The sequence below is a fragment of the Rhodoferax lacus genome (assembly GCF_003415675.1).
Lineage (GTDB): Bacteria > Pseudomonadota > Gammaproteobacteria > Burkholderiales > Burkholderiaceae_C > Allorhodoferax > Allorhodoferax lacus.
Map to the genome: position 1 here is coordinate 1 of NZ_QFZK01000010.1, position 112,961 is coordinate 112,961.

The following is a 112,961-nucleotide window of genomic DNA, read 5'->3' on the forward strand; positions in this document are numbered from 1 at the left end:
ACCGGCTCCAAGAGTTCGGGAGCGGTTGCCTACAACGTGCAGGTTGCCGTAGATACCAAGAATCATCTGATCGTCGCCCATGAAGTGACAAACGCTACAAGTGACAGGGCACAGTTGAGCCCAATGGCACAGGCTGCGCGTGAGGCCATGGGGAAGAAGGAGCTTATGGTGATTGCTGACCGCGGCTACTTTAGTGGCCCTCAGATCAAAGCCTGTGCCGACGCTGGCATTGCTGCAGTGTTACCAAAGCCAATGACATCAAACGCCAAGGCAGAGGGACGATTCGATAAAGCGGACTTCATCTACATCAAGCGAGACGACGAATACAAATGTCCCGCAGGCCAGCGAGCGATTTACCGATTTAGTCGAGAAGAAAATGGATTGTTGTTGCGGCGATATTGGAGTAGTGAGTGCCCTCAGTGCCCCTTGAAAGCCAAATGCACGCCGAGCTCGTATAGACGCATTTCCCGATGGGAACATGAGGACGTACTGGAGGCCGTCCAGCAACGCCTGGATCGGTCACCAAAGGCTATGGCCATCAGGCGCAGTACTGTTGAGCATGTGTTCGGCACACTCAAGGGCTGGATGGGGCATACCCACTTCCTCACGCGTAGACTGCCACATGTAGGCGCCGAGATGAGCCTCAATGTGTTGGCCTACAACTTCAAGCGGGTATTGAGCATCCTGGGGTTCGAGGCAATGATGAAAGCGATGAGACTGGCAGGGGCATGAGCCCTTTGGGCTTCATTTGAAGGCATCACAAAGGCCATTGCAACGACATAGGACCTCTTGTGCGACATCGGCTGATGCACTAACGAAAATCCACTCGCTGTCTGGCAACGCAGCTTGCCGACATTGTCAAAAATAATGTTTCCACACAGCCTCGGCCATGAGCAGTCGCAGGACTTGATCGCCCGTACTGTCACTAAGGGCTGGAAGCGGGTGCTCCCGACAGTCCGAAGTCCGGTGGTCCAGTTCTACCCCCGTCAGACGCCGCCCTTGGCTTTGGTTATCGTGCCCATAGCGGTTAGTCAACCTGTCGATTGCGGTGCGTAAAAGCGGTCAGCATAAGTAGGGCCGTGATTGCGGAAGATCTCGCATGAATAAGTTCATTGATTCTTGTGCTGACGAATCGTTATTTGCTAAACGGTAGCCTTTCTATGGCATTTATGTTTGGGGAATCTTGGGGAGCCAGTTGGTCAATCAATTGCCCCCTATCAACGAGTGCAGCTCAATCCGCAGGCCAGACGTCAAAAAGTGCTTTGCGACATGCAGCTACCAGCAGGTCGTCGCGGCGAGAAGCCAGGTACACCAATGACAACGGGCATTCTTGCGCAGTACCCTCCCAGATGTATACCTCTCCACGCTGCCTGGCATCTTGTGCCAGGTCTGATCGCATGGTGGCCAAACCCACGCTGCCACGCACCATGCTGACCATGGATGCCTCCTGGTCTGCTTCCACCACCGTCTGGACCGTCAAACCCCGTTCAGCAAACATGGTGCGCACCAGTCGGTTCTGTGAACTGCCTTCAGGCGTGCCAATCCAGGGCATAGCCGCAACATCCGCCCAACTTGCGGTTTGCATGCGCTGCTCCCACGAAGGTGGGGCGATGATCAGATAGGTCAAATTGCACATGGGCAGGCTCGCCACGTCTGGATCGGTGACCGGCCCCAGATAAAAGCCCACGTCCAACTCACCCGCCTTGACCCGTTCCAGCACCCATCCAGAAATTCCGTGCCGCAAACGCGGTTGCACTTTGGGAAAGTAATTCAACAGCGCGCTCAGGAATGAACCCAATCGTATGGTGTCCGGATCAATGACCGTGCCAATAGACACCGCCCCTGCTACTTCGCCACGCAGGGTGCGGGCCTGGTTGATCATCTCCATGGCATCGAACAAGATCCGCTCGGCCAAAGGCAACAGCGCCTTGCCTTCGCGCGTCAGCACCATGCCACCTACTTGGCGCTCGAACAGCACAACTCCCAATTCTTGCTCCAAGGCTTTGAGTTGCTTGGACACTGCGGGCTGCGTCAAGTGCAACTGTTCTGCTGCACGCGTCAAGTGCGCCAAGCGCGCAACCGTCAGAAAGGTGCGAATTTGGTAGATTTCCATAGCGCGTTCAGTCTACCAACTTGGCTACCTCGCAAATGCGGAGTGCCCTCGATAGGTCACGGACGTGCCCAGTTCTGCTTCAATCATCAATAAGCGGTTGTACTTGGCAACCCGGTCCGATCTGCACAGGGACCCAGTTTTGATCTGAGTTGCCAGGGTGCAGACGCTCAAGTCGGCAATCGTGGTGTCTTCGGTCTCGCCAGAGCGGTGAGAAATCACCGCGCTATAGCCAGCCTGGTCTGCCATCGCTATGGCATCCAGCGTCTCGGTGAGTGTGCCAATTTGGTTGGGCTTGATCAAAATGGAATTGGCAATCCCCGCCTGGATACCCTCGGCGAGGATGGCAGTGTTGGTCACGAAGAGATCGTCGCCAACGAGTTGAACACGCTTGCCGAGTTTGTCGGTGAGCATTTTCCAGCCGACCCAGTCATCTTCGGCCATGCCGTCTTCGATGGTCAGGATCGGGTATTGATCGACCCAATGCGCCAGGTAGTCCGTAAACTGGGCCGAGTCAAATTTTTTGCCTTCCGATGCCAGGTCGTACAAGCCTTCGTTGTAGAACTCAGAGCTGGCAAGATCCAGCCCCAAGCCGATGTCTGTTCCAGGCTTAAACCCCGCCTTCTCGATGGCTTTCAGAATTACCTGCAAGGCCGCCTCATTGGAGGGCAAGTCCGGTGCAAAGCCACCCTCGTCACCTACCGCCGTGGCGTAGCCTTGCTTCTTGAGCAGGCCTTTCAAGGAATGAAACACCTCCACACCCCAGCGCAGCGCTTCAGAGAAGCCCGGCGCCCCCACGGGCAGGATCATGAATTCCTGCATATCCACGTTGTTGCTGGCGTGCGCCCCCCCCGTTGATGATGTTCATCATGGGCACCGGCAAATGCAGGGGTGAGCCCGGCATGCGCATGTGCTGATAAAGCGGTGCACCGGCGGCCGTGGCCGCCGCCTTTGCCGATGCCAGGGAAACCGCCAGCAGCGCATTCGCACCCAAACGGGATTTGGTGGCCGTGCCGTCCAGCGCAATCATTGCGTGGTCCACGTCAGCCTGGTCCATGGCGCTGCGCCCCAGCAGTGCGCTGCGCAACTCGCCATTGACGTGAGAAACCGCCTTCAAAACCCCCTTGCCCAAGTAGCGGTGTGCATCGCCATCGCGCAATTCCAATGCCTCGCGGGATCCGGTAGAAGCACCGGAAGGTGACGCCGCAAACCCGCGGGCACCGTTGTCCAAAACCACCTCTGCCGCAACGGTGGGGTTGCCACGCGAATCGAGGATTTCAAATCCACGTACCTGTTGAATCAAAGCCATCTTCATTGCTCTTGTCAGACGATTTGCGCAATGCGCATAAGATTGGTGGTGCCTGATGTCCCGAAGGGAACACCGGCCGAAATCACCAGGGTATCACCCACCTTGCCCAGGCCTTCTTTCTTGGCAGTCGTACAGGCCCAGTCGCTCATCTCCAACACATCCATTACGTCATGGCACAGCACCGGGTACACGCCCCAGGCCAGCGCCAGTTGCCGCGCTACCGCCAGGCGCGGCGTCATGCCCAGGATGGGGGCCCTGGGCCGCTCACGCGCCATGCGAAGGGCTGAATAACCCGAGCTGGTGTATGCAACCACGGCGGCCACCTTCAACAAGTCCGCAACGCCGCGCACCGCAACGCCAATGGCATCCGACGGCACCGCACTGCGCTTGATTTCGGACGCATTTATGGATTCGCGGTAGTAGGGATCGCTCTCTGTCTGCGCAATGATGGAATCCATCATGGTGACAGCCTCCATCGGGTACTTGCCGGAAGCCGACTCGGCCGACAGCATGACCGCGTCCGCTCCGTCGTAGATAGCAGTGGCCACATCGGAGGCCTCGGCGCGGGTGGGCACTGGCGCGGTAACCATGGACTCCAGCATCTGCGTGGCCACAATCACCGGCTTGCCCGCCTTGCGGCAGGCGCGAACAATGCGCTTCTGGATGGCGGGTACCTGCTCCGGCGGCATCTCTACGCCCAGGTCTCCGCGCGCCACCATGATGGCATCGCTCTCGTACACGATTGCGTCCAGGCTGCTGATGGCTGATGGCTTTTCCAACTTGGCGACAATGCCCGCACGGCCCTTGACGATGGCCTTGATTTCCACAATGTCTTCGGGCCGCTGCACAAAGGACAAGGCAATCCAGTCAATACCCAGGGTGAGGCCATAGGTCAAGTCGGCACGGTCCTTCTCAGTCAGTGCGGACAGGGGCAGCACCACACCGGGCACATTCACCCCTTTGCGGTCCGACACGGCACCACCGGCCATCACCCGTGTATCTGCAAAGTCAGCCCCGAAGCGTTCCACCCGCAGGCGTACGCGACCATCATCCACCAGCAGGTCGGTGCCGACTTCGAGCGCAGAGAAGATTTCTGGGTGCGGCATGGGAGCGCGTGTTTGGTCGCCTGCTTTGTCCCGGTTCAGATCCAGCCGAAAGCTGTCGCCCTCTTTCAACACCACGGGGCCATTGGCAAAGGTGCCCAGGCGCAGCTTGGGGCCTTGCAAATCCAGCAGCACACCTATGGGGCGGCCTGCATCCCTTTCGATCGCCCGGATGGTGTCAAGCCGTTGTTTGTGATCGGCATGGGTGCCGTGGCTGAAGTTGAGGCGGAACACATCGGCCCCGGCATCGAACAGGGCTTGTATGGTGGCCCGGTCTGCGCTGGCAGGCCCCAGGGTGGCCACGATCTTGGCGTTGCGTTGGCGGTGCATTGGTATTTCCTTGCTTGTCTACCCGTTAAGGGCTAATAAAAATTGCGCGAAAGTCATTCACATTGGTGCGCGTAGGGCCGGTTGTGATGAGGTCTTGCAGACCGAGGAAGAATGCGTAAGCATCGTTGTTTGCAAGCAGTGCAACCGGATCCAGTCCGAGACCGCTTGCACGGCGCAAAGAGTCCGGTGCAATCACGCCGCCGGCGTTGTCCTCCACACCGTCAATGCCGTCGGTATCACAGGCCAGGGCATAAACACCTGCCTCACCTTGCAGTTCAAGGGCCAGCGCCAACAGGAACTCCGCGTTGCGACCGCCCCGGCCATTCCCCCTTACCGTGACTGTAGTTTCACCTCCCGACAGCAGCAGGCTTGGTTTGCGAGCCTTATGGCTCGCTCTTATCTCGCGCACCATGGACGCCTGCGCCCGGGCCACCTCACGTGACTCACCTTCTATTGCCCCACCTAGATTGACAACCTGCAGGCCCAACTGCTGCGCATGGACCTCGGCCGCACGCAAGGCAAGTTGGGCCGTGGCAATCACATGAACCTGGCGTTCTCCCGCAACTGCTGCAGCCTCCAGAGCGGGTTGCTCCAACACAGCCCGTACCGCCGCGGATATGGGAATGCCATACCGCTGCAAAACGCCCAGAGCATCGGCAGGTGTTGTGTGGTCGGCAATTGTGGGCCCGGACGCAACCACCGCAGGATCGTCCCCCGGCACATCAGAGACTACCAAGGTCACTACGGTGGCGGCGCCGCAGGCATTTGCCAAGCGCCCGCCTTTGATGGAGGACAAATGCCGACGTACGACATTCATATCTACTATGGCAGCGCCACTGCGCAGCAAGGCCTTGTTGATGCCCCGCAGATCATCCATGGTCAACCCAGGCGCAGGCAAGGTGATGAGCGAAGAGCCACCACCAGACACCAGGACCAGCACCAGGTCATCCGGCCCGGCTGTCTTGGCCAGTGCCAACATGCGCTTGGCCGCTGCCTCGCCTGCAGAATCGGGCACTGGATGCGCGGCCTCCACAATCTGGATCTGGCTGCAGACTTCGCCATGGCCGTAACGTGTCACCACCAAACCAGACAGCGGCCCCTTCCAGGCGGCCTCCACGGCGAGTGCCATGCGCGCAGAAGCCTTGCCTGCTCCCAGAACGATGGTTCGCCCCTTGGGAGGTGGCGGTAAGTAGGGGGCCATGCATTGCAGTGGGTCGACAGCGGCCAATGCCACGTTAAAGAGCTTGCGCAGGGTCTGCAGATTCGGCTCAGTACCATTGCCATCGGCTTCAGTTGATGGGCGCGTCCGCGGCAAGTCCCTATGCGGTGTTTGCGTATGCATCACAGCTCCACTCGTGTTATCGGTTGAGTTGCTTGGGTATTGCGCCCAAAACCAAGAAAGTGCCCAGCAGCAAACTACCCGCAATCAAATACATACCGCCCGCCGTGCTATGGGTTGCATCTTTGATGGCACCCACTAGGAAGGGACTGACAAAGCCTGCCAGATTGCCGATTGAATTGATCACCGCGATGCCAGCGGCAGCTGCGGTCCCCGTGAGGTAGGCGGTTGGCAGCGTCCAGAAAAGGGGCAGAGTGGACAAAATTCCTGCTGTTGCCACGGTGAGAGCGGCCATGGCTACCACAGTGTTGTCGCCGTACACCGCACTGAAAACCAGCCCAACTGCGCCCATGATGCCCATCACGGCGGTGTGCCAACGTCGCTCACCGGTCGTATCCGAGTGGCGCCCCATCAAGACCATGACGACAGCGGCAACACCGTAGGGAATGGATGTGAGCAGGCCCACGTTGACGAGGTCCTTCACACCCGTGTTTTTGATCAACTGGGGCAACCAGAATCCGACCCCGTAGAGTCCCATGATGAAGGCGAAGTAAATAATGGCCAGCAGCCAGACGCGTCCATTTGTAAAGACTTGCCCCAGAGTGAGTTCTTTCTTGTCAGTGGCATCTGCATGAATGTTCTCTTCCAGTAGCAACTTTTCTGACTCGGTGAGCCACTTGGCTTGACGAATGCCGTCATCCAGATAGGTCAAGACCCAGATGCCTACCAGCACGGAGGGAGCACCCTCCAGCAAGAACAGCCACTGCCAACCTGCCCACCCATTCACACCGGCCATGGTCTGCATGATCCAGCCAGACAGCGGACTACCAATGACTCCCGCAAAGGCAATACCGGTCATGAACAGGGCAATGATGCGCGCACGGCGGCGTGCCGGGTACCAATAGGTGAGATACAGAATGATGCCGGGAAAGAACCCTGCCTCTGATATGCCCAACAGAAATCTGAGCACGTAGAACATCTGCGCATCCGTTACGAACATCATCGCTGAAGAGATGACGCCCCAAGTCGCCATGATTCGTGCGATCCAGACCCTGGCGCCTACTTTGGACAAGATGATGTTGGAGGGCACCTCGAACAAAAAGTACCCGATGAAGAAGATGCCGGCACCGAGCCCGTATACCGTGTCACTGAACTTCAAGTCACTGAGCATTTGCAGTTTGGCAAAGCCCACGTTAACCCGGTCTAGGTAGGACACCACATAGCAAAGAAACAGAAAAGGAATGAGTCGCCAACTCACTTTGGAATAAACGGATTCCTCCATTGAGGAAGCGTCGGTGCGCGATTGGGGCATTGGAATATCCATGCTTGTCTCCAGTGTTGTTGTAGATCCACTGCACACCAAACCGGTGGGTAGTGACTGGAGCGGGACTGTAGAGAACAGTGAAAACATCGTCCAATGGCATAAATTCATGCAGTCATGAACGGGAAGAATGCTGTCCCGAAAGGACCCGACTGCCAGGGATACAAAACATAAATCGCTATACCAAGCAGCACTGTGGAGCACTCCACCTACAGACTGCCGTCCCGGAAATGCAGATGGGCTTGGTAGGTGGGTGCTGTTCCACCTATAGCGTTTCAGCTTCCTGCGGGATGGACATCAATCAGCTTAGCCCTAGCCCGAAATTCGGTTCCGGATACCTGCCATTTACCAGTGACCGACAAGCAATGGTAGATGGCTGGTTTCCACTTTGACGAAACGACTGCCGCATGGCCGCCAGTCGATAACCGGGTGCGAACGTCAGCAATGGAATAGGCAGATTGCGAATTTCTTAGTCGACTCCCGCGGCTGACCTGCCGACCAGCGGACGGCTGCGGGTGACAGCAATGGGTCGGATTCAGTCAAAGATTGTCGAAATCAGTGTGACGGCCCAACAGCCTGACCCCGCCTTCATTCTCCAAAGCCAACCAAAAAATCCCACGCATTAAAACCCGCCGACCACCCCCGCAATAACAAGCATCTCCAAACGCCCCTCACAATCCCAGGCACAAAAAAAGTTGCCTACAAGGCCTTCTCCATGAACCGGATGAAGGGATGCAATTCCTTGGGTGCCTCCACTTCGTCATAGGGCGGGCGGTCCAGGAAGCCGTGTTGTTCATAGACGCGCTGAGCGGATTGCATAAAGGGCGCAGTGTCCAGAACCATGCGCTGGTAGCCATACGACTTTGCATCGTTGAGGATGCGCTGCAATATGGCGTCACCCAGGCGCTTGCCGCGAAAGGCCGGGCGCACATAAATGCGTTTGACCTCGGCCACACCACTGCGGACAAAGCGCAAACCACCCATGCCAGCCAGTGCGCCATCGAACTCCACCAAATAAAAGGCCCCGCGCGGTGGTGCATCTCCGCAAACCTTGTTCACCGTGCTCTCTACATACGGCGCCAGGTCCATACCCAGCATGTCGAAGGCAGACTTTCCCGTGATCTTGCCGAAGCCGTCGAGCACCCAGCCCAGGTATTCCATGTTCAGTTCAACGAGCTGCTGGTGATGCAGCGCTGCATCAGCGAGGATGAATTGTGGGAGGGTCATAGCTGGTCAGTATGCGCCATGCCAATGAGAGGGGAAATGCCGCAAGCCCTGTCTTTCGCCCCCGGCGCTTTTCCTTCCAAACCAACGCTGATTCCACTTCACCAAGCCTTAGGCCAAGCAGGTGTTCACCCGCACGCCAGGCCCGGCGGCGGATGCGTGCCGCGCTCTATCGCCCCTCAAACACCGGTTTGCGCTTTTCGATAAAGGCCTGCATGCCTTCCTTCTGGTCGTGCGTGGCGAACAGCAGCTGGTTGGCCTTGCGCTCCAGCATCAGGGCGGTCTCCAGCGAGACGTCGGCTCCGGCCAGCACCACTTCCTTGATCTGCATCGCCGCCAGGGGCGGCATGGCGGCAATGGTTTTTGCCATCTTCAGGGCTGCGGGCAGCAGTTCGGCGTCGGGCAGCACCTGGCTGACCAGGCCCATCAGGCGGGCCTCCTGCGCGCTCACCGGCTGGCCGGTCAGCAGCATGCGCATGGCGTTGAACTTGCCCACCGCGCGCAGCAGGCGCTGGGTGCCGCCTATGCCGGGCATGATGCCGATGCGGATCTCGGGCTGCGAGAAGCTCGCACCCTCACCGGCCAGGATGATGTCGCAGTGCATGGCCAGTTCGGCACCACCTCCGTAGGCAAAGCCGCACACCGCCGCAATCACCGGCTTGGGGCAACGCTCGATGGGGGCCCACACCCGCTCGGTGTGGCGCTGGAGGATCTCGATGGCGCCGCAGCCCTCCATGCTTTTGATATCGCCCCCGGCTGCAAACACCTGCTCGCCGCCGGTGAGCACGATCACGCGCACGCTGGTGTCTGCTGCCAGTTCGGTGAAGGCCTGGCCCAGGCTGGCCTGCAGCGTCAGGCTCAGGGCGTTGGCGGCCTCGGGCCGGTTCATGCGCAAGAGGGCAATGCCGTCGCCGGGGCGTTCGATCAGCAGTTCGGGGACGCTGGCCGTGGCGGGGCCGGCGGCTGGGGGCTTGGAAGACATGGCAGTTCCTGGGGTTGGTGCGACAGCGCGATCTTCGGGGGCACTGGCTGGCGCTACATCGTCCTTTTGGACGTATCGGGCAAAGGGCGTGGTCCGTAAATTCAAGGCCATGAACCCCTATATCGATTTCCAACAACAGGTGGTGCTGGTCACCGGTGGCACCAAAGGCATTGGCCGCGGCATTGCCGAGGGCTTTCTGGCCGCTGGCGCCACGGTCCTGGTGTGCGGGCGCAGCCTGCCCGAGGTAGCCCCCGCCCACCATGGGCGCGAGGCCGAATGCCTGGCCTGCGATGTGCGCGAGGCCGATGCCGTGCGCGCTCTGGTGCAGGGCGTTTTGCAACGCCATGGCCGGCTGGATGTGCTGGTGCACTGCGCTGGTGGCAGCCCGGCCGTGGAGGCCGCCACCGTGTCGCCCCGCTTTCACGAGGGCGTGATCCGCCTCAACTTCACGGCCGCCCTGCACACCGCACAGGCCGCCAACGCCGCCATGCAGCAGCAGGCTGCGGGTGGCGTCATTGTCTTCATTGGCAGCGTCAGCGCGCTGCGCCCCTCGCCCGGCACGGCCGCCTATGGCGCGGCCAAGGCCGCGGTGCTAAGCCTGGCGACTTCGCTGGCCGTGGAGTGGGCGCCCAAGGTGCGCGTGGTGGTGGTCAGCCCGGGGCTGGTGCGCACCGAACAGTCGGCCCTGCACTATGGCGACGCCGCTGGCATGGCCGCCGTGAGCGCCACCATTCCGCTGGGCCGCATGGCCGAGCCCGCTGACGTGGCGCAGGCCTGCCTGTTTGTGGCCTCGCCACAGGCGTCCTATCTCAGTGGCACCAACCTGCTGCTGCACGGCGGCGGCGAAAAGCCCGCCTTTCTGGATGCGGCAAAGGCTGGCACAGCCTGAGCCCATGCAGCACCCCCCATTTCAAGGAGCAAGTCTTGGCTGAACACGCGTGGATGACAGAAATCCGGGCCCTGGTGGGCAAGGAATACGGGCGGGTCTATGCCTGGGATGCGGTCAACGCCCCCATGGTCCGGCAATGGTGCGAAATCATGGGCGTGAACGTGCCCACCGACGCCAGTGGGCAGGTGCTGGCGCCTCCGGCCATGCTGCAGGTGTGGTGCATGGAGGGGCCGGTGGCCAACAACTACCCGCCCGGCTCCACCAGCGAAAACCCCTACGAGGTTCTCAAGCTGATCGAAGCCCAAGGCTACCCCTCGGTGGTGGCGGTGAACTCCGAGCTGAGCTTTGTGCGCGATGTGCGCGCGGGCGAAAAGCTCTACTACACCACGCGGCTGGACAGCATTGGCGAGGAAAAAACCACGGGCCTGGGCACCGGCTTTTTTGTCACCCTGGTGATGGACTATTTCTCGCAGCAGGAGCCCGGCCAGAGCGACGAGGCCGTGGGGCAGCTGCTGTTTCGCGTCTTCAAGTTCCGCGCTGCACAGGCTGCCGCACCGACACCGACACCAGCACCCGTCACTGCAAGTGCCAGCGCCCCGGCGCCGCGCCGCCCCCTGCCCGGTATCAGCGACGACACGCGCTTTTTCTGGGACGGCGTGCGCCAGGGCCAGCTGCTGATCCAGCGCTGCAAGGCCTGCGCCAGCCTGCGCCATCCGCCCGGCCCGGTGTGCCCCACGTGCCATTCGTTTGAGTGGGACACCCTGCAGGCCTCGGGCCGCGGCACGGTGTATTCGTTTGTGGTGATGCACTACCCCGAGGTGGCGCCCTTTGAGCACCCAAACCTGATTGCGCTGATCGAGCTGGAGGAGGGCACCCGCCTGGTGGCCCAGCTGCTGGGCATTGCGCCCGATGCGGTGCAGATCGGGCAGGCGGTGCAAGTCGAATTCAACACCTTTGACGGTGACCTGGTGCTGGCGCAGTTCCGCCCGGTGGCCACCGCAGCACAGGCTTAAGGAGTACCCATGGACTTTCAACTCAACGACGACCAGCGCGCCTTTGCCGATACCGCGCAGCAGCTGTTTGCCGACTTCTGTGGCGACGACGCATTGCGCGCCCACGATGCCTCCGACCAACCCTTCATGCAGGCCCTGTGGCAGCAGTGCGTGGCTACCGGCCTGCACAGCATGCTGGTGCCCGAAGAGCATGGCGGCCTGGGCCTGGGCATGACCGAACTGATGGCCGTGCTGGAGCAGCAGGGCCGCGCCTTGGCGCTGGTGCCCCTTTGGGAGCAGCAACTGGCCGCCACCGCGCTGGCGTACTTTGCCCCGGCCGTGCTGGGCCAGCCGGTGCTGCAGGCCGCCCTGGCCGGTGCGCCGCTGGCCCTGTCGCTCACCGCCCTGGCCGTGCCTGCCGGTTCTGCGCTGCGCCTGCGCGCAGGCGCCCGTGGCTGGCAGCTGCAGGGCCTGGCCCCGGCCGTGGCGCTGGGCCAGGAGGCCACCCACGCTGTGGTGGCTGCATCCCTGCACGGCAGTGCTGAAGGCGGCACGCGCCTGGTGCTGGTGGACTTGCAGCAAGCCGGTGTGCGCCGGGTGGCTGGGCGTACCCAGCACCACCTGGCGGTGGCGGACCTGCATTTTGACGACCTGGAACTGCCGCCCGAGGCGGTGCTGGCACCGGCGGCCGCAGGCTGGCTGGAGCCGCGCGCCATTGCCTGCCTGGCGGCCCTGCAAATGGGGGTGACGCAGCAGCAGCTGCGCCGCACCGTGGACTACGTCAGCGAGCGCAAACAGTTTGACCGCGTCATCGGCAGCTTCCAGCTGGTGGCCGGGCAGATGGCCGATGGCCACATTGCGCTGGAGGCGCTGCGCAGCTCGGTCTGGCAGCTGGTGTACCGGTTGGATGCGGGCCTGGGCGCCGCACCGCAGGCCTGGGCCACGCGGGCTCTCGCCAACGACACCGGGCACCGCGTGGGCCACATGGCGCAGCACGTGCACGGCGGCATTGGGGTGGACATCAGCTACCCCATCCACCGCTTCCTCTACTGGAGCCGCGCCCTCAATGCGGTGCTGGGCGGCACCGAACACCAGCTGGCGCGCTTGGGCGACTGGCTGGCCGACAACGACAACCTGGGCTGGAAATATGACTTTGCCGAAGACACCCTCCATGACGCGGCGCTTTGACGCGGTGCAGCCGGGCGAAGAGCTGCCCGCGCTCGCCGTGCCCATCACCGTGGCCCTGATTGCCGGTGGCGCCATTGCCACGCGCGATTACTTCCCCGGCCACCATGACGCAGAGGCCGCACGCGCCCTGGGCTCGCCCCACATCTTCATGAACATCCTCACCACCAACGGCCTGGTGCAGCGCTTTGTGGAAGGCTGGACCGGAGCGGGCGCGCGCCTGTGTGAACTGAAGATCAAACTCGGCGCCCCCAACTACCCCGGCGACACCATGACCTTCAGCGGCACGGTGGGCGCCAAGCGCGACCACGACCGCACCGTGGAAATCCAGCTCAAGGGCAAGAACGCCATGGGCAACCACGTGAGCGGCACCGTGCGTGTGCAGCTGCCTTGAAGCGCCTGGAGATAGAACCCCATGACTGATATGAACATTTCCGGCCGCGCCTCCATCGTGGGCCTGGGTGCCACCGAGTTCTCCAAACGCTCTGGCCGCACCGAGGTGCGCCTGGCCATGGAGGCCACGTTGCAGGCCTTGGCCGATGCCGGCATCGACCCGTCCGAGGTGGACGGTTTTTCTTCCTACTCGGTGGACAAAGTGCCCGAGTACGAGATTGCGCGCCTGCTGGGCGCCAAGAACGTCAGCTTCTTCTCGCAGGTGCCCCACGGTGGTGGCGCCGCCTGTGCGCCGGTGCTGCATGCAGCCATGGCCGTGGCCACCGGCATTGCCAAGACGGTGGTGGTGTACCGCGCCATGAACGAGCGTAGCTGGTACCGCTTTGGCAATGGCAACTACGGCTTTGGCGACTCGCCGCTGTTTGAGAACGTCAACTACGGCTGGTACATGCCGCACGGTTTTCACACGCCGGCCGCCTGGGTGGGCATGTTTGCGCGGCGCTACATGCATGCCTTTGGTGCCACCAGTGAGGACTTCGGCCGTGTGGCCGTGGCCGTGCGCGATTTTGCGGCCACCAACCCGGCCGCCTTTTTCCACGGCAAGCCCATCACGCTGGAAGAGCACCAGGCCTCGCGCTGGATTTGCGAGCCCCTGCACCTGCTGGACTGCTGCCAGGAATCCGACGGCGCGGTGGCCATGGTCATCACCTCCACCGAGCGCGCGCGCGACCTCCAGCGCACACCGGTGGTCATCAAGGGCGCCGCACAAGGCATCAGCGACGGCCAGCAGATCATGACCTCCTACTACCGCGAGGACATCACCGGCCTGCCGGAAATGGGCCTGGTGGCCAAGCAGCTGTGGCAGCAAAGCCGGCTCACGCCACAGGACATCCAGACCGCGGTGATCTACGACCACTTCACCCCTTTTGTGCTGCCGCAGCTCGAAGAGTTCGGCTTTGTCAAACGCGGTGAGGCCAAAGACTTCATACGCGCCGGCCAGCACGCGCGCGGCGGCAGCCTGCCCATCAACACCCACGGCGGCCAGTTGGGCGAGGCCTATATCCACGGCATGAACGGCATTGCCGAGGGCGTACGCCAGGTGCGTGGTGACGCCGTCAACCAGGTGGCCGATGTGCACAACGTGCTGGTTACTGCGGGCACCGGTGTGCCCACCAGCGGCCTGATTCTGGGCACTGCCTGAAAACCCGAAAAAGAAAGAGTCCATGTTCATCGACCTGACCCCCGAACAGCACCGCCTGCGCCTGCAGGTGCGTGACTATTTCAACACCCTGATGACGCCCGAGCTGCGCCAGCGCCTGCGCGGCGCCGAGAGCGGCGACGAGTACCGCCAGACCATCCGCCAGATGGGACGCGACGGCTGGCTGGCCGTGGGCTGGCCCAAGGCCCACGGCGGCCAGGGCCTGAGTGCCACCGAGCAGCTGATCTTTTTTGAAGAGGCCAATATTGCCGGCGCGCCGCTGCCCTTTGTGACCATCAGCACGGTGGGCCCGGCGCTGATGGAGCACGGCACTGCCCAGCAAAAGGCCGAGTTCCTGCCCGGCATTGCCGCGGGCGAAACCATTTTTGCCATCGGCTACTCCGAGCCCCAGGCCGGCTCGGACCTGGCCACCTTGAAGACCCAGGGCCGCCTGGAGGGCGACCTGGAGACCGGGCACTTTGTGGTCAACGGCAACAAGCTCTGGACCTCGGGCATTGAGGCGGCCGACCACATCTGGCTGGCCGTGCGCAGCAGCCCGGAGCTGGCGCGTCACAAGGGCATCTCCATCCTGATTGCCGACACGGCGGCCAAGGGTTTTTCGCACACGCTGATCCACACCGTGGGCAACGTTACCTCGGCCACCTACTACGACAACGTCGAGGTGCCGGCCCACCGCCTGGTGGGCACGCTGCACGGCGGCTGGAAGCTCATCACCTCGCAGCTCAACCACGAGCGCCTGGGCCTGGGCTCCTGGTCCGACAAGATTTTCGGGCCGTTCCGCCGGGTGCTGCTGTGGGCCAAGGCGCGCGACGAGCAGGGCCAGCGCGCCATCGACCAGCCCTGGGTGCGCCGTTCTCTGGCCGAGTGCTACACCCGCATGGAGGCCATGCGCCTGATCAATTTCCGCATTGCTGCGGATCTGGAAGCCGGTGGCATGGATGTGGCCCTGGCCTCCACCACCAAGGTGTATGGCTCGGAGGGCGTGGTGGACATTCTGCGCCGCTTGATGGACATCGTGGGCAGCAGCGCGCTGGTGCGCTCGGGCTCCAGCGCTGCCTATTTGCTGGGCGAGCTGGAGTACGAAATCCGCTCCTGGCCCATCAATACCTTTGGTGGCGGCACCAACGAAATCCAGCGCGAGCTGATCGCCCAGTTTGGCTTGGGTATGCCCAGGCCCGTGCGCTAAGACATCGCAAAAAAATAAGGGAGACAACCCGTGACGACAGCACCCACCGTTCCCCGTGAGCTGACCCAGGCCCGGCTGGACCGCCGCGCCCACGTTGGCACGCAATTCCTGGCCTCCAGCCCCTACACCACCGCCGACCGGGTGGAGGAGTCCGTGCAGCGCTATGGCCAGCGGCCCTGCCTGCACTTTGGCACGCAGAGCTGGACGTATGCCACCTTCAACGAAGGCGTGAACCAGGTGGCCCATGCCGCCCACGCCCTGGGCGTGCGCCGGGGCGATGTGGTGGCGCTGGCCATGGAGAACCGGCCGGCCTTTTTCTTCGCCTGGTTTGGCCTGAGCAAGCTGGGTGCCGTAGTGGCCTTTTTGAACACCCATGTCAGCGGCCGTGCCCTGGAGCACGCGCTGGAGGTTACCGGCGCCACCACGGTGATTGTGGGCTCCGAGTGCCTGGCGCACTTTGCCGCCACCCCGGGCCTGCCCGCCGGTCTGCGCCTGTGGCTTTGGCCCGATGCAGAGCGCGCAGCCGACCCCGCGCACCACGCCCTGTGTGCACTGGACCTGAGCACGCAGGTGGCCCAGGCGCCAACGCACAACCCGCCGGCCGAATGGCGCGCAGGGCTTGTGGCGGGCGACACGGCGCAGTACATCTTCACCTCGGGCACCACCGGATTGCCCAAGGCCGCGGTGATCAGCCATGCGCGCTGGCTCATGGCAGGCGCGGGCATGCAGGCCATCTGGGAGATCGTGCCGGAGGATTGCTTCTACTGCTTCTTGCCGCTCTACCATGGCGCGGCCTCCATGTCGGCCACGGCCACGGCGCTCACGGCCGGTGCCAGCCTGGCCTTGCGGCGCAAGTTCAGCCGCAGCGAATTCTGGAGCGACGTGCGTCGCTACCAGATCACCATGGCCCAGTATGTGGGGGAGATCTGCCGCTTCCTGCTGAGCGTGCCGCCTGCGGCCGATGACAAGAACCACACGCTGCGCAAGATGTCGGGCACGGGCCTCACCCCCGAGATCTGGGCGCAGTGGGTGGAGCGCTTTGGTGAGGCGCAAATTTTTGAGAGCTGGGGCTCCACCGAGTCCAACACCAGCACCCTGAACCTGGACAACCGCATCGGCTCCTGCGGCCGCGTGCCCTTTTGGGAAAAAACCAACCTGCGCCTGGTGCGCTACGACATTGCCAACGAAGTGCATCCGCGCGGCGCCGATGGCTTTTTGCAGCTGGCCGAAGTGGATGAGCCGGGCGAGGCCATTGGCATGATTTACAACATTCCCGATGTAGTGGCCGGGCGCTTCGAGGGCTACACCTCGGCCGAGGCCACCGAGAAAAAAATCCTGCGCAATGTGTTTGCGCCGGGCGATGCGTGGTGGTCTTCAGGCGACCTGCTGCGTGCGGATGCCGATGGCTACTGCTGGTTTGTGGACCGCATTGGCGACACCTTTCGCTGGAAGAGCGAAAACGTGTCCACCGCCGAAGTGGCCGACGCCCTGGGCGACTTTGCCGGCCTGGATGCACTCACCATTTATGGCGTGCAGGTGCCAGGCCACGAAGGGCGCGCGGGCATGGCCGCGCTGGTGCTGCTGACGGGCGCGGTGTTTGACCCTGCGGCCTTCTGGGCCCTGGCTACAGCACGCCTGCCACGCTATGCGGCCCCGCTGTTTGTGCGCCTCTCGGCCACCGCCGACATGACCGGCAACTACAAGCTGCGCAAGGTGGACCTGCAGCGTGAGGGCTTTGATGCCAGCCTGGTGCAAGACCCCCTGTTTGTGCGCGACGATGCGGCCCGCACCTATGTGCCCCTGAACCCGCAGGCCCTGGCAAAGGCGCTGGGTGGATAGCGCGGCAGCCCCCTTGCCCGTGCAGCGCCTGCGTGCCTCGGCAGACCTGGACTATCCGTTTGCGCCGCCCACGCCCGATGGCGCGGTGGTGGAGGTGGCGCCCGGCATCCTGTGGGCGCGCATGCCCATGCCCATGGCGCTGGACCACATCAACGTCTACCTGCTGCGCGAAGACGATGGCTGGACCCTGGTGGACACCGGCTTGAACCTGCCGCGCACGCGCGAGCTGTGGGAGCAGATTGTTGCCACGCAGTTGGAGGGCCTGCCGGTCAAACGCCTGGTCTGCACCCACTGCCATTACGACCACGCCGGTGTGGCCGCCTGGCTGTGCGCGCGCTACCAGATTCCGCTGCTCATGACCTACGGCGAGTTCTTCATGCTGCGCGGCCTGATGGGGCCGCCGCCCGACCCGCTGCCGGAGTCGTTGCTGGGCTTCTACCAGCGCGCCGGTATGGGGCAGGCCCAGGTGGGCAAAATGTTTGAGGCCCTGCGCCGCGACCCCTTCATGCCGCCCGTGCCCGAGAGCTACCAGCGCCTGCGGGCGGGTGATGTGCTGACCATCGGCACGCGCGACTGGCAGGTGATCATTGGCGAGGGCCATTCGCCCGAGCACGCCTGCCTGTACAACGCCAGCGAGCGCATCCTGATTGCCGGTGACCAGTTGCTGCCGCGCATCAGCTCCAACGTGCTGGTGTCCTCCATAGAGCCCGAGGCCAACCCGCTGCAACTGTGGCTGGCCTCGCTGGACCGACTGGATGTGCTGGCCCCCGACACCCTGGTGCTGCCTTCGCACCAGAGCGTGTTTCGCGGCCTGCATGCACGGGTGGCGGAATTGCATGCCCACCATCAGCAACAATTCGAGCTGCTGCGCACGGAGCTGGGCCAACGTGGATCGGCCACAGCGCTTGAATTGATGCAGGTGCAGTTTCCCAAACTGCGCGGCGCCATGGATGAGCTGATGGCCCTGGGCGAGACCCTGGCCCATTTGGCCTGGCTGCGCTACGAGGGCCAGATTGGCCGGGTGCTGGAGGATGATGCCTGTCATCGCTTCAGCCTGATGTCACCACCGACGGGAGTATCCCTTGCAAGATAACAAAACCTTTCGCGCCGAGACGGCGCAATGGCTTGAGGCCAACTGCCCTGCCAGCCTGCGCACCCCCATCACCTCTGCCGAGATGGTGTGGGGCGGCTCGCAGCTGGCCTTTGACAACGAAGACCAACGCCTGTGGTTTGAGCGCATGCGCGAGCGCGGCTGGTTTGCACCGGGCTGGCCGGCCGCGCTGGGCGGTGGCGGCCTGAACGCCCGCCAGGCCCGCATTGTGGAAGAAGAAATGGCCCGCCTGGGCTGCCGCCAGCCGCAATACAACCTGGGCATCTGGATGCTCGGGCCGGTGCTGCTGGAGCTGGGCACCGAGGCGCAACAGCGCGAGCACCTCATCCCCATGATGCAGGGCCGCCTGCGCTGGTGCCAGGGCTTTTCGGAGCCCAACGCCGGCTCCGATCTGGCCAGCCTCAAGACCTCGGCCAAGCTGGATGCGTCAGGCGAGAACTACCTGATCAACGGCTCCAAAATCTGGACCTCGGACGCGGACAAGGCCGACTGGATGTATGCCCTGGTGCGCACCGACAGCAGCGCGCGCAAGCAGCAGGGCATCAGCTTCATGCTGGTGGACATGAAGAGCCCGGGCATCACCGTCAAGCCCATTGAGTTGATAGGCGGCAAGTCGGGTTTTTGCCAGGTGTTTTTTGACAACGTCAGCACCCCGGTGCGCCAGGTGCTGGGCGCTGTGGGCGAGGGCTGGAATGTGGCCAAGAAGCTGCTGCAGCATGAGCGCGCGGCCATGTCCAAGTTCACCGAGGGTGGCGCGCCTTCGCACGACGCATTGGCCGTGGCACGGCCCTGCCTGCAGGCGCTGGCGGGCCAGGCACAGGCACAGGCTCCTCTACAGAGCGGAGCCGGCGCGGCGCAGGCCGCAGTGCTGCGCGAGCGGCTGGCCACCGTGCTGATGGACGCACAGGCTTTTGGCCTGACCCATGTGCGCGTGAAGGAGCAGGCCATGGCCGGGCAGGACATCAGCGGCCCGGCCTCCATCATGAAGCTGCTGCAGACCGAGCAGGAGGTGGCCAAGTACGAGCTGCTGACGCATGTGCTGGGCCAGCGGGGTTTGAGCTGGCAGGGCGATGAATTCAGCGCCGACGAACACGCCATCTGCCGCAGCTGGCTGCTCTCCAAGAGCTACACCATTGCCGGGGGCAGCTCCGAAGTGCAGCTCAACATCATTGCCAAGCGCGTGCTGGGCCTGCCGGGCTAAGGCGCGCCCCCATCCACACCGAGAGACCGAGATGACTTATCTGTTGAGTGAAGAACAAAGCATGCTGCGCGACAGCGCGCGCGACTTTTTGCAGGGCCAGGCCCCAGTGGCACTGCAGCGTAGCCTGCGCGACAGCGATGCCGGGCTCGGCTTTGAGCCTGCTGTGTGGCAGCAGGCCATAGACCTGGGCTGGCTGTGCGCCGTGTTCCCGGAGGAGCAGGGCGGCCTGGCCATGGGCTACCAGGGCATGGGCTGCGTGTTTGAACACATGGGCCGCAACCTTGCGGCCCTGCCACTGCTCTCGCAGGCGGTGCTGTGCGGCGAGTTGCTGCTGCGCACGGCCAATGCTGCGCAGCAGGCGCTGTGGCTGCCCGCGCTGCTGGCCGGCACACAGCGTTTTGCCCTGGCCCTGGAGGAGGGCGGCCGCCACGCGCCGCTGCCCGTGCACACCCGCGCACGCCGTGTGGACGGCGCCTGGGTGCTGGACGGCGAAAAGTGGTTTGTGATGGACGGCGTGGGCGCGCAGCAACTCATCGTCACTGCCTGCCTGGAAGACGGGAGCCTGGGCCTGTTTGTGGTGGATGTGCAGAGCCCGGGTGTGGCCCTGCAGCGCAGCCGCATGGTGGACAGCCGCAACAGCGCGCGTGTGCAGTTGCAGGCCGTGCGCCTGGGTGATGACCGGCAACTGGCTGCCCACAGCCACACGGCGCAAGCCTTGGACGCGGTGCTGGACCGTGCCCGCATCTGCCTGGCCGCCGAAGCGCTGGGCCTGACGCGTGAAGCGTTTGAGCGCACCGTGGCGTACCTGAAAGAGCGGGTGCAGTTTGATGTGCCAATCGGCAGCTTCCAGGCCCTGCAGCACCGGGTGGCGCGCCTGTACACCGAGCTGGAGTTGCTGGAGAGCTGCGTGCGCGCAGCCCTGGCCGCCATTGATGCCGATGCCCCCGACCTGCCGCTGCTGGCCAGCCTGGCCAAGGCACGCGCCTCTGATTTGTGTGAACGGGTGCTCAATGAAGCCGTGCAACTGCACGGCGGCATAGGGGTTACCGATGAGTTCGATCTGGGCCTGTTTGTCAAACGCGCGCGCGTGCTGCAGCACACTCTGGGCGATGGAATATTCCACCGTGACCGCTATGCCTTGCTGAGAGATTTTTGATGGCCATGACCGACTCCCTTGCCCCTTCCCCCACCGCCGCGCACGACCTGCTGGCGCTGGCCGCCAAAGCCCGCGTGCAGCTCACCAGCCCGGGCGCCCCGTTTGAGCTGGAGACCGTGCAGCACGGCGGACAGGCCGTACGGGCCTACCGCAATGCCTTTGCCAACCTGCCAGGCCTGATACAGGCCGGGCGCGTCCATGGCGCCAAAGAGTTCATGGTCTACCAGCAGGACCGCTGGACCTTTGATCGATTCTTTGCTGCCGTGGATGCGCTGGCCGGCCGCTTACAGGCTTTGCACGGCCTGCAGGCCGGTGAACGCGTGGCCATTGCCATGCGCAACCGCCCCGAGTGGGCCGTGGCCTTTGCCGCCGTGGCCCTGGTGGGCGCGGTGCCGGTGCCGCTCAACAGCTTTGGCCTGCGTGACGAATTGCTCTCCAACCTGCACAGCGTGCAGCCGCGCTGGCTCATCTGCGACCAGGAGCGCCATGGGCGCGTGGCCGCAGACCTGCCAGCGCTGGCGTGCCAGGCCATCGTGGTGGATGCAGCCGATACCGCCGGCGCAGCCCTGGACTGGTCCGCGCTGATCGCACCCGGCGCGCCGGCACTGCAAGCCCCGGCACTGGACGCCACCGACCCGGCGCTGATCCTGTTTACCTCGGGTGCCACCAGCCAGGCCAAGGGCGTGCTCTCCAACCAGCGCGCGGTGTGCCAGGCCCTCTTCAACATCGACTACATAGGCGCCATCTCGGCCATCACCTCACCGGCTGCACTGGCGCGCATCATGGCGCGCGGCCTGCAGCCCACCACGCTCTCTGCCGTGCCGCTGTTCCATGTGAGCGGCCTGCATGCGCAGCTGCTGATTGCCCTGCGCCATGGCCGCCGCCTGATCCTCATGCACCGCTGGGACCCGGTGGCGGCACTCGCCCTGATACAGGCCGAGCAGGTCACGCAATTCAACGGCGCACCGACCATGGTGCAGCAGCTGTTGCGGCACAGCGAATTTGACGATCCGGCCATCACCGGCACGCTGGGCGGCCTGGGCTTTGGCGGAGGCGGCTTGTCGCAGCGCCTGATTGACGATGTGCTGACGCGGCGTGCCGACTCGCTCTCGGGCATAGGCTTTGGCCTGACCGAAACCAATGGCGTGGGCGCGGCCGCCTCCGGCACCCTGTTCCAGTTGCGCCCCACCAGTGCGGGGCCTACTTCACCCATTGTGGAGGTGCGCATTGTGGACGCGCAGGGAAGTGATGTGGCAGCGGGCGAGGCCGGTGAAATCTGGCTGCGCGGTGTCACCGTGATGGATGCTTACTGGGGCCAGCCCGAGGCCAGCGCGCAAGCCCTGCAGGAGGCCTGGTTCCGCTCGGGCGATGTGGGCCTGGTCGATGCCGACGGCTTTTTGCGCGTGGTGGACCGCATCAAGGATGTGATCAACCGCAGTGGCGAAAAAATTGCGGCGGCCGAGGTGGAGTCCTGCCTGTTGCAGCACCCGCACATCATTGAGGCCGCGGTGTTCTCGCAGGCCGATGAGGTAACGGGTGAAGCCGTGGTGGCCGCCGTGGTGCTGGCGCCGGGCGTGGCCCTGGATGGCGCAGCCGTGCAGGCCTTTGTGGCCGGGCGCCTGGCGGCCTACAAGGTGCCGGTGCGCGTGTATGTGCGCCAGGATGCGCTGCCGCGCAACCCCACAGGCAAGTTGCTCAAGTCCATCCTCAAGCGCGAGTTCTTGCAACCCGACTAGTCACGTTCTAGGGGTACGCCATTAGTCTTTTCAGACGATGAACAAAGCGGCCCCAGCCCCAACAATTCCATTATCGAATTCGTGTGATCTGCGCAGCACCTGCTGCGCAAGCCCAACGCATCGATTGCCACGGTCCGTGGCGAATTGGCCGAAATACTTGAAAGACAAGGAGACTGAAATGAACAAGCGAATGGGAACTACGGCAACCGCCGCCATGGCCATCGGCCTGGTGCTGTCGGGCGCTGCATGGGCCAAAGTGCCTGCGGCCGAGGCCGACAAACTGGGCAAGGAATTGACCTGCGTGGGCGCTGAAAAAGCCGCCAACAAAGACGGCAGCATTCCGGAGTTTTCCGGCAAGTGGCTGGGCACCCCCCCCGGCCTTACCTATACCAAAAGCGTGGGCCAACATCCGGTGGACCCCTACGCCAACGAGAAGCCGCTCTACAGCATCACCGCCGACAACATGGCGCAGCACGCAGCCAAACTGTCGGACGGCCAGAAGGCCTTGTTTGCCAAGTTCCCCAAGACCTTCCGCATGGATGTGTACCCGGGCCACCGCGACTTCCGCTACCCCGACTACGTATGCGATGCATCCAGGAAGAATGCGCTGAACGCCGAGATATCCGACGGCGGCCTGGGCATCAAGGGCGCCTTCAAGGGCGCCATTCCCTTCCCCCTGCCCAAGGATGGCAATGAAGCGCTGGCCAACAACACCTTCCCCTACCGCGCCTTCAACGAAGACACCGTGCGTGACATGGCCAATGTGCAGTCCAGCGGAAGCATTGCCTGGGGTCGTACACGCATTCTCAATCTGAATGTGGTCAACGGCTCCAGCATCATTGGCCAGCCGCTCGAAGGCGCCATGTCCTACAACCGCAGCACCATCTTGCTGCCCGAGCGTGACAAGGGCGGTGTATCGGTGTCCGAGGAGCCGGTGAACTTTGCCAAGGGCAAGCGCCTGGCCTGGAGCTACGACCCCGGCACGCGCCGCGTGCGCCAGGTGCCAGAGTACGGCTTTGACCAGCCCATGGCGGGAACGGGTGGCAAGATGACTATCGACTCCGACAGTCTGTTCAACGGTTCGCCCGAGCGCTACAACTGGAAGCTGCTGGGCAAGCGTGAAATGTTTGTGCCAGCCAACAGCTACAAGCTGCACAGCAACACGGTGAAGTACGCCGACCTGCTCAAGCCCGGCACGCCCAACCCCGATTTCATCCGCTGGGAACTGCGCCGCGTGTGGGCTGTGGAGGGCACCTTGAAAGAGGGCTTCCGCCACCTGTATGGCAAGCGCGTTATGTTTCTGGACGAAGACACCTGGAAGGCTGCCATGTCGGACTTCTATGACGCCCGCGGCAGCCTGTGGCAGTACGGCTTCATCAACCACTACTACGCCTTTGACCTCGAAGGCTGGCATCCCGGCTCGGCCTTCTACCACGACCTGAACTCGGGTGGCTATGTAGGCTACAACCTGTTCCAGGAACGCGACAAGGGGCCTGTTCTCAACAAGGGCGACCTCAAGCCTGCGATGTTCACCCCCGAAGCTGCGCGCAGCGCCGGCAACTGATCACCGCAGAACGAGGAACACATTCCATGAAACACATCAACAAACTGTCGTCGGTAGCACTCGCCGTTTTGGCCCTGTCTGCTGCAGGTATTGCACAGGCCGGTGAAACCGTCGAGCTGGGCAATGACATGAAGCTCGATTGGCGCATCACGACGTCTTACACCGCATCGCAGCGCATGAAGAGTGCGGACCCGCTGTTGTCTGCGAACGCGGCAGGTAACGATGGCGACAACAACTTTGCCAATGGTTCGATGACGGCCAACCGGCTGTCGGCTTTGTTTGACGGCAAGCTGACCAAGGGAGATTCCGGCCTGGTGCTGTCCGGCAGCACTTTCTATGACGATGTCTACCATCACACCAATGACAATCAAAAGGGTGCCTTCAGTGTGAGCAAGCCGCCGCCGTTCAATGAATTCACTGAAGAGGCGCAGCACGACCATGGTGGTTACAGCCGCATCCTGGATGCCTATGGCTACACCTCGTTTGATCTGGGCGATTCCAGCCGCGCCACCGTGCGTCTGGGTCGCCACGTGGTCAACTGGGGCGAGGCGGTGTACTTCCCGAATATCGCCATGGCCCAGGGGCCGTTTGATGGCACCAAGACCGGTGTGCCCGGAACGGAAATCAAGGACTCGGTGTTGCCGGAAGACCAGCTCTCTGCTTCGCTGGAGGTGAATCCAAGTTGGACCGTCATGGCCCATGCACAATTTGGCTTCCACCCAACGATTGCACCGGCACCCGGATCGTTCATGAGCACCTCGGATGGTGTGGGCTCAGGCGGCACCTGTCTGGGTGTCTACCAAAGCCCAACGGTCCCCTGTCGTGGTCTCTCGCGCGCAGCGGACATCACGCCAGGCGATTCCGGACAATGGGGTATTGGTACCCGATTCCGAGTCACAGAGGTTACCGAGGTGGGTCTGTACTACCTCAATAGCCGGGACCGCAGCCCCTTGCCGCTCATCAATGCCACCGCCGGCAAATACAGCATCAGCTACATGGACAATGTGAAGCTCACCGGCGCCACGGTCAGCACGGTATTGGGTTCGGTAGCCGCCTACGGCGAGTTGACTTACCGTCAGGGCGCACCGATTCTGGTGGGTGCCCTGGCTACCCCGACACCGGCGGACATGACACAGGTGAATATTGGTGCCTTTGCCAATATTGGCCGCTCGCCGATTGCCGACTCGATGCAGCTGCTGGGTGAAATCTCGTCGGTGCAATACAGCAACTACAAGGTTTCCGCCAGCGGCCTGAACTTCAAGACCGACAACGGTTTGGCGTTTTCGGGAACCCTGGTGCTGGGCTACCCGGGCGTGATGGAAGGTTGGGACCTCACGATCCCCATCAACTACTCGCAGCAGATCAGCGGCCGTACCCTGGCCGGTGGCGTGGGTGGTGAAGGCGACACGCGTTACAGCGTGGGCGCAGTGTTCACCTACAAGGGCAATCTGTCGCTTAGCGCCACTTATCTGGGCTATTCGGGTGATGCGTCCACCGCCGCCATAACCAACCGCCTGGTGACCGACCGTGACCAGTTGTCCCTGGTGGCGAAGTACGCCTTCTAAAGCGTTACAGCGTTAGTGCAAAAAGGCCCGGTGGTACCGGGCCTTTTTGCGTTGCGCGCCCGTGCCGGGCGCCCACCTGCGGGTGCAAGTCCCGCCATATGCTGGCTCCAGCGTGTGCAGTGAAGCGCAACTGCATGCGGGTGATCAAGGCGGGTATCAACAATTGGCCCGTCGATGATTCGCAACCAAGCGGTCGTCGAATTTCATATTCGGACTTCTCATAGCCCGATGCTTGGTCGTGCGGCCTTTCATGCGCTTGCGCCACATACGAAATGAACGGGGCTGCAGCGCGTGTCGCATGAGGCGAATGACATCCGCCTCTGACCATCCCGTGCGCTCCTGGATGGTCTCAAAGGCAGTACGGTCTTCCCAGGCCATCTGAATGATGGCCGAAAGATCACCTTCTGAAAGGCTTGCAAGGCGTTGAGAGAATTTGGCCTCCACGGCGATGCTCCAGGACGTGACGACGACTCTGCAATTCCACCGGATGTGCAATTACGCTGGCAGTGTGCCTCAAAACACCCATTCCCCGGAGCCCACCGTGTCAGAGACCGCTCGATCAATCACCGTGTGGGTTCGCGTGAGCCCCTTTAGCGCAACACGTCGCGGCTGCCGAACTCCAGCGCAATCACCATGCTGCGGTGGGCGATGCGCCAGCCGCGCTCGGTGTGCACCCAGCGGTCGTGGTATTCGCCCATGCACTCATAGGTCTGCTCAGCCAGGCTGCCTGCGCCGCGGTGGGATGCGCGCACGCTGATGCGGCTGCAAAGCGTGTCGCCCTGGTGGTCCACCAGCAGGTTGCCCAGCAGGTGCTGCGTGGGACCGCAGCCGCCCAGATTGCGCTGCAGCATGCGCAGGATGGCGGCACGGTCGGCCAGGGGCCAGCCGCCGTAGTTGGCACTGGCGGCTTCGTCAAACACTTCGGAAATGGCCGCCCAGTCGCGTGTGTCGCAGAGCTGGGCATAGCGCACCAGCACCTGATGCAGCGCGCGCTCGGTGCGCCATGCCTGCAGCGGCAAGTCCGCGGCCTTTTGTTCTTGTGGATGCGTCATGGCAGCCTCCTGACACCCACGTTGAGCCAGCAGGCCATGGCCGGCAGCAGGAAGATGGCGCCCAGCACATTGACCAGAAACATGAAGGCCAGCAGGATGCCCATATCGGCCTGGAACTTCAGGGCCGAGAAGGCCCAGGTGCCCACGCCAATAGCCATAGTGAAGGCGGTAAACACGGCGGCCGTGCCGCGCTGGCGCAGGGCCTCGTAGAAGGCCTCGCGCAGCGTGGCGCCGCGGTCCTCGATCTCGTGCTGCAGCCGCTCGAACAGGTAAATGCCGTAGTCCACGCCCACGCCCACGCCCAGCGCAATCACCGGCAGGGTGGCCACCTTCAGGCCAATGCCCAGGGCCGCCATCAGCGCGTTGCACAGGATGGACACCAGGGCCAGCGGCACGATGATGCACAGCACCGCGCGCCAACTGCGAAAGGTCAGCCAGCACAGGAGCGTGATGGCACCAAAGATGGCTGCCAGCATCTGTACCTCAGCCTGCTCAACGGCCTCGTTGGTGGCGGCGGCCACACCGGCATTGCCACCGGCCAGACGGTACTTCAGGTTGGGCGTCTTGTCGGCCTCTATGAACTTGCGCACCTCGCCCACCACATGCTTGAGCGTGGCGCCCTCGTGGTCTTTGAGGAAGAGCTGCAGGTGCAGCACCTTGCAGCCGTCGGTGTTGAGGCCGAGCTCGGGGTTGGCCGCCTTGGCGCCGGTGCGCAGGGCGGCTTCGGTGCGCTGCAGGGCGGCCCAGCGCGGGTTGCCTTCGTTGTTGCCGGCGGCTGCCAGCTTGGCAATGCCGGCCACCGTGGCCACCGAGCGCACACCGTCCACGCCGCGCATGGTCTGGTCGAAGCGTTCGATGGAGTTCATCACCGGCCAGTTCAGGCAGGCTTCGTCCAGGTTGCTGGTCTCGGCATACACCGACAGCACGTCCATGCCGATGGAGTAGTCGCGGATGATGCTGGCGTTGTCCAGGTTGTAGCGCGACTCGGCGCGCAGCTCGGGCGCACCCGCGCCAATGTCGCCGGTCAGCAGGTGGCGCGACATGACTGTGCCGCCCACCATCAGGACCACGGACACGGCCAGTGTGACCAGCGCCGGCTTGGGTTCAACCAGAGCCGACACGCGCCACCAGTGCGGATGGCGCTGCGCGTGCTGGTTGACGTCCATCTGCGGCAAGGTCGATGGCCGCACATAGGACAGCGACACCGGCAGCACCACCTTGTTGGTCAGCACCATCAGCAGCACACCCAGGCAGGCGGTCACGCCCAGCTCGTGCACGATGGGGATGTCAATCATCATGATCACCATGAAGCCCAGTGCATTGGTCAGCAGTGCCACCGTGCCGGGCACGGCCAGACGGCGAAAGGCGTTGCGGGCCGCATTGCTGGGGCTCTCACCACAATGCACCTCGTACTTCCAGGCATTGGTCATCTGCACTGCGTGCGACACACCGATGGAGAAAATCAAAAATGGCACCAGAATCGACATCGGGTCTATGCCGTAGCCAGCCAGGGGCAGCAGCCCCAGCAGCCAGATCACCGGCAGCATGGCCACCGACAGCGCCAGCACCGTCAGGCTGCGCGCGCGCGAGTAGGCCCACAGCAGCAGCGCGGTGATGACAAAGGCAATCACGAAGAAGCCCATGACGATGATCAGGCCCTCCATCACATCGCCCACCACCTTGGCAAAGCCGACGATGTGGATCTCGATGCGCGGGTCATTGAACTTGCCGCGTATGGCTTCGAGCTTTTGCGCCACGTCGTGGTAGTCCAGGCGCTTGCCGGTTTGCGGGTCCACCTCCAGCAGGTCGGCGCGCACCAGGGCGGACTTCAGGTCATTGCCCACCAGGCGGCCGATCTGGCCGGACTTGGCCACGTTCGAGCGCACCTGGGCCAGGCCCTGCGCGTCCGGGGTGAAGCGCGAGGGGATGATCACCTCGCCCACAAAGCCGTCTTCGGTAATTTCGATGTAGCGCACGTTGGGCGTGAACAGCGAATACACCTGGCCGCGGTTCACGCCCGGGGTGAAGAACACCTCGTCGTTGACGCCGCGCAGGGCTTTGAGAAAGTCTTCGTTGTAGATGTCGCCCTCGCCCTTCCACTTCACGCTCACCAGCACCCGGTTGGCCCCGGAGAAGGTGGTGGCGTGCTGCAAGAAGGCTGCCATGTATTCGTGGCGCATGGGGATGAGCTTGTTGAAGCCCGCGTCCAGGTGCGTGCGCATGGCAGAGGCGCCCAGCAGCACGGTGATCAGGGCCGTGAGGATCACTACCGTTTTGCGCCAGGCAATCAGGGTCTGCGCCATCTGCGCAATCAGGCGCTGCGCGCCAGAGGTGGGTTCGGTCAGGCTCATGGCTTGGCTCCGGTGTCGGCTGGGGGTTGGGCGCTCTGGGCCTGTGGCAGGGCCTGCAGGCCCGCGTCGCTGGTGATCCAGCCGCTGCCGTCTGCAGCCACCTGGATATCGGTCAGGGTGGCACGCCCCTTGGCCCGGCTGATGCCAAAGCTGTTGCCACCGTCCGTGCTGGTGGCGATCAGGCTGCCCTGGCCCACCAGCAGCAGCCGGCCATCGGGCAGCACGGCATGGTTGAAGAAGGACGTGGGCACCGGCAGCGTGGAGCGGCTCCAGGAGCCTTGCGCACCCTGGCTCACAAAGGCGTTGCCGCGCATGCCGTAGGCCAGCCAGTTGCCATCGGGCAGGGCGGCGGCGTTGTAGAGGGAGCCCTTGTAGAAAGGCTCCACGGCGGCCCAGTGCTCGCCGCCATCATCCGAGCGCAGCACCAGGCCGCGCTCGCCCACGATCAGCCAATGCCGGCCGTCAGCCGAGCCGACCACGCGGTTCATGTGCTTGTCATCGAGCGCGTCGCCGGTCTTGGGCAGCACCAGGCGCTGCCAGCTGTTGCCGGCATCATCCGAGCGCAGTGCGCGGCCAAAGGCGCCCACCACAATCCAGGACCCCGAGGGCAGCCGACCCACGCCCATCAGGGGTTCGCCGTTCTGCTCGTCAAACGCCACTTCCTCCCAGCTCAGGCCGCCGTCGGTGGTGCGCAGGATCCAGCCTTCGTGGCCCACAGCCATGCCTGTCAGTCCATCGCCGGCAAAGCTGATCTGGTTGATCAGCGCCTGGCGCTGCACCGGCATAGCCGCGCGCTGCCAGTCCCGGCCCTGGTTGGTGGAATACAGCACCGTACCCAACTCGCCAGCCGTCACCAGGCCGGCCTTGGAGCGGGCAATGGTGTTGAGGTGCAACTTCTCCACCGCCAAACGGGTTACGGCCAGTGCAGGCGTCTCCCTGGGGGCAAAGGCTTGGACGGCCGCTGCGGCCATCAATGCGGCCATGATCAGGCCAACGGGGGTTCTCACGCTGTAGTCTCCTATCGGGTCGCCCGGTCAAACGCCAGGGCTGCTGTGGGCCGCATTGTCACCTTCCACCACCCCCCGTCATCGTCCGAAGGGACGACGGTACAAAAAAGGGGCAAGCCGCATGCATAGTCCTGGCGGACGATGATGCACGCAGGGCGCCTTGTCACAATCGCCGCATTGCTCAATACCGAGGGTTCGCATGGGTCTTCAAGGAAAGTCGGCGCTGGTTGGCGCCGCACAGTACAAGCCGGAAAAATACGCCACCGCGCCGCGCATGTTTCACCTGGAACAGGTGGCCGATCTGGCCACCCAGGCGCTGGATGATGCGGGCCTGTCGCTGTCCGATGTGGACGGCCTGATCACCGTGGGCCCGCAGTTCCATGAGGCCGGCATGTTCGTGCCGGCCATGGCCGGCGAATACCTGGGCGTACCCCTGAACTATGCCGAGGTGGTGGACCTGGGGGGCGCAAGCTCCGTGGGCATGGTCTGGCGTGCCGCCGCCGCCATTGAGCTGGGGCTGTGCGACACCGTGGTGTGCGTGATCCCCTCGCGCATGGCGCCCACCGCAGCGCACGATGACCACGCCGCCGAGGTCATGCGCGCCAGCCGCTTTGGCGGCCACAGCACGCGCTTTGGCGCACCCGAGGCCGAGCTCGATCTGCCCTATGGCCACATGGCGCAAAACACCGGCTACGCCATGATTGCCCAGCGCTATGCCGCGCTGCACGGCTACGATGCAGCCGCCTTGGCGCGCATCTGCGTGGACCAGCGCTTCAACGCCTGCCACAACCCCCAGGCCATGTTCTACGGCCAGCCCCTCACGGTGGACGATGTGCTGGCCTCGCGCATGGTGGCAGAGCCGCTGCGCATGTTGGAGATCGTGATGCCGGTGGCTGGCGGCGGCGCCATGGTGCTCACCCGCGCCGACAAGGCACGGGGCTGCCGCCACCGCGGCGTGCAGGTCATTGGCTGCGGCGAGCATGTGCAAAGCAAGTCGCCCACCTATGCCAAGGACATGCTGGCCACCCCGATTGGCCCGGCCTCGCGCAAGGCCTTTGCCATGGCGGGCCTTACGCCCGCCGATATGCACATGGCGCAGATATACGACTGCTACACCATCACCGTCATGCTGACGCTGGAAGACGCGGGCTTTTGCGCCAAGGGCGAGGGCATGCGCTTTTTGCGCGAGCACGATTTCACCTTCAAGGGCAACTTCCCGATGAACACCCACGGCGGACAACTCAGCTTTGGCCAGACCGGCAGCTCCGGCGGCATGACGCAGGTCATCGAGGCCATGCACCAGATCCAGGGCCGCGCGGGCGTGCGCCAACTGGCACGCCACGACCTGGCCTATGTGTCGGGCACGGGCGGTGTGATGAGCGAGCAGGGCGCCCTGATCCTGCAAGGAGCCGCAGCATGAGCTGGAACAAACCCCTGCCCCACGCAACCCCCATATCGGCCCCCTACTGGGAAGGCCTCAAGGCCCACGAGGTGCGGCTGCAGCAGTGCGAAGACCACGGCCACTGGCTGTTCTTCCCGCGCAGCCACTGCCCGACCTGCGGCTCGCGCCGGCTGGCCTGGCGCCAGGTGTCGGGCCTGGGCACGCTCTACACCTTTACCGTGGCGCGCGTACCCACACTGCCCGAGTTCAGCGACGAAATGCCGCAGCTGCTGGCCGTGGTGGAGCTGGACGAAGGCGTGCACATCAACACCACGCTGGTGGGTGTGGACCCGGCCCAACTGGCGGTGGGCATGCGCCTGCGCCCGGTGTTTGACGAGCGCCCCGGTGTGGCCACGCTCTTGCGCTACACCCCGGTGGACTCGGCGCACCCGGATGTGATGACCGACGCCACAGCGGATGTGCAGGCGCCCGCCGCAGAGCCCGCACCGCAAGCCGTGGCAAGCAAACGCCAGATCGGCCACAAGGACCTCGAGGCCCTGCGCGGCCTGGTGTCCGAGCAGTATTCCGGCTGGTCCAACGCGGTGCAGGTCACGCAGGACATGATCAACCAGTTTGCCGCACTCTCGGGTGACGACTACTGGATCCACACCGACCCCGAGCGCGCCAAGCGCGACGGCCCCTTTGGCGGCACCATTGCGCACGGTGCGCTGGTGCAGGTGCTGGCCAGCCGCCTGGCCATGCCCATGGATTTTGAGGTGGTGGGCTTTGGTAACATCGTCAACTACGGCTCGGACCGCCTGCGCTTTCCCAGCCCCGTGCCAGCGGGCTGCCGCATCCACGGACGCTACCGCATCAAGTCGGTCGAAGCCGTCAAGAGTGGTACCCAGCTCACCATGGAGATCAACATCCATGTGGTCGGCCAGGACCGGCCCTCGGTCATCAACGATCTGGTGATGCTTTACATGTAATCAAGATACGCTGCAAAAAGGAAAAGGCCGCCCTGATTGAGGCGGCCTTTCTTATGGGGGTGTAATCCGTCGTATGGGCGTAGCTTAGCGCAGCAAGCCGCGCTCTTTGGCCATGGTCATGGCGGTGTCTTCGATCATGTCTTCCTGCCCGCCAATCATCTTCTTGCGGCCCAGCTCCACCAGGATGTCGCGCGAGGACACGCCAAAGCGTGCGGCGGCGCGCTTGGCGTGCAGCAGGAAGGTGGAGTACACACCAGCAAAGCCCAGCGTGAGCGAATCGCGGTCCACGCGCACCATGTGGTCCATCAGGGGCACCACCACATCCTCAGCCACGTCCATCAGCTTGAACAGGTCCACGCCGGTCTCAATGCCCAGACGCTCGCACACCGCCAGAAAGGCTTCCAGCGGCGTGTTGCCCGCACCGGCGCCCAGGCCTGCCACCGAGCCGTCGATGCGGCTGGCACCGGCCTCGATGGCGGCCACCGAATTCCACACGCCCAGGCCCAGGTTATGGTGGCCGTGGAAGCCGATTTCGGTCTCGGGTTTGAGCACGGCTTTGAGTGCGCTGACGCGCGCCGTCACATCAGCGGGCAGCATGTAGCCGGCCGAGTCGGTGATGTACACGGTTTGCGCGCCATAGCCCTCCATCAGCTTGCCCTGCTCGGCCAGGCCTTCGGGCGTGTTCAGGTGGGCCATCATCAAGAAGCCGGTGGTGTCCATGCCCAGTTTGCGCGCAAAGGCGATGTGCTGGGGCGAGGTGTCGGCCTCGGTGCAGTGCGTGGCCACGTGCACGCTGCGCGCGCCGCAGTCATAGGCGCTTTGCAGCTCGCGCATGGTGCCCAGGCCAGGGATCAGCAGCACCGATACCTTGGCCTGCTGCATCAGCGGGCACACCGCGCGCAAATAGTCTTCGTTGCTGGCCAGCGCAAAGCCGTGCTGCAGCGAGTTGCCGCCCAGGCCCGCGCCGTGCGTTACCTGGATCAGTGGCACGCCGGCGGCGTCCAGCGCGGTGGCCACGGTGACCATCTGTTCTACGGAAATCTGTTCGCGCTTGGCATGCATGCCGTCGCGCAGGCACATGTCGTGCAGCAGGACCTTGCGGCCTTTCAGGGTGCTTGTCATAGGGGTGCTTTCTTCAGGCGGCAATATCGGCCATAGCGGCCACAGTGGCCACGGGCTTGAGGGTGATGTGGCCGTCCAGGATTTCCTGGGCGAACATCTCGGCAGTGCGGCTGGCCGCCGCGGTCATGATGTCCAGGTTGCCGGCATAGGTGGGCAGGTAGTCACCCAGGCCTGCCACCTGCATGTAGACGGCCACGCGCTTGCCGTCAAACAGCGGGCCGTTGACCAGGGTGTAGCCGGGCACGTATTTCTGCACCTCGGCGATCATGGCGTGGATGGACGCGGTGATGCGCTCCTGGTCCGGCTCCTCATCGCACAGGCACTGGATGGTGTTGCGCATCATCATGGGCGGCTCGGCCGGGTTGATGATGCACAGGGCCTTGCCCTTGCGCGCGCCGCCCACTTTTTCGATGGCGTTGGACGTGGTGTAGGTGAATTCGTCGAGGTTGGCACGTGTGCCCGGGCCTATGGATTTGGAGGCCAGGCTGGCCACGATCTCGGCGTAGCCCACGCCCTGTATGCGGCTGACGGCGTGCACGATCGGTATCGTTGCCTGCCCCGCGCACGAGATCATGTTGACGTTCATCTCCCCGGCGTGTTCGCGCAGGTTCACCGGCGGCACGCACAGCGGGCCGATGGCCGCGGGGGTCAGGTCGATCATCAGCACGCCCAGCGCGTTGAGCTTGCGGCTGTTCTCGGCATGTACGTAAGCGCTGGTGGCGTCAAAGGCAATCTGGATGCCGTCGGCCAGCACATGGGGCAACAGGCCGTCCACGCCCTCGGCCGTGGTCTTGAGGCCCATGGCGCGGGCGCGCTCCAGGCCTTCGGAGCCGGGGTCAATACCCACCATCCAGACCGGCTCAAGCACCGGGCTGCGCTGGAGCTTGTAGATCAGGTCGGTGCCGATGTTGCCGGAGCCGATCAGGGCGCACTTGATTTTCTTGTGTGTCATAGGGGTTCTTGCCTTATTCAGTAAACGCGATGGAACAGCCGCCCAGGCCCTCGATCTGCAGGGTGAAGCGGTCGCCCGCCACGGCGCTCACCAGCGGTGCCAGCGAGCCCGAGAGAATGATTTCGCCAGCCTTGAACGGGATGCCGAAAGCCCCCAGGGTGTTGGCCAGCCAGGCCACGGCCTCGGCCGGGTGGCCTTGCACCGCAGAGCCCAGACCAGCGCCGGCCGGCACGCCGTTTTGCCACATCTGCATGGAGGCGCAAGCCAGGTCCAGGCTGCGCGGGTCGGTCTGCTGCGTGCCCAGCACGAAGACGCCGCAGGAGGCGTTGTCAGCCACCGTGTCCTGGATGCGGATCTTCCAGTCCTGCACGCGCGAATCCACAATTTCAAAGCAGGGCGCCACATAGGCAGTGGCGGCCAGCACGTCCTCGCGCGTGACGCCCGGGCCTTGCAGGTCGGCGCGCAGCACAAACGCGATTTCGCCCTCGGCGCGCGGCTGGATCAGCCCGGCTTGAGTGAGCGACACCGTGGCGCCATCAGCCATGTGCATGGTGTCGGTGAGGAAGCCAAAATCGGGCTGGTACACGCCCAGCATGTCCTGCACCGCCTTGGAGGTCACGCCGATCTTTTTGCCGATGACGCGTTCGCCCGAAGCCTCGCGCAGGCGCAGCATGTGCAGCGAGATGCGGTAGGCATCTTCTACCGTCAGGTCCGGGTGGCGGCTGGTCAGGGGTGTGACCGTGCTGCGCTGGCGCAGGGCCTGGAACAGCTCATCGCCCAGGGCAGCTATCCGTTCGTTTTGCGGGTCGTTATTCATATGCGGCTCAGCCATGCTGCAAGAAGTCGATGCAGCTGCGGTTGAACAGCTCCTGGTGTTCCACCTGCACCCAATGGCCGCAGCGGTTGAGCAGTTGCAGGCGCGCCTGCGGTGCGTTTTGCAGGATCTTCATGGCGCCGCCCACCGGGTTGAACTGGTCATTCACCCCCCAGAAGCCGTAGATGGGGCACTGCAGTTCGTGCAGGCGATCGGTCATGTTGGGCACCTTCATCACCGAGCGCGCCGCCTGGGTCTGCAGCGCGGCAATCGGTGCGCGCTCGGCAATGATGGCGTCGGTCAGCAGCGTGGGGTCAAACAGCTGCATGGTCATCACTGCGCGCATGGCCTCCGCCCCGGTTTTGCCGGACTTGTAGATGGCGAACATATTGGCAATGCCGGGCATGTCCAGGTAGGTCTGCAGGTCTTCCACACCGCCGGGCGCCATCAGGATCAGGCGGCTTACTTCCTGCGGGTAGGCCAGTGCGTAGCCCAGGGCCACCGCGCCACCCAGGGAGTTGCCCAGCAGCGTGATGTTCTTCAGGCCCAGGGCGTCCACCAGCCCCTTGACGCCGGCAACAAAGAAGTCCAGGTCATACATGGGGATGTCGGGCTTGCTTGAGAGGCCAAAGCCCAGCAGGTCGGGCACGATGCTGCGGTAGCCCGCCTGTGCAAACACGGGGTAGTTGCCCTTGAAGTTGCTGTAGCCGCTGGCGCCACCTCCGGCGCCGTGCAAAAAGATCACCACCTCGCCCTCGCCCTGGTCGTGGTAGTGGATGCGCTGTGCGGCGCCGGCCACCGGCGCAATGTCTGCAAAGTGGCCAATGGGGATGGGGGAGGGCTGTGTCATGGTGTGGTGGGGGTAGTGATAGGTTGGGTGGCTTACGAATCGGTGCGCGCAGTCCACAGCTTGGGCAGGCCGGGGTCGGTGATGGAGATCAGGCGCTTGAGCAGGTTGCGCAGCATGGCGGCTTCCATCTCGCCGAGCTGGTCGATCACATCGGCCTCCTCGGCCTTGGCAGCGGCCAGCACATGCAGGATGGCATCGCGCCCGCGGACGCTCAGGGCAAAGCTGTCGGCCTGGGGCTGCTCCAGCAGGCCGCGGTCACACAGGGCCTGCAGCAGCACCGGGCCCACATCAATGGCGGTGTAGGCCACATGGCCGGCAATGGCGCTGGACGACAGGGGTGCCTGCACGCTCAGCAGCGAGAGCACGAAGAAGTCCGCCTCGCTCAGGCCGCGCTCATTGAGCGTGCTGCGTATGCCGCCCACAAACTGGAAGTGCGAGCGGCCCAGCAAATAGCCCAGCAGGTCCTCGGAAAACAGCGCCGAGCCCGTGTCCGCACGCGGCTCGGTGGACACCGGTTCGGACTTGCGTGCCGCCAGCGCGTAGCCGCCGGTCACGTAGAGCAGGGGCGGGCGCTCGCTGCGGTCGTAGCCAATCACTTCGCCGACAAAGATGATGTGGTCCCCGCCCTCGTACTGGAACATGGTGCGGCACTGGAAGCGCGCGCTGCAGGCCTGCAGCAGGGGGGCCTGGCTGGGGCTGGGGTCGAGCTGCAGGCCGCTGAACTTGTCTTCGCCCGCGCGGGCGAACAGGTTGGACATGTCCACCTGGTCTTCGGCCAGGATGTGCACGTTCCAGTGTCCGGCGCTGGTAAAGCTGTCCAGGCTGCGCGCGCTCTTGGCCAGGCTCCACAGCACCAAGGGCGGCGAGATGGAGACCGAGTTGAAGCTGTTGGCGGTCACGCCCACCGGTGCGCCATCGGCCGCATGGGCGGTGACGATGGTGACACCGGTGGCAAACATGCCAAGGGCACGGCGGAAGTCTTTGGGGTCGAAGGTCTGGGGCGCGAGAGCCATGGAAGTCTCCTGTTGTGGCGCCAGTATCCAAGCGCTGCGCCGCCGTGAAATCCTCCAGAAGGACTAGGCGCCCATGGTGTCTGTGCTTAGTCCACTTGGACGATGAATGGATGGGTCTGTCAGTGGGACGATTGCAGCGTCGAACAGGCGTTTGCCTTGTCGCTTTATCAACCCACACGCGCCCCAGAGTCGCGGCCATTGGAGACTGGTTATGCCTGCAACCCATGATGACTACTTGACACCCGAGGCGATCACCCTCATCGAGCGCGCCCGGGCACTCGCCCCCATGCTGGCCGAACGGGCCGCAGCCGCCGACCGCGAAGGCCGCGTCAGAACCGAAACCATTGAAGCCATTGCCGAGGCCGGTCTCTACAAGGTGCTGCAGCCCAAGCGCTGGGGCGGCTACGAGCTCGATCCGCGCGTGTTCTACACCATCCAGATGGAACTGGCCCGTGGCTGCATGTCCACCGCCTGGATGTATGGCGTGGTGGGTGTGCACCCCTGGCAGCTTGCACTGTTCCCCGAGCAGGCCCAGCAGGATGTCTGGAGCAAGGACAACAATGTCCGCGTCGCCTCCACCTACATGCCCACCGGCAAAGCCGAAGCGGTGGAGGGCGGCTACCGCTTCACCGGCCGCTGGAGCTTCTCCACCGGCATTGAGCACTGCGACTGGATCTTTCTGGGCGGTCTGCTGCCCAAGAAGGACGGCTCGGGCGCCATCGAGCACGCTACCTTCATGCTGCCCAAGTCCGACCTGCGCATCGAAGACAACTGGGATGTGCTGGGCCTGCGCGCCACCGGCAGCCACGACATCATTGTGGAAGGCGCCTTTGTGCCCGAGTACCGCACCCAGCGCACCAACGACCACAGCGACGCCGGCTGCCCCGGCCGCGCCACCAACCCCGGCTGGCTGTACCGCATCCCGTTTACGCAGGTGTTCCAGCGCGCCGTCTCCACCGCCTGCATTGGCGCGCTGGAAGGTGCCGTGGACAGTTTCCGCGAGCGCGCGGCCGCCCACATCGGCAAGCACGGCACCAAGATGGCCGAGGACATCAACTCCCAGCAGGCCGTGACCGAGGCCATGATGGCCACCGACCAGCTCAAGCTGGTGCTCTACCGCAACTACGCGCGCATCGTGCACTGCGCCAAGAGCGGCGAACGCATGCCGGTAGAAGAGCGCCTGATGCAGCGCGCCCAGGCCGCCACCGTGCCCAAGCTGTGTGGTGAACGTATCAACGAGTTGATGCGCGCCTGCGCCGCCTCGGGCACCTTCAAGACCAACCCGGTGGAGCGCGTCTTCCGCGACATTTCCACCGGTCGCGGCCACATTGCCAACAACACCGATGTCTATGTGCGCGCCCACGGCGGCGTGATGCTGGGCCTGCCCAATATGGACGCCTTTGTCTGACCTTATGGACATGCCTTCTGACAAGCCGGTTGCGGAACTGGCCCATGACCTGATCGTGGTGGGCTCCGGCGCCGGCGCCCTGCTGGGTGCCATCCGCGCCGCCGATGCGGGCCTGAGCGTGCTGGTGGTGGAAAAGGCCAGCCTGGTGGGCGGCACCTCGGCGCTCTCGGGCGGCGGCATCTGGATTCCGGACAACCACGACATGCCGCGCGCAGGCCTGCGCGACAGCATCGACGCAGCCTTTCGCTACGTCAAGACCTGTGCCAAAGGCCTGGCCACTGACGACCGCGTGCTGGCCTATGTGGAGACTGCGCGCGAGATGGCACGCTACCTGGCCCAGATCGGTGTGCCCTACCGCTGCATGCCCAGCTACTCGGACTACTACCCGGCGCTGGACGGCTCGCTGCCGGGCGGGCGCACCATGGACCCGTGCGATTTCAATGCGGCCAAGCTCGGCGTCAAGGCGCTGGGCACTTTGCGCCCGACCAACCCGGGGCAACTGATCTTCGGGCGCATGGGCATCAACGCCTTTGAGGCACGCTCCATGCTGGCGCGCGAGCGCAAGTCCAAGTTTGTGCTGATGTGGATCATGGCGCGCTACTTTCTCGATTACCCCTGGCGCCGCAAGACCGCGCGCGACCGCCGCCTGACCGGCGGGCAGGCCCTCATGGGCGGCCTGCTTACTGCCCTGCGCCAGCGCAACATCACGCTGTGGCTGGACACGCCGCTGCAGTCCCTGGTGCAGGAAGCCGGGCGTGTGACCGGTGTGGTGGTGCAGCGCGAAGGCAAGTCTGTGCAGTTGGCCGCGCGCCGCGGCGTGCTGCTGGGCGCGGGCGGCTTTGAGCGCAACCAGGCCCTGCGCGAGCAGTACCTGCCCCAACCCACCAACGCCGACTGGACGGCCACGCCCGTGGGCGGCAACACGGGCGACGCCATCCTGGCCGGAGCAGAAGCCGGTGGCGTGCTGCACCTGATGGCGCACAGCTGGGGCGTGCCCACGCTGTTCGTACCCAAGGAAGACAAGCACCGCGCCATGTTTGTGGAGCGCTCGCTGCCCGGCTGCATGGTGGTCAATGCGCAGGGTGCGCGCTTCCTGAATGAATCCGGCCCCTACCCGGAGTTCCAGCAGGCCATGTTTGCCAACCACCAGCAAACCGGCGGCGCCGTGCCGGCCTGGATTGTGTTTGACGCCGACTTCCGCGCCAAGTACCCCATAGGCCCGCTGATGCCGTCCACCGCCATGCCCGACAACCGGCTGCGCAAGAGCTGGCTCAATGTGGTCTATTGGAAGGGTGAGACCCTGCAGGAGCTGGCCCAGCAGATTGGCGTGGACCCCGCAGGCCTGGCGGCCAGCGCAGAGCGCATGGGCGACTTTGCTCGCACCGGAAAGGACCTGGACTTTGACCGCGGCGGCAACAGCTTTGACCGCTACTACGGCGACGCCAGCGTCAAGCCCAACCCCAATCTGGCGCCCATTGCCAAGGGCCCGTTCTATGCCCTCAAGCTGTTCCCCGGCGACATCGGCACCAAGGGCGGTTTGCTGACCGACCGCGACGCGCGCGTGCTCCAGCAGGACGGGCAGGCCATTGAAGGGCTGTACTGCGTGGGCAACAACAGCGCCTCGGTGATGGGCCCGGCCTATCCTGGTGCGGGCTCCACCCTGGGGCCGGCCATGGCCTTTGCCTACCGTGCCATTGCGCATATGACGGGCCAGCCCATGGCGCTGCAACGCACCGACCTGCTCCATGCCTGACACGCTGCAGGCGCCCAGGCCGCCGCGCCAAAGCACCGTCACCCCCATACTGCCGCCCCTGCTGGTGGACGCAGGCCAGGCACTGGCCTGGAGCGACACCACCGATGTGCTGGTGGTGGGCTGGGGCGCGGCTGGCGCTTGTGCCGCCATTGAGGCACGTGCGGCCGGTGCCGAGGTGCTGGTGCTGGACCGCTTTGGCGGCGGTGGCGCCAGCGTACTGTCGGGCGGCGTGGTGTATGCCGGTGGTGGCACGCCCTACCAGCAGCAGGCCGGCTTTGCGGACACACCGCAGGCCATGCAGGATTACCTGCGCCAGGAAGTGAACGGCATGGTGTCAGAGGCCACGCTGCAGCGTTTTTGCCAGGACAGCGCGGCCAACCTGGCCTGGCTGGAGCAGCAGGGCGTGCGCTTTGGCGCCAGCATGCCTGCGCACAAAACCTCGTATCCGCCGAAGGGCAAATTTTTGTACTACTCCGGCAACGAGGTGGTGCCGGCCTATGGCAGCAGCCAGCCAGCGGCGCCGCGCGGCCACCGTGCGCTGTCACCGGGCCAGTCGGGGGCTGCGCTGTATGCGGCGCTGCAGGACTCCACCCGGAAGGCCGGGGCGCGAACCCTCACCCAGGCCAGCGTGCGCCGTCTGGTGCAAGAGCGGCTGGCCGACGGCAGCCCGGGCCGTGTGCTGGGGGTGGAAGTGTGGCAACTGCCTGAGGGCGCACCCGCCACGCGCCGCCATGCCGAGCTCGATGGCCTGGTCGCCCAATGGCGGCTGTACCAGCAGGGCCGTGCCGAAGCGGCCCGGCGCGAAGCCGCCGGCATTGAGCAGGCCCAGGCCCAACCCCGTTTGATTCGCGCCCGGCGCGGTGTGATCCTGGCCACCGGTGGCCACATCTACAACCCCGAGCTGGTTGCACAGCACGCACCCGCCTACCGGCGCGGCTGGAAGGTGGGCGGTGCCGGCTGCGATGGCAGCGGCCTGCGCCTGGGCCAAAGCGTGGGCGCAGCGGCCGCAGCCCTGGGCGCGGTGTCGGGCTGGCGCTTCATCACGCCGCCATATTCCTGGCCCAAGGGTCTGGTGGTGAATCGCCGCGGCGCGCGCTTTTGCAACGAGCAGGTGTATGGCGCCAAGCTCGGCCACGAGATGATCCAGCACCAGGAGGGCCGGGCCTGGCTGCTGCTGGATGCGGGCCTGCGCCGACGGGCGGTCTGGGAGTGCCTGTTTGGCGGCCTGTGGTCGTTCCAGGCACTGCCGGCGCTGGCGCTGATGTTTCGCTACCGCACCAAGGCAGCCACGCTGGAGGCGCTGGCGGCCAAGATCGGCGCCGATGCCGCAACCCTGCGCGCCACGGTGGACGAGGCCAATGCCGCTGCGCGCGGGGAGCGCGAGGACCCGCTGGGCAAGTCGGCCGACATGCGCCGGGTGCTGGAGAAGGGGCCGTTCTACGCCATCAATATCTCCATTGGTGAAAAAATGTTCCCGCTGGCCACCCTGAGCCTGGGCGGCCTGCGGGTGCACGAAGACAGCGGGCAGGTGCTGGACGCGCAGGGCCAGCCCCTGCCCGGGCTGTATGCCGCGGGCCGCACGGCCGTGGGCATCCCCTCCGGCGGCTACATCAGCGGACTGTCGCTGGCCGACTGCGTGTTCTCCGGGCGCCGGGCCGGGCGCTGCGCAGCCAGCGCCTAGGCACAACGCAAGAACAGACAAGCAAGGAACAAGCACATGGGACAAGTACAGGACAAAGTGGCGCTGGTCACGGGCGGCGCCAGCGGCGTGGGCCGCGAGGCCGTGCTGCTGCTGCTGCGGGAAGGGGCCCGCGTGGCCATCAGCGATATCAACGCCGAGGCCGGTGCCGCACTGCTGGCCGAGTTGCAGGCAGAGCACGCCGCTCGGGTGATTTTTGTGCGCCACGACGTGGCCAGCGAGGCCGACTGGCACACCACCCTGGCAGCAGTGCAGCAGCAACTGGGCCCGCTCGACATCCTGATAAACAACGCCGGCATCTTGATTGCGGGCAGCATCGAGAGCGCCACGCTGGCCCAGTTCCGCCAGCTCATGCAGGTCAATGCCGACTCCTGCTTCCTGGGCTGCCAGCTGGGCGTGGCCGCCATGCGCGAGCGCGGCGGCAGCATTGTCAACATGGCCTCGGTGTCGTCCTGGATGCCCATTGAAGGCTATGCCGGCTACAGCGCCAGCAAGGCCGCCGTGGCCGCGCTCAGCCGGGCCACGGCCTTGTACTGCCGCAAGAACGGCCTGGCCGTGCGCGTCAACTCGCTGCACCCCGACGGCATCTACACGCCCATGATGCAGGCCTCGGCCCCGGGTGTACCGGCCAAGTATTTGTTGTTTGACCCCAAGACCAATCCCAAGGGCCGCGCCTGCATGCCCGAGCAGATTGCGCAGGTGCTGCTGTTTCTGGCGTCGGACGCATCACAGGCCATCAGCGGCGCCGAAATCCGCGCCGACAGCGCCATTCTGGGGATGGGGCTGTGAGCACCGAGGCCGCCGCTCCCACAACTCCCGCCTCGCGCTACCACACGCTGCAGGTGCGCGCGGTGGTGGACGAATCGCACGACGCCCGCTCCATCAGCTTTGATGTGCCGCCCGCGCTGGCCGATGTGTTCCGTTACCGGCCGGGCCAGTTCCTCACGTTGCGCCTGCCGGTGCAGGGCAAGTACCTGCCGCGCTGCTACTCGATGTCGAGCACGCCGGGGCTGGACACGGGCCTGCGCGTAACCATCAAGCGCGTGCACCAGGGACGCGGCTCCAACTGGCTGTGTGACCAGGTCAAGGCCGGTGACACCCTGGAACTGCTGGCCCCCGCCGGTGTCTTCACGCCCCGCGCGCTGGAGGGGGATTTTTTGCTGTTTGCCGGCGGCAGCGGCATCACGCCGGTGTTTTCCATTCTGCGTGCGGTGTTGGCACAGGGCAGTGGGCGCGTGCACCTGGTGTATGCCAACCGCGATGAGCGCTCCGTCATCTTCCGCGATGCACTCAAGGCCCTGGCCGCAGCCCACCCCGAGCGGCTGCAGGTCACGCACTGGCTGGACTCGGTGCAGGGCATACCCAGCGTGGCGCAACTGGCCGAGTTGGCGCGCGCACACCGCCAGGCCCAGGCCTTTATTTGCGGCCCCGGCCCCTTCATGGATGCGGCCGTGGCGGCCCTGCAGACTATCGACATGGCGGATGCGCAGATCCATGTGGAGCGCTTTGTTTCCCTGCCCGAAGAAGATGCACCGGCCCCTGCGCAGACGCAGCCGCCTGCCGCCAGCACCGTGGACGAGGCCGAGGTGGAGTTGCACCTGGACGGCCAGGTGCACCAGCTGCGCTGCGGTGGCAACGAGACCCTGCTGCAAGCCGCCCTGCGCGCCGGTATTGCCGCGCCCTATTCCTGTCAGGCCGGGCTGTGCGCGGCCTGCATGTGCCAGGTCAAAGAGGGCTCGGTGCACATGCGCCACAACGAAGCCCTGGACCACAGGGACCTGGCCAAAGCCTGGACGCTGTCCTGCCAGGCCGTGCCCACCAGCGCGCGCCTGCGCATCCATTTTCCGGAGTAGATTTCCCATGAACCGTTTATCCGATTCGCTGCCCGCAGCGGCCGCGTCCCTTGCTGCGTCTGCTGCTTCTGCAGCCTCAGATGCCTCTGCTGCAACTGCTACCACTGATGCGCCCGCCGCATCGTGGCCCCTGCCCGCCACCTTGCCCGCCCTGATCCGCCAGGCCGCAGCGCGCTATGGCGCGCAGAGCGCCATCATTGACGGCGATGTGCGCATCAGCTACGCCGACCTGCTGCAGCGCAGCCAGGCGGTGGCCCGGGCGCTGCTGGCGCATGGCGTGCAAGCCGGCGAGCGCGTGGCCATCTGGGCGCCCAATCTGCACGAGTGGATTGTTGCGGCCTGCGGCATCCATGCGGCAGCGGCCGTGCTGGTGCCCATCAACACGCGCATGAAGGGGCCCGAGGCGGCCGACATTCTGGCGCGCAGCGGCACCCGGCTGCTGTTTTGCATTGGCGACTTTCTGGGGCAAAACTACCCCGCGCTGCTCAAGGGCCTGCGCCCCGCATCACTGGAGCACCTGGTGGTGTTGCGCCAGGCGCCATCCCCCCAGGGTGCTGCCGACGGCACGCTGGGTTGGGATGGTTTTCTGGCCAGCGGTGCAGCCACCGACCCGGCCCTGGTGGAGGCGCGCGAACGCACGCTCAGCGCCAACAGCACGGCCGACCTGATGTTCACCTCTGGCACCACCGGGCGGCCCAAGGGCGTGATGGCGGCCCATGGCCCCACCATCCGCGCCTTTGAGGAATGGTCCCAAGTGGTAGGCCTGGGTGCATTGGACCGCTACCTCATCGTCAACCCCTTCTTCCACACCTTTGGCTACAAGGCCGGCTGGGTGGCCGCCTTCATCCGCGGTGCCACCGTGTATCCGCAGCAGGTGTTTGATGCCGATGCCGTGCTGGCCCGCATTGCCAGCGACCGCATCAGCTTCATGCCCGGGCCGCCCACCCTGTTCCTGACCATGCTGGCGCATCCCCGCCTCAAGGACTTTGACCTGTCCTCTCTGCGCTCGGCCGTTACCGGTGCGGCCACCGTGCCGCCGGTGCTGATCAGCCGCATGCGCGAGGAGCTGGGCATTGCCAACGTCACCACTGCCTACGGGCTGACCGAGTGCGGCGGCTGCGCCACCGTGTGCGACCCCTCCGACAGCGTGGAAACCGTGGCCGGCACCTGTGGGCGCGCTCTGCCGGGCACCGAGGTGCGCTGCGTGGACGGCCAGGGCCAGAGCGTGGCCGCAGGCGAGGCGGGTGAAGTGCTGCTGCGCGGCTACCACGTCATGCAGGGCTACTTTGAAGACCCGCAGGCCACCCACGAGGCGATTGATGCCGACGGCTGGCTGCACACCGGTGACGTGGGGGTGCTGGACGAGCGGGGCTATTTGCGCATCACCGACCGGCTCAAGGACATGTTCATCACCGGCGGCTTCAACGTCTATCCGGCCGAGGTGGAGCGGCTGCTCAGCCCGCACCCGGCCATTGCCCAGGTGGCAGTGATCGGCGTGGCTGATGAGCGCATGGGCGAGGTGGGTTGCGCCTGTGTGGTGCTGCGCGAAGGCGTCACGCTGTCCGAGGCCGAGCTTATCGCCTGGGCCCGCACCGCCATGGCCAACTACAAGGTGCCGCGCTTGGTACGCTTTTACGAGGCACTGCCGGTGAATGCCTCGAACAAGGTCGACAAGAAGTTATTGCGGGTTTGATGACACAGGCTACAGGGGACCCAACATGAGCATTCGGGATGAGACGACGGTTATTGTTGCAAGCGGCTTGCGCTACAAGTCCAAGGAGCCCGGCTCTGCATTTCCCTCAACTCCGTATTCGGGCAACGCGACCATGTCCTGCCTTCTGTGTGGCAAGCACAGCCTGCGATCACAGATGATGTCCAGAAGGCTCTTTGGAAAAGTGCACGCCGTGTGTGCGCCACAGTGCGCAAAGTGAGCTTGCGCTCAACGCTTCTGCCAAGAAAAAGTGGAAGCGCTAAAAATATTTGTGCAAATAACCGAACCAAAAACTGTCTGCATGGTTTTTAGGCAGACTGTGTAAAGCCAGCAGGCATGCGGGTTTGGCAGGTTTCCCGCCAAGTTATCCCCAACTCAGCACACAGCTTCTGTGGATGGAGGCGCCCCGGGGCCTGTGGTAAGCGCACGATTGAACAGGCCCATCCCGTAGCAAGCAGAACTCGCTATGGGCGTTTGCGTTTGCCGCGCCGCGCATCCTGAGCTGCTGCGAGCTCCCTGGCAGACAGCACTATGTCGGAAGTGTCCAGCAGGCGGGAGATCGCAAGGTCGATAAAGGCACGAACGCGTCTGGGCAGTGCGCGCCGGCTGCCATAGTAGACATGCAGGCCGAAGTGGTCGCACAGGTGCGGCAGCAGCACCGGCACCAGCCGGCCTGAGCGGATATAGGGTGCAGCCGAAAGGTTTGCCAACTGGCCCAGCACCTGGCCTGTGGTGGGGTGGCGGAACACGCTGCAGCGGTGCTTTGAGAGTTCATCCAGACCCAGCGGCATGCCATGGCGCTCCAGATAGGAGGGTGCGGCGCAAATGATCAGTTGCACCGGAACGAGGCGACGGGCAATCACACCCTCTTCCGGCGAGGCACCGATGCGAAAGCCCACACCGGCCCGCTGGTGTTTGCCCGCCGGGCCCTTGCAGGGTCGCTGATCGGCGGTATCGCCGAGACGCAGGAGATGCTGGATTTCTGTGGCCAGCACGGCATCACCTCCGACATCGAGATTGTGCGCATACAGGACATCAACGAAGCCTACGGGCGCCTGCTCAAGGCCGATGTGAAGTACCGCTTTGTGATCGACATGGCCTCGCTGCAGCAGGCATAGAGGGCAACACTGCCCCCCGAAAACGGGGGGCGCATGCCAGCCAGGGGGTATGTATTGAATACCCCTCAAGCGCGGTGCACGTTTTATCAATATAAGATCGCAGCATGTATCGCGTCGTCACCAAATCCATGGTTACCCAAAACGGTATCCGCAAACGCCAGATTGATCCGGGTCCTTGGCAGGAGTCGGAACAACTGGTGCGCAGCTGGGCGCAGTTTCTGGAGGCCACAGGCCGCTATGACGTGGTGACCGTTGAGTCCAACGGCCGGTCATCCGACGGCGCAAGGTCAGATACCGACATCCCCGACGAAGACCTGTTCATGGAGCTGGGCAACTAAGCTCCGTACCGCTGCCGTTCAAGGCGAGCACCAGGCGGCAGACTTTGGCCTCATCAGAAGGCCGCTCCACAAAGCCCACGCTGCGCGCCAGATGGCGCATGGCCAGATTCTCGGCCAGCACCATGCCCACCAGATTCTGCGTGCCGTTGGCACGCGCATAGCGCACCATCTTGTCCAGCAGGACGTGGCCCAGGCCCCGTCCCTTGCAGTCCGAGCGCACGATGATGGCGAACTCGGCATCGATGTTGTCGGGGTCGCTGAGGGCGCGCACCACGCCCAGCGTCTGCTCCGGGCCCCGGGCGTTCATGGGGTCAGGGGCCACCGCCACAAAAGCCATCTCGCGTGCGTAATCAATCTGCGTCAGGCGGGCCAGCTCGCTGGGCTCCAGATGGCGCTGGCTGAAGAACACGCGCATGCGAACGTCCTCGGGTGCCAATTGCTGCAAGAACGCCAGATGCTGGGCCTGGTCCTCCGGGCGAATCGGGCGCAGCGTCAGGCTGCGCCCATTCCAGCGGCAGGGCTCCGCCAGGTGCTGCGGATAGGGGCGGATGGCAAAGTGCTGCTCGCCACCTGCAGCGGTGCTGCTGACCTTGATGCGCGCGTCCAGCGCCACCACGCCATGGGCATCGGCCAGCAGCGGGTTGATGTCCAGCTCGGCCAGCTCGGGTATATCGGCCAGCAGCTGTGAGACGGCCAGCAGCACGCCCTGCAGCGCTTCCATGTCCACCGCAGGCGTGTCCCGAAAACCCTTGAGCAAGCGCGAGACCCGGGTGCGCTCCATCAGTGCACGCGCCAGTGGTGCGTTCAAGGGCGGCAGCGCTACCGCGCGGTCGGCCACCACTTCCACAGCGGTGCCGCCTTGCCCGAACAGGATCACCGGGCCAAACACCCGGTCCAGGCTGGCGCCCACAATCAGCTCATGGGCCTGCGGCCGGTGCACCATGGCCTGTACCGTGAAGCCGTCAATGCGCGCATCCGGCCGCGCCGCGCGCACACGCTCCAGCATCTGCTGTGCGGCGCGGTGCACCGCGTCTTCGCTGGCCAGGTCCAGCGCCACGCCGCCCACATCGGACTTGTGCGAAATGTCGGGCGAGAGAATTTTCAGCACCACCGGCCAGCCCAGTTGTGCGGCCGCCTGCTGCGCTGCCTGCGGTGTGGCGTCAGCCCGGCGGGTCGGCACCACCGGAATGCCATAGGCCTGCAGCACGTGCTTGGCTTCCAGCTCGCTCAGCATCTCGCGCCCGCCTGCCAGCACCTGCTGCACCAGGGTCTGCGTGCCGCGGCTGTCCACCTCGGGCTGCACGGGCCTGGCACTTGGCGCCTCCAGCAACTGCGCCTGGTTGCGCCGGTAGGTGACGCCAAAACCAAAGGCCCGCACCGCCTGCTCGGGCGTGCTGTAGCTGGCCACCCGGGCCCCCTGAAACAGCCGGGTGGCCTCCTGCACCGCCTGGGCCCCCAGCCAACAGGCCATCAGGGCCGGCGGCTTGTGTGTGGCCAGCGGCAACAGGGCGCGGGCAATCTCGGCACTGGGCACGATGGCCGTGGGTGCATGCATCATCAGCACGGCGCCGCAGGCGGCATCGGCCAGCAGCAGCTGCAGGGCCTGCACATAGCGCTGCACCGGCGCATCACCAATGATGTCCACCGGGTTGCCGTGTGACCAGTTGGGCGGCAGCAAGGCGTCCAGCGCGTGCAGGGTGGCGCTGGAGAGCTGCGTCAGCTCCACACCGAGGTGCTCGGCGGCGTCCACGGCCAGCACACCGGCACCGCCGCCGTTGGTCAGCAGCGTCAGCGTGTCGGCCTGGTTGCCGCGAAAGCGCGCCAGGGCTTCCGTGGCATCGAACAATTGTTCCAGGCTGTCCACACGCAGCATGCCAGCCCGCGCAATGGCCGCGTCGACCACCAGGTCGTTGCCCGCCAGCCCTCCGGTATGCGAGGCCGCGGCCTGTTGGCCTTTGCGGGAGCGCCCGGCCTTCACTACGATCACCGGCTTGTTGCGCGCCGCCGCGCGCGCGGCCGACATGAACTTGCGCGCCGCTGTGACCGATTCGATGTACAGCAGGATGGCGCGCGTCCTGGCGTCACTGGCCAGGTAGTCCAGCATGTCGCCAAAATCAATGTCCAGGTGTTCGCCCAAGGACACGCAGTGCGAGAAGCCGATGCCGCGCGCCTCGGCCCAGTCCAGCATGGCCGTGGTCAGCGCGCCCGACTGCGAGACAAAGGCCAGCTCGCCGGGCAGTGCATCGCGGTGCGCAAAGCTGGCGTTTAGATGCACATAGGGCGACAGCAGGCCAATGCAGTTGGGCCCCAGAATGCGCAGCAGCGCGGGCTGGGCTGCTGCCAGTACCTCGGCTTGTTGCGCCGCGCTCAGACCGGCAGTGAGCAGTACCACCGCGCGTGTACCCAAGCTGGCCAGTTGCTGCACCAGCAGCGCCACGGTGTCGGGCGGCGTGCAGACCACGGCCAGGTCGGGCACCTGCGGCAGGTCTTGCACACGGGGCACCACGGCAATGCGGCCCAGCGCGGTGTACTTCGGGTTGACGGCATACAGCGGGCCTGCAAAGCCGCCCTCCAACAGGTTGCGCCACACCGTGCTCCCCACGCGCCCGGGCCGCATGGAGGCACCAATCACCGCCACAGAGGCCGGGTTGAACAGCCGCTCCAGGTTGCGGATGCTCATGGCACCGCAACGTCCGTCATGGCTTGGCGCTGGCTGCCCCGTGGGTGCGCTGCAAGCCCATCGCCGACATTTTTTCAAAATCGCAAAACAGTTCGCACAGGTCCACGTTCAGTGCAGCGGCCAGGGCACCCAGCACTACCAGCGTGGGGTTGGCCGCACCCGCCTCAATGCGCGAAAGGTAGGTGCGGTAAATGCCGCAGCGCTCGGCCAGCGTGTCCTGGGTGGCACCGCTGCCCAGGCGCAAACGCTTGACGCGTTGACCCACAGTCTTCTTGAATTCCACATCATCGTTCTGCATGTCAGTAGCCTCCAGGGAAGAAATGCAGGTGAAACACACCACTGGGTCCGATTGGAATCACACCAGCTTTTGGCTTGTTGACAATTCGCAGCTTCGCTGTGGCCCCGTCGTCAACACTGGCGTGCATGCCATCTGCCATGGATTGTTTTTTGCTGGGTGCTGCCGCACTGGATGTGCTGGCCGCCAACCGCTGCAGCCGCCGGGAGCTTGCACTGCGCCAGGCGCAGCGCCTGGACCGCCTGCTGCGGGAGCTCGCCCTTGGCAACACCCTGTACGCCGCGCACCTGCGTGGCAGGGGCCATGGCATCACATCCTTGCAGCAGCTTCCGGTGGTCACCAAGGCCGAGCTGATGCAGCGCTTTGACGAATGGGTAACCGACCCGCAGCTGCGCCTGCCAGACCTGCAGGCCTTTACCGCAGACCCCACGCGCATTGCCGAGCCCTTTCTTGGCCAGTACACGGTGTGGGAGAGCTCGGGCTCCAGCGGCACGCCGGGCATCTTTGTGCAGGACCGCTGCGCCATGGCTATCTACGACGCACTGGAGTCCATACGGCGCAGCCCGCCGTGCGTCTCCAGGCGCTGGCTGGACCCGCTGTACTGCAGTGAACGCATGGCCCTTGTGGCGGCCACCGAAGGGCATTTCGCCAGCATCGTGTCGGTGCGCAGGCTCAAACACATCAACCCCTGGGCCGCGCAGGCCACGCACTGCCTGAGCATCCTGCAGCCACTGAACAGCCTGGTGCAGCAACTCAATGCCTTTGCGCCCACCATCCTCAGCACCTACCCCACCGTGGCCACGCTGCTGGCCGAACAACAGGCGCTGGGCAAGCTCAAGCTCAAGTTGAGCGAGGTCTGGACCGGTGGCGAAACACTGAGTGGCGCGGCACGCGAACGCATTGCCGAAGTCTTCCAATGCGCGGTGCGCAACCACTATGGTGCGTCCGAATTTTTCAGCATCGCCTCCGAATGCGCACGGGGCCAAATGCACGCCAACACCGACTGGCTGATTCTGGAGCCGGTGGATGAAAACCACCAACCGGTGCCGCCAGGACACGCCTCGGCCACCACCTTGCTCACGCACCTGGGCAACCGCGTTCAGCCGCTGGTGCGCTACGACCTGGGTGACCAGATCACGCTGGTCCACAGCCCGTGTGCCTGCGGTTCACCCTTTCCGGTCATACAGGTCAGCGGCCGCAACGATCCGCCGCTGCGGCTGCGCGGCAGGCAGGGTGTGCCGGTGGTGATCGTGCCGCTGGCGCTGACCACGGTGCTGGAAGAGCAGGCCGGTCTGTTCGCGTTCCAGTTGCGCCAGCAAGACGATGCAACGCTGGAACTTGCGGTGCCGCAAAAGGACGCGCACGCACAGGCCAGCCTGCGCAAGGCATGCCGGGCACTGCAGCGCTTTTTTGACATGCAGGGCGCAGCACGTATCCGCATTCATACGCGCAGTGGGGTGGAACTGCCGCGCGGCACCAGCGGCAAGGCTGCGCGCGTGCTCTCAATATGACATTTGGCCCCGGCACCTGTGCCGATTGCGAATTCTCAATTAGCATGTTTGGCGTGCTGAAAACAATGGACCTCCGCCGTCCATTTTTTATCAGGAGTCCCTATGAGCCGCCTAAGCCTTACCAACACCACGGTGCCCGATACCTTCCAGTCGCTGTTCCGTCAGATGGCCCAACCCTGGGGCATGGATGACCGGCTGATGGACGCCATGTTGCGCCCCGGTCTGTCGCTGCTGGACCCATCCTTCAACCTCTCGCTGGACGCCATGACGCGCCGCTTTGCCAACTCGCTGCGCATGCGTGACAACCTGCTGGGCGGCATGCATGTGAATGTGGATGTGGTTGAAAAAAATGGCGCCTACAAAGTGCGCGCCGACCTCCCTGGCATGAAGAAGGAGGACATCAACGTCCGCATCGAAGGCAATGTGGTGAACATCGAAGCCAAGACCCAGGAGGCCTCCGAGAAGAAAGAGGCCGATGGCAAGACGGTGTTCAACGAGCGCTACTACGGTGCCGTCTCCCGCACCTTTGCGCTGGACCAGGATATTGACGAGAGCAAGGCCACCGGCAAATACGCCGACGGCGTGCTCACCCTGGACTTGCCCAAGAAGGCAAACTCACCCAAGGCCGAAGCGAAACCCATTGCCATCCAGTAGCAACGCCTCCGCAGGGCCTCAACCCCCACAAGCCCAGCCCCAAGCGCCGTCATTCCCCCTGGTGGGGATTGGCGCATCCGCGGGTGGGTTGCAGGCCCTGCAACTTTTCCTGGGCGGGGTGCCGCCCGCCTCGGGTATGGCCTTTGTCATCGTCCAGCACAGGGACCCGACCCACGACGGCCAACTGGTGGAAATCCTCCAGCGCAGCACGCCCATGCCGGTCCTGCAGGCAGCCGACCAGATGCTGGTGCAGCCAGACCATGTGTATGTCATCCCCCCGGACCAGGACCTCTCCCTGCTGCAGGGCCGGCTGCTGCTGCTGGAGCCCATGCGGCAGCACGGCCCGCGCTTGCCGATTGACTTCTTTTTTCGTGCGCTGGCAGCCGACATGCGCGCGCGCAGCATAGGCGTCATCCTCTCCGGCACGGGCTCGGACGGCACCTTGGGCCTGCGCGCCATACGCGAGGCCTCGGGCTCGGTGTTTGTGCAGGACCCCATCACCGCAGCCTTTGACAGCATGCCGCGCAGCGCCATCGCAGCCGGGCTGGCTGACGTGGTGGCCTCGCCGCAGGAGCTGGCGCAGCGGGTGCTGTCCTACCGCACATTCGAGCCCTGGCAGGCGAAGATGGCGCCCGAGGCCGGTGGCGGCGACGAGCCCGATCTGGACAAGGTGATTGCTGTGCTGCGCCTGCAAACCGGGCAGGACTTTTCGCTCTACAAAAAGAGCACCGTGTACCGCCGCGTGGAGCGCCGCATGGCCCTGCACCAGTTGCCCCGCCTGGGCGACTACCTGCGGTTCCTGCGGCAAAACAAACAGGAGGCCAGCCAGCTGTTCAAGGAGCTGCTGATCGGCGTCACGCGCTTCTTCCGCGAGGCCGAGGTGTGGGAGCAGCTCAAGTCCGACTGCATTCCCGCCCTGCTGGCCGCTATGCCCGGCGGGGGCACCCTGCGTGCCTGGATTCCCGCCTGCTCCACTGGCGAAGAGGCTTACACCCTGGCCATGGTTTTCCGCGAAGCGCTGGACCAGTGCAAGCCCGATGTGCACTATGCCCTGCAGATCTTTGCCACCGACCTGGACCCGGACGCCATCCAGCTGGCGCGCACTGGCGTCTATCCCGCCAATATTTCTGCCGATGTGTCCGAGGCGCGTCTGCAGCGCTTTTTTGTGCAGGAAGACGGCGTCTTCCGCGTCGGGCGCGACATACGCGGCATGGTGGTGTTCTCGCAGCAGAACGTGGTGATGGATCCGCCCTTTACCAACATCGACCTGCTGAGCTGCCGCAACCTGCTGATCTATCTGGAGTCCGACCTGCAGCGCAAACTGCTGCCCCTGTTCCACTACAGCCTGCGCGCCAACGGCATCCTGGTGTTGGGCAACTCTGAAACCGTGGGCGAGAACAGCAGCCTGTTTTCTGCATTGCCCGGGCGCACCCGGCTGTACCAGCGCCGCAATGTGGCCACCAGCTACGATCCCGCGGACTTTCCCCCGGTCTTCAGCCGCCCCCGCCCCGGCGTGGGTGCAGCAGCCAGCGAAGAGCCCTCCACCCCGCAAAAAGCCCCGGAGCTGCACCAGCTCACCCAGGCGTTGTTGCTGCAGAGCTTTGCCCCCTCGGCCGTGCTGACCAACGCCCGGGGCGAGATTGTGTACCTGTGCGGCAAGGCCGGCATGTACCTGGAGCCTGCCGCAGGCAAGGCCAGCATGAGCCTGTTCTCCATGGCCAGGGAGGGACTGTCGGCCGTGCTGAATGAAATCTTCCCCAAGGCCGTGCGCGAACAAAAGCCGATAGGGCGCCAGGCCGTGCAGGTGGCTGGCCGGGCCGGTACGCAGTGGGTGGATGTCACGGTGCAGCCGCTGCTGGCGCCGCCAACCCTGTCCGGCATGGTGTTGGTGGTTTTTGCCGACGCCGCTGCACCGTCTGCCAGGGTTCCCCAGCCCGCAGTGCAGGATGACCGGCTGAGCACGCTGGCCTCCGAGATGCAGCATGTGCGGGATGAGTTGCGCACCACGCGCGACGAGATGCAGGCCTCGCAGGAGGAGCTCAAGTCCAGCAACGAGGAGCTGCAAAGCACCAACGAAGAACTGCAAAGCGCCAACGAGGAGCTCACCACCTCCAAGGAAGAAATGCAGTCCATGAACGAAGAGCTGCAGTCGCTCAACCGCGAGCTGACCTTCAAGGTGGGGGAGATGTCGCAGTCCAGCGACGATATGAAGAACCTGCTCAACAGCACCGACATTGCCACCCTGTTTCTGGATGACCAGATGCATGTGCGCCGCTTCACCACCCAGGCCTGCGGCATCTTCAAACTCATTGCCAGCGATGTGGGGCGGCCCATCACCGATCTGGTGACGGCACTGAACTACGCAGACCTGGCCCGGGATGCACAGGAAGTTTTGCGCACCCTGGTCTTCAAGGAAGTGGCGGTGGAGGGCGCCGGCCAGCGCTGGTTCAACGTCCGGATCATGCCCTACCGCACGCAGGACAACCGCATCGACGGCGTAGTTATCACCTTTGTGGATATCAGCACCCTGAAGGCACTGGAGGGCACGCTGCAGCAGGCGCTGGAGGCCTTGCAGGCGCCGGGGCAGCCGTCCGACAGCCGCCTGCTGCGGGCACAGACCCTGCTGGCTAGTGCATCAGGCGGGCACGCTCGTACTTTTGCACCTCTTCCACAGGGTACCTGAGGGCGCCGTCCAGCTTGACGTATTTGGGCCCCAGGCCGACGGCGCTGTACAGGCCTATGGCACACACCGACTGGCCCCAGCGCTTGGCCAAATCCTGTTGGGAGAGCATCTGTGGGTTCTGCATTTCCATGGTGGCCTGCGCTTGCAAATTGGACATGCGCTATTGTTGACCAGCGGTGCCGTTTCAATGCCTTGAAATGGCCGGTATTCACGACCTTGGGTGCGCCGCCAGGCACGCCCTTGCGTGCTATTGCCGCTTGCGGGACAGCTCAATCCAGCAGGCACCGCAGCGCCATTTTCCGGGGGTCAGTTCCACGCCGCCTTCAGGCGGGCGTGTGCTCTGGCATTTCCCGGAACAAAACCGGAAGTGGGCAGAACCCTGCAACGGCTTGAAAGGGGCAGCGACGGTAGTGGTGCTTTGCATGAATGGCTTGTAGGTGTGTGAAGACGGAATGGTCGAGCAATCACATGAACGATTCGTGACAGTCCCAGCATAACCGGTGCGGGCCACAGGAGTCTGACGGCTCCCGGTGGCCTTTTTAGCCCCCTCCAATTGCGCCCGGTTTGCGAATTCGCATGCAGCCCATGGGAGGCGGCCCCCACACTGCCGGTGTCTATCAACCCACAGTCAGGAGAGCCACCATGTTCAAGAAATTGCTGGTGCCTGTGGACGGTTCCCCCACGTCCAAGGCCGCACTGATGACCGCCATCGATATGGCCAAAGTGTTGGGGGCCAGCATGACGGTGGTCAGCGTGTATGACCCCTTCCCCTTCATCGTCGCCGGGCCTGACTACGGCTATGCGCAGATGCAATACGTAGACGCCGTTCGCACCGAGACCAAAAATACGGTGGACGCGGCGCGCAAACTCGCCGCCGATGCCGGGCTCACTGTGGAAGGCTTGGTGGTGGATGCCTCCAAGACCTGGCGCGCTATCCTGGACACGGTCCAGGGCACCGCGTCCGATCTGATCGTGATGGGGTCGCACGGCCGCAGCGGCTTGGACAAGCTGGTCATGGGCAGCGTGGCACAAAGTGTTTTGCAGCACAGCCCTGTGGCAGTGCTGGTGGTTCGGGGCTGATCCGGCGCGCATGCACTTTGACACCATCGTGTTTTCCGGTGGCGGCAACCGCTGCTTCTGGCAGGCCGGGTTCTGGTCGGTTATTGAGTCGGCCATGCAATTGCGCCCATTGCGCGTGACAGCCGTCAGCGCCGGCGCAGCCATGGCCTGCGTGCTGTTTGCCGGCACCTTCGAGAGCGGCTTTGAAGGCCACAAACGCGCCGTGCTGCGCAATCCCTACAACCTGTATGTGCGCAACCTGCTAAAGGCCAAACCCGTGTTTCCGCATGGTGCCATGTACCGCGCCGCTATTCTGGCCAGCATCAACGCTGCGGCCCTGGAACGTTTGCACCAGGGCCCGGACATCCAGATTGTGGTTGCCCGTCCACCGGCCTGGGCGCCAGGGCGCCTGGCCGTGGTGCTGGGTGCTGTCAGCGCCGGTGTGGATGCCTTGAACAGCCACAAGCTGGAGGCCGCTGCAGCCCGCAGGCTGGGCTTTCGGCCCGTCCATGTATCGGTGCGCGACTGCCACACCCCGCAAGAACTCGCTGACCTGATCGTGGCCTCGTCCTGCGTACCACCGCTCACGCCCCTGATGCATGCAGACGGCATGCCCGTGTTGGATGGCGGATTGGTGGGCACCGTTCCCACCGGCCCTGACGGTCAAGCCCAGGGGCACACCCTGGTGCTGCTGACGCGGCCATTCCGTCGCCTGCAACCGCAGCCCGGAACCCTCTATGTGCAGCCCTCCAGCCCGGTGCCCGTGGGCACATGGGACTACACCGACGACAAGGCCCTGCAGGCTGCCTATGAACTCGGGCAAAGCGACGGCGCGGAATTCTTTGCCACCATCAGGGCCAGTACATCACGTGGTTCACGCCCTTGCCTCCCACATCGGTGTTGAGCACACGGGTCTTGCCCCGGTATTCGGCACGGATGCGGTAGTGGCCGGGATGCAGCCGCACATACAGCCAGGGGCCCACGTCGGTGTAGTGCGCATCCGCTTCCTTGTGGCCTTGCCTGCGGATGCTGACCGACAGGCCCGTCAGGTATTCGCCGGTGCGGGCCTGCGCAAAGGCCAGGTGCAGGTTGTAGTGCTTGCCGCGCTCACGCATGGCCTGCCGGTTGTCAATGCCCACGCCACCGCTCAGATAGCCTCCGGGCTCCACATACGACAACTCTGACATCTCAGCGGCAAGCGCAGCGCTTGACGCCATACACAGCACAGCCAGAACACTCAGCAACTTCTTCCAGATTCGCATGGTCTTCTCCAAGTTTGGTGGACCTTGCAAATATAGGAATTGAACCCATTGCGCGATTGCGCTTTCGCAATCCTTCGAGCAATCGGCGCTTCAAACTGCATTGCCTGTGGCCAAGGTATTCATTGCAGGAAGCACCTTGGCGCTGCGTCCCGAAGCATTTCTACAAGTACAAAAATTCGGAGATTCCCATGCAATCGATGCAAACCTTTCAGGGCCGGTGTGTCCGGCAAGTGGTCGTCCGTACGCAGGTTCTTTCCAGTGTTCTCGCCATGTGTCTCTTGTTGCTGAGCGCCTGCGGTGGGCGCAATGACAGTGGCGCTGGCAGTGACTTCACAGCCGGCGCAGCCGGTGCCAGCACCTTGAGCCTGGGCGGCACGGTGTCGGGGCTGGTGGCCAACAACCCGCTGGTTCTGGTCAACAATGCCGACGCCAGCACGGCCCTGACCGTGCCCGGCAACGGAGCCTTCACCTTTGCCCAGCGCTATGCAAATGGTGCGGCCTACAACGTCACGGTGCGCACGCAACCTGCTACGCAGAACTGCACGGTTGTCAACGGGTCTGGCACATTGCCTTTCACAACAGGCCCGCGTGTCACGTGCCTGGGGCTGGGCAAGCTTCCATCGGGAACACTGTTTGCCACCGTGGCCGCTGCAGCGTTGCCGGCCAGCGTAACGGTCAGCACCGTTGCGGGTGATGCCAGTGACACCACGCATGTATTCAAGGGCGGTTTGCCTTCAGGCAGCATATTGAGCAGCCCCCACTTTTTGGCAACGGATGGAACCCATCTGTATCTGACAGAAGGTGAGGCAAACGCGATCCGCAAAATCAGTCTGTCGGACTATTCCACCAGCAATTTTCTGGATGGTGGAGTCAGTGGCTTCGCCGACGACGCGGCCGGTTCGGGCGGTGCCAAGTTCAACGATCTGGAAGGCATCGTCACCGATGGAAAATATCTGTACGTCGGCGACATGTACAACTGCGCCATACGCAAGATAGAAATATCCACAAAGAAAGTGACCACGATCGCAGGCCAGGGCGGCATCTGTCGCAGCGGAACGACGTGGGCTGACGGCAAGGGTACCGATATCACTCTGGGCGCAAGTCCACCACCGACGGATAACACCAACACCCTATTCAACCTGCGGGCCCTGGCCTTGTCGGATGATGGAAAGACGCTGTATTTTGGTGACCTGAACCTGTTGCGCAAACTCGACTTGGCAACGGGCATGGTGACCACGATTCTGGGAAGGTTGGGAGAGAACGGCGTCATAGGCAATGCGGATGGAAGCTTTGCCACTGCCTTCATCAAACGGATCATCCTGAGCATCGCCGTCAATGGCAACAACCTGTATATGCTGACCGGCACCCTGGACCACACGCTGCGCAAAGTGGACTTGGCAGCACAGACGGTCAGCACGCTGGAGTTGTTCTATGCTGAAGACGACGGCAGCCATGACCAGTTCGATACGGACAACAAGGCCTTGTTAGACAGCATCCAGGCCAGCAATCCCAATTTCAAACCGTTTAGGGTGCGTTATGGACTCTCCCTGTCCACGTCCCTGGTGACGGACGGAACCTATATATATATTTCCGCGCTGGCAGCCAACCAAGTGGCCCGCATCCGTGCGGATGGCACGGACAACGGAATCCCCACGCCGCTTGTGAACCCAAGCCAGGCGTATGACTATACCGACGGCCTGGGTGGTCAGGCGCACCTCAAATACCCCTTGGGTATAACGTCTGACGGCAAATACCTGTACCTTGTGGACAAGTGGAGCTACACCGTGCGCAAGATAGCCCCGAACTAAAAGGCAATACGCGCGTCCATGCCCATTGCCAACGCCGACGTGGTGGCGGTCTTCACGGAAATTGCCGACCTGCTGGAGATTGAAAACGCCAACCCGTTCCGCGTGCGCGCCTACCGCAATGCCGCGCGCATGTTGGGTGAGTTGGGGCGGGATGTCAGCACCATGGTGGCCGAGCCTGAGAGTCTGGACGCCTTGCCCGGCATTGGGCCGGACTTGGCGGCTAAGATTGTGGAGATCGTGGCCACCGGAAGCTGCGCCTTGCTGGAGCGGCTGCGCCAGGAGTTGCCGGTTGGCCTGTCTGAGTTGTTGAAGATACCAGGCTTGGGCCCCAGGCGCGTGCGCCTGCTGCACCAGGAGCTGGGCATTGCAACACTGGCCCAGCTGCGCCAGGCGGCGCAAGAGAAACGCGTGCAGACGGTGCACGGTTTTGGAAGCCGCAGCGAACAACGCATTCTGGAGGCCACCAACACCCTGCTGCTGGAGGCACCGCGTTACAAGCACGCCGATCTGGAGCCGCAGGCCCAGGCCCTGTTGGCCGATCTGGCCAGCCTGCCGGGTGTGCACACGGCCTTGGCCGCAGGCAGCTTGCGCCGGGGCCGAGAGACGGTGGGCGATATCGACCTGTTGGTCACCTGCGATGCGCCGCGTGCCGTCATGGACCATCTGGCTGAGGGGCCTGAGGTGCAGCGCGTGCTGCAAAAAGGCATCACCCGCTGCAGCGTGGTGCTCAAGCGCGGCGTGCAGGTGGACCTGCGGGCCGTGGCACCCGTCAGCCTGGGGGCGGCGTCGCTGTACTTCACTGGCTCCAAGGCACACAACATCGCGCTGCGCCAACGGGCGCAGGAGCAGGGCCTCAAGCTCAACGAATATGGCCTCTACCGGGGCCGCCAGCGCGTGGCAGGCGACAGCGAGGCGGCTGTCTATGCCGCGCTGGGCCTGCCGTACATCGAGCCTGAATTGCGCGAGGACCGTGGTGAAATCGCCGCGGCCGCTGCCGGCACGTTGCCCCGTCTGGTGCAGCGGTCCGACCTGCAGGGCGACCTGCACGCGCACACCAAAGACAGTGATGGCCACGACGGCCTGCAGGCCATGGCCGAGGCCGCACGCGCCCAGGGCCTGCACTACCTGGCCATCACCGACCACTCCAAACGCCTGGCCCTGTTGCATGGGCTGGATGCTGACGCCCTGTCCCGGCAGATCGACCGCATCGATGCGGTCAACGCGGGTCTGCGGGACTTTGTGCTGCTCAAGGGCGTGGAGGTAGACATTCTGGAAGACGGCAGCCTGGACCTGCCGCAAGCCGTGCTGCGCCGGCTCGACTTGGTGGTGGGTGCCATCCACAGCGGCTTTGGTCTGAGCCGAGCGCAGCAGACCCAGCGCCTGCTGCGCGCCATGGACAGCCCCTGCTTCAGTCTGCTGGCGCACCCCTCAGGGCGGCTGATCAATGAGCGCCAGGCCTGTGACCTGGACCTGGCCCAGGTGATACGCAAGGCGGCTGAGCGCGGCTGCTTTCTGGAACTCAACGCCCACCCCGCGCGCCTGGACCTGGATGACACGGCCTGCCGCATGGCCAAGGACGCGGGTGTGCTGGTCAGCATCAATTCCGATGCACACAGCCATCTTCAGTTCGACAACCTGCGCCATGGCATCAGCCAGGCCCGGCGCGGCTGGCTGGAGGCCAGCGACGTGCTCAACACCCGCACCCTGGAACAGTTGCGCCCCTTGCTCAAGCGCACCATGGGCTGAGGCCCGCCATGCGTTCAAAAAAATGCCCTCTGTCCTCAGGGCCGCACCGTCAATTCGTTGACCACGCTGCTGATGCCCGGTGCCGACCACACGGCGCCGAACACGGCGGCGCGCTCGGGCCATGAATCCACCTTGCCATGCAGGGTGGCTACCGAGCCTTTCACCTCCACCGTGATGTCCTTGGCCTCGCGCTGGGCGTGGCGGGTCAGGGCGTCGCGGATACGCATGGCCACATCACTGGCGGGCACGGCCGATTTCAGGCTGATGGTGTTGCTCACGCCCACCACCCCGGTCAGCGCCCGTACGGCTTTGGCGGCGGCCTGGCGCTGGTAGTCCCAGTCCACCTCGCCCTTGAGCGTGACCCAGCCCTTTTCCACCCGCACCTGGATGCGGTCCGCCGGGATCTGGGTGTGCCACTGGAAGGCGGCCTCGGCCGCAGCGGCAATCTCGGTGTCGTTGCGCTTGTGGTTGGGTGCCAGCCTCACATCCATCTCCACTGCCAGGGCCTTGACGCCCTGCACCCGCCCCGCGGCTTTTTCGATGGCGAACTTCTCGGCATAGGTGTCCAGGTGCCCGGTCAGAGTGACCACGCCGTCCTTCACGGCAACGCCCACCTGGGCTGCATGGATGGCCGGGTCCCATGCCAGTTCCCGGCTGATGTCCGCCTTCAACATATCGTCACTCTTCATGGTGTTCTCCTTTTTCAGATCGTAGGGCCCAGGGCATCCTAGGATTGGCGGCTGGGCAACCCATTGCGATATCGCAACCGGCGCCCCGTGGGGGGCTCAGCCAGCCCACGGGCAAGTTCTTGGCCAAAGTGTGTGATTGGGTGTACATTGCCCCGAAATTAATCGGGTGGCCTCAACTGACGCTGCCGCTTGACCCAGGGGGAACGGCCATGACGGCAAGTCAACATCATGGATAAAAAGTACCTTGCGGCACTTGGCCAGCAGGTGCGATCGCACAGGCGCGCTGCCGCCATGACACAGACCGACCTGGCCTCGGTCTGCGGCATCAACCGGGTCTATGTGTGCCGGATTGAACGCGGCACGGCCAACCCGTCGGTGGCACTGGTGCAAGACCTGGCGCAGGCCCTGCACATCGACATTGCCACGCTGATGATCGAGGTGCGCTCCAGGTCTGAGGCGTCCTTCCCCAGCCCCCTTAAAACTGATAGCCCAAGCCCAGCAAGCCCTGCGTACCCGAAGACTTGAAACTGTTGGACTGGCCGGGCAGGTTGGTGCTGCTGTAGAACACCTGCTTGACCTCGGCCTGCAGGTAGATGTGTTTGTCAACGAAGGAGCGCAATCCCAGGCCGTAGCCAGCGCCCTCGATGTACTGGTCGGCACTTCCGGTGCTGGCATCAAAGTGCATGCTGGCGCCCTCATAGCCTACCTTCAGGTAGGCCAGCGTGCGGTCAAAGAGCTTGAGCCCTGGCTCCATATAGACGGAAAAGGCGGTGCGCCGTTTCAATGCCGCAAATCCCGCCGTGGTGTTGGCATTGCCCCCTGCGATATCGGTCAGGTTGAGGGTGGCTCCCAATGAGAATATGGCCGTGCCACCTGCGGGCCAGCCCCACGCACCCTGGATGCCCAGCCCCTGCGAAGTCCAGCCCAGGCCATTGATCTGGTTGTCACCCACGCCCAACTCGGTGGTGCCTGAATCCAGCCCCACATTGAGGCCCAGGCTCAAGCCTTCGAACGGGGTCTTCTGGGCAAAGGCCGGCGCACTCACCAGGCTGGCCGCGAGCAACACGAGAGGGGTGATTCGCTGCATGGCGGGTCTCCTTTTGTGAAGGCCGCAGCGGGACGCACGGCCTGCAAAAAGTGTCTGTTTGCGAAGACCTTTTCCGCTTGCGAATTCGCAATGGCAGCGTTCCCTGGCGCACTAGATTCATGCAGCGCTTTGCATGGTGCAAAGCCAGTTCAACCCACCAGGAGTTTCATCATGAATGGTCTTCGTGTTTCCGATCCGCTGTTCGTCACACCGCTGGAGTCCGTGGTGCGCCGCTTCCTGTCGTCGTCGCTGTTTGATTCGGAGCTGGTCACCTTGCGCATGCCCGTGGACATCCTGGAGCGCGATGGCATGTATGCCGTCAAGGCCGACCTGCCGGGCCTCAAAAAAGACGATATCAATGTACGCATAGAAGGAAACCAGGTGCAGATTGAAGTGCGCGAAAGCCCGGACACAGCCGCCCCCACCAACGGTGACAAGGTGCTGCGCCAAGAGCGCAACCACGCCGCCATCAGCCGCACCTTCAGCATGGCCGATGACATTGACGACACCCAGGTGAAGGCCTCGTATGTCGATGGCGTGCTGCAGCTGGAGTTGCCCAAGAAGGCCTCGTCCGCTGCTCGCAAGATTGCCATCCAGTAGGGTTGCCGGCATGGCCGCGGCCACGGCAGAGCCTGCGCAGACGTCGGTGCTGTCGGCCCGTAACCTGTGCAAGACCTATGGCAGCGGTGCGTCTGCCGTGCACGCACTGCGCGCGGTCAACCTGGAGGTGCAGGGCGGTGAATTTGTGGTGCTGCTGGGGGCCTCGGGCAGCGGCAAGTCCACCCTGCTCAACATCCTGGGCGGGCTGGACACCGCCAGCAGCGGTGAACTGTGGTTTGGCCAGCAGCCGCTGGGCCAGGCCACGGACCAGGAGCTCACACAGTACCGGCGCGCACACGTGGGCTTTGTGTTCCAGTTCTACAACCTCATCCCCAGCCTTACCGTGTTCGAGAACGTAGAGCTGGTGACCGACATTGCCGATGCGCCCATGCCGGTGCAGGACGCCCTGGAGCGCGTGGCCCTGGGCGAGCGGCGTGACCACTACCCCTCGCAGTTGTCCGGTGGCGAGCAGCAGCGCGTGGCCATTGCCCGGGCGGTGGTCAAGCGCCCGCAACTGCTGCTGTGCGACGAGCCCACCGGCGCGCTGGACTACGCCACGGGCAAGCTGGTGCTCGAAGTCATTGCCGATGTGGGCGCCTCGCTGGGTACCACGGTGGTCGTGATCACCCACAACACAGCCATTGCCGGCATGGCCGACCGCGTCATACGCCTGGCCGATGGCGGCATTGCCAGCATCACGCGCAATGCACAGCGGCTCTCGCCCGCAGAGCTGTCCTGGTAGCAGCCAAAGCAGCGAAACGAACCATGAAAACCCTGGACCGCAAGGTCATGCGCGACATCCGCCGCCTGGGCAGCCAGGCCGTGACGATTGCGCTGGTGGTGGCAAGCTCCATAGGCGGCTTTGTGGCCTGCCTGTCGGCGGTGGATTCGCTGGCCCTGGCACGCGAGCGGTTTTACGAGCGTGCGCATTTTGCCGACCTGTTTGTGTCGCTCAAGCGGGCGCCCATCGCACTGGCAGCGCAGTTGCAGACACTGCCCGGCGTGGCCCATGTGCAGCCCACGGTGGAAACCGTTGCCCGTATCACTACCTCCGACAGCACAGACCCGGCGCTGGGCCAGCTCATAGGGCTGGACCTGGACGCCACGCAGACTGCGCGGCTCAACCAGGTCAGCCTGCGCTCGGGCCAGTGGCCCAGCCGGGGCGCGGCCGCAAATGGCGAACTGCAGGTGCTGGTGTCCGAAGGCTTTGCCCTGGCCCACCACATGCGGCCCGGCGCACGTGCCACCGCGCTCATCAACGGCCGGCAGCGGGTGCTGCGCATGACCGGCGTGGCCCTGTCGCCGGAATATGTTTTTGCCGGCCTGTGGGGCATGCCGGATGTGCGGGGCTTTGGTGTCTTCTGGCTGGACCAGCAGGCACTGGCCGCCGCCCTGGACATGACCGAGGCCTTCAACCATGTGGCCTTTGCACTGGCACCGGGCGCCTCGCTGGCCCACAGCATGGACGCCATAGACCGGCAGCTCGCACCCGTGGGCGGACAGCCCGCCATCAGCCGCAGGGACCAGATATCCAACGCCATGCTGGACAACGAGATCGTGCAGCAGCGCGTGCTGGGCACCCTGCTGCCCGCCATCTTTTTGCTGGTGGCCAGCTTCCTGATTCATGTGTTCACTGCACGGCTGATCGCCACCCAGCGCGAGCAGCTGGCGCTGCTCAAGGCCCTGGGCTTCAGCAACGCCGCCATTGCGCTGCACTACTTCAAACTGGTCTCGCCCATGGTGCTGACCGGCTATGGGTTGGGGCTGGCCTTGGGCGCCGTGCTGGGGCAGCTGATGCTGGGGCTGTATGCCGAGGTCTTCCACTTCCCGGTGTTTGGGTACCGGCTGGGCGCAGACCTGGTGCTGTGGGGCCTGCTGCTGGCGCTGCTGGCCGCGGTGCTGGGAACCCTGACACCGCTGGCCGCGCTGGTGCGTCTGTCGCCAGCCGAGGCCATGCGCCCGCAGGCGCCAGCGCGCTACCGGCCCGCATTGCTGGAGCGCCTGCCCTGGCTGCGCACCGGCCCCGCGCTGCGCATGATTCTGCGCAACATGGAGCGCAGGCCCTTGCGCACCACGCTGACCACGCTGGGTATGGCCTCTGCATTGGCCCTGGTGGTGGTGGGCAACTTCTTCCGCGATGCCATGGACACGATTGTCGATGCCAACTTTGTGCTGGCCCTGCGCGGCGACCTGGTGGTGTGGACCACGGAGGCAGTCAATGGCTCTGCGGCGCGCGGGCTGGAGCGCATTCCCGGGGTGCTGCAGGTGGAGGCGGGGCGCCAGGTACCCGTGCGCTTTGTGCACGGCCAGCGAACGCAAAGCGGCGCGCTGCAGGGTGTGCCAGCCGGTGCGCAGCTCAACCGCGTGATTGACCTGGACCTGCGCCGGGCACACATCCACCCCGAGGGCCTGACCCTGTCGGACCGGCTGGCAGACAAGCTGCAACTGCGCCCGGGCCAGGCTGTGACGGTGGAGGTACTGGAGGGACAGCGCCGCACCCAGGTGCTGGTGCTGCAGCGCACGGTGCGCGACATGATGGGCCTGAACGCCTACATGGACGCACAAGCCCTGCACCGCCTGCTGGGCGAAACCGATGTGGCCACGCAATTCACCCTGGCCGTGCAACGCGGCACCGAGGCGGCCGTGCTGCACGCCACACAGGCCATGCCCCGGGTGGCCGGGGCCTTCAGCAAGGCCACGATGCTGCGCAACATGCAGGACATTTCGGCGCGCAACATCCTCATCATGAGCGCCATCCTCACCGGCTTTGCCGCGGTGATTGCAGTGGGCGTGGTCTACAACAGCGCACGCATTGCGCTGGGCGAGCGCTACTGGGAACTGGCCAGCCTGCGCGTGTTGGGCTTCACCCGTGCCGAGGTGTCGGGCCTGCTGCTGGGTGAGCTGGCGCTGCTCCTGTTGCTGGCGCTGCCCCTGGGCATGGCGCTGGGCTGGGCACTCACGCATGTTCTGGTGCAGCAGATGCATTCGGACCAGTTCATGTTTCCGGTGGTGATACGCCCCAGGACCTATGCGCTGGCCGCGCTGTGCATTGTGGGCGCCGGTGTGGCCAGCGCACTGGTGGTGCGCCAGCGCATTGACCGGCTGGATCTGGTGGCCGCCCTGAAGGCGCGCGAGTAGGCCATGGCTCCACACCGGCACTGGCTTTGGGGTGGCGTGGCAGTGCTGGCTGCTCTGGCAGCACTGGCCTGGGCCTTCTGGCCGCGCCCTGTGGAAGTGGAGGTGGCGCCCATCACACGCGGCGTGTTTGAAAGCACGGTGGAGGAAGACTGCAAGACCCACCTGAGCGAGCGCTACACCCTGTCCACACCGGTTACGGCGGCGCTGGAGCGCACAAGCCTGCGCGAGGGCGACACGGTGCGGCGCGGCGACGTGGTGGCCCGCCTGCAGGCTGTGGATGCGGCCCTGCTGGACCCGCGCAGCCATGCCGAGGCGCTGGCGCGCCAGCGCTCTGCCAGTGTGGGCGTCAACCGCGCCCAGACCCAGCTGAACCAGGCCACCCTGGCGCTGGCCGATGCGTGGAGGGAACTGCAGCGCACACACCATCTGGCCGAGCAGGGTTTTGTAGCCGATGCCCGGCTGGACAGTGCGCGCCTGGCAGTGTCCGCCGCCCGCAACGCGCTGGATGTGGCCGGGGCCGACAAGGACATGGCCATACAGGAGCAGGCCCTGGCCAGTGCGGCCTTGCAAAGCCCGCGCCCTGCCAACGCCAAGCAGTGGGTGCTGATGCGTGCCCCGGTGGACGGCGTGGTGCTTAGGCTGGCACAGACCGACGCCGTCACGGTGACAGCCGGCACTGCCCTGTTGGAGCTGGGCGACCTGGCGCACATGGAGGTGCTGTGCGAACTGCTCACCAGCGATGCGGCACGCACGCCGCCGGGCAGCGTGGCGCACATCGACTACGGCAGCCCGCAGCGTGTGCAGGGCCTGCGCGCTGCCGTGCGCCTGGTAGAGCCGGCCGGGTTCACCAAGGTGTCGGCGCTGGGTGTGGAAGAGCAGCGCGTCCGGGTGCATCTGGATGTTGTTGCTGTCGACGCCAGCGCGGACCGTGCAGAGTCACCAGACGCCTGGCGCCGCCTGGGCGAGGGCTTTCGCGTGGGCGTTCGCATCAGCTTGCACCGTGTGGAACATGCGGTGCTGGTGCCTGTGGGCGCGCTGGTGCCCCAAGGCGACGCCATGGCGGTGTATGTGCTGGATGGCCGTCGGGTGCGCCTGCAACCCATTGCGGTGGGCGAGCGCAATGCCAACGTGGCCTGGGTGCAAGACGGCTTGCAGCCCGGCCAGTCGGTGGTGCTGTACCCGCCCACGCAGTTGGTCAGCGGACAGAAAGTGCAGGTACGCGCGCCGTAGCCAGGCCGTCGTGCGGGTACATATAGCGCCTGCTGGCCGGGAAGGTGCTGGTGCCGGCCGCACGGCGGCACGACAGGATCTGGTACACGCCCAACGTACCGGCCTCGAACTCCATGGCCGAGGCCGCCATGTACAGGCGCCAGATGCGGAAGGTGGCCTCGTTCACAAAGTCCAGCGCCTTGCCGTGGCTGGCGTCCAGCCGGTGCACCCAGTGCCGCAGGGTCAGGGCGTAGTGCGGGCGCAGGCCTTCCACATCCATGATCTCGAAGTTGGCGCGCTCCATGGCCCGCTGGATGTTGCTCACTGTGTCGAGCTGCCCGTCCGGAAACACATAGCGGTTGATGAACTGGGTGGAGAGCTGCGCGTCCCAGCCCTCCTCATCGTGGGTGATGCCGTGGTTCAAAAAATAGCCCTGGGGCTTGAGCAGGCGGTGCACGCTGCCAAAGTACTGCGGCAGGTTCTTCAGGCCCACATGCTCGAACATGCCCACGCTGGCAATCTTGTCAAAGCAGGCCTGGCCCGGCAGGTCGCGGTAGTCCTGCAGCGCCACCGTGACCTGGCGCTGCAGGCCGTTGGCGGCAATGCGCTGCTGGCACAGCTCGTACTGCCGCTGGCTCAGTGTGATGCCATGGGCCTGCACGCCGTAGTGCCGCGCCGCATGCAGCAGCAGCGCGCCCCAGCCGCAACCTATGTCCAGAAACTGCTCGCCGGGTTGCAGCTGCAGCTTGCGGCAGATGTGGTCCAGCTTGGCGCGCTGGGCCGCTTCCAGCGACATGTCCGGAGCTTCGAAATAGGCACACGAATACACCATGGTCGGGCCCAGCCACAGACGGTAAAACTCGTTGGACAGGTCGTAGTGGAAAGAGATGGCACGGCGGTTCTCGTCGCGCGTATGCGCCTGCACTGTGTCGCCCGCCAGCCGGGGCGCAGGTTCGGCTTCTGTGGTCCTAGTACCAGAGAGCTTGCTGCGCAGCAGGCACAGCAGGGCACGCAGGCGTTCGCCAAAGCTCAGGCGCAGTGCGGGCAACTGGTCCTTGAGCGCCAGGGCTGCAAACAGGTCGCCCTCGATGTCGATGCGGCCCTGGAAATAGGCATCGGCAAAGCGCAGCGGGTCACGCCCCAGCAGCAGCGACTGCACGGCATTCGGGTCACGCACCGAGAGGCCAAAGTCCGGCCCCACCGGCTCGTGCGCGCGGCGCCCGAAGCGCGAGCTGCTGTTGTCCGGAAAGCGCAGCACCAGCACGCCATCAAATGGCGCCAGCAACTTGTCCAGCATGGGGCTCCAGGGGGCGATCTGGCCTTGGCTTTTTTGGAGCATTTTTTCAGGCATCGGTTGCACATGGGACATATGCGTTCTCCTCAGGTCAAGGCAAATGAATGAACCCGTGTGAAAAGTAACGCGCAGCAGGCCCTGCAGATTTGTGAATTCGCAAGCTGCCCGCAGCACCGCAAATCTAGAGTGCCATCACGTGCAAATTCTGGAGCCCTGCCATGCGGACCGATGAAGAACTCAAAGCCGAAGTCATGGAACGACTGGATTCCATTCCCGCCATCAAGGCCTCCGACATTGATGTGTCAGTCGATGCTGGAATGGTCACCCTGGACGGCGAGGTGGACACCCACCAGACGCGCTTCCAGGTGGAACGGGCCGCGCGGCGTGTGTCCGGCATACGCGGCCTGCAGATCCGCATCAAGCCCACCTACGGCGGGTCAAAGCGCGGGATACGGTCTTAGGGGTGTCGGCGCAGCTGCGCCATTGGACGCGGTGAGTTGCGCCAGGAAGCGCAGCATGCGCTGCTCTTGCTGGCCGTCGGTCATCTCCTGGGTGGTGACTGCCAGTGAGGCAATCGGGGCCTTGTTGCACAGGGCCTCCAGGTCGGACAAGACCTTGGCCTGACCCGCACCGTCACAGGTGCAAAACAGCGCCAGCCTTCGAAATTGCCCTTGGTGCTGCAGGATGTAGGACCGCACCGGGCTGGAGATATTCCAGGCCCAGATGGGTGTGCCAATCACCACCAGATCGTAGTCGGCAGGGTTGTATCGGGTGGGGGCTATGGGCGCACCGTGGTGCATCAGAGCTTGCCAGAGTGAGCGCAGGTAGTGCCGGCCGCCCACGCCCTCGCTGGGGTCCTGTATGCGCTCCAGGTCTGCGCTACAGCCCAGGGCAATTTGCTGGGCCAGTGTCTGGGTATGTCCCGTCCTTGAAAAATAGGCCACCAGTGTTCGCATGGTTTTTCTCCTGTGAGGTCTGCAAAAAATGCAGGCGCGCGCTGCATGCTAGGCACGCCAGCCTTGTGGCGCTTGCGAATCCGCAAGCGCCGGTCTGGCGCATTTCCCTACAGTGGTTCAACTCTCTTTTGTTTGCCTCACCACGGAAGGAAACTGCCATGAAAACCGATGCCCAGATCAAGAGCGATGTTCTCGACGAACTGGAGTGGGACCCTGCGGTGAACGCCGCCGACATCGGCGTCATCGTGAAGGACCGTGTGGTGACGCTCACGGGCCATCTGAAATCCCTGCCCGAGAAATCGGCCGCTGAGCGTGCTGCGCAGCGTGTCTCCGGGGTCATGGCCATCGTGGTGGAAATGGATGTGCAACTGGGCCCCGATGCGGTGCGCGGCGATACCGATATTGCAGCGGCCGTCAACCACGTGCTGGCCTGGACCACGGCTGTGCCCAACGGTGCCATTCACGTCAAGGTGGAGAAGGGCTGGGTCAGCCTGGACGGTTCGGTGGACTGGGGCTACCAGCGCCAGGCCGCCGAGAAAGCGGTGCAGGCACTGGTGGGCGTGGTGGGCATCAGCAACCGCATCACCGTCAAGCCGCGCCTGTCGTCCACAGATATCCAGCGTGGCATTGAGCGCGCCCTGACCCGGCACGCCGAGCGCGAGGCCAAACACCTGCAGGTGCAGGTGGAGGGCTCGCGGGTTACGCTGCGCGGGCCGGTGGGCTCGTGGGCCGAGCGGCAGGCAGCGCAGGGCGCTGCGTGGTCCGCACCCGGGGTGACTGCCGTGAGCAATGAACTGTATTTGCGTTAGCCTGGCCAGCGCGCTGGTGCTTTTGGGCGGCTGCTCGCATTTGCTGCCCAGGGCAGAGCAGGAAGTCATCAATCCGTGGAAAGACTTTGCCGAGGCGCTGGCCAGCTACGACAAGATCGTCCCCTACGCCACCCATATCGAGGCCGTGCGCGAACTGGGTTTTGCACCCAACCATTCCGCCAACACCCAGGTGCTCAACCAGGCGCAGGTGGTGAATGCGGTGCTGCCCTCGCCACTGCAGGGGCGCATGAATCCGCCGCAGGGCATCGTGGACTGCATCAAGGCGCAAGAGGCCTGTACCGGTTACCTGATGGAGCCCAGCAAAATCACGCAAACGCGGGTGGGCAGTTTCTTTCTGGATTTTCTGAACTTCAAGCGCAACACGGTGACCTCGGGCTGGAGGTTCTCCGCGTTGGTGGTGGTGGTGGATGACGTAGTGGTCTACAAGCAGTGGAGTGGGGAGCCCAAGATCGAATCCACCGAGTTGCGCATCAACCCGCTGGGGCCGCTGCAAAGCATGGGCGAGACCTTGAAGGTGGCGCCCTGACGCTCTGTGTGCCGTCTGCGCGTCGTCTGTGTGCGGCCTCAGCGCACCAGCACATAGCTGCCCGGCGCGTCCATCAGGGAGTGGCCTATGGGCGGCGGTGCCACGCGTCGCCTGTCCGACAGACGGGTCAGCCAGCGCCGCCACACGGGCCACCACGAGCCCTCGTGCACCGGTGTTGCCTGCAGCCACTCGTCAGCGCTCAGGCAACTGTCGGTGGCCTGCTTGGCGCGCACGCGGTAGTGCCTGTGTGTGTGGCCGGGCTCGCTCACAATGCCGGCGTTGTGGCCGCCCGAGGTCAGCAGGAAGGTGAGCTCGGTGTCGGCCAGGTAATGGATTTTGTAGACCGAGCGCCAGGGGGCCACGTGGTCGCGCTCGGTGCCCACCACAAAGATGGGCGCGCGGATGTTTTGCAGGGCCACCGGGTGGCCCTCCACCAGATAGCGGCCGGCCGCCAGATCGTTGTTGAGGAACAGGCGGTGCAGGTATTCGCTGTGCATGCGCTGTGGCATGCGGGTGCTGTCGGCGTTCCAGGCGATCAGGTCGCGCATGGGCGTACGCTCACCCAGCATGTAGTCGTGCACCACGCGCGACCAGATCAGGTCATTGGAGCGCAGCATCTGGAAGGCCACGCTCATCTGCTCGGCCGTCAGGTAGCCGCGCAGCCACATCACGCTGTCGAGCATGTGCACCTGCGCATGGTCTATGAAGAGCTGCAGCTCGCCGGGTTCGGTGAAGTCGGTCTGCGCGGCCAGCAGCGTGAGTGACGCCAGGCGGGCGTCGCCTGCGCGCGCCATGGCCGCCGCTGCCATGGCCAGCAGCGTGCCACCCAGGCAGTAGCCCAGCGCGTGGATCTTGCGGTGGGGCACCAGGCCTTCGATGGTGTCGATGGCGGCCATCACCCCCAGGCGGCGGTAGTCCTCCAGACCCAGGTTGCGCTGTGCTGCGCTGACGTTGCGCCAGGAAATGCAGAACACCGTGTGCCCATGCGCCACCAGCCAGCGCACCAGCGAGTTGTGTGGCGACAGGTCCAGGATGTAGTACTTCATGATCCAGGCCGGCACCAGCAGCACCGGCTCGGCAAACACCGTGCGTGTGGCGGGGCTGTACTGGATCAGCTCCATCAGGGCGTTGCGCAGCACCACTTTGCCGGGCGTGCAGGCCATGTCACGCCCAACCACAAAGGCCTCGCTGCCCACAGGGGGCAAGCCTGCCAGCTTGTGCTGCAGGTCCTGCAACATGTGCACGCCACCACGCAGCAGGTTGGCACCGTGGTGCTTCAGGGTGTGCTGCAGCACCTCGGGGTTGGACCAGGGCTGGTTGGAGGGTGCCATGAAGTCCAGCCACTGGCGCGCCACAAAGGCCACCACAGCCTCGTGGTGCGGGTCGGTGCCGGGCACGTTGCGGGTGGCATGGCGCCACCAGTCGTCGGTGAGTTCAAACGCGCGGGCCCAGGTCCGAAAGGGCTCCTGCTGCCAGGCGGGGCTGCTGAAGCGCCGGTCCTGCCAGCTCTCCACGGCAGAAGGGGCAGGGGCAGGGGCAGGGGCAGAGGCTTGGGTCAGCAGGGCGGGCAGTGCCTGGGTCAGACGCATGGCCAGCTCCACGCGCTTGTCCGGGTCCCCCACCAGGTGGATGATCCAGTCCAGCCAGGACAGCAGCAGTGACTCTGGCGACAGCCCCAGGTTGGCCGAGGCCACCAGGGCCTCGCGCACATGGCCCAGCGTGCGCAGGGCCGCATAACGGTTGCCACGAACCGCCACATCGGCGGGACTGTCTGGCTGGTGCATGGTGGTGTTCAGGAAGCGATGGACACCAGTATTCGCTGCGCTGCGCCAGCCGGATTGCGCAAACGCAAGGCAGGCACGCATTGCGCCGCCTATCGTGCCCACTGGCTTTCATTCGGGGGTATCGGCATGAGCAAGTCCCATCGCGTTGCACTGGTCACGGGCGGTACCGTGGGCATTGGTGCTGCCATTGCCGAGGCGCTGCAGGCAGCAGGCTACCGCGTGGCCGTCAACTACGCGCGCAATGCCGGGACGGCCCAGGCCTTTGCGCAGCGCACCGGCATCCCCTGCTTTGCTTGGAATGTGGCCGATGCCGATGCCTGCAGCAGCGGCTTGGCGCAGGTGCAGGCGCAACTTGGGGCCGTGGAGGTGCTGGTCAACAATGCGGGCATCACGCGCGACGCCATGCTGCACAAGATGAAGCCCGAGCAGTGGCGCGAGGTGATCGATGTGGACCTGGGTGGCTGCTTCCACATGTGCCGCGCCGTGATCGAGGGCATGCGCGAGCGGCGCTTTGGCCGCATCATCAACATCAGCTCGGTCAACGCCGCCACGGGCCAGGCCGGGCAGACCAATTACGCTGCAGCCAAGGCCGGCATGATCGGCTTTACCAAGTCGCTGGCGCTCGAAGGTGCTTCGCGCAACATCACCGCCAATGCCATCGCGCCGGGCTATACCGATACCGCCATGGTGGCAGCGGTCAACCCCGAAGTGCTGGCGCACATCCTGCAGTCGGTGCCTGCCGGGCGGCTGGCCACGCCGGCCGAAATCGCGCGCGGTGTGGTGTTCCTGGCCGATGACGAGGCGGGCTTTGTGAACGGTATCACGCTGCACATCAACGGAGGCAAATACCTTGGCTGATTTTTTGCGCGATACCCGCCTGCAAGGCGGGCTCTCGGGGCAGGCAAAGGCTCAGGTGCCAGAGGCCTCCTTGGGCGCCTTGTGGGACCGGGTGGCCCTGGCCGTATCGGCAGCCGAGCCGCAGCAGCCCGACGTCTGGCGCCAGCGCTTTCGCGGCATCCTGGAGGGCCACCGCTTTCAGCCCGGCCGGCAGATCCTGCACGCCGCCGGGGTGCAGCCACACGCCTGCTTCTCCAGTTGCTTTGCCATTGCGCCCTTGGCCAATTCGCTCGAAGGTGTGTTTGATGCCCTGCACGACTCCATGGTGTGCCTGCATGCCGGTGCCGATGTGGGGGTGGATTTCTCCAACGTGCTGCCCAGCCATTGGGAGGGCTTTGCCCATGCCTCAGCGCACATGGGCCCCGGTCCGTTTGCCAACCTGTGGTCCGTGGCGCGGGGCATGCTGGGCCGGGGCAATGGCCATTCGGCCACGGTGGCCCTGAGCCTGCGCTGTGACCATCCGGACATCGAAAGCTTTGTCGAAGCCTTGCCCGCACGCAGTGCAGACTTGCAGGTGCAGGCTGTCGTGGTGGTGTTGGATGCCTTCATGCAGGCAGTGCAGGCCGGGGCCGATTGGCCACTGGTTTTTCCGCTGCACGGCAGGGCCCTGCCGCCGGGGGCGCAGGTGTGCGAGCGGGTCTGGCCGGGGCAGGCCGAGCCGCAGCCCTGCCTGGTGCACCGGCACATCAAGGCGCAGTCGCTCTGGGTGCGCTTGCTGCAGGCCCAGCGCACCTTTGCCTCGCCGCGCCTGCTGTTTGTGGACACCATGCAGCGCTGCAACAACCTCTGGTATGCCGAGCACATCTATGCCGCCAACCCAGGTGGCAGTGTGGCGCTGTCTGTGGATGCGGGCTGCACCACCGGCAGCATCAACCTGACGCGCTTTGTGCATGACAGCTCCGCAGAGCACCCGCAGATGGATTGGGACCAGCTCCGCGCGGTGAGCGCCATTGCCGTGCGTTTTCTGGACGATGCGCACACCCTCAGCAGCTTCCCGCACAGGCGCCTGGAGCGCAACGCGCACAGCACCCGGCGCATTGGCTTGGGTATCACCGGCCTGGACAGCCTGTTTGCCATGCTGGGCCTGGCCTATGGCTCACCCTCCAGCCTGGAGCTCACGGAGCAGATCCTGCGCACCGTGCGCGATGCGGCATGGCAGATGTCGGCAGAGCTGGCCCAGGAGAAGGGCGCCTTCCCCGCCTTTGATGCCACGCGGCACGCCGCGGGTGCCGTGGTGCTGGATTTGCCGCATGCCCTGCAGGATGCCATCGCCCTGCACGGTGTGCGCAACAGCCAGCTGCTGGCAGTGGGTGTGGATGGGCGCGTGGACCCTTTGGCCGACCCCGTTTCGCATGGCATTGAACCATCGGCCGGTGCGGCCTCGGCGGCCTTGAGCGCAGAGCAGCAACTGGAGCTGGCAGCCAGGGTGCAGGCCTGCGTGGACAACGGGGTGGCAGTCAACATCCATGTGCCCAGCGCCACACCGGCTATCGCGTTTGATGCCATCCTGCAGCGGGCCTGGGCCTTGCGGCTGAAGAACTGTCTGGTGCAGCGTGCGCATTAAGTGCAGGGCGGGGCTTTGTTTGCGAATCGTCAAGACAGGGTTTTGCGTAGCTGCACATGATGTGCGTTTTACGGAAAACAGATGGAGGCCACCATGGCGCGCACCCGACCGACTCCAACAAAAAATGCACCAAGCAGCACGTCCACTGCAGGGCGCGGAAATGGCCGCGCCCGTGGGAACGGGCAGGCACACGCGCACGGTGTTGGCCCCATGTCCGGCGATGGATTTCTGGATAACCAGGACTGGTTCAACGGATCGCTTTCTGCGCCTAAAAAGGCCGTGGACTTCTTTCTGGAAATGCAGCGCCAATGGCTGAAGACAGCCTCCATGGGCAGCGAGACCCTGGCCTTGGAACTGGAAGACTTGCAGAAGGCCAAAGACCCGGTGCAATTTGTGGCCGCACAGTGTTCACTGGCCAACCACCAGATGGAGGTTCTGGCGCAACAGCTTGCAGCGGTCATGCAGCAAATCTACGATGCCCAGCTGCTGTGGATTGGCCAGTGGGATGAGAAGCGCGAAGAGCAGCCGCCCAGCGCCGCCCCTTCGGAACAGGGCCAGTCCGCCTTGGGCATGTTGGGCAAAGTGCAGGACGAATGGCTGACCCTGACCCGCAACTGGATGGACAGCATCAACACCCCCAGCGCCAGGTAGGCGTACGCACCCGGCCTATAGCAGCCGCGCCACCAGCGGTATCAGCACCGAGGCAAACACCACCTGCAAGCCCAGCGCCAGCGCGGCCCAGGCGCCCGCATCGGCATTGACCTGCAGGGCGCGGGCCGCACCGATGCCGTGGGCCGCAGTGCCCAGCGCGAAGCCGCGTGCCATCCAGCCGGTGGCGTCTTTGCCAATGCCCAAAGCATCAAACAGGTACTTGCCTGAGAGCGCGCCCACCATGCCGGTGACCACGGCAAACACGGCGGCCAGCGCCGGTATGCCGCCAATTTTTTCCGCCACACCCATGGCCACTGGCGCGGTGACCGATTTGGGGGTGAGTGACAGCAGCACGTCATGCGGCAGGTCCAGCGCCCAGGCGAGCACGGTGGCGCTCAGGGCCGCTGCCGTTCCACCGGCTAATGCGGCCAGCGCAAAGCGCCCGAAGCGTGCCCTGAGCACGGTGCGGCGCAGCCACAGCGGCCAGGCCAGCGCCACCACGGCAGGGCCCAGCAAAAAGTGGATGAACTGCGCTCCCGAAAAATACGTGGGGTAGGCCGTGCCGGTGAGCGTCAGCCCCAAGGCCAGCAGCACCACCGACCACAGCACCGGGTTGGCCCAGGCGGCCTGCCCCATGCGCCCATAAAAAGCCTGGGCCAGCACGTAGACCACCAGCGTGGCCGTGAGGCCAAACAGCGGCGTGGACGATAGATAAACCCAGAGCTGGACGAAGTCAGCCATGGGCGTCCTCTGCGGCGGCGGTAGAGGGCAGGGCGGCTGTGCCATCGCCATCGGCGTGGCCCTTCATCAGCGCGCGCAGCACCAGCGCGCTCACTGCCAGGCTGATCCAGGTGGACAGCACGATGACGATGGCAATGCGCACGCCGTATTGGCTGAGGATGGCCACGTGCGTCATCACGCCCACACCCACCGGCACAAACAACAGGGACAGGTGTTGCAGCAGGAAGTCCGCCACCGGGCGCACGCTCTCGCTCACCAACGGAAACTGCAGGGCCGCCAGCAAGAGCAGCATGCCCACCACCGGCCCGGGCAGGGGCAGGTGCAGGCTGCGCGATATGACTTCGCCCAGGCTTTGCATCAGCAAGAGCCAGGTGATGCCGCGCAGCGCTTGCATCCGCCTAGAACCGTTCCAGCTCGGGGTGCTTGATCTGCCCGCCGCGCACCAGCATCTTGCCGTATTCGGCGCAGCGCTGCAGCGTGGGAATCACCTTGCCGGGGTTGAGCAGGCCACGGGTGTCAAAGGCGGCCTTCAAGGCAAACATCTGCGCGTTTTCCTCGGCCGAAAACTGCACGCACATGCTGTTGAGCTTTTCCACGCCCACGCCGTGCTCGCCGGTCACCGTGCCGCCCATGGCCACGCTGGTCTCCAGGATGTCGGCGCCAAACAGCTCGCAGCGGTGCAGCTGGTCGGGGTCATTGGCATCAAACAAAATCAGCGGGTGCAGGTTTCCGTCACCGGCGTGGAACACATTGCAGCAGCGCAACTGGTATTTCTTTTCCATCTCGGCAATGGCCAGCAGAATGTCGGCCAGGCGCTTGCGCGGAATGGTGCTGTCCATGCACATGTAGTCGGGGCTGATGCGGCCGCTTGCCGGGAAAGCGTTCTTGCGTCCGCTCCAGAAACGCATGCGCTCGGCCTCACTGTTGCTCACTGCAATGGCCGTAGCACCGGCAGCAGTCAGCACTGCGCTCATGCGGCCGATTTCTTCTTCCACCTCTTCGGGCGTGCCGTCGCTCTCGCACAGCAAAATGGCTGCGGCATCCAGGTCGTAACCGGCATGCACATAGTCTTCCACGGCAGCCGTCATGGGCTTGTCCATCATCTCCAGCCCGGCGGGAATGATGCCTGCGGCAATCACCTGCGCCACGGCATCACCGGCTTTGCGCACATCGTCAAAGCTGGCCATGATGCAGCGCGCAAGCAAAGGCTTGGGGATGAGCTTGACGGTGACCTCGGTGGTGACGGCCAGCATGCCTTCGCTGCCAATCACCACGCTCAGAAAATCGTAGCCACTCTGGTCCAGCGCGTCGCTGCCAAAGGTGATGGGCTCGCCCTCCATGGTGAAGCCGCGCACCTTCTGGATGTTGTGCAGCGTCAGGCCATATTTGAGGCAGTGCACACCGCCCGAGTTCTCGGCCACGTTGCCGCCTATGGTGCAGGCAATCTGGCTGCTGGGGTCGGGCGCGTAGTACAGGCCGTAGGGAGACGCCGCCTCGCTGATGGCCAGGTTGCGCACACCGCACTGCACCACCGCCGTGCGGCTGCGCTTGTCGATCTTGAGAATCTTGTTGAACTTGGCCAGGGACAGCGTCACCCCCAGCGGGTTGGGCATGGCCCCGCCTGAGAGCCCCGTGCCTGCACCGCGCGCCACCACCGGCACGTTCAGCGCATAACAGGCTTTCAGCACCGCAGCCACCTGCGCCTCCGTCTCCGGCAGCGCCACCAGCAGCGGCCGCGCCCGGTAGGCTGTGAGCCCATCGCACTCATAGGGCGTGGTGTCCTCGCTCTGGTACAGCAGGGCGTGGGCGGGCAGCAGGGGTTTGAGGGCCTGCAAGACCTTGGCCTGCAGCTCGGCCTTGTGCAGCAGTTCGGTGGTGGCCGGTGTGGTGGGGGCGTTCATGGGGTGCTCCTGTGCTTATCAACCACTGTAGGGCATAGCGGGGGGCAGAGGGGCCAGGGGAGGCGTGAATTTACTTGCAGAGGGTGTTGAATTGGGGGGTCGTCTGCTACCGCTTCGATCAATTGGGCCGTTGGAATTGCACGCTGGATGGCTGCCATTGCGCCCTCCATGGCAGTCTTCATGGACTCTGCCTCTCGAATGAAGCGTAGCCCCAAGCGAGTTGGAAGGCCCGTGCCCACCAATGCGTCGAGGCATCCCGCATCACCAAGCCGTTCAACGATGCCATCCATTTCGCGGTCCGACTCAGACAGTCCGTACAGGAGAAAAAAATGAAATTCCATAGAGGTCATGTCCATAGCAGCCTGGAGACATTGGCGGTTATCCAGTCCCACCGGGTAGGCGGCATTTTCAGGGCATATTCAGGCGGTATATGGTCACGGTCACTAGGCTCTGCATCTGAATAAGTGATTTGCGATGGTTGAAAGTCAAGCGTGTTCAATGAAGTGTCCGCACCGGGAACCTTCAATTGGGTAAAGGAGCGCTGCGCCAAAAGTTCACCTTGCCTGGAATAGACGCGTAGCCGCAGCAAGGCATGGAAGTCATCGCCGCCCATAGAGCAGACCTCAATGTCATAGGGTTGGCCAGCAAAGGCGTGTTCTTCCGGTGGGCAATGCCGGGGCGATGTTTGCCACCGTAAAGCCGACAAGCTCACCAAAGCCAGCACTACCAAAGCCGTCCAAAAGGTTCTGGCGCTGACGGCCAAGTGGTTTCGGTTCTTCATTGGCATATCTCTCCCATATCCAAAAATATTGGGGCGTCCAGCTTGACTAGTTTGCGGTCGGAATAAATCAGGAAGTCCCCGCCGCGCCCCTTCTTGGTTCGCCAGTCCTGAAAATCCCGATTTCGCACTGGGTAGTACACATCCCGACCCAGCAGCTTGCCCACCACATCCACTGGAAATGGCGGGTAGGTCTGATTGCCGAGTTCGATGGAAGCATCCCACCTGCCGCTTGTCGCGTCTAGTAGTTGCTTGGTAGCCATGCTGGCTGCTGCCGCATTGGGCATGATGACAACACCCGACTTGTTCCAATGGCCCAAGTATTGCGATGCACTTCCAGCATCGTGAAACGAATAGCTATCCCTCGCGTAGGCATAGATGTGGGTGATCTCAACCTTGGCCTTGCGGCAATACTGAGTGCCATTTGGCATGTACCGGTTGTAAATATCTTGTTTGACGGTCGCGCGCGCCACGGCCGCATAGAAGGCAAAATTGCCAAGTGATGCAGAAACGTCGGACATCGCATAGACACTCGCACCGCTTGCCCCAATGTTGACAGCCGTGTCATAGGTACTTACGGGACTAAGCTGAAACTCGAAATATGAGTGCAGGTCTTGCAGATCGCCATTGTGAAAATTCAATGTATCGAGAGTCCCACTGAAGGTCGGGTTGTTCAGCAAGAAGCGAACAAATCGCGCACGCACTTCGCGAATAGCAGAATTGTTGTGAACTCTGCTGAGCAAGTCGTCATACTTCTCCTTGATGCGCTCGTTTTTGAATAGCCAGGCGAGCTTTACCGTATCGGCATCAATCATGTCGGCGTCATAGCGTCCCTCCACTATGTCGCCTGTCTTCTGACTCCTGGCAAACGCCGTGTAAGCCCGGCCATTGAACCAACGCCTCGCAAATTTTTCACCGACCTCAAAGCCTTCAGCACGCATGCCGATGGGCAATTCATACAGGTCAAAGGGTTCTACTTTCTTGGTGCTTGCGACTTTTTCTGCGGATTCTTTCTTCTCGCTTTGTGCAGGCGGTGCTGCAGGTTGCGCAATGGCCCAGGCCAGCAGCGAAACCACAGGGTCTACAGGTTTGGGCTTTTGAACTGCGGGCTCTACTGTCTTCGCTACTGGTGTGACGGGCTTTGCGGCAGGTTGGTTGTCAGCCTTTTCGGGCTGCGGCAAGTCTGGCGGCGACTGGTCAAAACGCAGGCATATGCCATCCAAAACCACGGGCGTACAACCTTGTTCGCCCTCGAAATATTTCCACGCTTTGACGATTGCAAAACTGCTTTTAAACGTGTTTCTTAAATAGGGAATCTTCTCGGCCATGGAAAATGCCTGTGCAAGGGTGGAATCGGGTTGGCGGACCAGCAGAGCGATAGAGCTCGCAAGCGATGTCCTGGCGATTTCTTATGTGAAGCCGAGTGGTGTGGCTTGGCGCCACCTCAGCGTTCTGTCCCTTGCTGAAACTGAATTCTAAAGCGGACCTATGCCGAGCCCCTTGCTTTTGAGAACTGCCGCTCATCCGTACCCTCGGTTGCCGTTGAGGACGACGTAGCTCGATCGGGACAGATTGAAGTCGGGAGGCAGAAATATGGCAGAAGCCTTCTGCCATATCTTTGAAAGTGCCGATTTTCCAGACGGCTTCTGGGAAATCGCCGGATGCCGCTCACTCAAAACTCACGTGTGGGAATGCGGGTTTTTTGCCGGCTTGGCTACCGGTTTGACCGCCCTCACCCCAACGACTTCTTCAACCAATCCGTAAACGCCGCCACTTCCCAGCGGTCCATGGCGCCGGTGCGCCAGCACAGGTAGTGGGCGTGGGGGCTGGGCACATTGCGCAGAAACACTTCGCTGGTGCCCAGGCGCACCAGGGAGCCCACCTCCAGCCAGGGCGCGCCCAGTTTGAGGCGGATCAGGGCCACACCCATGCCGGCGGCGGCGGCGTCGCACATCAGCCCGATGTCATTGAACTGCGAGCCGTCCACCGGCTCCGGCCAGTCCAGGTGGTTGGCCGAGAACCAGGTGCGCCAGGGCTCCAGCGGGCTGCGCAGGAGCGAGATGCGCTCCAGGTCCTGCGCGGTCTCGAAGGGTCCGTGCTCACGCACAAAGGCGGGCGAAGCCAGGGGCGTCACCTCGTCCTTGGTCAGGCACAGGTACTCCAGGTCGGCGTAGCGGCCGGGGCCAAAGCGCACGGTCAGGTCGGCGTCTTCGGCCACCACGTCCAGCAGCGGAATGGAGACCTGCAGGGTCAGGTCGATCTCGGGGTAGGCCTCGGTGAACTGGCGCAGGCGCGGGATCAGCAGGCTGCGGGCAAAGGTGGGGGTGACGGCCACGCGCAGCTTGCGCTTGCCCGGCAGGGCCGAGGAACTGGGGAACTTCTGCAGGATGGCCAGGCCCTCGCGCACATGGGCCAGGTATTCGCTGCCCTCCACGGTGAGCGAAAAGTCGGAGCGGCCAAACAGCTTGGTGCCAATGATTTCCTCGAGCTGGCGCACCCGGTGGCTGACGGCGCTGGGGGTGACGTGCAGTTCTTCAGAGGCCTGGGTCACGCTGCGCAGGCGTGCCAGGGCTTCAAACGTCAACAGACACTGGATGGGGGGGATGCGGGCGGTGCTCATGCGCTCACTATAATTCGCGGCCCTTCCCCCGCGCTTACCAATATTCAAAAGGTTCTGCCATGTCTGACTCTTTAGCGGTCCTTCCGCAGTACCTGCTGCCCAAAAAAGCGCTGACCGTGTTCGCCGGTTGGGTGGCCGGGGCCCAGGGTGGTGCGCTGACCACGGCGCTGATCCGCTGGTTTGTGAAGCGCTACAACGTCAACATGGCCGAGGCCGCACAGCCCGACATCGCCACTTACGCCAGCTTCAATGACTTCTTCACCCGCGCCCTCAAAGTAGGCGCCCGGCCGCAGGCCGCTGCCGACTACCTGTGCCCGGTAGATGGTGCCATCAGCCAGTTTGGCCCCATTGCTGGCGACCAGATCTTCCAGGCCAAGGGCCACAGCTACAGCACCACGGCGCTGGTGGGTGGTGACGCCAGTCTGGCCGCGCAGTTCCAGGACGGCAGCTTTGCCACCCTGTACCTGAGCCCGCGCGACTACCACCGCATCCACATGCCGTGCGACGGGCGCTTGCGCCGCATGATTTATGTGCCGGGCGATCTGTTCTCGGTGAACCCGACCACGGCGCGCGGTGTGCCCGGCCTGTTCGCCCGCAACGAGCGTGTGGTGTGCGTGTTTGAGGGTGACAACGGCACCTTTGTGCTGACCCTGGTGGGTGCCACGATTGTGGGCAGCATGGCCACCGTCTGGCACGGCCAGGTGAACCCGCCGCGCAGCCCGCAGATTTGCGAGTGGCAGTACCAGGGCGATCAGGTGGTACTCAAGAAGGGCGAGGAGATGGGCCGCTTTTTGCTGGGCTCCACCGTCGTCATGCTGTTTGCCAAAAACCAGTTGGCTTTCAACCCGGCGTGGGAGCCGGCACGCGCCATTGTGATGGGCGAGGCCATGGGGCAAAGGTTGGAATAGGTTTTGCCGCCGGGCCACCCCAAGGCAAAACGCGGCCCCCTTGGGGGGAAGGAAGTCACACGTAGTGGGCGACCGTGGGGGCTAATGAATGCTGAGCGGGTTTTGCGCCAGCTCGGCGTAACGCTCCAGCGTGTCTTCCACTTCTTCCTGGGTGGGCGTGTTGGCCTGCCAGGCCTGGATGTGCTGCTGGAACAGTTCGGCCCATGAGCCGTCCAGATAAACCTCTTTGTTGGCCCGTTTGTCCACGATCTCGAAGCCGTGGCGCAGCAGCATGGGCAGCACCTGCGCTCCGTGTTCGGACTTGCTGGCGCCACTCGGATGCTGGGCATCGGTGTCCAGATTGGCCAGCATATGGGTGACAGAGAAGGTCTCGGAGTCGTAAAGGGTATGCATGGCGGCGGGCTTTCCTGGGTTGCTTGGCAATTGGGAGCGAGCTGTCTGGTTTCAAGAGTAACAGGAAAAATCTGGCCGACGGTGGCTATTCGGAATTTTGTGTCTTTCGCCACAACAGGTCGGCAAAAGCGCCATTGGCCTCGGTGATGCGCAGGCGCACCGGCAGGTACTGCATGTCGGGTGCCAGCCAGACATCGATGCCCTGGTCAAACTCTGCGGTGGGTGCCTTGCTGAACTTGAGCGCCTGCTTGGGGCCGCCGGGCAGGTCCAGCAGTTCGAGCGCGCCCACCTGAAAATCCCACAGCTCGGCGCGGTGCGCGTCGGCCGCCTGAAAGCGGATGGTCTTGCCTGCGCTGTAGCGCTCGGGCGCACCGGCCACCAGTGCGCTGAGCTGCAGCAGGGCGCTGAGTTTGTCCTGCGCGCCGACCTGCAAGGGCACATCGGGGTTGTTGGCGCTGAAGGAAATGATGCCCTTGTCGCGCTGGAAATGCGTGGCCAGTTCGGCCCCGCGTGGCTTGTCGCCAAAGCGCACGGGTGCCAGGCCGGTAGCGCCGAGTTCGCCCTTGCTGGTCCAGGTGCGCACCCGAAAACCCCAGGCCGATATCTCCAGACGCGCGCTGTACTGGGCGCCATCGTGCAGCCACAGCAGTTCGCTGCTGGCGGCGTATTTGATGAAGCCCCGCTCTTCGCCTTTGCCGTCATAGAGCAGGCGTATGGGGTCTGGCAGACGCACAGAGTTGGCACGCAGCACATCGGCCGCAGCGCTCGCCGTGGCAGGCGCTGGCGCAGCAGCGGCAGCCGCCGAGGCCGGTTTTACTGGAGCGGGTGGTGTGGCGGGCTCTGCTACTGCGGGCTTGGCCGCTTCTGCAGCGGTGACTGCCACGTCTTGCTGAGTGGCTGCCGGGCTGGTGGCCGCTGTGGAATCTGCAGCTGCCGTTGCAGGTGCTGTGGTCGCGGGGCTGGGCGTTGCCTCAGCAGCCTGGGCCGTGCTGGCTGGCACAGGCTTTGCAGCACGCGGAGGAGGCTGCGGCTTGCGTTCCTGTGGTGCAGGGGCTGGTGTGGGAGCAATGGTGCGCGTCACAAAACTCGCCACCGCAGGGGCCTGGGGCGGCTCTTGGGCGGCGCCCGCAAACAGCAGCCAGGTGGGCGATGCGCCTGCCAGCAGCAAGCCATGCACCAGCAGCACCAGCACGGTGAGCACCAGCAGCCGCAGCAGGGTGGAGGAGTTGTTCGGCGGTGACTGCGGTGGTGAAGTGGGCATGCAAAGGCAAAGCTGGAAGATCGGATGCTGGGAGATGCAGAGGGCAGGGCGTGTGGGGGAGGTGCCGGTTCAGGGTTTAACGCAAGGCCCCCAGTTTAGGGCGACAAGCGCCCGGGCGCCCCGGCGGGCAAAAGCGGCGAAAATGCCCCCATGAAACTTGCAACCTACAAAGACGGTTCGCGCGACGGCCAGCTGGTCGTGGTGTCACGCGACCTGACCCAGGCCCATTACGCCTCGCATATTGCCAACCGCCTGCAACAGGTGCTGGACGACTGGAACTTTCTCTCGCCCCAGTTGCAGGATGTGTTTGATGCGCTCAACGCCGGGCGCGCCCGCCATGCCTTTGCCTTCGATCCGGCCCAGTGCATGGCGCCGCTGCCGCGCGCCTACCAGTGTGTGCGTGCCGCAGCCTGGCCCAGCCACACCGATTTGTTGCTCAAAGCCGCAGGCCTGGGCGAGCCAGAAGACCGCTCTGCCGGGCCGGACATGCTGCAGTTGGCAGGCGACAGCCTGCTGGGCGCGCACGATGCGGTGCGTTGTGCCACCGAAGCCCTGGGGTTGGACTTTGGCGCAGGCCTGGCGGTGGTTACCGGTGACATTCCGCAGGACTGCGCCGCTGACCGCGCGCTGGACGGCGTGCGCCTGCTCATGCTGAGCAACAGCTTCACCCTGCGCAGCCTGCTGGCGCCAGGGGCCGAGCGCAGCGCCGCCGCAACGCAAAGCCAGTGCGCCATGGCCTTCAGCCCGGTGGCCATCACACCCGATGAACTGGGCGATGCCTGGAGCCGCGGCCGGGTCAGCCTGCCGCTGCAGTGCAGCTGGAATGGCCGCAAGGTCGGCCTGTGCGACAGCGGTGCCGACATGGCTTACCCCTTTGGCCCACTCATCGCCCTGCTGGCCAAGACCCGGCCGGTGCGTGCGGGCAGCATTCTGGCGGCCGCACCGCTCAGCAATGCCGGTGCTGAAAAGCGTGGCCAGTGGAGCTGGCCCAAGGGCTACAACAGCATTGCCGAAAAACGCGCCATGGAAGTGCTGCAGGACGGCCAGGCCAGCACCGAGTACATGCGCTACGGCGACACCGTGTGCATCGACATGAAGAACGCCGCCGGCCACAGCCTGTTTGGCGCCATGGAACAGGAAATGACGCAATAACCCTGTTGGCCACCATGGGGTCTGTACAGCCCCGGATGGGGCGGCATGGCTACAATCGACTCACTTTTTTCTCCGGCTTTTCCCCGACTTTCCCAGCTTCGAACGACTTGGTCGGGTGAAGCGTTTACCTGGTTTCACCCATGCCCCAATACCGCTCCAAAACCTCCACCGCTGGCCGCAACATGGCCGGTGCCCGCTCGCTGTGGCGCGCCACCGGCATGAAGGATGGCGACTTTGACAAGCCCATCATCGCGGTGGTCAACTCCTTCACCCAGTTTGTGCCCGGCCACGTGCACCTGAAGGACCTGGGCCAATTGGTGGCGCGCGAGATTGAAGCGGCAGGCGGTGTGGCCAAGGAATTCAACACCATTGCCGTGGACGACGGCATCGCCATGGGCCATGACGGCATGCTGTATTCGCTGCCCAGCCGCGACATCATTGCCGACAGTGTGGAGTACATGGTCAACGCCCATTGCGCCGACGCCATGGTCTGCATCTCCAACTGCGACAAGATCACCCCCGGCATGCTGATGGCCGCCATGCGCCTCAACATCCCCGTGGTGTTTGTGTCGGGCGGCCCTATGGAGGCGGGCAAGGTCAAGCTGGCCAACCCGACCACGCACAAGATGGAGTTCAAGAAGCTCGACCTGATCGACGCCATGGTGATGGCCGCCGACGACAAGGTGAGCGACGCCGATGTGGCCGAGGTGGAACGCTCCGCCTGCCCGACCTGCGGCTCCTGCTCGGGCATGTTCACCGCCAACTCCATGAACTGCCTGACCGAAGCCCTGGGCCTGGCCCTGCCGGGCAATGGCACGGTGGTGGCCACGCATGCCGACCGCGAGCAGCTGTTCAAGCGCGCCGGGCACCTGGCCGTGGAGCTGTGCAAGCGCTTCTATGAGCAGGATGACAGCAGCATCCTGCCGCGTTCCATGGGCTTCAAGGCCTTTGAGAATGCCATCACCCTGGACATTGCCATGGGTGGCTCTACCAACACCATCCTGCACATCCTGGCGATTGCCCAGGAGGCCGAGATCGACTTCACTCTGGCCGACATCGACCGCCTCTCGCGCGTGGTGCCCCAGCTGTGCAAGGTGGCGCCCAACACCAACAAGTACCACATCGAAGACGTGCACCGCGCAGGTGGCATCTACGGCATCCTGGGCGAGCTGGACCGCGCGGGCAAGCTGCACACCGATGTGCCCACCGTGCACGCCAAGACCCTGAAAGACGCGCTGGACCAGTGGGACGTGGCCCGCAACCCGTCCGAGGCCGTCAAGACGTTCTACATGGCCGGCCCCGGAGGCATCCCCACCCAGGTGGCCTTCAGCCAGAATGCGCGCTGGCCCAGCCTGGACACCGACCGTGCCGAGGGCTGCATCCGCTCCGGCGACCACGCCTTCTCTGCGGAAGGTGGCCTGGCCGTGCTGCGCGGCAACATCGCGCTGGACGGCTGCGTGGTCAAGACCGCTGGTGTGGACGACACCCTGATGGTGTTTGAAGGCCCGGCCCACGTGGTGGAGAGCCAGGACGAGGCGGTGGAACACATTCTGGCCGACAAGGTGGTGGCCGGTGATGTGGTCATCGTGCGCTATGAGGGCCCCAAGGGCGGCCCCGGCATGCAGGAAATGCTCTACCCCACCAGTTACATCAAGTCCAAGGGTCTGGGCAAAGCCTGTGCCCTGCTGACTGACGGCCGTTTTTCCGGCGGCACCTCGGGCCTCTCGATTGGCCACTGCTCGCCCGAAGCGGCAGCCGGTGGTGCCATCGGCCTGGTGCGCAATGGTGACCGTATCCGCATCGACATCACCAAGCGCTCCATTGACGTGCTGCTCAGTGATGAAGAACTGGCCAAGCGCCGCGCCGAGCAGGATGCCAAAGGCTGGAAGCCCGCACTGCCGCGTCCGCGCAAGGTGTCTGCAGCCCTCAGGGCCTATGCCAAGCTGGTGATGTCGGCCGACAAGGGCGCGGTGCGCGACCTGTCGCTGCTGGAAGACTGAGGCACAGCGGCCACGCCTAGGCGTGGCTTAGCTGCAGTGCAAAGGTCTTGATGCCACGCAGCATCATTTCAATCGAGACCGACACCAGCACCAGGCCCATGAGCCGCTCCACCGCCACCACCAGGCGGGTGCCGATGAGGCGCTGAATGCGCTCGGCCGACACCAGCACCACCGCGCTCACCAGCATGGTGACACACAGGGCGCCGATCCACTCCATGCGGCGCTCGGGCTGTTGTGACACCAGCAGCAACACGGTGGCCAGGGCACTGGGGCCTGCTATTGCCGGCACGGCCAGCGGCACGATCAGCGGCTCCTCCATCTGCTCCGGGTCCGGCCCTTCTGCGTGCGGGAACACCATGCGCAGGGCGATCAGGAACAGGATCACGCCGCCGCCGATTTGCAGCGCCAGCTCCGAGAGGTTCATCACCTGCAGAAAGCGCTCGCCCACAAACATGAAGGTCAGCAGCAGCACAAACGCAATCAGGATTTCACGCAGGATGACCCAGGGCCTGCGCTCGGGTGACACGTGCTTGAGCGCGTTGGCAAAGATGGGGATGTTGCCCACCGGGTCGGTGATCAGCACCAGCAGGATGGTGGCCGAGGCAAAGGTGTAATTCATCATGTGGCGCACAGCGTGTCGAGCGAGGCAAAGCCCTTGATCTCCAGCGGGTTGCCGAAGGGGTCCAGAAAAAACAGGGTCCATTGCTCGCCGGGTTGCCCGGCAAAGCGCAGCTGCGGCTCCAGCACAAAGACGGTGTGGGCGGCTTGCAGGCGCCCGGCCATGGCCTGCCAGTCGGGCAGGGCCAGCACCAGGCCGAAGTGCGGCATGGGCACCAGGTGCTCTCCCACATGGCCGGTCAGCGCCGTCTTGAAGGGCTCGCCCAGGTGCAGCGAGAGCTGGTGGCCAAAGAAATCAAAGTCCACCCAGGTGGCGGTGCTGCGGCCCTCCACGCAGCCCAGCACCTCGCCGTAAAAGCGGCGCGCCAGGTCCAGGTCGGTGACGTTGAAGGCGAAATGGAAGAGGCTGCGCATGGCCGCAGGATAGCAGCCCGGCACGCTCTTTCAGGCGCTGGCGCTCAGACGCGGCTGGCCTTGGCCTGCTTCTCCAGCTTTTCCTGGCAGGTGATGCAGCGGCTGGCTTCGGGTGCGGCCAGAAGGCGGGCCTCGGCAATGGCGGCGCCGCAGTCCACGCACTCGCCGTAGGTGCCGTCGGCAATGCGCTTCAGGGCAGCGTCCACGGTGGCTATCTCGTGGGTGTCATGGGCGTCCATGGCCAGTTCCAGATCGCGTGCGGTATTGGCTGCGGCCTCGGTGTCCTCGCGGCTGGCAAAGTGTTCGGTAGAAGCCTGGGCGCGGCCCACCTCGCCTCCGCGCAGGGTGGTGAGCTGGGTCAGCAGCGACTGGCGTTGCTGCAACAGGGTGGCTTTGAAGGCGGTGGTGTCGAGGTGCTTCATGGCAGACCTTTTATGAATGAACAAGGCCATGGTGCGCCTTCACCCTTCACCAGACTTTGATAGGGATCAATCCGCCTGCCGGTGTACACCTCAAGGGGCGGCCCTCGCAGGCCTGCCCCTTGGCCGTGCGATCAGATGGGCAGGTTCAGGCTCAGGCCCAGCGTCCAGTTTTGCGGCAGGCCGGGCTCGTAAAACTGGCTGGAGGCCTGGTTGACGATGACCGAGCCCACGTACTTCTCGTCGCTGACGTTGTTGAGGCGGCCGTACAAGGTGAGCGCACCCTTGCCAACGCCCCAGCGCTGGCTGGCGCTGAGGTTGAAGACCGTGCGGCCGTCGGCCGACTCGGTGTTGAGGTCATTGGCGTAGATGCGCCCGGCTTGCACCATCTCCACGCCCAGGCGCAGTCCACTGGCCTTGGCCGGGGTGGCCTCGCTGGTCCATGCCAGTTCGGAGAACAGGGAGGACTGGGGGATTCCCGGCAGCTTGTTGCCGCTGGCAATGGTCACGCCGTTGGTGGTGAAGCGTTGCGAGTAAGAGGCGTCGATCATGGAGGCCGAGGCATTGAAGCTCAGATGCGGCGTGAGCTGCGTGCTGCCAGACAACTCCCAACCCGTGCGCGAAGTGCCGGGGGCGTTGATGTAAGCGATTTGGCCATTCGTGTTTTTGGCGGCCACCAGCTCATCCACGGTATTGACCTGGTACAGGGCCAGGTCGATGCGGGAGGACGCATTGGGTACCCACTTGGCGCCCAGTTCGTAATGCTGGCTGCTGGATGCATTGAGCGTCGTGTTGAACTGCCCTACGGGCGCGCTGGCCGGGTTGGACGGGTTGAGCTTGTAAGCCATTTCGGCCAGCGTGGGGGTTTCGAAGCCCTTGCCGTAGTTGGCATACAGGTTCAGGGAATCACTGGCGTGGAAGGTGAGGCCCAGCACCGGGTTGGTGGCTTGATAGGACACGTTGCCCGTGCCGTCCGGGTTGCCTGACGAGACGGGGTAGTAGTCTTCGCTGGTAAAGCGCACCGTGCTCTGGCGCACTCCAGCAGAGACCGACACCACATCGCTGAGCAGCGCTGTGCCTTGCGCAAACAGATCGCTGTTTTCGGACTGGTTGTCTTCGCTGCGGGTGGGCGAGCCGGACTTTTGGCCGATCGGGCTCGAGCCCGCCTGGCGGTACTCGCGCGAGCGGTCAAACTCGTAGCCTGCCGCCCAGTCCACGGGGGTGCCGGACCACACCGCCCGCTGGTTGTATTGCAGACCCACGCCAAAGTAGGCGCGGTTCAGGCCGATCCAGTTGCCAGCCGCCTGGTACTGCAGGTTTTCACGGGTGCCGTAGTAGGCGCGCCCGGTGAACGAGCGCTCCTGGTCCACGGTGTAGGTGGCCGAGCTGCCCAACTGGTTTTGCAGTACGACCTTGCGTACGCCAGCACTGATGGCGTTGGTGCCCGCCTGTGAAGGGTCCCGGTTTAGTTGCGTACGCGTCAGCCCCACCGGGTCCTGAGCCAGGGGCATGTCGAACTGGTTGAACACCACGTTGACGTGCAGCTGCTCGCTGGCATCAAACCCGATCTTGGTGTTGAACTGCTTGCGCTCGGTGAAGCTGTTGGCGCGGTAGCCGTCAATGGTGAAGGTGCTGTAGTCAGCCATGATGCCCACCGTGCCCAGGGTGTCACCAAACTGGTAGTCGGCGCGGTGCAGGCCATAGGAGCCCACGTAGTACTGGTAGCCCAGCTCAGGCTCCTTGGGTGCGGCCTTGCTGAATGCCTGGATCACGCCGCCCGAGGAGTTGCCATACAGCAGCGCCATCGGGCCGCGCAGCACCTCGATGCGGTCGGTGGAGGTCAGGCTGATCGAAGAACCCTGGCCCTGGCCGTCCGGGGTGGTGGCCGGGATGCCGTCGATCAGCAGGCGTATGCCGCGTATGCCAAAGGCCGAGCGGGCACCAAAGCCGCGAATGGACACCTGCAAGTCCTGCGCATAGTTCTGGCGGTCCAGGATGGTCAGGCCCGGCACGCGGCCTAGCGATTCCGACAGATTGACCTGGGGGCCCGCGCCCTGGATAGTTTCGCGTGCCACGCTTTGCACGGCAGCGGGCGCGTCAAAGCTGCGCTGTTCGCTGCGCGAGGCGGAAACCACGACTTCGTTCAGGGATTGGGCCGCGGCGGGAAACGCGCTGAGCACGCCCAGCAGCGAGAGTGAGTGAACCAAAAGGGTTGGCTTGCAGGTTGTAAACATGTGTCTCTTCGGTTTTATATATATAAAAAATCGGGTTGAGCTTGAGGGCCCAACCTATTCCGGGATGTCTCCTGGATGACAGGCATTTTGACCGAGCCGGCCGCAAACCCGCATGGTTGCAGGCCCGGAACTACAAACTTCTCTCATTTTGAAATTTATTACAGATCCTTGTGCAGAAAGATGCCGCCCTTCTTCCGCACTGATTGCACTTTTTGCGGGTTAACCCGGTCCACATGGATGAAAGGGGCTTTCTATATTCAGGCCAGTCCTCGACAAATCTTCCCGATTTTTTCAAGGCAACTGAAACTCCGTCGTCAAACCATACAAAGGGACAACTGTGAAACTGATTCAACTTACTTCGCTCGCTCTGGCTGTTGCAGCCATGGGCACAACCGGGGCTATTGCCCAGGACGGTAATCTGTCGACGCTTCAGCGTATGGGCAACACCGCCACCAGCATGACCATTCCTTCCATTCCCCAGGAAGGCAAGAATGCTGATGCGATTCGCGCCAATCTGAAGAAAGTCAAGTTGCCCGATGGTTTCAAGATTGACCTGTACGCCGTGGTGCCGGATGCGCGCTACATGGCCGTGGCCCCCTCCACCAACATGCTGTTTGTCGGCACCCGCAAGACCAACGTCTATGCCGTGACCAACCGCAACAATGGCGACGCAGCCACCGAAGTCAAAGTCTTCGCGCCGTCCATCAAATTCAGCAACCCCAATGGCGTGTGCTTCACCAAAGACGGTTTCCTGATCGTTGCCGAATCCAATCGCCTGCTGCATTTCCCCGCTGCCGAGTACTTCTATGAAGGTCCGGACGTGGCCGTGGGCGTGGTCGTTCCCGAAGGCAAACTGATCCCGGTGGAAGAGCAGTCGTTCAACCACACCGGTCGTGTCTGCAAGGTGGCCGCTGATGGCAAGATCTTTGTCAGCATGGGTCAGCCCTACAACGTGCAGCCCGCTGAAAAAGTGGCGCTGTTCGAAGAGCTGGGTATTGGCGGCGTGCTGCGCTTCAATGGCCTGGACGGCTCTGGCCGCACGGTCTACTCCAAGGGCATGCGCAACCCGGCTGGCCTGTCCATCGGACCCAAGGGCGACATCTGGACTACCGACAACCAGGTCGACGGTCTGGGTGATGACATCCCGCCGGGCGAGCTGAACAAGCTCTCCAAGGCCGGCGAGCATTTTGGCTTCCCCTACTGGAATGGCCGCTTCAAAGTGGCGGGCTCTCCTGCCGCCATGGATCTGAAGGACATGAAGGAGCCCGCTGGTGCCATCGCCCCGCAAGTGGAGTTCCCCGCGCACCAGGCCCAGCTCGGCCTGACCCACTACACCGGCAAGGCTTTCCCGGCCAAGTACCAGGGCGGTCTGTTTGTGGCATCGCACGGTTCCTGGAACCGCACCACACCCAGCGGTTACCTGATCAACTTCGTGCCAATCAAGGCCGATGGCAATGCGGGCCCGTCGGAAGTGTTTGCCGATGGCTTCCTGGACAAGACCACTGGTCGTGCGCTGGCTCGTCCCGTGGACGTGGCCAACCTGCCTGACGGCTCCATTCTGGTGTCCGATGACTACGCTGGCGCGATCTACCGCATCAGCTACGCCGGTATGTAATTGGAGATAAGGCACGGGCCGGGTGCCCGTGCCAGAATCAAGCACGGGGCTCCTTCAGGGAGCCCTCTTTATTTCAGACAGATTCACCATGAAGAACACACTATTTTTTATTCTGATGTGCACCGCATTTGCGAGCTATGCCGATGACGCGGCCGAAGGCCGCCTGAAGGCAGATGCCGCCTGTTCCCTGTGCCATGGCCACAATGGTGTGTCCACGCTGCCCAACGCCCCCAATCTGGCCGGACAGCAGGCCATTTACGTGAGCGAACAGTTGCGCAATTACCGCAGCGGCAAGCGCCAGAACGAAGTGATGAACATGATTGCCAAACAGCTGACGGACTCGGAAATTACCCATCTTGCAGCCTGGTTCGGCTCGATCAAGGTGACAGTCGAAACACCCTGACGGCGATTGGCCGTTGAAGTCCAGGCGCATGCAGAGCGCATGTGCACCTGGCATGGCAGCAGCCGATCGTGCAGGAATGCAGCCGATCGGCGCTTTTGCTGTGCCAGATTAAGCCAAAGCGGGGTTTCCATGGAGTACAGTGACAGCAAAGGCAGGCAGTCACCACCCAACAGCCCAAGGAGACACCATGAGCGACGCAGACAGCGCAGGATTCGGCAAGTTCGTTCCCGGTTTTGATTTTTTGCAAAACCTGGCTAAAGGGGCTTCGGCCAGTGTCCCGCAAATGCCCAACCTGGGCAGCTGGGTTGCGCCCACGCTGAACGTGGAAGAACTCGACAAGCGCATTGAAGAACTCAAGAACGTGCAATTCTGGCTGGAGCAAAACTCCCGCGCCCTGAGCGCCACCATCCAGGCACTGGAAGTGCAACGCATGACGCTGGCCACGCTCAAGGGCATGAACTTCAATCTGGGTGACCTGGCCAAGGTATTCACGCCCCAAGCCAGCGCGCCCAAGGCGGCTGAAAAGCCGCCCGAGAAAGCGCCTGAAAAACCAGCCCCCGCGGAGACACCACCGGAAGCTGCGCCAGAGCAGGCGGCCAAACCCGCAGCCGCAGCGTCAGGCGCCAGCATGGTGGACCCCTTGCAGCTGTGGGGGTCTCTGACCCAGCAGTTCCAGCAAATTGCGGCCACCGCCCTGAAGGACGTGAGCACCAAGGCGGCGGCAGACCTGGGCAAGGGCATGGCAGCCAGCATGGCCCGGGGCGCCGCCACACCGGCCAAGAAAGCCGCAGCCAAAAAAGCTCCCGCCAAAAAGGCCCCGGCGCGCAAGGCCGCTTCCCGCAAAACGACGGGCAAATAAGCGGCCCGGCAAGGGGGCTCCCAAGATGAAACTTTTTCCGTATGGACATGCCACGCACCCGCAGTGGCAAATGGCTGCCGCCCTGGTGCTGGCGCAATTGCGCGCCCAGATGGCCTTGCACGGGTATGCCGCCAACCCCACGCTGGCACTGCTCTACATCACCGACCACTATGCCAATGCAGCGCAGGACATCCTGGAGTACCTGGGTGCTGAGCTGCCCCTGATCACCGACTGGTCAGGCACCGTGGGTGTGGGCATCAGCTCCAATAACGTGGAGTACTTTGACGAGCCCGCGATGGCCGTGATGCTGCTGGAGCTGCCCAGTGACCAGTACCGGGTGTTTTCCGGCGTGGCGCCGCTGGGCCTGGGCTTTGAGGCGCACAGCGCCCTGGTGCATGGCGACGGCAGCACCCCCGACATTACCGAACTGGTGTACGAGCTGGCGCACCGCACCGATTCCGAATTCCTGTTTGGCGGCCTGTCCTCCAGCCGCAGGGCCAGCGTGCAGTTTGCCGTGGCCGGTGACGGCAATATCAGCGGGCAGGGGGCGGCCACCGGGGTGTTCAGTGGGGGCCTGAGTGGTGTGGCCTTTGGCCCGGGAGTTGGGCTGGTCTCGCGCGTGACGCAGGGCTGCAAGCCGGTATCCAAAGTGCGCACCATCACTGCGGCCGATGGCAACCTGATTCTGCAACTCGATGGTGAGGCGGCGCTGGATGTGCTTCTGGCCGATCTGCACATCACCCTGGACGAGCCGCAGGAGGCCCTGCAAATCGTGCGTGCCACCCTGGTGGGGCTGGCCGGGGTGGACGGCGAGCCGGTGCGCCAGACCGGCAACTTCGGCAACGACGTCACGGTGCGCCACATCATCGGGCTGGACCCGGCACGCCGTGGCGTGGCCGTGGGCGAGCAGGTGCAGACCGGCGCACGCATGGCTTTTTGCCAGCGCAACATGCAGGCGGCCCGGGCCGACCTGATGCGCATCTGCGCCGAAATCCGCGAAGAGCTGGAGCCGCAGGAAATGCCGCTGCAGACGGCTACCGCACTGGCCGAGTCCGAACTGGAGGCTGCACCTCACCCGGCACGGCGCATAGCTGGCGCTATTTATGTGAGCTGCGTGGGGCGTGGCGGGCCGCACTTTGGCGGCGCCAGCGCCGAGCTGCAACTGGTGCGCAGGGCCCTGGGCGATGTGCCCCTGGTCGGCTTCTTTGCCGATGGCGAAATCGCCCATGACCATTTGTACGGCTATACCGGCGTGCTGACCGTATTCACAACATAAAAGAGTTCCGTTGGAGTAAGTATGAATACCTCGAATACCAAGATTGCCACCCTGCTCAAGCTGGGGTTCGGCCTGCTGGGCCTGCTGATTGTGCTGATGGGCGCGCTGAGCTACTTCAAGGCGGGCGGGGCCGAACAGGCCTTTGAGAATGTGGTGGACAACCGCTACCCCAAGATCAGCGCCCTGCACACCATCAATGACCGCCTCAAGGAGTCGGCCCGCCTGCAGCGGGACATGCTGCTGCTGTCAGATGCGGACGATATCAAGAAGTCCGCACAGACCATAGCCGGCCTGCAAAAGGACAACTCGGAATTGCTGGCCAAAATCGATCCGACCTTCAAGTCCGAAAAGGGGCGCGCCTTGCTCAAGGCACTCGAAGAAGTACGCACGGCCTATCTGCCTTTGAGCCAGAAGTTCGTCACGCAAGCGGCTTCCTCCCAGGAGATGGCCAAGATCACCTTGCAGACCGAAATGGCGGCGCTGGAGCAGAAATATTTTGCGGCGGTGGATGCGCTGATCGCCTTCCAGGAAGATCAGATGCAGATCGCCAAAACCGATGCGTCGTCGGCCATCAACCAGATTCAAACCACCTTGCTGGTCTCGGGTGTGCTGGCGCTCCTGGTGGCCACAGTGGCGGCACTCTGGATTACACGCGCGGTGACCCGCCCCATCAACCAGGCGGTGGACGTGGCCCGTGCCGTGGCAGCGGGCGATCTGACGTATGCGTTTGAACCCAAGGGCGAAAGTGAAACCGGCATTTTGCTGCGCGCCCTCAAGGACATGCAGGGTGGCCTGGTGCAGGTGGTGTCCAACGTGCGACATGGCTCTGAGAGCGTGGCAACCGCCTCGGCCGAAATCGCCCAGGGCAACCATGACCTGTCCTCGCGCACCGAAAGCCAGGCCAGCGCACTGGAGCAGACAGCCGCCTCCATGGAAGAACTGGGCGCCCAGGTCAAGCAAAACGCCGACAGCGCGCGCCAGGCCAACCAGTTGGCCATGACCGCTTCCAAAGTGGCGGTGCAGGGCGGCGAGGTGGTGGGTCAGGTGGTGCAGACCATGCAGGGCATCAACGAGAGCTCACGCCGCATTGCCGACATCATCGGTGTGATTGACGGCATCGCCTTCCAGACCAACATCCTGGCGCTCAACGCGGCCGTGGAAGCCGCGCGCGCCGGTGAGCAGGGCCGCGGCTTCGCCGTGGTGGCCTCCGAGGTGCGCTCCCTGGCCGGCCGCAGCGCCGACGCTGCCAAGGAAATCAAGACCCTGATCAACGCCAGCGTGGAACGCGTGGAGCAGGGCACGGCCCTGGTGGACAAGGCCGGTGTCACCATGACCGAGGTGGTGGGCTCGATTCGCCGTGTCACCGACATCATGGGCGAGATCAGCTCGGCCAGCACCGAGCAGTCGTCCGCCGTGGCCCAGGTGGGTGAGGCGGTCACGCAAATGGACCATGCCACCCAGCAGAACGCCGCTCTGGTGGAGCAGATGGCGGCGGCCGCCAGCAGCCTCAAATCCCAGGCGGGTGAGCTGGTGCAGACGGTGGCGTCCTTCAAGCTCAATGCGGCCGAACACCTGCCCATGCCGATCAAGGTGGATGTGCGCGCCCCTTCATCGCAAAACAAACCCTTCAAGGGCCCCGAGCGCCGCGCCGTGCCCCGGCCGCCGGGTGCATCACAGGGTACTGCGAAACCCTTCAAGGCCGCGGCCCCTGCGGCTGCGGCAGCCAAGCCGACCGCCACCACGGTGACGCCCAAGGCGGCGCCCAAGCCTACGCCGGCGGGTGGTGATGACGAGTGGGAAACCTTTTGAACTTAGCCGGTTGAAGGTTGTGTGCTGGCTGGGATGAGTTTTTTCGCTCGCTACGCGGGAAGGGGATACGCCGGGCTCCTCATGGTGCGAGCACAAATCGTCACCCGGCGTATCCCCTTCCCGCGCGACCCCCGTGTGAACCAGCGATGCAGGACAGTGCGCGCCGGTTGTACGGTCGGTGTTCGGTATTTTTTGTCAAGTGCAGCAACGCTCCAGTGAGCAGGAGGGGCAAGGGCGGGCGACGATTTGTGGTACTCCACCATGAGGAGCTCGCCCTTGCCCCTCCTGCGCACCCATACGCAGGTATGAAACCTTCGATCGCCAAATTGCGGACGCATTTGAAGGCCCGCTTCTAGCCTACACCGCACTTCCTCTAACTGTGCCTACCCACCAGGCTCAGCCTGTCAGACCCCGCGTGCCCGGTCCGTGTTGAACTGCGCCACAAAGGCGCCAAAAGTTCCGGCGTCCAGCGCGTCGCGTATGTCCTGCATCAGGCTCAGGTAGTAGTGCAGGTTGTGCACGCTGGCCAGCATGGGGCCCAGCATTTCACCGCAGCGGTCCAGGTGGTGCAGGTAGGCGCGGCTGAAGCCTGCGCGGCCGCCCTGTTCCCAGGACAGCGAGCCCGCAGCTGTGGGGCTGCCCGCGCAGGCGTAGCAGGTGCAGGACTCATCGATGGGTCGCTCATCGGTCTTGTGGCGGGCGTTGCGGATTTTGAGGTCACCGTAGCGAGAAAACAGCGTGCCGTTGCGCGCGTTGCGCGTGGGCATCACGCAGTCAAACATGTCGATGCCGTTTTGCACGCCGGCAATCAGGTCTTCGGGCGTGCCCACGCCCATCAGGTAATGCGGCTTGTGCGCAGGCAGCTTGGGGCCCACGTGTTTCAACAGACGCAGCATGTCCTCCTTGGGCTCACCCACCGAGAGGCCGCCAATGGCAATGCCGGGAAAGTCCAGGGCTTCCAGCCCGGCCAGGGACTCGTCGCGCAGGTGCTCGAACATGCCGCCCTGCACAATGCCAAACAGGGCGTTGGGGTTTTCCAGGCGCGCAAACTCGGTCTTGCAGCGCGCCGCCCAGCGCAGGCTGAGTTCCATGGAGCTGCGGGCCTCGCGCTCGGTGGTGATCTGCCCCTTGGTCTTGGGCTCCACCGACAGATAGGGCGTGCACTCGTCAAACTGCATGGCGATGTCGCTGTTCAGAATGGTCTGTATCTGCATGCTGATCTCGGGCGTGAGAAACAGCTTGTCGCCATTCACCGGTGAGGAAAACTTCACGCCCTCCTCAGAAATCTTGCGCATCTCGCCCAGGCTCCACACCTGGAAGCCGCCCGAGTCGGTGAGGATGGGCTTGTCCCACTTCTCGAAGGCATGCAGGCCGCCGAACTGTTTCACCACATCCAGCCCCGGGCGCATCCACAGGTGAAAGGTGTTGCCCAGGATGATTTGCGCGTTCATGTCCAGCAGGCTTTGCGGCGTGACGCCCTTGACCGTGCCATAGGTGCCCACCGGCATGAAGATGGGGGTCTGGATCACGCCGTGGTTCAGCGTGAGCTGCCCGCGCCGCGCGTGGCTGCCCAGGTACGAGCCATCAGCAGTGGCGGGGTCGGATTTCAGGAGGTCAAATTTGAGCATGGGGGCGATTTTACCTGTCGACGATTTACCTTCTTTCTTGCTTGAATATATACTTTGCTTTACTTTTTAAAAAGTAAAGGATTAAAAAATGTCTGACATACTGGAAGTAGAAGCCATTGTCTCCAGCAAGGGGCAGGTCACCCTGCCGGCCGCCATGCGCGCCAAGTTGGGCATCACAGCGGGCTCGCACATCCACTTTGAGCTGCGTGGCAACGAGCTGGTCATTAAACCGGAGCTGCCCATGAGCGCCTACTACGGCATGCTCAAGGGCTATGACTTGGGCGACATCGAACCCGAGAAAGAGCCGGACCGGGAGTTCGAATGAATGTAGTGGATTCCTCCGGCTGGATAGAGTTTTTCAAGGCCGGTGCCAATGGTCCGGTTTTCAAGCCAGTGATTGAAGACCGCCACGCCCTGCTGGTACCCACCATCGCCCTGTTTGAAGTGCACAAGGTCTTGAGTCGCAGCCTGCCTGCAGAGCTGGTCAAGCGTTGTCTGGACGTAATGCGTTTGGGTCAGGTGCTGGACCTGACCGATGCGCGCGCCATCGCTGCCTCCACCATTTCTGCCCAACACAAGCTGGCCATGGCCGATGCCGCCATGTACAGCATGGCGCGCGAGTTTGAGGCCAGCTTCTGGACTCAGGACGTGGACTACCGCGGGCTGCCCGGCGTGCAGTACTGCGCCAAAGGCTGACTCCCCGGACCCGCCTGCTTGCGCTAGCGCAATTGACAGACTGATATGCCATGACACCATGGCGGTCGATGCCACACCCACCCTCCGCGCTGCCGCCGCTCATCCACGCCTTGCTGTCGCCCGGGCGCCATGGTCCCGGTGTTGGCCAGGTGGAGCTGCTGGAAACCGCCATCTCCTGGGTGCTGCTGGCGGGCGACCTGGCCTACAAGATCAAGAAGCCGCTCAAGCTGTCTTTTCTGGACTTCAGCACCCTGGCCTTGCGCAAACACTGCTGCGAAGAAGAGCTGCGCCTGAACCGACGCTACGCACCCGACCTGTATCTGGCCGTGGTCCCGCTGTTTCACACGCCAGAAGATCCGCAGTGGTGCGGCAGCGGCGCACCGATTGAATACGCCGTCAAGATGCGCCGCTTTGCGCAAAGCGGGCGGCTGGACCACGTGTGTGACCAGGGTGAGTTGCTGCCCCGGCACCTGTCCGGGCTGGCCCACAGCCTGACGGCCTTCCATGCGGCCGCGGCCGTGGTGCCCCCGGGCTCGTACTTTGGGAGTGCGGCCTGCGTGCGGGAGCAGGCCCTGCAAAATTTTGATGACCTGCGCACGCTGGTGCAGGACAGTGCATTGCAGCAGCGCCTGCAGGCCCTGCAAAGCTGGACCGAGCAGCAGCACGGGCAACTGGCCGCGCGGATGGAGCGCCGCCACGACAGCGGCCATGTGCGTGAGTGCCACGGCGACCTGCACCTGGGCAATCTGGTGCTGCTGGACCAGACCATACGGCTGTTTGACTGCATCGAGTTCAGCGAATCATTGCGCTGGATCGACGTGGCCAGTGAGCTGGCCTTTCTGTATGTGGACCTGCGGGCGCGCCAGCAGAATGGGCTGGCCTGCTGGCTGGTGAATGAAGCCCTGAGCGACAACGGCGACTATGGCAGCGTGCTCCTGCTGCGCTTCTATGCCGTCTACCGCGCCCTGGTGCGTACCAAGGTCGCGTTCATGCAGGCTACTCAAAACGGCAGTAGCACCGACGCTGCCTTGCACTACCTGGCACTGGCTGAGAAGCTCTCCCTGCCGCCACCCATCTCGCTGTGCATCACCCATGGTGTGTCGGGCAGCGGCAAGACCTTTGGCAGCAACGCAGTGCTGCTGGGGGACGCCACGGCCTGCACCATCCGCCTGCGTACCGATGTGGAGCGCAAACGCCTGTCCGGCCTGCAGTCCCTGGAGCCCAGTGGTGCCGCCCTCAACACCGGCATCTATGCGCCCCAGGCTCACGCAACCCTCTATGCCCACCTGTTGACCCTGGCCGAAGGTCTGCTGCAGGCCGGATGGTCGGTGCTGGTGGATGGCACCTTCCTGCACCGGGTGGACCGTGACCGCTTCGCTGCGCTGGCCGCCCAACACCACGCCGCTTTTGGCATCCTGGCACCGCAGGCCACGCCAGAGCAGTTGCGCCAGCGGATTCAGCAGCGCCAGGCCAGCAGCCAGGATGCCTCCGAGGCCACCCTGGAGGTGCTGCAACACCAGCTGCAGGAGCTGGAGCCGCTGGCTGCAGACGAACCCCTGTGGTCGCCTGCCAGTGCCACGCCGCCGCCTTGATAAATGGCAAGCGGCCGGCCCCGCAGCTCACAACAATGAATGGCTGGGCGATACCGATTTGCAGCACAGGAGAACAGCATGGGCGAGCGTTTAACCACCGGTGAAATCAGCACCCGCAGCGTGACCATCGCCTTCCGGCGGACCTCGCTGGGTGGTGCGGCGCGGCTGATGCGCGACAACCATGTGGGCTGCCTGGTGGTGGTGCAGGAAACCGATGGACACAACACCGTCGTGGGGATGCTGACCGACCGTGACATCGTCACCGCCGTGGTCGCCCCGGAGCTGGACCTGAACCGCTACTGCGTGGAAGACGTGATGAGCACCGATCTGGTCACCGCGCGCGAGGACGATTCATTGATCGACCTGATGCGCACCATGCGCCGCGAAGGTGTGCGCCGCGTTCCCGTGGTGGGTGCCCAGGGCGAGCTGCTGGGTCTGGTCACCCTGGACGATGTGCTGGACATTCTGGCCGAAGAGCTCAGCCTGCTGGTGGGCACCATCCAGAGCGGCAAGCAGCGCGAGCGCCAGATGCGGATCTAAGCTGCCCAACGGTGAGGACGCTTCTCAGGCCAGCCGCTCCAGCAGCATCGCATCCCCATAGCTGAAGAAGCGGTATTCATTGGCAATCGCATGGCGGTACAGCGCCATGATGGGCTGGTACCCGGCAAAGGCGCTCACCAGCATCATCAGGCTGGACTTGGGCAAATGGAAGTTGGTCAGCAGCAGGTCCACATGCTGGAAGGCAAAGCCGGGTGTGATGAAGATGGTGGTGTCGCCGCTGGCCAGCCCAGTCTTTGCCCAACTCTCCAGCGTACGCACCGTGGTCGTGCCCACCGCCACCACACGGCCACCGCGCGCCTTGCACTGGGAAATAGCTTGCTGGGTGCTGGCGGGCACCTCGTACCACTCGCTGTGCATCTGGTGCTCGGAGAGGTTCTCGGTCTTCACCGGCTGGAAGGTGCCCGCGCCCACATGCAGGGTGACGTTGGCGCGCTGTACGCCCATGGTCTCCAACTGGGCCAGCAGGGCTTCGTCAAAGTGCAGGGCAGCGGTGGGGGCGGCCACTGCGCCGGGGTTTTTGGCAAACACGGTCTGGTAGCGCTGGGCGTCTTCGGCAGAATCCGTGTGGGTGATGTATGGCGGCAGCGGCACATGGCCGTGGCGCTCCATCAGGGTGTAGGGGCTGTCGCCGTGGTCGTTGGAGAGCACAAAGCGGAAGATCTGGCCATTGGCATCCGGCCAGCGCCCCAGCAGGGTGGCACTCAAGCCATCTTCGTGGCCCGGTGCGCACAGCAACTTGATGGTGGTGCCCACCTCGGGCTTTTTACTCACCCGCATGTGCGCAGCCACCTGGTTGCCGCCCAGCACGCGTTCCACCAACAGTTCCACCTTGCCGCCGGTGGGCTTTTCGCCAAACAGACGGGCGTTGAGCACCTTGGTGTCGTTGAACACCAGCAGGTCACCAGCGCGCAGCAGGCCGGGCAGTTCACGGAAGATGCGGTCCACCGGCGCGTCTGCGCGGCCATCGAGCAGGCGCGAGCCGCTGCGCTCGGGCGCGGGGTGCTGGGCGATCAGCGCCTCGGGCAATACGAAATCAAAGTCGCTCAGGGTGTAGGGGCGGCCGCTGGCGTCAGGGGACAGAGGAGCGGTGGAGGACGAGGCAGAGGGCGACGGGGCGCCAGAAGAATGGGGCATGTGCTTGAGGGTTGAACAAACCCGTACCAAGAAGTAAAGACAGGGCAGAATTGTCCCATGCCCGAGTCTTCGCTTTCCATCACCCTGATTGAGCCCAAGGCCGATGCCAAGGTGAGCGTGGCCGCGCCTGCCCCCAAGAACGCGATGCAGAAGCTGCTGGAGAAGCTGGGCCTCAAGCGCGACATCGACCTGGCCCTGCACCTGCCCCTGCGCTACGAGGACGAGACCCGCATCACCCGCCTGCGCGATGCGCGCGAGGGCGACATGATCCAGATCGAAGGCGAGGTGGTGGAGAGCGAGGTGGTCTACAAGCCGCGCCGCCAGTTGCTGGTGAAGCTGGACGACGGCTCCGATGTGTGCACCCTGCGTTTCTTTAACTTCTATCCCAACCAGCAAAAGGCCTTGTCAGTCGGCAACCGCATCCGCGCGCGCGGCGAGGTGCGCGGCGGCTTTCTGGGCTGGACCATGCTGCACCCGCACTGCAAGCCCGCCGGTGGCGACCTGCCCACGGCCCTCACCCCGGTCTACCCCACGATGGCGGGCATGCCGCAGGCCTATTTGCGCAAAGCCGTGCTGTCGGGTCTGGCGCGCGCCGAGCTCTCCGACACTTTCGCGCCGGGGGACCTCAGCCAGATCAACCCGCACGCGCTGTGGACGCTGCGCCAGGCCCTGCAGTTTCTGCACCACCCCACGCCCGATGTGTCGCTGGACACTTTGATGGACCACAGCCACCCGGCCTGGCAGCGCCTGAAAGCCGAGGAGCTGCTGGCGCAGCAGCTTTCTCAATTGCAGTCGCGCCGGGCCCGCGCCGAGCTGCGTGCGCCGCCCCTGCAGGGCAAGGTGGGCGACACCCTGCACGCGCGCCTGCTGGCCGCACTGCCGTTTGCCCTGACCGGTGCCCAACAGCGCGTGGGCTTCGAGATTGCCAAGGACATGGCGCGCAACGTGCCCATGCACCGCCTGTTGCAGGGCGATGTGGGCGCAGGCAAGACGGTGGTCGCCGCGCTGGCTGCCACCATCTGCATGGACGCGGGCTGGCAGTGCGCCCTGATGGCGCCCACTGAAATACTGGCCGAACAGCACTTCCGCAAGCTGGTGAGCTGGTTGGAGCCCTTGGGCATCACCACGGCCTGGCTGATCGGCAGCCAGAAGACCAAAGCCCGACGCGAGGCCCTGGCGATGATCGAGAGTGGAGAGGCCAAGCTGGTGGTGGGCACGCATGCCGTGATCCAGGACAAGGTGCGTTTTCAGAACCTGGCGTTGGCCATCATCGACGAGCAGCACCGCTTTGGCGTGGCGCAGCGCCTGGCCCTGCGCAGCAAGGCCAGCGTGGGCCCGGGCCATGGTGACGACAAGGCGCACCCCTTTGAGCCGCACCTGCTGATGATGACGGCCACCCCCATCCCGCGCACCCTGGCCATGAGCTATTACGCCGACCTGGATGTCTCCACCCTGGACGAGCTGCCGCCCGGGCGCACGCCCATCGTCACCAAGGTGGTCAACGAGGCACGGCGCGGCGAGGTGGTGCAGCGCATACGCGCCCAGGTTGCCGAGGGCCGCCAGGTCTACTGGGTCTGCCCGCTGATTGAAGAGAGCGAGGCGCTGGACCTGACCAACGCCACCGAGACCCATGCCGAGCTCAGCCATGCACTGCAGCAGGCCGCCGGCCCCGGGGCGGCCCCGGTGCAGGTGGGCCTCTTGCATTCGCGCATGCCTACCGACGAAAAAAAGGCGGTGATGGCCGACTTTGTGGCCGGCAAAACGGCTGTCTTGGTCAGCACCACGGTGATCGAGGTGGGCGTGGATGTGCCCAATGCCTCGCTGATGGTGGTGGAACATGCCGAGCGCTTTGGCCTCTCGCAACTGCACCAGCTGCGCGGGCGGGTAGGGCGGGGGGCTGCGGCCTCGGCCTGCGTGCTGCTGTATTCCACGGGCGATGCGCCGCGCCTGGGCGAGGCCGCGCGCGAGCGCCTGCGCGCCATGGCCGAGACCAACGACGGCTTCGAGATCGCCCGGCGCGACCTGGAAATCCGCGGCCCCGGCGAGTTCCTGGGTGCGCGCCAGAGCGGCGACGCCATGCTGCGCTTTGCCGACCTGGCTACCGACGCCGCCCTCCTGGAGTGGGCGCGACAGGAAGCCCCTATGATGCTGGACCGCTACCCGCATCTGGCTGAAAAACACGTTCAACGCTGGCTGGGAACCAAGGCGGAATTTCTCAAGGCCTGACTGTTGTATGGCCGGACGCTGCGTCCGGCTTCTTTCCTATGTTGCATATTTTCAAATCCCGCTGGCTGGCTCTGGCGGGCAATACCCGTGGCGTGGTGCTGGTGATACTGGCCATGGCCTGCTGGTCCGTGCTGGACGCCTGCAACAAGCAGCTGATGCAGCAGGGCATCGCCCCCAAGGAGGTGCTGTTCCTGCAGGCCAGCGTGGTGCTGGCCATGCTGCTGCCGCTGGTGGCCTGGACGCGCGGGCGCATCCTGGCCTCACCACAACCGGCCTTCCATCTGGTGCGCGGCGGCATCATCGTCACCTCGGCCTTTTGCGCGGCCTGGGCGGTGGCGCACCTGCCGCTGGCCGAGGCCAGTGCCTACTTGATGACCGGCGCGCTGTTCATGCTGCCCCTGGGCGTGTGGCTGCTGGGGGAGCGGGCACATTGGCTGCGCTGGCTGGGTGTGGGCATTGGCTTTGCCGGTGTGCTGGTGATTTTGCAGCCCGGTGCCGATGCCTTCCAGCCCGCCGCGCTGGTGGCGCTTCTGGGCGCACTGATGGAGGCCATGCTGGGCGTGGTGCTCAAAAAATACTCGCAGGGTGAGCACCCCATTGCCGTGCTGGCCTGGAGCCAGGTGGCCTGCTGGCTCAGCTTTGGTGTGATGACGGGCTTTGCGCTGCCCACAGTGCTGCAGGTGTCGTGGGTGCTGCTGCCGGTGATTGGCCTGTCTGCCTCCGGCATCTACCTGGCCTATTTCTTTGCCTACCGCGCGGGCGACGCCTCGGCGGTGGAGGCCGGTGGCTTTTCGCTGCTGTTGTTCAGCCCGGCGCTGGGCCATGTGTTTTTTGCCGAGACTCCCACGCTGGCGTTTTGGGGCGGGGCTGGTTTGCTGGTCTGCGGCATCGCGGTGGTGATTGTGGAGCCGCAGGGCCGGGTTCCGTCCGGGCTGGAAAGATGAGCAGACGCAGACGCCGCGGGCGACTCGGTAGACAATAGCGCCATGACCCTCACCGAACTCAAATACATCGTCGCCGTGGCCCGGGAGCGCCACTTCGGCAAGGCAGCGGAGGCCTGCTTTGTGTCGCAGCCCACGCTGTCGGTGGCGGTCAAGAAGCTCGAAGAAGAACTGGACGTCAAGCTCTTTGAGCGCAGCGCCAACGAGGTGGCCGTCACGCCCCTGGGCGAGGAAATCGTGCGCCAGGCGCAAAGCGTGCTGGAGCAGGCGGCCAACATCAAGGACATTGCCAAGCGCGGCAAGGACCCGCTGGCCGGGGCCCTGGCGCTGGGTGTGATCTACACCATCGCCCCCTACCTGCTGCCCGACCTGGTGCGCCAGGTCATCACGCACTCGCCGCAAATGCCGCTGATGCTGCAGGAGAACTTCACCGTCAAGCTGCTGGAGATGCTGCGCACCGGCGAGATCGACTGCGCCATCCTGGCCGAGCCCTTCCCCGACACCGGTCTGGCCACCGCGCCCCTGTATGACGAGCCCTTTGTGGCCGCTGTGCCCATGAACCATCCGCTGGCCAAGCTGCAGAGCGTGTCGGCCGAGCAGCTCAAGAGCGAGACCATGCTGCTCTTGGGCAACGGCCACTGCTTTCGCGACCATGTGCTGGAGGTGTGCCCCGAGTTTGCGCGCTTCTCCAGCGATGCCGAGGGCATTCGCAAGAGCTTTGAGGGCTCTTCGCTGGAGACCATCAAGCACATGGTGGCAGCCGGCATGGGTATCACCCTGGTGCCGCGCCTGAGCGTGCCGCGCGAGGCACTGGAGTCGCGCAAACGCCGCCAGGAAGATGCCTATGTGAAATACCTGCCTGTGACCGACGCGCACGGCGCGCCCCCGCCCACGCGGCGTGTGGTGCTGGCGTGGCGGCGCAGCTTCACCCGTTACGAGGCCATTGCCGCGTTGCGCAATGCCATTTACGCCTGCGAGCTGCCGGGCGTGACGCGGCTTTCCTGATGGCTTTTTGTAGGTGTATTGCTGTGGGTTGCTTGTTGTGAGTACGCGTTTTTCCCTGTATCTGGACCTGATCCGCTGGAGCCGCCCGGCCGGCTGGCTGCTGCTGCTGTGGCCCACACTGGCGGCACTCTGGCTGGCGGCTGGCGGCTTTCCGGGCTGGCATTTGCTGGGTGTGTTTACCCTGGGAACCATCCTGATGCGCAGCGCGGGGTGCTGCATCAACGACGTGGCTGACCGCGAGTTTGACCGCCATGTCAAACGCACCGCTGAGCGGCCCATCACCAGCGGCAAGGTGTCGGTGCGGGAAGCGCTGGCGCTGGGCGCCGTGCTGGCGCTGCTGGCCTTTGCGCTGGTGCTCACTACCAACGCGGTAACCATCCTCTGGTCCTTTGCGGCTCTGGCGGTAACGCTGGCCTATCCGTATGCCAAGCGCTATGTCTCCATGCCGCAGGCGGTGTTGGGTGTGGCCTTTGGCATGGGCATTCCCATGGCCTTTGCCGCCGTGCAGGGACAGGTGCCGCAGATGGCCTGGTGGCTGTCGCTGGGCAACCTGTTCTGGGTGCTGGCCTATGACACCGAATACGCCATGGTGGACCGCGATGACGACTTGCGCATCGGCATGAAGACCTCGGCCATCACGCTCGGAACCTGGGACGTGCCCGCCGTGCTGGCCTTCTACCTGCTGCTCTTGGCCCTGTGGACCTGGGTGATTGTTCCGCAGCCACGCGCCTGGCCCTGGTGGCTGGGTGTGGCTGTGGCACTGGGGCAGGTGGCCTGGCATGCCACGCTCATCAAGGACCGCACGCGCGAGGGCTGCTTCAAGGCCTTTCGCGCCAACCACTGGCTGGGCTTCACGCTGTTTGCCGCCGTGGTGCTGGGCCTGGCCTGAGCGCGCAGTAAGGCGCGTTCAGGCCAGTGGCTGGCCTCAGGCGTAGCTGACGGTACCTGTGGCGTTCACCGTTACGGTCTTGCCGGTGGCGGCCACGTAGGTCTTGGACTGGATGGTGTCCACAAACACAAACTCGCCGGTTACGGCCGCTGTGGTTGCTGTCATCAGCAGGTAGCCGCGGCGCATGGTGTCGGCGTAGTTCAGGTCATCCACCAAGCCCAGGCCCGTGCCCTGCACGCCGGGTGCTATGGCCGTGCCGTCCAGTGCGCTGGCCAGTCCGCCCAGGCCTGCACTCTCAAAGCCAGGCGATGTGACGGACGCGCCGGCAAATTCAAAGCCCACCTTGTCGCCAGCCAGCGTGGTCACGTGGGTGAACCAGGCGTTGTGTGAGTCGCCCGACAGGGTGATGAGCTTCTTGCCCTGTGCCTTGATGGTTTGCAGAATGGCTTCGCGCTGCAGCGGATAGCCGTCCCACGCGTCCAGGTTGTAGGGCAGGCGCGGGTTGGTGCTGGCGTCCACCAGATAGGCCTGTGTCTGCGTACGGTAGCCAGCGGGGGTGGCCTTGGCGGTCAGGAAGTCGGAGATGGACTGCAGCACGGCCTGCTGGTTGGCAGGGGTGGGGCTCACGGTGGCGGTGGCCTGCGCCTGCAGGACGCTGCCGGGGAACCACATGCGCGCCATGATGTCCTGGTTGCCCATGATTTGCCAGGTGGCAGTCGATGCGGCCATGCCCGAGGTCAGCCAGTTCTGCTGCGTGGTGCTCATCATGCGGTGGGTGGCGTCGGTGCCAGTGGTCAGCGCGGTGGCGTAGCGGGTGATGCCGCCGTCGGCATCGCCATAGCTGTCGTATTGCCTGTCGCGGCCTTCGATACGGGTGTCCACCATGTGCAGGGTGAAGATGTTGCCGAAGTCAAAGCGGCGGTAGATCTTGAACAGGTTGAGCGCATCGGGGGTGCGGATGGGCATCCACTCGTGGTACGCGCGGGCGGCAAAGCCCTTGCGTGTGGCCCAGTTGCCCTGGGTGGCGGTGTCATGGTTTTCCGCGCTATCCATCCAGGCGTTGTTGGCGAACTCATGGTCGTCCCACACAGTGATCCAGGGCATGGCGGCGTGCAGGGCCTGCAGGGCCGGGTCGGTGCGGTACAGGGCGTAGCGCGTGCGGTAGTCTTCCAGGCTGGTGATGTCGTTGGCAGGTGCGGTCACGCGGTCCAGGGCCACGGCGTTGCTGTTGCCGAACTTGGCCGGGTCGGAGCCGTATTCGTAGATGTAGTCACCCAGGTGCACGGCATATTGCGCACCTGACTTGGCCGCTGCGTCATAGGCATTGAAGTAGCCCGCCGAATACAGCGTGCAGGAGAACACGGCGAACTTCACGCTGGCCACATTGGCCTCGGGCAGGGTGCGCGTGGTGCCTACGGGGGAAGTAGATTTGAACTGGTCAAAGAAGCGGTAATAGTAGGTCGTGCCGGCTTTAAGGCCAGTCACGTCGACCTTGTTGGTGTAACCCGTATCAAGGCTGGACTTGATCTTGCCGTGGGCCACGATGCGTTCAAACTTGCTGCTGGTGCTGACTTGCCAGGTCAGATCCACCGCCTCCTTGAAGCTGATCATCTTGGCATGCGTCCAGATGATGACGCGGTCCGCCAGCGGATCACCGCTGGCTACACCGTATTTGTATTCGGCGGCTGCACCGCCACCGCAGCCCGCCAGGGTGGTGCCTGCGGCCGCTACGGCCAGAACGCTGCTGGAGCGGATAATAAATTCACGGCGATTGCTGTTGTGTTGTGTCATGGTGACCTCCTGTGGATGGATCCATTGGAGTGCACCGGTGTGACCGGAATGTGAAAAAGCCCGGGACCTTGCGGTTCCCGGGCTTTGTTCAGAAAGGCGTAAGTAGCGTTTACTTGTTGCTCAGGCATTCCTTCATGAAGGCCTTGCGCTCGGCGCCCTTGAGGGCCTTGGTCTTGGCATCGGCGTTGCAGGTCTTCATCTTGTTTTGCTGGGTGGTGCCAGTCGCGGCTGCAGCGGGCTCGGCTCCGGCGGGCTTGGCGCTCAGGCACTCTTTCATGAAGGCCTTGCGCTCGTCGCCCTTTTTGTCCTTTGCCTCCATGTTGCAGGTCTTCATCTTGCTTTGCTGGGCCATGGGTGCGGCGGCGGGTGCTGGTGCCGCAGCGTCGGCCGCGTGAGCGGCACCCAAAGACAGGGACAGGCCCAAGGTTGTTACGGTGGCCAGGGTTTTCAAAAGCTTTTGCATCTTTGTTCCTCAGTTGAATGGGGCAGAAGGCCTGCCTGTGCGCGTAAATCCGGTGCGGATTCCAGCACATAACGAGGGCTTGGGCAAACCCGTTGACGGCACACGCCTGGCCAGGCTGGGCTGCCGCTTAAAATCGCCGCCATGCTGTCTGTAAAAAACGAACTTCTGCTGGGCTTAGCCGCCTGTCTTGAAACCCTCTCTGCTGGCTCCGGTGCCAAGGCAGCTTTTGAATCCCCCAAGGTGGCCGCCCATGGCGATTTGGCCACCACCGCGGCCATGCAACTGGCCAAGCCGCTCAAGCGCAACCCGCGCCAACTGGCCGAAGAACTGTGCGCGGCCTTGCTGGCCCAGCCGGCCTATGTGCGTTGGGTGGACGCGGTCGAGATCGCCGGCCCGGGCTTCATCAACATCCGCCTGAAACCCGCAGCCAAGCAGGAAATCGTGCGCGAGGTGCTGGGCCAGGGCCTGCAGTTCGGCAACCAGGCATCCAACGGCCAGCGCATGCTGGTGGAGTTTGTATCGGCCAACCCCACCGGCCCGCTGCATGTGGGCCACGGCCGCCAGGCCGCACTGGGCGATGCCATCTGCAACCTGTTTCAGACCCAGGGCTGGGATGTGTACCGCGAGTTCTATTACAACGACGCCGGCGTGCAAATTGCCACCCTGGCCAGCAGCACGCAGTTGCGCGCGCGCGGCTTCAAGCCGGGAGACGCCGAATGGCCCACCGGCGAGAACGCCCCGGCCTACAACGGCGACTACATTGCCGACATTGCCGCCGACTTCCTGGCGGGCAAGACGGTGCAGGCCGATGACCGCAGCTTCACCGGCAGTGGTGACGTGCAAGACCTGGACGGCATGCGCCAGTTCGCCGTGGCCTACCTGCGCCATGAGCAGGACCTGGACCTGCAGGCCTTTGCCGTGAAGTTTGACAACTATTACCTCGAAAGCAGCCTGTATACCAGCGGCCGCGTAGCCGATGCGGTGCAGCGCCTGCAGGACGCCGGCAAGACCTACGAGAAGGATGGCGCCCTGTGGCTCCAGTCCACCGACTACGGTGATGACAAGGACCGCGTCATGCGCAAGCAGGACGGCAGCTTCACCTACTTTGTGCCCGATGTGGCCTACCACATTGCCAAGTGGGAGCGCGGCTTTACCAAGGTGGTCAACATCCAGGGCACCGACCACCACGGCACCATAGCCCGGGTGCGCGCCGGCCTGCAGGCCGCAGGCGTGGGCATTCCCCAGGGTTACCCCGACTACGTGCTGCACACCATGGTGCGCGTGGTCAAGGGCGGCGAGGAGGTCAAGATCTCCAAGCGCGCGGGCAGCTATGTGACGCTGCGCGACCTGATCGAGTGGACCAGCAAGGACGCGGTGCGCTTTTTCCTGCTCAGCCGCAAGCCCGACACCGAGTACACCTTCGATGTAGACCTGGCCGTGGCCCGCAACAACGACAACCCGGTGTACTACGTGCAGTACGCCCATGCCCGCATCTGCTCGGTGCTGGCGGCCTGGGGTGGCGACAAGTCAGCGCTTGCTTCTGTGGACCTGTCGGCGCTGACCAGCCCGCAGGCCCAGGCCTTGATGCTGCTGCTGGCCAAGTACCCCGACATGCTCACGGCCGCAGCCAGCGGCTTTGCCCCGCACGACGTCACCTTCTATCTGCGCGAGCTGGCCGCCTGCTACCACAGCTACTACGATGCCGAGCGCATTCTGGTGGATGACGAAGCTGTGAAGTGGGCCCGCCTGGCGCTGGTGGCAGCCACCGCGCAGGTGTTGCACAATGGCCTGGCAGTGCTGGGCGTGAGTGCCCCGCAAAAGATGTAATCCTCTCCCCTACCGAGACTCAAGGCATGAAGCAAGCGGGCATGAAGCAACAGCGTGGCGGAACCTTTCTGGGGTTCATTATTGGTGTGGTGGTTGGCCTGGCCTGTGCGCTGGCAGTGGCGGTCTACGTCACCAAGGTGCCGATGCCCTTCATGAACAAGGGCCAGACCCGCAGCGCCGACCAGGACGTGGAGGAAGCCAAAAAGAACAAGGACTGGGACCCCAACGCCCCGCTCTATGGCAAGAACCCGGCCAAGCCGCCGCAGCCCGCGGCCTCCGCGCCAGTGCCTGTTGCGGCTCCAGCCGCTGCACCCGTGGCAACACCTGCAGCCAAGCCCGACGCCAAGGCAGACAGCAAAGCGGCCGATACCAAGAAACCCGAAGCCAAGGCAGCGGCTTCTGCAGACCCCATCGGTGATTTGGCCAAGGCCAAGACGGCTGCGGCCGACGCAGAGCCCTTTGTCTACTGGGTGCAGGTGGGTGCCTACCGCACGGCGGAAGATGCCGAAAGCCAGCGCGCCAAGCTCTCGCTCAGCGGCATTGAAACCAAGATTTCCGAACGCGAGCAGTCCGGCCGCACGGTGTTCCGTGTGCGCGTGGGCCCCTTTGACAAAAAGGAAGACGGCGAGAAGACCCGGGACAAGCTGGAAAAGTCCGGGCTGGATACCGCCTTGGTGCGGGTTCAGCGCTAAGTATTTGACCCCGGGCTGCGTCAGGCT

The 112,961-nt window shown here is 64.2% G+C and carries 99 protein-coding genes and 3 pseudogenes; 60 read left to right on the forward strand and 42 right to left on the reverse strand.

The window, feature by feature from the left end:
* Nucleotides 1–732, forward strand: a 732-nt coding sequence (locus tag DIC66_RS14810) for a transposase (protein ID WP_147321326.1), incomplete at its 5' end; no start/stop codon positions are given.
* Between the two features lie 499 nt (nt 733–1,231).
* Here DIC66_RS14810 and DIC66_RS14815 read toward each other — a convergent pair.
* The 7 genes and pseudogenes from DIC66_RS14815 to DIC66_RS14845 form a co-directional block, all read right to left on the reverse strand.
* Nucleotides 1,232–2,113, reverse strand: coding sequence for a LysR family transcriptional regulator (locus DIC66_RS14815; RefSeq protein WP_117178561.1), 882 nt, complete (start codon nt 2,111–2,113; stop codon nt 1,232–1,234).
* A gap of 24 nt (nt 2,114–2,137) precedes the next feature.
* A pseudogene (gene eno / locus DIC66_RS14820) lies at nt 2,138–3,419 on the reverse strand (phosphopyruvate hydratase).
* A 14-nt stretch (nt 3,420–3,433) separates the two neighbouring features.
* Entirely contained in the window at nt 3,434–4,852 is a 1,419-nt protein-coding gene (gene pyk, locus DIC66_RS14825; protein WP_117178563.1) for a pyruvate kinase, read from the reverse strand.
* Nucleotides 4,853–4,877: 25 nt separating this feature from the next.
* Nucleotides 4,878–6,194 (reverse strand): glycerate kinase type-2 family protein, encoded by a 1,317-nt coding sequence (locus DIC66_RS14830; RefSeq protein ID WP_117178565.1) that lies wholly within the window; start codon nt 6,192–6,194, stop codon nt 4,878–4,880.
* A gap of 16 nt (nt 6,195–6,210) precedes the next feature.
* Nucleotides 6,211–7,515, reverse strand: coding sequence for an MFS transporter (locus tag DIC66_RS14835; protein ID WP_233505940.1), 1,305 nt, complete (start codon nt 7,513–7,515; stop codon nt 6,211–6,213).
* A 696-nt stretch (nt 7,516–8,211) separates the two neighbouring features.
* Entirely contained in the window at nt 8,212–8,739 is a 528-nt protein-coding gene (locus DIC66_RS14840; RefSeq protein ID WP_117178569.1) for a GNAT family N-acetyltransferase, read from the reverse strand.
* 166 nt (nt 8,740–8,905) lie between these two features.
* Nucleotides 8,906–9,718, reverse strand: coding sequence for an enoyl-CoA hydratase (locus DIC66_RS14845; protein WP_117178571.1), 813 nt, complete (start codon nt 9,716–9,718; stop codon nt 8,906–8,908).
* A 109-nt stretch (nt 9,719–9,827) separates the two neighbouring features.
* Between DIC66_RS14845 and DIC66_RS14850 the strand changes: the two genes are divergently transcribed.
* The 13 genes from DIC66_RS14850 to DIC66_RS14910 all read left to right on the forward strand — a co-directional run bounded on the left by DIC66_RS14850 (nt 9,828) and on the right by DIC66_RS14910 (nt 25,754).
* Nucleotides 9,828–10,607 carry an SDR family oxidoreductase gene (locus DIC66_RS14850; protein ID WP_117178573.1) on the forward strand — a complete coding sequence of 260 codons (780 nt, stop codon included), beginning with the start codon at nt 9,828–9,830 and terminating at the stop codon, nt 10,605–10,607.
* Nucleotides 10,608–10,642: 35 nt separating this feature from the next.
* Nucleotides 10,643–11,620: a Zn-ribbon domain-containing OB-fold protein gene (locus DIC66_RS14855; RefSeq protein WP_117178575.1), complete on the forward strand. Its 978-nt coding sequence runs from the start codon at nt 10,643–10,645 to the stop codon at nt 11,618–11,620.
* 9 nt (nt 11,621–11,629) lie between these two features.
* Entirely contained in the window at nt 11,630–12,787 is a 1,158-nt protein-coding gene (locus tag DIC66_RS14860) for an acyl-CoA dehydrogenase family protein (RefSeq protein ID WP_117178577.1), read from the forward strand.
* Nucleotides 12,747–13,178, forward strand: a complete 432-nt coding sequence (locus DIC66_RS14865; RefSeq protein WP_117178579.1) for a MaoC family dehydratase — start codon at nt 12,747–12,749, stop codon at nt 13,176–13,178. Before DIC66_RS14860 ends, DIC66_RS14865 begins: the two co-directional genes overlap by 41 nt.
* A gap of 21 nt (nt 13,179–13,199) precedes the next feature.
* Complete coding sequence (locus DIC66_RS14870; RefSeq protein ID WP_117178581.1) at nt 13,200–14,378, forward strand: lipid-transfer protein; 1,179 nt, start codon at nt 13,200–13,202, stop codon at nt 14,376–14,378.
* 22 nt (nt 14,379–14,400) lie between these two features.
* Nucleotides 14,401–15,582, forward strand: a complete 1,182-nt coding sequence (locus DIC66_RS14875; RefSeq protein WP_117178583.1) for an acyl-CoA dehydrogenase family protein — start codon at nt 14,401–14,403, stop codon at nt 15,580–15,582.
* Nucleotides 15,583–15,612: 30 nt separating this feature from the next.
* On the forward strand, nt 15,613–17,421 hold the full coding sequence (locus DIC66_RS14880; RefSeq protein WP_117178585.1) for a long-chain-acyl-CoA synthetase: 1,809 nt from the start codon (nt 15,613–15,615) through the stop codon (nt 17,419–17,421).
* On the forward strand, nt 17,414–18,514 hold the full coding sequence (locus tag DIC66_RS14885; protein ID WP_199534759.1) for an MBL fold metallo-hydrolase: 1,101 nt from the start codon (nt 17,414–17,416) through the stop codon (nt 18,512–18,514). Before DIC66_RS14880 ends, DIC66_RS14885 begins: the two co-directional genes overlap by 8 nt.
* Nucleotides 18,504–19,733, forward strand: coding sequence for an acyl-CoA dehydrogenase family protein (locus DIC66_RS14890; protein ID WP_117178587.1), 1,230 nt, complete (start codon nt 18,504–18,506; stop codon nt 19,731–19,733). Before DIC66_RS14885 ends, DIC66_RS14890 begins: the two co-directional genes overlap by 11 nt.
* A 31-nt stretch (nt 19,734–19,764) precedes the next feature.
* Nucleotides 19,765–20,889 carry an acyl-CoA dehydrogenase family protein gene (locus tag DIC66_RS14895; protein WP_117178589.1) on the forward strand — a complete coding sequence of 375 codons (1,125 nt, stop codon included), beginning with the start codon at nt 19,765–19,767 and terminating at the stop codon, nt 20,887–20,889.
* Nucleotides 20,889–22,625: a class I adenylate-forming enzyme family protein gene (locus tag DIC66_RS14900; protein ID WP_233505941.1), complete on the forward strand. Its 1,737-nt coding sequence runs from the start codon at nt 20,889–20,891 to the stop codon at nt 22,623–22,625. Before DIC66_RS14895 ends, DIC66_RS14900 begins: the two co-directional genes overlap by 1 nt.
* Nucleotides 22,626–22,803: 178 nt before the next feature.
* A complete protein-coding gene (locus DIC66_RS14905) occupies nt 22,804–24,189 on the forward strand; it encodes a DUF1329 domain-containing protein (RefSeq protein WP_117178591.1) in 1,386 nt (461 codons plus the stop codon).
* A gap of 26 nt (nt 24,190–24,215) precedes the next feature.
* Nucleotides 24,216–25,754, forward strand: a complete 1,539-nt coding sequence (locus tag DIC66_RS14910) for a DUF1302 domain-containing protein (protein WP_117178593.1) — start codon at nt 24,216–24,218, stop codon at nt 25,752–25,754.
* Between the two features lie 156 nt (nt 25,755–25,910).
* Here the strand turns inward: DIC66_RS14910 and DIC66_RS14915 are convergent, their stop codons facing one another.
* From DIC66_RS14915 to DIC66_RS14930, 4 genes are all read right to left on the reverse strand, one after another.
* Entirely contained in the window at nt 25,911–26,198 is a 288-nt protein-coding gene (locus DIC66_RS14915) for a TIGR03643 family protein (RefSeq protein ID WP_233505942.1), read from the reverse strand.
* Between the two features lie 146 nt (nt 26,199–26,344).
* On the reverse strand, nt 26,345–26,806 hold the full coding sequence (locus DIC66_RS14920) for a nuclear transport factor 2 family protein (RefSeq protein ID WP_117178595.1): 462 nt from the start codon (nt 26,804–26,806) through the stop codon (nt 26,345–26,347).
* A complete protein-coding gene (locus DIC66_RS14925) occupies nt 26,803–29,157 on the reverse strand; it encodes an efflux RND transporter permease subunit (protein ID WP_117178597.1) in 2,355 nt (784 codons plus the stop codon). Before DIC66_RS14925 ends, DIC66_RS14920 begins: the two co-directional genes overlap by 4 nt.
* Nucleotides 29,154–30,164: a WD40/YVTN/BNR-like repeat-containing protein gene (locus DIC66_RS14930; protein WP_233505943.1), complete on the reverse strand. Its 1,011-nt coding sequence runs from the start codon at nt 30,162–30,164 to the stop codon at nt 29,154–29,156. Before DIC66_RS14930 ends, DIC66_RS14925 begins: the two co-directional genes overlap by 4 nt.
* A 199-nt stretch (nt 30,165–30,363) precedes the next feature.
* Here DIC66_RS14930 and DIC66_RS14935 point away from each other — a divergent pair, with 199 nt between their 5' ends.
* The gene (locus DIC66_RS14935) at nt 30,364–31,584 is read left to right on the forward strand and encodes a thiolase family protein (protein ID WP_117178602.1); all 1,221 of its coding nucleotides are present in this window, start codon (nt 30,364–30,366) and stop codon (nt 31,582–31,584) included.
* Nucleotides 31,581–32,534: a bifunctional OB-fold nucleic acid binding domain-containing protein/MaoC family dehydratase gene (locus tag DIC66_RS14940; protein ID WP_117178604.1), complete on the forward strand. Its 954-nt coding sequence runs from the start codon at nt 31,581–31,583 to the stop codon at nt 32,532–32,534. Before DIC66_RS14935 ends, DIC66_RS14940 begins: the two co-directional genes overlap by 4 nt.
* Nucleotides 32,535–32,618: 84 nt before the next feature.
* Here DIC66_RS14940 and dmpG read toward each other — a convergent pair whose 3' ends face one another.
* From dmpG to DIC66_RS14965, 5 genes are read right to left on the reverse strand one after another with little or no spacing between them, the layout of a single operon-like run.
* The gene (gene dmpG / locus DIC66_RS14945) at nt 32,619–33,656 is read right to left on the reverse strand and encodes a 4-hydroxy-2-oxovalerate aldolase (protein WP_117178606.1); all 1,038 of its coding nucleotides are present in this window, start codon (nt 33,654–33,656) and stop codon (nt 32,619–32,621) included.
* A 13-nt stretch (nt 33,657–33,669) separates the two neighbouring features.
* Nucleotides 33,670–34,608, reverse strand: a complete 939-nt coding sequence (locus tag DIC66_RS14950) for an acetaldehyde dehydrogenase (acetylating) (protein ID WP_117178608.1) — start codon at nt 34,606–34,608, stop codon at nt 33,670–33,672.
* Nucleotides 34,609–34,621: 13 nt separating this feature from the next.
* Nucleotides 34,622–35,425 (reverse strand): fumarylacetoacetate hydrolase family protein, encoded by an 804-nt coding sequence (locus DIC66_RS14955; protein WP_117178610.1) that lies wholly within the window; start codon nt 35,423–35,425, stop codon nt 34,622–34,624.
* A gap of 7 nt (nt 35,426–35,432) precedes the next feature.
* The gene (locus DIC66_RS14960; RefSeq protein ID WP_117178612.1) at nt 35,433–36,272 is read right to left on the reverse strand and encodes an alpha/beta fold hydrolase; all 840 of its coding nucleotides are present in this window, start codon (nt 36,270–36,272) and stop codon (nt 35,433–35,435) included.
* A gap of 32 nt (nt 36,273–36,304) precedes the next feature.
* The gene (locus DIC66_RS14965) at nt 36,305–37,285 is read right to left on the reverse strand and encodes a flavin reductase (RefSeq protein ID WP_117178614.1); all 981 of its coding nucleotides are present in this window, start codon (nt 37,283–37,285) and stop codon (nt 36,305–36,307) included.
* Between the two features lie 211 nt (nt 37,286–37,496).
* On the opposite strand from DIC66_RS14965, the gene DIC66_RS14970 reads away from it, so the two are divergent.
* Genes DIC66_RS14970 through DIC66_RS14995 form a run of 6 tightly spaced genes read left to right on the forward strand, consistent with a single transcriptional unit; the run spans nt 37,497 to nt 45,691 of the window.
* Nucleotides 37,497–38,693 carry an acyl-CoA dehydrogenase family protein gene (locus DIC66_RS14970; RefSeq protein ID WP_117178616.1) on the forward strand — a complete coding sequence of 399 codons (1,197 nt, stop codon included), beginning with the start codon at nt 37,497–37,499 and terminating at the stop codon, nt 38,691–38,693.
* A 10-nt stretch (nt 38,694–38,703) separates the two neighbouring features.
* Entirely contained in the window at nt 38,704–40,446 is a 1,743-nt protein-coding gene (locus tag DIC66_RS14975; protein WP_117178830.1) for an FAD-binding protein, read from the forward strand.
* Nucleotides 40,439–42,127 carry an FAD-binding protein gene (locus tag DIC66_RS14980; protein ID WP_117178618.1) on the forward strand — a complete coding sequence of 563 codons (1,689 nt, stop codon included), beginning with the start codon at nt 40,439–40,441 and terminating at the stop codon, nt 42,125–42,127. Before DIC66_RS14975 ends, DIC66_RS14980 begins: the two co-directional genes overlap by 8 nt.
* A 36-nt stretch (nt 42,128–42,163) precedes the next feature.
* A complete protein-coding gene (locus tag DIC66_RS14985) occupies nt 42,164–42,934 on the forward strand; it encodes an SDR family oxidoreductase (RefSeq protein WP_117178620.1) in 771 nt (256 codons plus the stop codon).
* Nucleotides 42,931–43,998 (forward strand): ferredoxin--NADP reductase, encoded by a 1,068-nt coding sequence (locus DIC66_RS14990; protein ID WP_117178622.1) that lies wholly within the window; start codon nt 42,931–42,933, stop codon nt 43,996–43,998. The genes DIC66_RS14985 and DIC66_RS14990 overlap by 4 nt, the downstream gene beginning before the upstream one ends.
* A gap of 7 nt (nt 43,999–44,005) precedes the next feature.
* Nucleotides 44,006–45,691 (forward strand): FadD3 family acyl-CoA ligase, encoded by a 1,686-nt coding sequence (locus DIC66_RS14995; protein WP_117178624.1) that lies wholly within the window; start codon nt 44,006–44,008, stop codon nt 45,689–45,691.
* 482 nt (nt 45,692–46,173) lie between these two features.
* Here DIC66_RS14995 and DIC66_RS23130 read toward each other — a convergent pair.
* Nucleotides 46,174–46,617: pseudogene (locus DIC66_RS23130) on the reverse strand (type 2 periplasmic-binding domain-containing protein); the annotation flags it as partial.
* Here DIC66_RS23130 and DIC66_RS23135 point away from each other — a divergent pair.
* Both DIC66_RS23135 and DIC66_RS15010 read left to right on the forward strand, forming a co-directional pair.
* Nucleotides 46,534–46,827: pseudogene (locus DIC66_RS23135) on the forward strand (NAD(P)-dependent alcohol dehydrogenase); the annotation flags it as partial. The pseudogenes DIC66_RS23130 and DIC66_RS23135 overlap by 84 nt on opposite strands.
* Before the next feature lie 104 nt (nt 46,828–46,931).
* Nucleotides 46,932–47,165: a hypothetical protein gene (locus DIC66_RS15010; protein WP_117178630.1), complete on the forward strand. Its 234-nt coding sequence runs from the start codon at nt 46,932–46,934 to the stop codon at nt 47,163–47,165.
* Here DIC66_RS15010 and DIC66_RS15015 read toward each other — a convergent pair.
* Both DIC66_RS15015 and DIC66_RS15020 read right to left on the reverse strand, forming a co-directional pair.
* Nucleotides 47,146–49,845, reverse strand: coding sequence for a bifunctional acetate--CoA ligase family protein/GNAT family N-acetyltransferase (locus DIC66_RS15015; protein ID WP_117178632.1), 2,700 nt, complete (start codon nt 49,843–49,845; stop codon nt 47,146–47,148). The two genes, DIC66_RS15010 and DIC66_RS15015, sit on opposite strands and share 20 nt — an antisense overlap.
* A 16-nt stretch (nt 49,846–49,861) precedes the next feature.
* Nucleotides 49,862–50,143: a helix-turn-helix domain-containing protein gene (locus tag DIC66_RS15020; RefSeq protein ID WP_117178634.1), complete on the reverse strand. Its 282-nt coding sequence runs from the start codon at nt 50,141–50,143 to the stop codon at nt 49,862–49,864.
* Nucleotides 50,144–50,280: 137 nt separating this feature from the next.
* On the opposite strand from DIC66_RS15020, the gene DIC66_RS15025 reads away from it, so the two are divergent.
* The 3 genes from DIC66_RS15025 to DIC66_RS15035 all read left to right on the forward strand — a co-directional run bounded on the left by DIC66_RS15025 (nt 50,281) and on the right by DIC66_RS15035 (nt 54,988).
* A complete protein-coding gene (locus tag DIC66_RS15025; RefSeq protein WP_233505944.1) occupies nt 50,281–51,651 on the forward strand; it encodes a phenylacetate--CoA ligase family protein in 1,371 nt (456 codons plus the stop codon).
* 102 nt (nt 51,652–51,753) lie between these two features.
* Complete coding sequence (locus tag DIC66_RS15030) at nt 51,754–52,305, forward strand: Hsp20/alpha crystallin family protein (RefSeq protein ID WP_117178638.1); 552 nt, start codon at nt 51,754–51,756, stop codon at nt 52,303–52,305.
* On the forward strand, nt 52,292–54,988 hold the full coding sequence (locus DIC66_RS15035; protein WP_233505945.1) for a chemotaxis protein CheB: 2,697 nt from the start codon (nt 52,292–52,294) through the stop codon (nt 54,986–54,988). The genes DIC66_RS15030 and DIC66_RS15035 overlap by 14 nt, the downstream gene beginning before the upstream one ends.
* On the opposite strand, the gene DIC66_RS15040 is transcribed toward DIC66_RS15035, so the two are convergent.
* On the reverse strand, nt 54,933–55,145 hold the full coding sequence (locus DIC66_RS15040; RefSeq protein ID WP_117178642.1) for a hypothetical protein: 213 nt from the start codon (nt 55,143–55,145) through the stop codon (nt 54,933–54,935). The two genes, DIC66_RS15035 and DIC66_RS15040, sit on opposite strands and share 56 nt — an antisense overlap.
* A gap of 485 nt (nt 55,146–55,630) precedes the next feature.
* Between DIC66_RS15040 and DIC66_RS15045 the strand changes: the two genes are divergently transcribed.
* Nucleotides 55,631–56,068 carry a universal stress protein gene (locus DIC66_RS15045; protein ID WP_158558918.1) on the forward strand — a complete coding sequence of 146 codons (438 nt, stop codon included), beginning with the start codon at nt 55,631–55,633 and terminating at the stop codon, nt 56,066–56,068.
* A 10-nt stretch (nt 56,069–56,078) separates the two neighbouring features.
* Nucleotides 56,079–56,951 (forward strand): patatin-like phospholipase family protein, encoded by an 873-nt coding sequence (locus tag DIC66_RS15050; protein ID WP_117178646.1) that lies wholly within the window; start codon nt 56,079–56,081, stop codon nt 56,949–56,951.
* Here the strand turns inward: DIC66_RS15050 and DIC66_RS15055 are convergent.
* Complete coding sequence (locus DIC66_RS15055; protein WP_147321327.1) at nt 56,899–57,309, reverse strand: hypothetical protein; 411 nt, start codon at nt 57,307–57,309, stop codon at nt 56,899–56,901. The genes DIC66_RS15050 and DIC66_RS15055 overlap by 53 nt on opposite strands.
* 269 nt (nt 57,310–57,578) lie before the next feature.
* Between DIC66_RS15055 and DIC66_RS15060 the strand changes: the two genes are divergently transcribed.
* A complete protein-coding gene (locus DIC66_RS15060; RefSeq protein WP_147321328.1) occupies nt 57,579–59,117 on the forward strand; it encodes an NHL repeat-containing protein in 1,539 nt (512 codons plus the stop codon).
* Between the two features lie 18 nt (nt 59,118–59,135).
* A complete protein-coding gene (polX, locus tag DIC66_RS15065) occupies nt 59,136–60,863 on the forward strand; it encodes a DNA polymerase/3'-5' exonuclease PolX (RefSeq protein ID WP_117178653.1) in 1,728 nt (575 codons plus the stop codon).
* Nucleotides 60,864–60,898: 35 nt separating this feature from the next.
* Here polX and DIC66_RS15070 read toward each other — a convergent pair whose 3' ends face one another.
* The gene (locus tag DIC66_RS15070; protein ID WP_117178655.1) at nt 60,899–61,552 is read right to left on the reverse strand and encodes a BON domain-containing protein; all 654 of its coding nucleotides are present in this window, start codon (nt 61,550–61,552) and stop codon (nt 60,899–60,901) included.
* A gap of 228 nt (nt 61,553–61,780) precedes the next feature.
* Here DIC66_RS15070 and DIC66_RS15075 point away from each other — a divergent pair, with 228 nt between their 5' ends.
* Complete coding sequence (locus DIC66_RS15075; RefSeq protein ID WP_117178657.1) at nt 61,781–62,077, forward strand: helix-turn-helix domain-containing protein; 297 nt, start codon at nt 61,781–61,783, stop codon at nt 62,075–62,077.
* Here the strand turns inward: DIC66_RS15075 and DIC66_RS15080 are convergent.
* Complete coding sequence (locus DIC66_RS15080; RefSeq protein WP_117178659.1) at nt 62,028–62,639, reverse strand: outer membrane beta-barrel protein; 612 nt, start codon at nt 62,637–62,639, stop codon at nt 62,028–62,030. The genes DIC66_RS15075 and DIC66_RS15080 overlap by 50 nt on opposite strands.
* Before the next feature lie 171 nt (nt 62,640–62,810).
* On the opposite strand from DIC66_RS15080, the gene DIC66_RS15085 reads away from it, so the two are divergent.
* The 4 genes from DIC66_RS15085 to DIC66_RS15100 are packed head-to-tail and all read left to right on the forward strand — an operon-like array spanning nt 62,811 to nt 67,607.
* The gene (locus DIC66_RS15085) at nt 62,811–63,239 is read left to right on the forward strand and encodes an Hsp20/alpha crystallin family protein (protein WP_117178661.1); all 429 of its coding nucleotides are present in this window, start codon (nt 62,811–62,813) and stop codon (nt 63,237–63,239) included.
* A gap of 10 nt (nt 63,240–63,249) precedes the next feature.
* Complete coding sequence (locus tag DIC66_RS15090; RefSeq protein ID WP_117178663.1) at nt 63,250–63,981, forward strand: ABC transporter ATP-binding protein; 732 nt, start codon at nt 63,250–63,252, stop codon at nt 63,979–63,981.
* A 23-nt stretch (nt 63,982–64,004) separates the two neighbouring features.
* On the forward strand, nt 64,005–66,377 hold the full coding sequence (locus tag DIC66_RS15095; protein ID WP_117178665.1) for an ABC transporter permease: 2,373 nt from the start codon (nt 64,005–64,007) through the stop codon (nt 66,375–66,377).
* A 3-nt stretch (nt 66,378–66,380) separates the two neighbouring features.
* Nucleotides 66,381–67,607, forward strand: a complete 1,227-nt coding sequence (locus tag DIC66_RS15100) for an efflux RND transporter periplasmic adaptor subunit (RefSeq protein ID WP_117178667.1) — start codon at nt 66,381–66,383, stop codon at nt 67,605–67,607.
* On the opposite strand, the gene DIC66_RS15105 is transcribed toward DIC66_RS15100, so the two are convergent.
* On the reverse strand, nt 67,573–68,955 hold the full coding sequence (locus DIC66_RS15105; RefSeq protein WP_233505946.1) for a class I SAM-dependent methyltransferase: 1,383 nt from the start codon (nt 68,953–68,955) through the stop codon (nt 67,573–67,575). The genes DIC66_RS15100 and DIC66_RS15105 overlap by 35 nt on opposite strands.
* A gap of 143 nt (nt 68,956–69,098) precedes the next feature.
* Here DIC66_RS15105 and DIC66_RS15110 point away from each other — a divergent pair, with 143 nt between their 5' ends.
* A complete protein-coding gene (locus DIC66_RS15110) occupies nt 69,099–69,341 on the forward strand; it encodes a BON domain-containing protein (RefSeq protein WP_117178669.1) in 243 nt (80 codons plus the stop codon).
* On the opposite strand, the gene DIC66_RS15115 is transcribed toward DIC66_RS15110, so the two are convergent.
* Nucleotides 69,318–69,836 carry a flavodoxin family protein gene (locus DIC66_RS15115; protein ID WP_117178671.1) on the reverse strand — a complete coding sequence of 173 codons (519 nt, stop codon included), beginning with the start codon at nt 69,834–69,836 and terminating at the stop codon, nt 69,318–69,320. The two genes, DIC66_RS15110 and DIC66_RS15115, sit on opposite strands and share 24 nt — an antisense overlap.
* A 158-nt stretch (nt 69,837–69,994) precedes the next feature.
* Here DIC66_RS15115 and DIC66_RS15120 point away from each other — a divergent pair, with 158 nt between their 5' ends.
* Both DIC66_RS15120 and DIC66_RS15125 read left to right on the forward strand, forming a co-directional pair.
* Nucleotides 69,995–70,645, forward strand: a complete 651-nt coding sequence (locus DIC66_RS15120) for a BON domain-containing protein (RefSeq protein ID WP_117178673.1) — start codon at nt 69,995–69,997, stop codon at nt 70,643–70,645.
* The gene (locus tag DIC66_RS15125) at nt 70,626–71,192 is read left to right on the forward strand and encodes a hypothetical protein (RefSeq protein WP_147321329.1); all 567 of its coding nucleotides are present in this window, start codon (nt 70,626–70,628) and stop codon (nt 71,190–71,192) included. The genes DIC66_RS15120 and DIC66_RS15125 overlap by 20 nt, the downstream gene beginning before the upstream one ends.
* 38 nt (nt 71,193–71,230) lie before the next feature.
* Here the strand turns inward: DIC66_RS15125 and DIC66_RS15130 are convergent, their stop codons facing one another.
* Entirely contained in the window at nt 71,231–72,976 is a 1,746-nt protein-coding gene (locus DIC66_RS15130; RefSeq protein ID WP_117178834.1) for a PHA/PHB synthase family protein, read from the reverse strand.
* A 126-nt stretch (nt 72,977–73,102) separates the two neighbouring features.
* On the opposite strand from DIC66_RS15130, the gene phbB reads away from it, so the two are divergent.
* The 3 genes from phbB to DIC66_RS15145 all read left to right on the forward strand — a co-directional run bounded on the left by phbB (nt 73,103) and on the right by DIC66_RS15145 (nt 76,088).
* Entirely contained in the window at nt 73,103–73,834 is a 732-nt protein-coding gene (gene phbB / locus DIC66_RS15135; RefSeq protein ID WP_117178683.1) for an acetoacetyl-CoA reductase, read from the forward strand.
* Nucleotides 73,827–75,437 carry a glycyl radical enzyme family protein gene (locus DIC66_RS15140; protein WP_117178685.1) on the forward strand — a complete coding sequence of 537 codons (1,611 nt, stop codon included), beginning with the start codon at nt 73,827–73,829 and terminating at the stop codon, nt 75,435–75,437. The genes phbB and DIC66_RS15140 overlap by 8 nt, the downstream gene beginning before the upstream one ends.
* Nucleotides 75,438–75,647: 210 nt before the next feature.
* Nucleotides 75,648–76,088, forward strand: coding sequence for a hypothetical protein (locus DIC66_RS15145; protein ID WP_117178688.1), 441 nt, complete (start codon nt 75,648–75,650; stop codon nt 76,086–76,088).
* A 15-nt stretch (nt 76,089–76,103) separates the two neighbouring features.
* Here DIC66_RS15145 and DIC66_RS15150 read toward each other — a convergent pair whose 3' ends face one another.
* The 6 genes from DIC66_RS15150 to DIC66_RS15175 all read right to left on the reverse strand — a co-directional run bounded on the left by DIC66_RS15150 (nt 76,104) and on the right by DIC66_RS15175 (nt 82,128).
* On the reverse strand, nt 76,104–76,829 hold the full coding sequence (locus tag DIC66_RS15150) for an LrgB family protein (RefSeq protein WP_117178690.1): 726 nt from the start codon (nt 76,827–76,829) through the stop codon (nt 76,104–76,106).
* Complete coding sequence (locus tag DIC66_RS15155; protein WP_117178692.1) at nt 76,822–77,223, reverse strand: CidA/LrgA family protein; 402 nt, start codon at nt 77,221–77,223, stop codon at nt 76,822–76,824. Before DIC66_RS15155 ends, DIC66_RS15150 begins: the two co-directional genes overlap by 8 nt.
* A gap of 4 nt (nt 77,224–77,227) precedes the next feature.
* Complete coding sequence (locus DIC66_RS15160) at nt 77,228–78,730, reverse strand: FAD-linked oxidase C-terminal domain-containing protein (RefSeq protein WP_117178694.1); 1,503 nt, start codon at nt 78,728–78,730, stop codon at nt 77,228–77,230.
* A gap of 346 nt (nt 78,731–79,076) precedes the next feature.
* The gene (locus DIC66_RS22950) at nt 79,077–79,517 is read right to left on the reverse strand and encodes a hypothetical protein (RefSeq protein ID WP_158558919.1); all 441 of its coding nucleotides are present in this window, start codon (nt 79,515–79,517) and stop codon (nt 79,077–79,079) included.
* Nucleotides 79,508–80,836 (reverse strand): DUF6402 family protein, encoded by a 1,329-nt coding sequence (locus tag DIC66_RS15170; RefSeq protein WP_117178696.1) that lies wholly within the window; start codon nt 80,834–80,836, stop codon nt 79,508–79,510. Before DIC66_RS15170 ends, DIC66_RS22950 begins: the two co-directional genes overlap by 10 nt.
* Nucleotides 80,837–81,240: 404 nt before the next feature.
* Nucleotides 81,241–82,128: a LysR substrate-binding domain-containing protein gene (locus DIC66_RS15175; protein WP_117178698.1), complete on the reverse strand. Its 888-nt coding sequence runs from the start codon at nt 82,126–82,128 to the stop codon at nt 81,241–81,243.
* A 59-nt stretch (nt 82,129–82,187) separates the two neighbouring features.
* Between DIC66_RS15175 and asd the strand changes: the two genes are divergently transcribed.
* Nucleotides 82,188–83,036, forward strand: a complete 849-nt coding sequence (asd, locus tag DIC66_RS15180; RefSeq protein ID WP_117178700.1) for an archaetidylserine decarboxylase — start codon at nt 82,188–82,190, stop codon at nt 83,034–83,036.
* Between the two features lie 81 nt (nt 83,037–83,117).
* On the opposite strand, the gene DIC66_RS15185 is transcribed toward asd, so the two are convergent.
* Both DIC66_RS15185 and DIC66_RS15190 read right to left on the reverse strand, forming a co-directional pair.
* Nucleotides 83,118–83,429 carry a BTH_I0359 family protein gene (locus DIC66_RS15185; protein WP_117178702.1) on the reverse strand — a complete coding sequence of 104 codons (312 nt, stop codon included), beginning with the start codon at nt 83,427–83,429 and terminating at the stop codon, nt 83,118–83,120.
* A gap of 85 nt (nt 83,430–83,514) precedes the next feature.
* Complete coding sequence (locus DIC66_RS15190; RefSeq protein ID WP_117178704.1) at nt 83,515–84,690, reverse strand: DUF3108 domain-containing protein; 1,176 nt, start codon at nt 84,688–84,690, stop codon at nt 83,515–83,517.
* 150 nt (nt 84,691–84,840) lie between these two features.
* Here DIC66_RS15190 and DIC66_RS15195 point away from each other — a divergent pair, with 150 nt between their 5' ends.
* On the forward strand, nt 84,841–85,842 hold the full coding sequence (locus tag DIC66_RS15195; protein WP_117178706.1) for a fumarylacetoacetate hydrolase family protein: 1,002 nt from the start codon (nt 84,841–84,843) through the stop codon (nt 85,840–85,842).
* A gap of 140 nt (nt 85,843–85,982) precedes the next feature.
* Nucleotides 85,983–87,842: a dihydroxy-acid dehydratase gene (gene ilvD, locus DIC66_RS15200; protein ID WP_117178708.1), complete on the forward strand. Its 1,860-nt coding sequence runs from the start codon at nt 85,983–85,985 to the stop codon at nt 87,840–87,842.
* A 16-nt stretch (nt 87,843–87,858) separates the two neighbouring features.
* Here the strand turns inward: ilvD and DIC66_RS15205 are convergent, their stop codons facing one another.
* The 4 genes from DIC66_RS15205 to DIC66_RS15220 form a co-directional block, all read right to left on the reverse strand.
* Nucleotides 87,859–88,461 carry a MarC family protein gene (locus DIC66_RS15205; protein WP_117178710.1) on the reverse strand — a complete coding sequence of 201 codons (603 nt, stop codon included), beginning with the start codon at nt 88,459–88,461 and terminating at the stop codon, nt 87,859–87,861.
* Nucleotides 88,461–88,874, reverse strand: a complete 414-nt coding sequence (locus tag DIC66_RS15210; RefSeq protein WP_117178712.1) for a VOC family protein — start codon at nt 88,872–88,874, stop codon at nt 88,461–88,463. Before DIC66_RS15210 ends, DIC66_RS15205 begins: the two co-directional genes overlap by 1 nt.
* 44 nt (nt 88,875–88,918) lie before the next feature.
* Complete coding sequence (locus tag DIC66_RS15215) at nt 88,919–89,296, reverse strand: TraR/DksA family transcriptional regulator (protein WP_117178714.1); 378 nt, start codon at nt 89,294–89,296, stop codon at nt 88,919–88,921.
* A gap of 131 nt (nt 89,297–89,427) precedes the next feature.
* Nucleotides 89,428–91,527, reverse strand: a complete 2,100-nt coding sequence (locus tag DIC66_RS15220) for a TonB-dependent receptor family protein (RefSeq protein WP_117178716.1) — start codon at nt 91,525–91,527, stop codon at nt 89,428–89,430.
* A 382-nt stretch (nt 91,528–91,909) separates the two neighbouring features.
* Here DIC66_RS15220 and DIC66_RS15225 point away from each other — a divergent pair, with 382 nt between their 5' ends.
* The 5 genes from DIC66_RS15225 to DIC66_RS23635 all read left to right on the forward strand — a co-directional run bounded on the left by DIC66_RS15225 (nt 91,910) and on the right by DIC66_RS23635 (nt 97,489).
* Entirely contained in the window at nt 91,910–93,142 is a 1,233-nt protein-coding gene (locus DIC66_RS15225) for a PQQ-dependent sugar dehydrogenase (protein ID WP_117178718.1), read from the forward strand.
* Nucleotides 93,143–93,230: 88 nt separating this feature from the next.
* Nucleotides 93,231–93,545, forward strand: coding sequence for a c-type cytochrome (locus tag DIC66_RS15230; protein WP_117178720.1), 315 nt, complete (start codon nt 93,231–93,233; stop codon nt 93,543–93,545).
* Nucleotides 93,546–93,732: 187 nt separating this feature from the next.
* Nucleotides 93,733–94,404: a PhaM family polyhydroxyalkanoate granule multifunctional regulatory protein gene (locus DIC66_RS15235; RefSeq protein WP_117178722.1), complete on the forward strand. Its 672-nt coding sequence runs from the start codon at nt 93,733–93,735 to the stop codon at nt 94,402–94,404.
* A gap of 25 nt (nt 94,405–94,429) precedes the next feature.
* Complete coding sequence (locus tag DIC66_RS15240; RefSeq protein ID WP_117178724.1) at nt 94,430–95,680, forward strand: FIST signal transduction protein; 1,251 nt, start codon at nt 94,430–94,432, stop codon at nt 95,678–95,680.
* Nucleotides 95,681–95,701: 21 nt separating this feature from the next.
* Complete coding sequence (locus DIC66_RS23635) at nt 95,702–97,489, forward strand: methyl-accepting chemotaxis protein (RefSeq protein ID WP_117178726.1); 1,788 nt, start codon at nt 95,702–95,704, stop codon at nt 97,487–97,489.
* Between the two features lie 404 nt (nt 97,490–97,893).
* Here the strand turns inward: DIC66_RS23635 and tgt are convergent, their stop codons facing one another.
* Entirely contained in the window at nt 97,894–99,117 is a 1,224-nt protein-coding gene (gene tgt / locus DIC66_RS15250) for a tRNA guanosine(34) transglycosylase Tgt (RefSeq protein WP_117178728.1), read from the reverse strand.
* 88 nt (nt 99,118–99,205) lie between these two features.
* Between tgt and DIC66_RS15255 the strand changes: the two genes are divergently transcribed.
* From DIC66_RS15255 to DIC66_RS15270, 4 genes are all read left to right on the forward strand, one after another.
* Nucleotides 99,206–99,442: an AbrB/MazE/SpoVT family DNA-binding domain-containing protein gene (locus DIC66_RS15255; protein ID WP_117178730.1), complete on the forward strand. Its 237-nt coding sequence runs from the start codon at nt 99,206–99,208 to the stop codon at nt 99,440–99,442.
* Nucleotides 99,439–99,813 carry a type II toxin-antitoxin system VapC family toxin gene (locus tag DIC66_RS15260; RefSeq protein ID WP_117178732.1) on the forward strand — a complete coding sequence of 125 codons (375 nt, stop codon included), beginning with the start codon at nt 99,439–99,441 and terminating at the stop codon, nt 99,811–99,813. The genes DIC66_RS15255 and DIC66_RS15260 overlap by 4 nt, the downstream gene beginning before the upstream one ends.
* 68 nt (nt 99,814–99,881) lie before the next feature.
* Complete coding sequence (locus DIC66_RS15265) at nt 99,882–101,405, forward strand: bifunctional aminoglycoside phosphotransferase/ATP-binding protein (protein ID WP_117178734.1); 1,524 nt, start codon at nt 99,882–99,884, stop codon at nt 101,403–101,405.
* 78 nt (nt 101,406–101,483) lie between these two features.
* On the forward strand, nt 101,484–101,945 hold the full coding sequence (locus tag DIC66_RS15270; RefSeq protein ID WP_117178736.1) for a CBS domain-containing protein: 462 nt from the start codon (nt 101,484–101,486) through the stop codon (nt 101,943–101,945).
* A gap of 24 nt (nt 101,946–101,969) precedes the next feature.
* Here the strand turns inward: DIC66_RS15270 and queA are convergent, their stop codons facing one another.
* Complete coding sequence (queA, locus tag DIC66_RS15275; RefSeq protein WP_117178738.1) at nt 101,970–103,100, reverse strand: tRNA preQ1(34) S-adenosylmethionine ribosyltransferase-isomerase QueA; 1,131 nt, start codon at nt 103,098–103,100, stop codon at nt 101,970–101,972.
* 57 nt (nt 103,101–103,157) lie between these two features.
* Here queA and recG point away from each other — a divergent pair, with 57 nt between their 5' ends.
* Genes recG through ubiA form a run of 4 tightly spaced genes read left to right on the forward strand, consistent with a single transcriptional unit; the run spans nt 103,158 to nt 108,161 of the window.
* Nucleotides 103,158–105,326, forward strand: a complete 2,169-nt coding sequence (gene recG, locus DIC66_RS15280; protein WP_117178740.1) for an ATP-dependent DNA helicase RecG — start codon at nt 103,158–103,160, stop codon at nt 105,324–105,326.
* A gap of 38 nt (nt 105,327–105,364) precedes the next feature.
* The gene (locus DIC66_RS15285) at nt 105,365–106,270 is read left to right on the forward strand and encodes a DMT family transporter (protein WP_117178742.1); all 906 of its coding nucleotides are present in this window, start codon (nt 105,365–105,367) and stop codon (nt 106,268–106,270) included.
* A gap of 42 nt (nt 106,271–106,312) precedes the next feature.
* Nucleotides 106,313–107,272 carry a LysR substrate-binding domain-containing protein gene (locus DIC66_RS15290; protein WP_117178744.1) on the forward strand — a complete coding sequence of 320 codons (960 nt, stop codon included), beginning with the start codon at nt 106,313–106,315 and terminating at the stop codon, nt 107,270–107,272.
* Nucleotides 107,273–107,309: 37 nt separating this feature from the next.
* Entirely contained in the window at nt 107,310–108,161 is an 852-nt protein-coding gene (ubiA, locus tag DIC66_RS15295) for a 4-hydroxybenzoate octaprenyltransferase (protein ID WP_117178746.1), read from the forward strand.
* 36 nt (nt 108,162–108,197) lie between these two features.
* On the opposite strand, the gene DIC66_RS15300 is transcribed toward ubiA, so the two are convergent.
* Together DIC66_RS15300 and DIC66_RS15305 are read right to left on the reverse strand one after the other, a co-directional pair.
* The gene (locus tag DIC66_RS15300) at nt 108,198–109,952 is read right to left on the reverse strand and encodes an alkaline phosphatase D family protein (RefSeq protein ID WP_117178748.1); all 1,755 of its coding nucleotides are present in this window, start codon (nt 109,950–109,952) and stop codon (nt 108,198–108,200) included.
* Nucleotides 109,953–110,061: 109 nt separating this feature from the next.
* Nucleotides 110,062–110,415, reverse strand: a complete 354-nt coding sequence (locus DIC66_RS15305) for a PsiF family protein (protein WP_117178750.1) — start codon at nt 110,413–110,415, stop codon at nt 110,062–110,064.
* 141 nt (nt 110,416–110,556) lie between these two features.
* Between DIC66_RS15305 and argS the strand changes: the two genes are divergently transcribed.
* Both argS and DIC66_RS15315 read left to right on the forward strand, forming a co-directional pair.
* The gene (gene argS, locus DIC66_RS15310) at nt 110,557–112,242 is read left to right on the forward strand and encodes an arginine--tRNA ligase (protein ID WP_117178752.1); all 1,686 of its coding nucleotides are present in this window, start codon (nt 110,557–110,559) and stop codon (nt 112,240–112,242) included.
* A gap of 41 nt (nt 112,243–112,283) precedes the next feature.
* On the forward strand, nt 112,284–112,934 hold the full coding sequence (locus DIC66_RS15315; protein WP_117178836.1) for an SPOR domain-containing protein: 651 nt from the start codon (nt 112,284–112,286) through the stop codon (nt 112,932–112,934).
* Nucleotides 112,935–112,961: the final 27 nt, after the last annotated feature.

Excerpts from the sequence above, each read along its gene's own strand:
- DIC66_RS14815 (WP_117178561.1), bottom strand. The coding sequence starts at position 2,113 with ATGGAAATCTACCAAATTCGCACCTTTCTGACGGTTGCGCGCTTGGCG.
- pyk (WP_117178563.1), bottom strand. The coding sequence starts at position 4,852 with ATGCACCGCCAACGCAACGCCAAGATCGTGGCCACCCTGGGGCCTGCC.
- DIC66_RS14830 (WP_117178565.1), bottom strand. The coding sequence starts at position 6,194 with ATGCATACGCAAACACCGCATAGGGACTTGCCGCGGACGCGCCCATCA.
- DIC66_RS14835 (WP_233505940.1), bottom strand. The coding sequence starts at position 7,515 with ATGGATATTCCAATGCCCCAATCGCGCACCGACGCTTCCTCAATGGAG.
- DIC66_RS14840 (WP_117178569.1), bottom strand. The coding sequence starts at position 8,739 with ATGACCCTCCCACAATTCATCCTCGCTGATGCAGCGCTGCATCACCAG.
- DIC66_RS14845 (WP_117178571.1), bottom strand. The coding sequence starts at position 9,718 with ATGTCTTCCAAGCCCCCAGCCGCCGGCCCCGCCACGGCCAGCGTCCCC.
- DIC66_RS14850 (WP_117178573.1), top strand. The coding sequence starts at position 9,828 with ATGAACCCCTATATCGATTTCCAACAACAGGTGGTGCTGGTCACCGGT.
- DIC66_RS14860 (WP_117178577.1), top strand. The coding sequence starts at position 11,630 with ATGGACTTTCAACTCAACGACGACCAGCGCGCCTTTGCCGATACCGCG.
- DIC66_RS14865 (WP_117178579.1), top strand. The coding sequence starts at position 12,747 with ATGACTTTGCCGAAGACACCCTCCATGACGCGGCGCTTTGACGCGGTG.
- DIC66_RS14870 (WP_117178581.1), top strand. The coding sequence starts at position 13,200 with ATGACTGATATGAACATTTCCGGCCGCGCCTCCATCGTGGGCCTGGGT.
- DIC66_RS14875 (WP_117178583.1), top strand. The coding sequence starts at position 14,401 with ATGTTCATCGACCTGACCCCCGAACAGCACCGCCTGCGCCTGCAGGTG.
- DIC66_RS14895 (WP_117178589.1), top strand. The coding sequence starts at position 19,765 with ATGACTTATCTGTTGAGTGAAGAACAAAGCATGCTGCGCGACAGCGCG.
- DIC66_RS14900 (WP_233505941.1), top strand. The coding sequence starts at position 20,889 with ATGGCCATGACCGACTCCCTTGCCCCTTCCCCCACCGCCGCGCACGAC.
- DIC66_RS14905 (WP_117178591.1), top strand. The coding sequence starts at position 22,804 with ATGAACAAGCGAATGGGAACTACGGCAACCGCCGCCATGGCCATCGGC.
- DIC66_RS14910 (WP_117178593.1), top strand. The coding sequence starts at position 24,216 with ATGAAACACATCAACAAACTGTCGTCGGTAGCACTCGCCGTTTTGGCC.
- DIC66_RS14920 (WP_117178595.1), bottom strand. The coding sequence starts at position 26,806 with ATGACGCATCCACAAGAACAAAAGGCCGCGGACTTGCCGCTGCAGGCA.
- DIC66_RS14925 (WP_117178597.1), bottom strand. The coding sequence starts at position 29,157 with ATGAGCCTGACCGAACCCACCTCTGGCGCGCAGCGCCTGATTGCGCAG.
- DIC66_RS14935 (WP_117178602.1), top strand. The coding sequence starts at position 30,364 with ATGGGTCTTCAAGGAAAGTCGGCGCTGGTTGGCGCCGCACAGTACAAG.
- DIC66_RS14940 (WP_117178604.1), top strand. The coding sequence starts at position 31,581 with ATGAGCTGGAACAAACCCCTGCCCCACGCAACCCCCATATCGGCCCCC.
- dmpG (WP_117178606.1), bottom strand. The coding sequence starts at position 33,656 with ATGACAAGCACCCTGAAAGGCCGCAAGGTCCTGCTGCACGACATGTGC.
- DIC66_RS14950 (WP_117178608.1), bottom strand. The coding sequence starts at position 34,608 with ATGACACACAAGAAAATCAAGTGCGCCCTGATCGGCTCCGGCAACATC.
- DIC66_RS14955 (WP_117178610.1), bottom strand. The coding sequence starts at position 35,425 with ATGAATAACGACCCGCAAAACGAACGGATAGCTGCCCTGGGCGATGAG.
- DIC66_RS14960 (WP_117178612.1), bottom strand. The coding sequence starts at position 36,272 with ATGACACAGCCCTCCCCCATCCCCATTGGCCACTTTGCAGACATTGCG.
- DIC66_RS14965 (WP_117178614.1), bottom strand. The coding sequence starts at position 37,285 with ATGGCTCTCGCGCCCCAGACCTTCGACCCCAAAGACTTCCGCCGTGCC.
- DIC66_RS14970 (WP_117178616.1), top strand. The coding sequence starts at position 37,497 with ATGCCTGCAACCCATGATGACTACTTGACACCCGAGGCGATCACCCTC.
- DIC66_RS14975 (WP_117178830.1), top strand. The coding sequence starts at position 38,704 with ATGCCTTCTGACAAGCCGGTTGCGGAACTGGCCCATGACCTGATCGTG.
- DIC66_RS14980 (WP_117178618.1), top strand. The coding sequence starts at position 40,439 with ATGCCTGACACGCTGCAGGCGCCCAGGCCGCCGCGCCAAAGCACCGTC.
- DIC66_RS14985 (WP_117178620.1), top strand. The coding sequence starts at position 42,164 with ATGGGACAAGTACAGGACAAAGTGGCGCTGGTCACGGGCGGCGCCAGC.
- DIC66_RS14995 (WP_117178624.1), top strand. The coding sequence starts at position 44,006 with ATGAACCGTTTATCCGATTCGCTGCCCGCAGCGGCCGCGTCCCTTGCT.
- DIC66_RS15010 (WP_117178630.1), top strand. The coding sequence starts at position 46,932 with ATGTATCGCGTCGTCACCAAATCCATGGTTACCCAAAACGGTATCCGC.
- DIC66_RS15015 (WP_117178632.1), bottom strand. The coding sequence starts at position 49,845 with ATGAGCATCCGCAACCTGGAGCGGCTGTTCAACCCGGCCTCTGTGGCG.
- DIC66_RS15020 (WP_117178634.1), bottom strand. The coding sequence starts at position 50,143 with ATGCAGAACGATGATGTGGAATTCAAGAAGACTGTGGGTCAACGCGTC.
- DIC66_RS15025 (WP_233505944.1), top strand. The coding sequence starts at position 50,281 with ATGGATTGTTTTTTGCTGGGTGCTGCCGCACTGGATGTGCTGGCCGCC.
- DIC66_RS15030 (WP_117178638.1), top strand. The coding sequence starts at position 51,754 with ATGAGCCGCCTAAGCCTTACCAACACCACGGTGCCCGATACCTTCCAG.
- DIC66_RS15040 (WP_117178642.1), bottom strand. The coding sequence starts at position 55,145 with ATGTCCAATTTGCAAGCGCAGGCCACCATGGAAATGCAGAACCCACAG.
- DIC66_RS15045 (WP_158558918.1), top strand. The coding sequence starts at position 55,631 with ATGTTCAAGAAATTGCTGGTGCCTGTGGACGGTTCCCCCACGTCCAAG.
- DIC66_RS15050 (WP_117178646.1), top strand. The coding sequence starts at position 56,079 with ATGCACTTTGACACCATCGTGTTTTCCGGTGGCGGCAACCGCTGCTTC.
- DIC66_RS15055 (WP_147321327.1), bottom strand. The coding sequence starts at position 57,309 with ATGCGAATCTGGAAGAAGTTGCTGAGTGTTCTGGCTGTGCTGTGTATG.
- DIC66_RS15060 (WP_147321328.1), top strand. The coding sequence starts at position 57,579 with ATGTGTCTCTTGTTGCTGAGCGCCTGCGGTGGGCGCAATGACAGTGGC.
- polX (WP_117178653.1), top strand. The coding sequence starts at position 59,136 with ATGCCCATTGCCAACGCCGACGTGGTGGCGGTCTTCACGGAAATTGCC.
- DIC66_RS15070 (WP_117178655.1), bottom strand. The coding sequence starts at position 61,552 with ATGAAGAGTGACGATATGTTGAAGGCGGACATCAGCCGGGAACTGGCA.
- DIC66_RS15075 (WP_117178657.1), top strand. The coding sequence starts at position 61,781 with ATGGATAAAAAGTACCTTGCGGCACTTGGCCAGCAGGTGCGATCGCAC.
- DIC66_RS15080 (WP_117178659.1), bottom strand. The coding sequence starts at position 62,639 with ATGCAGCGAATCACCCCTCTCGTGTTGCTCGCGGCCAGCCTGGTGAGT.
- DIC66_RS15085 (WP_117178661.1), top strand. The coding sequence starts at position 62,811 with ATGAATGGTCTTCGTGTTTCCGATCCGCTGTTCGTCACACCGCTGGAG.
- DIC66_RS15090 (WP_117178663.1), top strand. The coding sequence starts at position 63,250 with ATGGCCGCGGCCACGGCAGAGCCTGCGCAGACGTCGGTGCTGTCGGCC.
- DIC66_RS15095 (WP_117178665.1), top strand. The coding sequence starts at position 64,005 with ATGAAAACCCTGGACCGCAAGGTCATGCGCGACATCCGCCGCCTGGGC.
- DIC66_RS15100 (WP_117178667.1), top strand. The coding sequence starts at position 66,381 with ATGGCTCCACACCGGCACTGGCTTTGGGGTGGCGTGGCAGTGCTGGCT.
- DIC66_RS15105 (WP_233505946.1), bottom strand. The coding sequence starts at position 68,955 with ATGTCCCATGTGCAACCGATGCCTGAAAAAATGCTCCAAAAAAGCCAA.
- DIC66_RS15110 (WP_117178669.1), top strand. The coding sequence starts at position 69,099 with ATGCGGACCGATGAAGAACTCAAAGCCGAAGTCATGGAACGACTGGAT.
- DIC66_RS15115 (WP_117178671.1), bottom strand. The coding sequence starts at position 69,836 with ATGCGAACACTGGTGGCCTATTTTTCAAGGACGGGACATACCCAGACA.
- DIC66_RS15120 (WP_117178673.1), top strand. The coding sequence starts at position 69,995 with ATGAAAACCGATGCCCAGATCAAGAGCGATGTTCTCGACGAACTGGAG.
- DIC66_RS15125 (WP_147321329.1), top strand. The coding sequence starts at position 70,626 with ATGAACTGTATTTGCGTTAGCCTGGCCAGCGCGCTGGTGCTTTTGGGC.
- DIC66_RS15130 (WP_117178834.1), bottom strand. The coding sequence starts at position 72,976 with ATGCACCAGCCAGACAGTCCCGCCGATGTGGCGGTTCGTGGCAACCGT.
- phbB (WP_117178683.1), top strand. The coding sequence starts at position 73,103 with ATGAGCAAGTCCCATCGCGTTGCACTGGTCACGGGCGGTACCGTGGGC.
- DIC66_RS15145 (WP_117178688.1), top strand. The coding sequence starts at position 75,648 with ATGTCCGGCGATGGATTTCTGGATAACCAGGACTGGTTCAACGGATCG.
- DIC66_RS15150 (WP_117178690.1), bottom strand. The coding sequence starts at position 76,829 with ATGGCTGACTTCGTCCAGCTCTGGGTTTATCTATCGTCCACGCCGCTG.
- DIC66_RS15155 (WP_117178692.1), bottom strand. The coding sequence starts at position 77,223 with ATGCAAGCGCTGCGCGGCATCACCTGGCTCTTGCTGATGCAAAGCCTG.
- DIC66_RS15160 (WP_117178694.1), bottom strand. The coding sequence starts at position 78,730 with ATGAACGCCCCCACCACACCGGCCACCACCGAACTGCTGCACAAGGCC.
- DIC66_RS22950 (WP_158558919.1), bottom strand. The coding sequence starts at position 79,517 with ATGCCAATGAAGAACCGAAACCACTTGGCCGTCAGCGCCAGAACCTTT.
- DIC66_RS15170 (WP_117178696.1), bottom strand. The coding sequence starts at position 80,836 with ATGGCCGAGAAGATTCCCTATTTAAGAAACACGTTTAAAAGCAGTTTT.
- DIC66_RS15175 (WP_117178698.1), bottom strand. The coding sequence starts at position 82,128 with ATGAGCACCGCCCGCATCCCCCCCATCCAGTGTCTGTTGACGTTTGAA.
- asd (WP_117178700.1), top strand. The coding sequence starts at position 82,188 with ATGTCTGACTCTTTAGCGGTCCTTCCGCAGTACCTGCTGCCCAAAAAA.
- DIC66_RS15185 (WP_117178702.1), bottom strand. The coding sequence starts at position 83,429 with ATGCATACCCTTTACGACTCCGAGACCTTCTCTGTCACCCATATGCTG.
- DIC66_RS15190 (WP_117178704.1), bottom strand. The coding sequence starts at position 84,690 with ATGCCCACTTCACCACCGCAGTCACCGCCGAACAACTCCTCCACCCTG.
- DIC66_RS15195 (WP_117178706.1), top strand. The coding sequence starts at position 84,841 with ATGAAACTTGCAACCTACAAAGACGGTTCGCGCGACGGCCAGCTGGTC.
- ilvD (WP_117178708.1), top strand. The coding sequence starts at position 85,983 with ATGCCCCAATACCGCTCCAAAACCTCCACCGCTGGCCGCAACATGGCC.
- DIC66_RS15205 (WP_117178710.1), bottom strand. The coding sequence starts at position 88,461 with ATGAATTACACCTTTGCCTCGGCCACCATCCTGCTGGTGCTGATCACC.
- DIC66_RS15210 (WP_117178712.1), bottom strand. The coding sequence starts at position 88,874 with ATGCGCAGCCTCTTCCATTTCGCCTTCAACGTCACCGACCTGGACCTG.
- DIC66_RS15215 (WP_117178714.1), bottom strand. The coding sequence starts at position 89,296 with ATGAAGCACCTCGACACCACCGCCTTCAAAGCCACCCTGTTGCAGCAA.
- DIC66_RS15220 (WP_117178716.1), bottom strand. The coding sequence starts at position 91,527 with ATGTTTACAACCTGCAAGCCAACCCTTTTGGTTCACTCACTCTCGCTG.
- DIC66_RS15225 (WP_117178718.1), top strand. The coding sequence starts at position 91,910 with ATGGGCACAACCGGGGCTATTGCCCAGGACGGTAATCTGTCGACGCTT.
- DIC66_RS15230 (WP_117178720.1), top strand. The coding sequence starts at position 93,231 with ATGAAGAACACACTATTTTTTATTCTGATGTGCACCGCATTTGCGAGC.
- DIC66_RS15235 (WP_117178722.1), top strand. The coding sequence starts at position 93,733 with ATGAGCGACGCAGACAGCGCAGGATTCGGCAAGTTCGTTCCCGGTTTT.
- DIC66_RS15240 (WP_117178724.1), top strand. The coding sequence starts at position 94,430 with ATGAAACTTTTTCCGTATGGACATGCCACGCACCCGCAGTGGCAAATG.
- DIC66_RS23635 (WP_117178726.1), top strand. The coding sequence starts at position 95,702 with ATGAATACCTCGAATACCAAGATTGCCACCCTGCTCAAGCTGGGGTTC.
- tgt (WP_117178728.1), bottom strand. The coding sequence starts at position 99,117 with ATGCTCAAATTTGACCTCCTGAAATCCGACCCCGCCACTGCTGATGGC.
- DIC66_RS15255 (WP_117178730.1), top strand. The coding sequence starts at position 99,206 with ATGTCTGACATACTGGAAGTAGAAGCCATTGTCTCCAGCAAGGGGCAG.
- DIC66_RS15260 (WP_117178732.1), top strand. The coding sequence starts at position 99,439 with ATGAATGTAGTGGATTCCTCCGGCTGGATAGAGTTTTTCAAGGCCGGT.
- DIC66_RS15265 (WP_117178734.1), top strand. The coding sequence starts at position 99,882 with ATGCCACACCCACCCTCCGCGCTGCCGCCGCTCATCCACGCCTTGCTG.
- DIC66_RS15270 (WP_117178736.1), top strand. The coding sequence starts at position 101,484 with ATGGGCGAGCGTTTAACCACCGGTGAAATCAGCACCCGCAGCGTGACC.
- queA (WP_117178738.1), bottom strand. The coding sequence starts at position 103,100 with ATGCCCCATTCTTCTGGCGCCCCGTCGCCCTCTGCCTCGTCCTCCACC.
- recG (WP_117178740.1), top strand. The coding sequence starts at position 103,158 with ATGCCCGAGTCTTCGCTTTCCATCACCCTGATTGAGCCCAAGGCCGAT.
- DIC66_RS15285 (WP_117178742.1), top strand. The coding sequence starts at position 105,365 with ATGTTGCATATTTTCAAATCCCGCTGGCTGGCTCTGGCGGGCAATACC.
- DIC66_RS15290 (WP_117178744.1), top strand. The coding sequence starts at position 106,313 with ATGACCCTCACCGAACTCAAATACATCGTCGCCGTGGCCCGGGAGCGC.
- DIC66_RS15300 (WP_117178748.1), bottom strand. The coding sequence starts at position 109,952 with ATGACACAACACAACAGCAATCGCCGTGAATTTATTATCCGCTCCAGC.
- DIC66_RS15305 (WP_117178750.1), bottom strand. The coding sequence starts at position 110,415 with ATGCAAAAGCTTTTGAAAACCCTGGCCACCGTAACAACCTTGGGCCTG.
- argS (WP_117178752.1), top strand. The coding sequence starts at position 110,557 with ATGCTGTCTGTAAAAAACGAACTTCTGCTGGGCTTAGCCGCCTGTCTT.
- DIC66_RS15315 (WP_117178836.1), top strand. The coding sequence starts at position 112,284 with ATGAAGCAACAGCGTGGCGGAACCTTTCTGGGGTTCATTATTGGTGTG.